The organism is Streptomyces sp. NRRL F-5135, from assembly GCF_000719775.1.
Taxonomy (GTDB): domain Bacteria; phylum Actinomycetota; class Actinomycetes; order Streptomycetales; family Streptomycetaceae; genus Streptomyces; species Streptomyces hebeiensis.
The window spans coordinates 57,672-173,014 of the sequence record NZ_JOHR01000009.1; the positions used below are offsets into that span (position 1 = coordinate 57,672).

Below are 115,343 nucleotides of genomic sequence, written 5' to 3' on the forward strand. Positions count from 1 at the left end.
CGCGATGCGTGTCACGGCGGTGTGTGCCACCTCGGGTGTCACTGGGTGCGTCGCGTCGCGGTGTGTTCGGTCACGACGCGCTCACCGCCGTCGGAGCGGGGCCGCTCAGCCCTCGTTCTTCTCGGCCTTGTCGGCCTTGGCCTCGGTGGCCCCGGCGTCGGCGGCCTCGCCCTTGTCCTCGGCCGCGGTCTCCTCGGCGGACGCCTCGGCCGTCTCGCCGGCCTCGGTCTCCTCCTCGTCGTCGCTCAGGTCGACCTCGGCACCGTTGGTGTCGACGACCTTCGCGGCTTCGACGACCACGGCGAGCGCCTTGCCGCGGGCGACCTCGCCGACGAGCATCGGCACCTGGCCGCCCTCGACCACGGCCTGGGCGAACTGGTCGGGGGACATGCCGGAGGACTGCGCACGCCGCATGAGGTGCTCGGTGAGCTCCTCCTGGCTGACGTTCAGCTTCTCCTTGTTGACCAGCTCGTCCAGGATGAACTGGGTCTTGATGCCCTTGACCGCCTGCTCCTCGGTCTCGGCGTCGAACTCCTCCTGCGTCTTGCCCTGGATCTCCAGGTACTTCGCGAGGTCGAGGCCCATCTGACCGAGCTGGTGGTGCTCCAGGTTGTGCTTACGGGTGTTGATCTCGTCCGCGAGCAGCTTCTCCGGGATCGGCACCTCGGCGAGCTTCAGCAGCTCGTCCAGGACGCGCTCCTGGGCCTGCGTGGCCTGGTCGTAGCGCTTGGAGTCCTCCAGGCGCCTGCGGCTGTCGGCCTTGAGCTCCTCCAGCGTGTCGAACTCGCTCGCCAGCTGGGCGAACTCGTCGTCCAGCTCGGGCAGCTCGCGCGCGGCGACCTGGGTGACCTTGACGGAGACCTCGGCGTTCTTGCCCTCGGCCGTGCCGCCCTTGAGCTCGGAGGTGAAGGTGGCCTCGCCGCCGGCCTCCAGGCCCGTGACGGCCTCGTCGATGCCGTCGAGCAGCTCGCCCGAGCCGATGGTGTACTGCACGCCGTCGGCGACGCCGTCGGGCAGCACCTCGCCGTCGACCTTGGCCTCCAGGTCGATCGTCACGACGTCGCCCTCGGCGGCGGCGCGCTCGACCGGGTTGGTGGAGGCGAAGCGGTCCCGGAGCTGCTCCAGGGACTTCTGGATCTCCTCGTCGGTGACGTCGATCGCGTCCACGGTCACCTCGATGCCGGAGTAGTCCGGGATCTCGATGGCCGGGCGGACGTCCACCTCGGCGGTGAAGGCCAGCAGTTCGCCGTCCTTGAGCTCGGTGATGTCGACCTCGGGCTGGCCGAGGACATTGAGCTCACCCTCGTTGACCGCGTCGGTGTAGAACTTCGGGAGGGCGTCGTTGACGGCCTCCTCCAGCACCGCGCCACGCCCGAACCGCTGGTCGATGACGCGCGCCGGGACCTTGCCCTTGCGGAAGCCCTTCACCGTGACCTGCTGGTTGATCTTCTTGTACGCCGCGTCGAGGCTGTCCTTGAGCTCCTCGAAGGGCACCTCGACAGTGAGCCGAACCCGGGTCGGGTTCAGGGTCTCCACGGCGCTCTTCACGGTTGGGTCTCCTTGGTGGCTGATTCTTGGGTTCTGCCGGCCGCCGCCCAGCGGCGGCCCAGCGGATCGGCCCGGCTCTTCAGAGACTCCTCGGAACACACGGGCACGCAGCTTGCATAGTAACCGCAAGCGCTGACAGCCCCACAACGCGATCTTGACTGATGGTCGGGGTGGCCGGATTCGAACCGACGACCTTCCGCTCCCAAAGCGGACGCGCTACCAAGCTGCGCCACACCCCGTCGGTGCGACACGTAGGGTACATGCCCGCGGGCACGGCGTCGGCCTCTCTTCGAACGGTCCTCACACGGCACTCACACGCGGGGGCTTCCGCGAGGGCTCGGCAGAGGGCCCGACCGAGGGCGACGCGTGGGCGGCGCCGGAGGGGTGTGCGGCGCACGGCCGGGACCCGCTACGATGTGAGCCGTGCCGGGGGCGTAGCGCCCGTGGCACGCTCCGTGCGGGCGTAGCTCAATGGTAGAGCCCTAGTCTTCCAAACTAGCTACGCGGGTTCGATTCCCGTCGCCCGCTCCAGCGGATCCGGGCCCGGCCCGTGCGCGTACGCCTACGCCACGGACCGGGCCCGAGTCGTCTCATCGGCCGACCAGCTCGTACGGCCTATGACGTCAGAAGCTGATCTGGTTGATCGTTTCCGCCAGCGAGTTGAGGAACCGTTGCACCGACGGGGCGATGTTGGTGGACGCGAGGAAGAAGCCGAAGAGGATCGCGACGATCGCGGGACCGGCCTTGAGCGAGCCTCCGCGGATCAGCACCACCATGATGACCGCCAACAGAACCACCACAGACAGTGAAATGGCCACAACTGATCACACCCTCGGTCGGTCCGCTCTCGCCTGCGGCAGGAAGGCACGACTCCGGACGCCCCCCGCTCGGACCATCGTGCCACCAACGTCCGCGCAGGTGTGGGGCGGTGACGAACTATCGCCGCCGGGTTCGCGCCATCACCGCGCCCGCGTGTCGTGCGCGGCGCTGCCGCGCCACACCGTACGACATATCCCGGGAATGAATACGGAAGCGAATTCGAACCACACCTTCCAAAGGGCGCACATTTTGTTCACAGGATATTCCGCAGGGCATTCACAGCACGGTCGACCGGTGATCACGCATTCACGCCCACCCTGGCGATATGCCCTATATAACCATGATTAATTGGGGCATATCACCCGGTGTCGGCGGATGGATTTTTGGTAAACCCCGGCCGACCGGGAGATTTTCGAATTCGGCGAGGCGCCGCTAGGGTGCCTCAAATGTTGCAGGCGCCCCATGGATACGAGACGTCTCCGCTCGCCACCGCCGAAGCCCCGGAGTCCACAGCTGCCACCAGCGCCGGCGCGGTGGCCGACACGCCGACACCGGCCGGCCGGCCGACGGGTGCGGACACCGCCGACCGGCCCCCGGTGTCCGGCAAGCCGGACACGAAGCGGGACCCGTTCTTCGACAACGCCAAGTTCCTGGCGATCGTCCTCGTGGCCATGGCGCACGCCTGGGAACCGGTCATGGACGGCAGCCGGGCCACCAAGGCGCTGTACATGTTCGTGTACGCCTTCCACATGCCGGCCTTCATCGTCGTCTCCGGCTACTTCTCCCGGAACTTCACCGCGAGCCCGCGCCAGATCAAGCGCCTGGTGACCGGCGTCGCCGTGCCGTACGTCGTCTTCGAGACGGCCTACTCGCTCTTCAAGCGGTACGCGGACGACACCCCCGGCCATCCGATCAGCCTGCTCGACCCCTTCTACCTCACCTGGTTCCTGGCCGCGCTGTTCATCTGGCGGCTGACCACGCCGCTGTGGCGCTCCCTGCGCCACCCGCTCGCGGTCGCGCTCGTCGTGGCCTGCCTGGCCTCGGTGAGCCCGAGCATCGGCGACGACCTCGACCTCCAGCGCACCCTCCAGTTCGCGCCGTACTTCGTTGTGGGGCTGTGCCTGAAGCCCGAGCACTTCCAGATGGTCCGGCGCCGGGAGGCGCGGCTGCTGGCGGTGCCGCTGCTCGCGGGCGCGCTGGCGTTCTCGTACTGGGCGGCGGCCGAGATGCGCAACGGGTGGTTCTACCACAGCTACAGCGCGCAGGAACTGGACAGCGCGTGGTGGGTCGGGCCGGTGATGCAGTTCGCGCTCTTCGGCTGCTCGATGCTGCTCACCGCCGCGTTCCTGGCCCTGGTGCCACGGCGGCGGACCTGGTTCACCGTGCTGGGCGCGGGCACGATCTGCGGCTACCTGCTGCACGGCTTCCTGCTCAAGGGCGCGACGTACGCCGGCGTCTTCGAGACCTACCCGTGGCTCTCGGATCCGCTCGGCGAGATCGCGCTGACCCTCGTGGCCGGCGTCGCGGTCACCGCGCTGTGCACGCCTCCCGTGCGACGGCTGCTGCGCTGCGTGACGGAACCGGACATGAACTGGGCGTTCCGGCGCGACAAGACCGCTCCCGCCCGCGACTGAACCGCGTTCCCCACCTCGACCGGACCTCGACCGAACGGTCCGGAAACCGGCCTCCAGGGCGCCCCGCCGAACTCGGCGGGGCGCCCCTTTGCCGTGCCTCCGCCTCGTGGCCGTCGGGGCCGCCCATGACGCCGCCCACGGGGCCCCTCGCGCGCGGGCCGGACCGCCCCGCATATCCTTTGGTAAACTAATTACTGACGATTCCTTGACGCTTTCTTTTACAAGATGATGGAGGAACGATCCCATCGGACACGCAGAGACCCTCATAGCCATGGGCGGCGCCTTCCTGGCCGCCGCCGTACTCGCCCGGCTCGGCAACAGGATCGAGCTGCCCACGATTCCCCTGTTCATGCTGGCCGGGATCCTCCTCGGCCCCCACACCCCCGGCCTCGTGCTGGTCTCCGACCCGCACGACCTGGAGATGCTGTCGGCGCTCGGCCTCGTGCTGCTGCTCTTCTACCTGGGGCTCGAGTTCCACCTGGACGACCTCAAGGAGGGCGGCCGGAAGATGGCCCTCGCCGGCGGGGCGTATCTCGCGCTCAACGTCGGCGCCGGGCTGGCCTTCGGCTTCGCGATGGGCTGGGGCACGTCCGAGGCGCTGGTGCTCGCCGGAGTGCTCGGCATCTCCTCGTCCGCGATCGTGACGAAGGTCCTGGTCGACCTCGGCCGCATCGGCAACCCCGAGACGAAACCGATCCTCGGCATCATCGTGGTCGAGGACATCTTCCTGGCCCTCTACCTGGCCGCGCTGCAACCGATCCTGTCGGGCGCGGACAGCCTCTCCGCCGCGCTGATGGACGGCGGCAAGGCGTTCGGCTTCCTGCTGCTGCTCGCGCTCGCCGCGCGGTACGGGACCCGGGTCGTGGGCCGGTTCATCGCCACCAGGGACGACGAGCTGCTCGTCATCTCGTTCCTCGGCATCGCCGTCTTCGTCGCGGGTGTCTCCGAGTGGTTCGGAGTGGCGGATGCCATCGGCGCGTTCATGGTCGGTCTGATGCTGGGCGGTACGACCTCGGGCGACCGGATCCGCAAGCTCGTGCATCCGCTGCGGGACGCGTTCGGCGCGATCTTCTTCTTCGCCTTCGGTCTTTCGATCAACCCGGGCGACCTGCCGACCGTGCTCTGGCCGGTGCTCGTGGCCGCCGTCATCACCCTGGTGATGAACGTCGCGGCGGGGCTGTCGGCCGCCAAGATCTTCGGCTTCGGGGCACTGCCCGCGGCCAACATCTCGACCACGCTGCTGGCCCGGGGCGAGTTCGCGCTCATCCTCGCCACGATGGCGGCGGGCGCGGGCCTCGATCCACGGCTCGCGCCGTTCATCGCGGGCTACGTCCTGGTCCTGGCCGTCCTCGGCCCGCTGGCCGCCGGCCGGTCGCACTGGCTCGCCCGGATCCTGCCGGGCGGCAAGGACGGAGGCGACGGGCCCACAGGCGGTGAGCCGACGCGAGAGGCCGCCTCCACCGCATGACCGCAGCCGCCTTACGTAGGTACGACGCGCACGACGCGCGTGACGCTCCACCGCACGGCACGCGAACAGCCGCGGCGCCCCGCTCGTCAGGCCGACGACCGGGGCGCCGCGGCTGTCGGGGTGCGGAGGGCCGCCGGTACGGGGGGCCGCCGGTCAGGGTTCGCGGCTGAACAGAGTTCATGGCCGATCAGCCTTCACGGGCTGAACAGGGTTCGCGGCCGGTCAGGGTTCGCGGCAGATCAGCAGGAGGGCGCGGTCGTCGTTCACGTCCTTCGCCACCGCCTCGATCAGATGCCAGGCCGCGCCCTCGAACCCCGGCGCGACATAGCGGTCCGCCTCGCCGGTGAGCCGGTCGATGCCCTCGCCCAGATCCCGTCCGGGCGCCTCGACCAGGCCGTCCGTGAAGAGCATCAGCACGTCCCCCGGGCACAGCGAGCCCTTGACCGGGTCGAACTGCGCGCCGTCGTACACGCCGAGCAGCGGCCCCTCGCCGGACTTCTCCTCCCAGCGCCCACTGCCCGCGTGCAGTTGGAGGGCGGGCAGATGGCCCGCCGAGAGCAACTCGTAGTCGCCGGACTCCAGGTCGAGCACCAGGTGGATGGAGGTGGCGAAGCCCTCGTCCCAGTCCTGGCGGAGCAGATAGCCGTTGGCCGCGGGCAGGAAGTTGTGCGGGGGAAGCGAGCCCAGGAGACCTCCGAAGGCACCGGACAGCAGCAGGGCGCGGGAGCCCGCGTCCATGCCCTTGCCGGAGACGTCGGTCAGGACGACCTCCAGGGTCCGGCCGCCGTTCGTCCGGGCCGCCACGACGAAGTCGCCGGAGAAGGACTGGCCGCCGGCCGGGCGCAGGGCCATCTCCTGGTGCCAGCCCTGCGGCAGCCGGGGCAGCGCGCTCTGCACCCTGATGCGTTCACGCAGGTCGAAGAGCATCGTGCCGCCACGCCGCCAGGGCACTCCGACCCTCGCCCTGAACTGGGCGATCAGTAGCCCGAACAGCCCGCAGGCGGCCACCACCAGCACCGTGCCGGGCGTGACGCGGCCCGGCCCGTCCGGGTACGGGCCCAGGACCATGGACTCGACGATCAGCGCGGCGGCCGCCGCCGCGTACAGGCTGAGCAGGCTGGCGGGCCGCAGCAGCAGCCCGCCCGCCACGATGGGCAGGACGAGCGCGGAGGGCGCGCACCACATCGGCAGCGCGATCGTCGCCAGCGCGATGGCCGGGACCGTGAGCAGCAGTCCGGCGAGCGCGATCCAGTCGGAGCCGTCGCCACGGAAGTAGTCGACGCCCGATTTGCGCACGCTGTTGCGGACCCGGTGCAGCGTCATGCGCATCCGGGCCGAGTACGAATCCGCTCCCGCGACACCAGCCATTGCCCTTGGACTTTACCGAGCCCGAGGGGTGCCGTGCAGAGGGACCCCTGTGACATTGCGTTCGAAACCGGGTCGCTTCGTCAACGGACGCTTGATACTGATGGCATATGACCACTGAAACGCGCATTCTCGGCCGTGCCGACTGGGACCGCTGGTACGCATCGTTGGAACTCGCGTTCGGCGGAGTCACCGAGCCGCCGGAGGAACGCTCACTGTACGAGGCGCTGACGGAGCACGAGCGCTCGATCGGCGTCTGGGACGGCGGCCAATGCGTCGGCACGGCGGGGGCGTTCAGCTTCCGGCTCACCGTGCCGGGCGGCGCGTCGGTGCCCGCGGCGGGGGTCACGATGGTGAGCGTGGCGGCGACCCACCGCAGGCGGGGACTGCTCACGTCGATGATGCGGCGCCAACTGGACGACATTCGTTCGTGGGATGAACCGCTCGCTCTGTTGACGGCCTCCGAACCGGCGATCTACGGGCGGTACGGCTACGGCGCGGCGACCCAGCAGCTGTTGCTGCGGATCGACACCTCCCAGGTGCGGCTCTCCGTGCCGGACGGGAGGGGTGGCGACGGCGACGCCGACGGCACCGACGAGGTGAGCCTGCGCCTGGCGACGCCGCACGAACCGGCCGTGCTGGAGGCGTGCGAGGCCGTGTACGCCGCGCACGTAGCCGGCCGGCCCGGAATGCTCGCCCGGCGGCCCGGCTGGGAGCGGTTGCCCGTGGTCGACGGGAAGCGGGAGAAGGACGGGATGTCGCCCCTCCAGTGCGTCCTGGCCGAGCGGCGGGGCGAGGTGGTGGGGTTCACGCGCTACCGCGTCAAGCCGGAATGGGAGGAGGCGGGCCCCAAGGGCACGGTCCACGTGTCGGACCTCTACGGGCTCGACCCGCGGGCGTACGCGGCGCTCTGGCGCCACCTGGCCGGGATCGACCTGACGTCGACGGTCGTGGTGCGCGACCTGCCGGTCGACGCGCCGGTCCAGCACCTGGTGTCCGACATCCGCCGGTGCGAGCCGCGGCTGCGGGACTCGCTGTACGTCCGGCTGGTGGAGGTCGGGGCCGCGCTCCAGGCCCGTACGTACCGGACGCCGGTGGACGTGGTGCTGGAGGTCGAGGACTCCTTCTGCCCCTGGAACGAGGGGCGGTGGCGGCTGTGCGGCGACCCCAAGGGCGCGTCCTGCGAGCGCACGGCCGACCAGCCCGATCTGCGGCTCTCGGTCAACGAGTTGGGCACCGCCTATCTGGGCGGGGTGTCGCTGACCGCGCTCGCGGGCGCGGGCCGGGTGCGGGAGCTGCGGCCGGGCGCGCTGGCGGAGGCGTCGACGGCGTTCGGGTCGGATGTCGCGCCGTGGCTGCCGCACGGGTTCTGATGGGGCCGGGTCCCGGTTCGGTTCCGGGGCCGGGTCCCGGTTCGGTTCCGGGGCCGGTTCGGTTCCGGGGCCGGTGACGGGCCCCGGGCCATGGCCTCTCAGCGTCGCTGGCAGGCGGGGCACCAGAAGAGGTTGCGGGCGGCGAGGGGCGCCGTACGGATCTCCGTGCCGCACAGGTGACACGGCATCCGTGCCCGCCGGTAGACGTAGACCTCGCCGCCGTGGTCGTCCACGCGCGGCGGGCGGCCCATGGCCTCCGGCGTGTGCTCGGGCCGGACGGTGTCGATCCGGTTGTTCCGCACGCCCTCGCGCATCAGGGCGACCAGGTCCGCCCAGATGCTCTCCCACTCGGCGCGGGTCAGGTCCCTGCCGGCCCGGTACGGGTCGATGCCGTGCCGGAAGAGGACCTCGGCGCGGTAGACGTTGCCGACACCCGCGATGACCTTCTGGTCCATCAGCAGGGCGGCGACGGTCGTACGGGACCGGGAGATCCGCGCCCACGCCTTCTCCCCGTCGTCCTCGGGGCGCAGGGGGTCCGGGCCGAGCCGGTCGTGTATCGCCTGCTTCTCGGGCCCGCCGACCAGGGCGCAGGTGGTGGGGCCGCGCAGGTCGGCGTAGTGCTCGTCGTTGAGCAGCCGGAGGCGGACGGTGTCGGTGGGCGGCGGGGCCGGGGCCGTACCGAAACCGAGCTTGCCGAAGAGGCCGAGGTGGACATGGACCCAGTCGTCGGCACCGAAGCCGAGGAAGAGGTGCTTGCCGTGGGCGTCGACGTCGGCGAGGACCCGGCCGTCGAGCAGCGCGGCACTGTCGGCGAACTTGCCCTGCGGGCTGCTGACCCGGGCGGGGCGGCCGCCGAAGCGGACGAAGTGGTCCTCGGCCAGGCGGTGGATGGTATGCCCTTCGGGCACGCTGGTTCGTCCCTCTCTTTTTTGAGGCTCGGTTCGCCTCCGGGGCGCTCGCTGTACCCATCAGCGGCCTCCGGCCGCGGGCACTGTCGACGGTCGACCGTGCCCGGCTCCTCGTTCCTCGGAGCCTCCGCCCACGCGGCGGAGCCGCATATCGAGCACAGCCGCCCGAGTACGGGGTCTTGAGGAAGACCTCCACGAAGGAGACCAGTTCGTCGAGGGTGTGCATACGGCCGCCGACCGAGATGACGTTCGCGTTGTTGTGCTCGCGGCCCAGCGCCGCCGTCTCCTGGCTCCAGGCCAGGATCGCCCGGACGCCCTTGACCTTGTTCGCCGCGATCTGCTCGCCGTTGCCGGAGCCGCCGATCACGATGCCCAGGCTCTCCGGGTCCGCGGCCGTGCGCTCCGCCGCGCGCAGGCAGAAGGGCGGGTAGTCGTCCTGGGCGTCGTAGACGTGCGGGCCGCAGTCGACGGGCTCATGACCCTGCTCTGTGAGCCAGGTCACCAGGTGGTTCTTCAGTTCGAAGCCGGCGTGGTCGGAGCCGAGGTAAACGCGCATGGGCCGAAGTCTGACACGTGCGGTGTGCGCGGCGCCCGGTTGGGTATCGAAGAGCGGGTCAGGATCGCGCGGCGCAGCTACCTCTTCGTGCGCAACCGCCCCCTGGGTAAAGAAACGGAATATACCCTTCCGATTTTCGGGGAGCGGGCGCTTCAATGCCGGGAACCGCCTGTGGGCGGACTCGAACGTAAGGACTCCTGCATGACCTCCGTGCTTCCTCCCGCTCCGAGCGGCGGACACCCCGCCGGGGCCGGGGATCCGCACTCCCCGGACGGGCTCCAGGCCGGTCTCAAGAACCGCCATCTGTCGATGATCGCGATCGGCGGGGTGATCGGTGCCGGGCTGTTCGTCGGTTCCAGCGCCGGTATCGCCGCCGCCGGGCCGGCCATCCTGCTCTCGTACGCCCTGGTCGGCGCCATGGTCGTACTGGTGATGCGGATGCTGGGCGAGATGGCCGCGGCCCAGCCGACCTCCGGCTCCTTCTCCGCCTACGCCGACCGGGCGCTGGGGCGCTGGGCCGGGTTCTCGATCGGCTGGCTGTACTGGTTCTTCTGGGTCGTGGTGCTGGCGGTGGAGGCGACCGCGGGCGCGCAGATCCTGGAGGGCTGGATCCCGGCCGTGCCGCAGTGGGGCTGGGCGCTGATCGTGATGGTCGTGCTGACCGCGACGAACCTGGCGTCGGTGGCGTCGTACGGCGAATTCGAGTTCTGGTTCGCCGGGATCAAGGTCGTGGCGATCGCCGGGTTCGTGGTGATAGGCCTGCTGGCCGTGTTCGGGGTGCTGCCCGGGTCGGACAACCCGGGCGCGGGTTTCGCGCACCTCACGGACACGGGCGGCTTCTTCCCGAAGGGGCCGGGAGCGATCCTCACCGGCATTCTGATGGTCGTCTTCTCGTTCATGGGCAGCGAGATCGTCACGCTCGCCGCCGGGGAGTCCGCGAACCCGCAGCGTGCCGTCTCCAAGGCGACCAACAGCGTGATCTGGCGGATCGCGGTCTTCTACCTGGGCTCGATCTTCGTCGTGCTGACGCTGCTGCCGTGGAACGACGCGTCGATCATCAAGGACGGCTCGTACGTGGCCTCGCTGAACTCGATCGGGATCCCGCACGCCGGGCAGGTCATGAACGTGATCGTCCTGACGGCCGTGCTGTCCTGTCTGAACTCCGGCCTCTACACGGCCTCCCGGATGGCCTTCTCGCTCGGGCGGCGCGGCGACGCGCCCGCCGCCTTCGCCCGGACCAACGGCCGGGGCGTGCCGCAGGCGGCGATCCTGTCGTCCGTCCTGTTCGGCTTCGTCGCCGTCTTCTTCAACTACAAGTGGCCGGACACGGTCTTCGCGTTCCTGCTGAACTCGTCGGGCGCGGTGGCGCTGTTCGTCTGGCTCGTCATCTGTTTCACCCAGCTGAGGATGCGCGGGATCATCCTGCGGGAGGCGCCGGAGAAGCTGGTCGTACGGATGTGGCTCTTCCCGTACCTGACCTGGGCGACGATCGCGATGATCTCGTTCGTGCTGGTCTACATGCTCACCGACGACGCCGGGCGCGAGCAGGTACTGCTGTCGCTGCTGGTGGCGGCGTTCGTGGTGGCGATCGCGCTGGCGCGGGAAACGGTCCACCGGCGGCGGGGCGGCGGCGCGAAGGGTGCCGCCGGGGTCTCCGCGGCCGGCGGCGCGGGCTCCGGTGAGCCGGCGCCGGGCCAGGTCGGCACCGCGCGCTCCGCCGGGCCGGAGGACCGCATCAGCACCTGACACCTGACAGTGAGGCTCTTCCCTCGCGCCCGTTGTTTCCAGGGCGAGGGAAGAGCCTCGTCTCATGTACGTCCGTCAGCCGCGGCGTCCGGCGAGTTTCCAGGCCGCGGGCAGCGCGCCCATCGCCAGTGCGGCCTTGAGCGCGTCCCCCAGCAGGAACGGGACCAGACCGGCGGCCACGGCGGCGCTCAGCGACATCCCGCTGCTCAGCGCCAGGTACGGGACACCGACCGCGTAGGTGACCGCCGAGCCCACGGCCATCGTCCCGGCCGTACGGAGCACGGAACGGTCGCCGCCCCGGCGGGCCAGCGCGCCCACCACCGTGGCCGCGAGCAGCATGCCCAGTACATAGCCGAAGGAGGCGCCGCCGGGTCCGGACGAACCCGCGGAGAACCAGGGCATCCCGGCCATCCCGACCACGGTGTAGACGGCCAGCGAGAGGAAGCCGCGGCGGGCGCCGAGGGCGGTGCCGACGAGCAGGGCGGCGAAGGTCTGCCCGGTGACCGGGACGGGGGAACCCGGGACGGGCACGGACACCTGTGCCGCGAGGCCGGTGAGTACGGCGCCGCCGAGAACCAGGGCGATGTCCCTCGTACGGGTGGCGGGGAGCAGATCGGCGAGGACCGCTCCGGAACGGGGGGCTGCGGCGGCAGTGGCCATGGGGACTCCGCGGTCGTGAGGGCGTTCGGACAGATCGACGATAGCCGACGGCATCCGGGTCGAACACCGTCACTCGTCCACAAACCGGAGGTGAGGGCGTTGTCAGGGGTGTGACAAAGCCCGCGTGACCCCCGGGGCTCGGCGACGCGGACCCGGGCTCGGGTGACGCGCCCCACAGTGATCTGTTGCTGCTAGCGTGCACTTGCATAGAATGCGCAATAAGACACGGAGGGCTCGGAGACCCATGGCCACCTACACGCTTCCTGAACTTCCGTACGACTACACGGCGCTCGAGCCGGTCATCGACCCGCAGATCGTCGAGCTGCACCACGACAAGCACCACGCGGCCTATGTGAAGGGGGCCAACGACACCCTCGAACAGCTGGCGGAAGCCCGTGACAAGGGGTCGTGGGGATCGATCAACGGGCTGGAGAAGAACCTGGCGTTCCATCTCTCCGGCCACATCCTGCACTCGATCTACTGGCACAACATGACCGGTGACGGCGGCGGCGAGCCGCTGGCGGAGGACGGCGTGGGGGAGCTGGCGGACGCGATCGCCGAGTCGTTCGGATCGTTCGCCGGCTTCAAGGCCCAGCTGACCAAGGCGGCGGCGACCACCCAGGGCTCCGGCTGGGGCGTCCTCGCGTACGAACCGGTGAGCGGGCGGCTGATCGTCGAGCAGGTCTACGACCACCAGGGCAACGTCGGCCAGGGCTCGGTCCCGATCCTGGTCTTCGACGCCTGGGAGCACGCCTTCTACCTCCAGTACAAGAACCAGAAGGTGGACTTCATCGAGGCGATGTGGCGGGTCGTCAACTGGCAGGACGTGGCCAAGCGCCACACCGCCGCGAAGCAGCGGGCGAACAATCTGCTGCTCGCCCCTTGAGCGCGTGAGCCTCCTCCGGAGGCGCCCGGCTCGGGAGGCATGGAGATCGTCCTGCTCGTGATCGTCTTCTCAACCTTCACCAGCAGGCCGGCAGGGAGAAGGACCCCTGCGAGGACGTGACTCGCGGGGGTCCTTCTGTCGTGCGCCGGGGGCGGGCGTGACCGGCCCGTGATGTCGTGCGCCGGGGCCGGGCGTCGTCCCCCGGTCCGGACGTGCCGTACGCGAGGATCAGTCGAAGCTGGGGGCCGCCGTCCTCGTGCGCTTGATCTCGTAGAAGCCGGGGATCGAGGCGACCATCAGCGTGCCGTCCCAGAGCTTCGCCGCCTCCTCGCCCTTCGGGGCGGGGGTGACGACCGGGCCGAAGAAGGCGATCTGCTCGCCGTCCGCGCCGGGGACGGCGATCACGGGCGTGCCGACCTCCTGGCCCACCTTGTCGATGCCCTCCTTGTGGGAGGCGCGCAGCTCGGTGTCGTACGTGTCGGAATCGGCGTACTCGATCAGGCCGGCGGGCAGGCCCACGTCCGCCAGGGCGCCGGCGATCGCCTCGCGGCTGCTGCCCTCGCCCCGGTTATGGAAGCGGGTGCCGAGGGCCGTGTAGAGCGGGCCCACGATCTCGTCACCGTGGAGCTGCTGGGCGGCGACGACCACGCGCACCGGTCCCCATGACGGGCCGCCCGGGCGCATCCTCTCCGCGTACTCCGGGGGCAGGGTGTCCAGCTTGTCCTCGTTGAGCACGGCGAGGCTCATCACGTGCCAGCGCACCTCGATGTCACGGACCTTCTCCACCTCCAGCACCCAGCGGGAGGTCAGCCAGGCCCAGGGGCACAGCGGGTCGAACCAGAAGTCGACCGGGGTCTTCTCGGACATGTCTCTCCTCAATCATGGCTGTAGCTCGGCACGGACCGGTATCGCCGGGGGCGACGCCGCGTCCGCCGCGACCGACGGGTCGGTCACGGCGCGTCGCACACCCGCGTAGCGGAGAACGTGCCGGGCGATCCAGGGCATTCCCGCTCCGGGTCCGGCGAATGCCACGTGTCGGTGGGGCGTGCGAGGATCGGTTCCGGTCCGCGGCCGACCACCGGCCGGACAGGATCCAGCTGCGACGAGCCACAGAGGCCACAGAGGAGTGACCGTGCCCGGTGAGAATCTCTCCCGCGACGAGGCCCGCGAGCGGGCGGTACTGCTGTCCGTCGACGGGTACGACGTCGCTCTCGACCTGCGCTCGGCGGTCGGTGCCGGGCCGGAAGTCGGTGCCGGGCCGGAAGGGGACGAGCCGGAAGCCGGCGGGCCGGACGGTGACCGGCCGCGCACGTTCCGCTCGGTCACGACGATCCGGTTCCGCTGCGCCGAGCCGGGGGCGTCGACCTTCGCGGACCTGATCGCGCCCGAGGTGAGCGCGGTGACGCTGAACGGGGCGGAGCTGGACCCGGCCGCCGTCTTCGACGGCTCGCGGATCGCGCTGGCCGGCCTGTCGGCGGAGAACGTGCTGGTGGTGGACGCCCGGTGCGCGTACAGCCGGACCGGCGAGGGCCTGCACCGCTTCGTCGACCCCGAGGACGGCGAGGTCTACCTCTACACGCAGTACGAGCCGGCCGACGCGCGGCGGGTGTTCGCCAACTTCGAGCAGCCCGACCTGAAGGCGCCGTACACGTTCTCGGTGACCGCGCCGGACGGCTGGACGGTGCTCAGCAACGGCACCGCCGCGCGGGTCGAGCCGTCGGGCGCCGACGACGGGTGCTCGACCACGCGCTTCGCGCCGACGGAGCCGATCTCCACGTACATCACCGCCGTCGTGGCGGGGCCGTACCACTACGTGCGCGACCACTACAGCCGTGCGCTGCCGGACGGCACGACGCTGGAGATCCCGCTGGGCGCGCTCTGCCGCAAGGGGCTGGCCCGGTACTTCGACGCGGACGACGTCTTCGAGATCACCAAGCAGGGGCTGGACTTCTTCCACGACCGCTTCGACTACCCGTACCCCTTCGGGAAGTACGACCAGGCGTTCGTGCCCGAGTACAACCTGGGCGCGATGGAGAACCCGGGCCTGGTGACCTTCCGGGAGGAGTACATCTTCCGCGGTTACGTGACCCGCGCGTCCTACGAGCGCCGGGCGAACGTCATCCTGCACGAGATGGCGCACATGTGGTTCGGCGACCTGGTCACCATGGAGTGGTGGGACGACCTCTGGCTGAAGGAGTCCTTCGCGGACTTCATGGGCACGTTCTCGATGGTGGGGGCCACCCGCTTCACCGACGGCTGGACCACCTTCGCCAACAACCGCAAGGCGTGGGCCTACCGCGCCGACCAGCTGCCGTCCACGCACCCGGTCACGGCCGACATCCGTGACCTGGAGGACGCCAAGCTGAACTTCGACGGGATCACCTACGCCAAGGGCGCGTCCGTGCTCAAGCAGCTGGTCGCGTACGTGGGCGAGGAGGCGTTCCTGGAGGGCGCGCGGCGCTACTTCAAGCGGCACGCGTACGGCAACACCCGGCTGGACGACCTGCTCTCGGTGCTGGCGGAGACCTCCGGGCGGGACATGTCGGGCTGGGCGCGCTCCTGGCTCCAGACGGCCGGGCTCAACTCCCTCACCCCGCGGGCCGCCTACGGGGCGGACGGGCGCGTCACGGAACTGGCCATCCTCCAGGAGGCGTCCGCGACCCATCCCGAACTGCGCCCCCACCGGGTCGCGGTCGGGCTCTACCGGCGCACCGCGGGCGGGGGCGGACTGGCGCGGTACGCCCGTGCCGAGGTGGACGTCGACGGGGCGCGCACGGTCGTCACGGAGCTGGCCGGGGCCGAGCGGCCCGACCTGATCCTGGTCAACGACGAGGACCTGACGTACTGCAAGGCGCGCTTCGACGCCGGCTCGCTGGAGACCGTGCGGTCGCACCTGGGCGACCTCGCCGACCCGCTCGCCCGCGCCTTGTGCTGGTCCGCGCTGTGGAACATGACGCGGGACGCGCTGCTGCCGGCCAGGGAGTTCATCGACACGGTGATCGCCCACGCGGGCCGGGAGACGGACGTGGGTGTGCTCCAGACGCTGCACGCCTGGGCGAGGACGGCGCTGCACCGCTACACCGCGCCCGACCGGCGGGAGCACGGCGCCCGGCTGCTGGCCGGGAGCGCGCTGGCCCGGCTGCGGGAGGCCGAGCCGGGCAGTGAGCACCAGCTGACGTGGGCCCGTTTCTTCGCCTCGGCCGCCGCGTCGGACGAGGACTTCCGGCTGCTGCGGGGCCTCCTCGACGGCACGGACAAGATCGACGGGCTCACGGTCGACCAGGAGTTGCGGTGGACCTTCCTGGAGCCGCTGGCGGCGCGCGGGCTGGCCGACGAGGCGGCGATCGCGGCGGAACTGGCCCTGGACAACACGGCGTCGGGCAAGCGCCACCAGACGCGCTGCCTGGCGGCCCGGCCGTCGGCGGCCGTCAAGGCGCAGGTCTGGGCCCAGGTCGTGGAGTCGGACGCGCTGTCGAACGCGCTGGTGGGGGCGTCGATCGCGGGCTTCGCGCAGCCGGACCAGCGGGAGCTGCTCGCGCCGTACGCCGCGCGGTACTTCGAGGTGATCGAGCGGGTGTGGACGGAGCGGTCCATCCAGATCGGGATGGATGTGGTCCGGGGCATGTTCCCCGAACTCCAGGGCGACCGCTCGACGCTGGAGGCGTCGACGGCCTGGCTCGACGCCCACCCGCACGCGGCGCCGGCGCTGCGCAGGCTGGTACTGGAGGCGACGGACGACCTGGCGCGCGTGCTGCGCGGACAGGAGTGCGACCGGGCGGCGGCGGGCTGACGGATTCCGGGTGCCCGGCGGGTGGTTCCGGCCGCCCGGGTGAGTCGGATTTCGGCCGCCGCGCGCCGGGATCCGTTCGGCGCCGGCCGGCGCCGAACGGGCGCCACGCCGCGTACGAGCAGGTGACAGGGGTCCGACCGGGTGAAAGATGGTTGGCCGGGCGCCGGGAGGGGGATCCTGATCGGCGCTCGAACGCCCGTACTTTAGGGCGGTGTTGTCCGGTTTTGTCGACGAATTCGTAACAGGGGTTAGATGCCTGGTGAGGCTGGGGGAGATCACCGGACATGAACAACGACGCCCCCACTTCCCCCCACCTGCTCGGCGAACTCACCGGCGAGACGGGTGCGCGGGTCTACTCGCTCGCGCGGCTGCGCGAGCACGGTGTGCCGGCCGGCCGGGTCGCCGCGCGGTGCCGGCCCGGCGGCCCCTGGCAGCAACTGCTGCCGGGGGTCTACCTGTTGCACGCGGGCCTGCCGACGAGTGAGGAACGGCTGCGCGCGGTGCTGCTGTACGCGGGGCGGGCCGAACCGGCGCCGGTCCCGGCCCAGCCCTCGCCGTCCGGGGCGGACGGGGCCGGCGGGACGGCCGGGGCCGGGGTGGCGGCTTCGGCGGGCGGACCGGTGATGATCACGGGGCTCGCGGCGCTGGCGCTGCACGGCTTCTCGGCCACTCCCCCGCTGTCCTCGCTGCACCGGATCGACGTCCTGGTGCCGCGCACCCGGCGGCTGCGTTCCACGGGCTGCGCCCGTATCGTCCGCGCACGCGCGCTGCCCCGGCCCGAGCCCATCGGCGGGGTTCCGGTAGCGCCGGTGGTACGGGCGGTGGCCGACGCCGTCGCGGACCTGTCTGAGGCGGGCCCGGTGGTCACGCTGCTGACGGAGGCGGTACGCGGCGGGCACTGCGAACCGGCCGCGGTGGTCCGGGAGCTGCACCAGTCAGGACTGCTGGTGCGCCCGCACGTGGTGGCCGCGGTCGACACGCTGCTCGCGGAGGGACGGACGCTGGCCGAGGCGCGGCTGTACGAGATGGTGCGCGCCCACGGGCTGCCGGAGCCGCTGTGGAACGTCGACCTGAGGCTGCCGGGCGGGCCCGGCCTGGGCGCGGTGGACGCGTACTGGCCCGAGCAGGCCGTCGCGGTGGAGCTGGACACCCGGGCCCCGCACCCGGGCGTCCACTCGCGTACGGAGCCCACGGCGGGGCCGGATGACGAGGAGGCCCGGTGGTCGGCGACGGCCCGCAAGCGCGAGCACCTGGAACGCCTCGGCATCACGGTCGTCCATCTGACGCCGGCGAAGCTGCGGGAGTCGCCGGAGCAGCAGGCGACGGTGGTCCGTACGGCCCTGACGGCGGCGGAGGACCGGGACCCGGCGGCGTACGTGACCGTCCTCCCCCGGTGACCGGTGCGGCCCGGCGGCGTTCCGCGTGACCGCGCGGGGCGGGGTCCTGCCCGGCCGGCCCCCGGGCCGGCCCAGGCCGCCCCCGGCCGTACGGCGGCTCTACGGCGTATGGCTCCACGGGCATACGCCGGGGCCCGGACGCCACGGCCGGTGGCTTCCCGGTGGCCGGGTCACCGGGCCCGGGTGGGCGGCGCCCCCACCCGCCCCCACCCGCCCCCACGCCGGCCTCAGCCGGCCGTAACCTGGCGGGGCGGCCCGCCCACGGCCGCCGATCCGCGGCCACCGGCACCGCTCGTCCTACGCGGTGGCCCGGTGGCCCGGCCGACGCTGCCGCGCTCGGTGCGGCACGGCCCCGTCCGGGCCGGGTCGGTCGGGCCCGTTGGGCACGGTCCGGCACAGTCAGCGGCCTGTGCCCGCCGACCTGTGGTCAGCGGCCGGTGGCCGGGGCCGGCCCGGTGCCGACGGCGGGACCTTCGCCGCGCCCCGCGCGGTGCCCGTCCCCCTCGCCGACGACATGGCCGACGGGCGGCCGCTCGCGCCACAGCCGCAGGGCGACGTCGACCAGCTCGACCCGGTCGAGGCCGGCGACCGCGCCGAGCGGGTGCCAGGCCGCGAGATCGGTGGAGCCACCGGTCTCGGGCCGCAGCGTGCCGCCCGTGATCCGGCCCTCGTAGACGATCCGCAGACCCTGGAAGTCGGCGGACAGGCCCAGGGCGCGCGGGTAGCGGCGGCGGACCGAGTCCAGGCCGAGCAGCGCGGTGATCTCGGCGGTGTGGCCGGTCTCCTCCTCGACCTCGCGGACCACCGTGTCGCGGGGATCCTCGCCGTGCTCCATGCCACCGCCGGGGAGCGTCCAGCGCTTGGTGCCGTCGCGCGCCACCCAGCGGGCGAGAAGGATCTGTCCGTCCTGGACGCACACGGCGTAGGCCGCCACGCGCAGCTCCTGCTTCATCCCGGTCATCCCGTGAGGGTAGTCGGCACACCGTCCCGTGGAGGCCGGAACGGCGGGACGCCGGTCCAGGACGCGGGCGCCGGCGCGTACGGCCACGACGGCGTACGGGCCACGACGGCGCGCGGCGACCGGCTGCCGCGCCGTCGGACGCGCCGAGCCGATCGTCATATGGGTGACGGCAAGTCGCGGTGCGTGACGTCGGGCGGCGGAACAGACGGCCGGCCGCTACGGGCACATCCGTACGGACCGTGGCGCACGCCACGAGTGTGACGCGATCCGCACCGTCCCGACCAGCGGACAATGGATTGGACAAGCGAACCCCGGACAGACACATCATGAGGGAACGCGTTCCCGGGACAGTCGCGAGTGAGGAGCCCCAGTGAAGGTCGGAATCGTCGGAGCCACCGGTCAGGTCGGCACGGTCATGCGCAGGATCCTGGCCGAGCGGGACTTCCCGGTCACCGAGCTGCGCCTCTTCGCCTCCGCCCGGTCCGCGGGGTCCACCCTCGACTGGCGGGGCGCGCCCGTCACGGTCGAGGACGCCGCCGCGGCCGACTACACGGGGCTCGACATCGTGCTCTTCTCCGCGGGCGGTACCACGTCGAAGGCGCTCGCCGAGAAGGTCGCGGGACAGGGCGCCGTGGTGATCGACAACTCCTCCGCCTGGCGCCGCCACCCCGAGGTCCCGCTGGTCGTCTCCGAGGTGAACCCGCACGCGGTCAAGGACCGGCCCAAGGGGATCATCGCCAACCCGAACTGCACGACGATGGCCGCGATGCCCGTCCTGCGCCCGCTGCACGAGGAGGCGGAGCTGACGGCGCTGGTCGCCACGACCTACCAGGCCGTCTCCGGCTCCGGCCTCGCCGGGGTGGCCGAGCTGCACGGGCAGGCGCAGAAGGTCGTCGCCGAGGCGGACAAGCTGACGCACGACGGCGCGGCGGTGGACTTCCCGGCGCCCGCCGTCTACCAGCGCCCGATCGCGTTCAACGTGGTGCCGCTCGCGGGCTCCGTCGTGGACGACGGCCTGTTCGAGACGGACGAGGAGCAGAAGCTCCGCAACGAGTCGCGCAAGATCCTGGGAATCCCGGAGCTGAAGGTCTCCGGGACCTGTGTCCGCGTGCCGGTGTTCACGGGCCACTCGCTCCAGATCAACGCCCGCTTCGCCCGTCCCCTCGGCGTGGAGCGCGCGTACGAGCTGCTGGGGGACGCGCCGGGCGTGGAGCTGTCCGAGATCCCGACCCCGCTCCAGGCGGCGGGCAAGGACGCGTCGTACGTGGGCCGGATCCGCGCCGACGAGACGGTGGAGAACGGCCTGGCGCTGTTCGTGTCCAACGACAACCTGCGCAAGGGCGCGGCCCTGAACGCGGTGCAGATCGCCGAGCTGGTGGCGGCCGAGCTGACGGGCTGAGACGACGGCCGGCCCGGTCCTACGGGTCGGGGCGACCGGCCGAGAGGCGGAGCGGGGCCTTCCGGTGCGTCCGGAAGGCCCCGCTCCGCGGTTTTGGCGACCGCCCGGCGACCCCCGCGGCGGCGGGATATGCCACCGCACGGAGCGATCCGCCGTGGAAGGATGACCGGAAACGTCATGAACCGAGGAGATGAAACCGGGTGCCTGGCACAAATCTGACCCGCGAGGAAGCGCAGCGTCGCGCACGCCTCCTCACCGTCGGCTCGTACGGGATCGATCTCGATCTCAGCGGCGCGCAGGAGGGCGGCACGTTCCGGTCCGTCACCACCGTCCGCTTCGAGAGCGCGGAGGCCGGGGCGGAGACCTTCATCGACCTGGTGGCGCCCACCGTGCACGAGGTCGTCCTCAACGGCACGGCGCTGGACGTCGCCGAGGTCTTCGCGGACTCGCGGATCGCGCTCAAGGAGCTGCTCGAGGGTCCGAACGAGCTGACGGTCGTCGCGGACTGCGCCTACACCAACACCGGTGAGGGGCTGCACCGCTTCGTCGACCCGGTGGACGAGCAGGCGTACCTGTACACGCAGTTCGAGGTGCCGGACGCGCGGCGCGTGTTCGCCTCGTTCGAGCAGCCGGACCTCAAGGCCACCTTCCAGTTCACCGTGCGGGCCCCCGAGGGCTGGACCGTCGTCTCCAACTCCCCGACCCCGGAACCCAGGGACAACGTCTGGGTCTTCGAGCCCACGCCGCGCATCTCGTCGTACATCACGGCGCTGATCGTCGGCCCGTACCACTCGGTGCACAGCTCCTACGAGAAGGACGGGCAGTCGGTGCCGCTGGGCATCTACTGCCGTCCCTCGCTCGCCGAGTACCTGGACTCGGACGCGATCTTCGAGGTCACGCGGCAGGGCTTCGACTGGTTCCAGGAGAAGTTCGACTACGCGTACCCCTTCGCCAAGTACGACCAGCTGTTCGTGCCGGAGTTCAACGCGGGCGCGATGGAGAACGCGGGCGCGGTGACGATCCGCGACCAGTACGTGTTCCGGTCGAAGGTGACGGACGCGGCGTACGAGACGCGGGCCGAGACGATCCTCCACGAGCTGGCCCACATGTGGTTCGGCGACCTGGTCACCATGGAGTGGTGGAACGACCTCTGGCTGAACGAGTCGTTCGCCACGTACACCTCGATCGCCTGCCAGGCGCACGCCCCCGGCTCGCGGTGGCCGCACTCGTGGACGACGTTCGCCAACTCCATGAAGACGTGGGCGTACCGCCAGGACCAGCTGCCGTCCACGCACCCGATCATGGCGGAGATCCGCGATCTGGACGACGTGCTGGTCAACTTCGACGGCATCACGTACGCGAAGGGCGCGTCGGTGCTCAAGCAGCTCGTCGCGTACGTGGGCCAGGACGAGTTCTTCCGGGGCGTGCAGGCGTACTTCAAGGCGCACGCGTACGGCAACACGCGCCTGTCCGATCTGCTGGGCGCGCTGGAGGAGACCTCCGGGCGGGACCTGAAGGTCTGGTCGAAGGCCTGGCTGGAGACGGCCGGCATCAATGTGCTGCGGCCGGAGATCGAGCTGGACGAGTCGGGCCACGTGACGTCGTTCGCGGTCCTCCAGGAGGCGCCGGCGCTGCCCGAGGGCGCGAAGGGCGCGCCCGTGCTGCGGCCGCACCGGATCGCGATCGGCCTGTACGACCTGGACGCCGGCACCGGCAAGCTGGTCCGCACGCGCCGGATCGAGCTGGACGTGGACGGCGCGCGCACGGAGGTGCCGTTCCCGTCGGACACCCCGCGCCCGGCGGTCGTCCTGCTCAACGACGACGACCTGTCGTACGCGAAGATCCGCCTCGACGACGAGTCGCTGCGGGTCGTCACCGAGCACCTCGGCGACTTCACGGAGTCGCTGCCGCGCGCCCTGTGCTGGGCGTCGGCGTGGGACATGACGCGCGACGGCGAGCTGGCCACCCGCGACTACCTGGAGCTGGTGCTCTCCGGCATCGCGAAGGAGTCGGACATCGGCGTCGTGCAGTCGCTGCAGCGGCAGGTGAAGCTGGCGCTGGACCTGTACGCGGCGCCGGACTGGCGCGAGACGGGGCTCACGCGGTGGACGGACGCGACGCTGGCGCACCTGCGCTCCGCCGAGCCGGGCGGCGACCACCAGCTGGCGTGGGCGCGGGCGTTCGCCGCGACCGCGCGGACGCCGCAGCAGCTCGACCTGTTGCAGGGGCTGCTGGACGGCACGGAGACCATCGAGGGCCTGGCCGTGGACACCGAGCTGCGCTGGGCCTTCGTCCAGCGGCTTGCGTCGACGGGGCTGCACGACGAGGAGGAGATCGCCGCCGAGTACGAGCGCGACCGGACGGCCGCGGGCGAGCGCCACGCGGCGGCGGCCCGGGCGGCACGGCCGGACAGCGCGGCCAAGGCGGAGGCGTGGGCGTCGGTGGTGGAGAGCGACAAACTGCCGAACGCGCTCCAGGAGGCGGTCATCGGCGGCTTCGTCCAGACCGACCAGCGTGAACTGCTCGCGCCGTACGCGGAGAAGTACTTCGCGGCGGTCGCGGACGTCTGGGAGTCCCGCTCGCACGAGATGGCGCAGCAGATCGCGGTCGGCCTCTACCCGGCCGTCCAGATCTCCCGGGCCACGTTGGAGGCGACGGACGCCTGGCTGGCCTCGGCGGGCCCGAACGCGGCGCTGCGCCGGCTGGTGACGGAGTCCCGCTCGGGCGTCGAGCGCGCGCTCACGGCGCAGGCGGCGGACGCGGCGGCGGGGATCGCGTAGCGCTCAGGGGGTGCCCGGGCGGGGGTACGGGCCGCGGTCCCGGGTGCGTGCGGGAACTCGGGTCCGCGTACGGCCCGGGTACGAGCACGGGCCCGCGTACGAGGGCCCGTGCTCGTACGGGCCCGGGTGCGGTCTTTCGGGGCCGCGCCCGTGCCCCCGCCCGCCCCGTGGGCCAGGCCGGGCCACGTCACGGCGCCTGCCGCGGACATGCGAAAGCACCGCCCCGCACACCTGTGCCGGGCGGTGCCGCGAGGGCGCCGTGGGTCAGCCCTGCTGCTGGGGCTTGCGGGACTTGTCCAGGACCATCACCAGGCCGGCGATGACACCGAAGATCACCAGCGGGGCCACCACGAAGAGGCCGAGCGTCTCGACGACGCTCAGGCCCTGGCCCGGGTCGTCGCCGTCGTCCCGGGTGAGCGCGAGGGCCGGGGACGACATGAGCAGCATCATCAGCGTCGTACCGGCCGCCAGGGCGCCGGCGCGCAGAGCGTTCTTCTTGTCCACGGTGCAAACGTAGCGAACGCCTACACGGGACGCGCGCGCGGGGGTGCCGTAGCGGCCGGGAACACCTCCATCAGGCGGCGCAGCCGCGGTGCGGCCGCCAGGTCCTCCAGGGTCACCGGGCGGCCCTTCGCGTCCGCGAGGGGCAGTCGCCAGTTGGGGTACTGGTCCCAGGTCCCCGGCAGGTTTTGCGGCCTGCGGTCGCCCAGCGTGTCCGGCAGCCAGATGCCGACCATGCGCGCCGGGGTGCTCAGCAGGAAGCGGTAGACCGCGCGGATCGCCTCCTCTTCCGCCGTTTCCGCCTCACCGCCGCCGTCGCCGGCGTCCCCGGTGTCGTGGGCGTCCCCGGTGTCGTGGGCGTCCCCGGACAGCAGTCCCAGCCGGGCCAGGCAGGCGCGCCACTCGGCGGTCTCGGCCCGGTCGTCCGCCTGTTCCCGCTCCAGCGGGCGGGTGAGCAGGCCGAGGCGGTGCCGGAGCGCCACGTGCTCGCCCGTCAGCCGGGCGGCCGTGGACGGCAGGTCGTGGGTGGTTGCCGTGGCCACACAGCCCTCGCGCCAGCTCCCGGGCGGCAGCGGCCGCCCCGTGCCCGTCCAGTCCCGCTCGAACCAGAGCACCGACGTGCCGAGCACACCGCGCCGCTCCAGCGCCTCCCGCACACCGGGCTCGACCGTGCCCAGGTCCTCCCCTATGACGGCCGCGCCCGCGCGGTGCGCCTCCAGGACGAGGACGGCGAGCATCGCCTCGGCGTCGTACCGTACGTACGTTCCCCGGGTGGGGTTCTGGCCCTCGGGCACCCACCAGAGCCGGAACAGGCCCATCACATGGTCGATCCGCAGCGCGCCCGCGTGCCGCAGCAGTCCCCGGAGCAGCCCGCGGTACGGGGCGTAGGCCGACGCCGCCAGCACGTCGGGGCGCCACGGGGGCAGGCCCCAGTCCTGGCCGTGCGCGTTGAAGGCGTCCGGCGGGGCGCCGACGGACATGCCGGCGGCGAACACGTCCCGCTGCGCCCACGCGTCCGCGCCGTCCGGATGCACGCCGACGGCCAGGTCATGGACGATGCCGACGGCCATCCCGGCGTCCTCCGCCGCCCGCGAGGCGGCGCCGAGCTGCTCGTCGGTGAGCCAGGCCAGCCGGCAGTGGAAGTCGACCCGGTCCCGCAGCTCCCGCCGGGCCGCCGCCGTCCCGGCGGAGCGCGGGTCGCGCAGCGGCTCGGGCCACTCCCGCGGGCGCGGGCCGTGCGCCTCGGCGAGCGCGCACCACGTGGCGTGGTCCACCAGGGCCTGCCCCTGGGAGGCGAGGAAGTCACGGTAGGCGGCGTGGCGGCCGGGTCCGAGCGGGACGGTGGCGAGGATCTCCAGGGCCGCGCGCTTGAGCGCCCACACGGCGTCACGGTCGATGAGACCCGTACGGTCCGACGCGCCGGCCGCCGCGTCACCGGTCGCGTCCCCGGCAGCACCGGTCCCGACGTCACCGGTCGCGTCCCGGGCAGCACCGGTCCCGGCGTCACCCGTCATGTGCGCCGGCGCACCGGGCGCGCGCGTCGCGCCGCCGGATCCCTCCGCCGCGCCGCCCGGCGCGCCCGTGGCCAGGACCGACTCCCGCAGCGCCGCCGCCTTCTCCGCCAGCTCGTCCAGCCGCGCCCGGTCCGCGCCGCGTACGTACGCGTACTCCGGGATCGCCTCGACGCGCACGTGGACCGGATCGGGGAAGCGCCGGGAGGAGGGCCGGTAGGGCGAGGGGTCGGTCGGCGCGCCGGGGACGGCGGCGTGCAAGGGGTTGATCTGGACGAATCCCGCGCCCAGGGCGCGGCCCGACCAGGCGGCCAGTTCGGCGAGGTCACCGAGATCGCCCATGCCCCAGGAACGGCGGGAGAGCAGTGAGTAGAGCTGGACGAGGAAGCCGTGCGTGCGGGCCGGGGGGCGGGGTACGTGGCCGGGCGCGACGATCAGCGTCACCTCGGCCGTACGGCCGTCGGGGGCGCCGGCCGCCAGCCGGTGCACGCCGAGGGGCAGCCGGGCCCACGCGGCGGCCCGCGGACCGGGTCCCGCCTGCTCCTCGGCCTCCACCGGCACCGTGGCCCCGGCCTGCGGCAGCTCCACCCGCTCGCCCTCTTCCGTCGCCACCCGGAGGGTGGACCCGGGCGGGAGCGCGGCCAGCGCGGTCGGCAGCTCGGGGGCCGTACCGTCCTGGGCGCACCACACCACCAGCGTCGGGGGCAGCAGGCGGCTCGCCAGGGCGGATTTCGCGCGGGTCAGCGCGTCCGCCACCGCTTCGGGGGTGGACGCGTCGACGCCCAGCGCGGCCAGCACCGAGACGACGGTGTCGTCGGGCACCGGCACGGTCACGCCGGGTGAGGGTTCGTAGGAGGTTGCGACACCGTGCAGCTCGGCGAGCCCGGCCAGGCCCATTCAGACTCCTGGGGACTCCGTGCCGCCGGCCGTACCGGGCGCGGTCGGCTCACTGGTCAGCGGGGCGACGTCGGCGAGCGGGGGTTCGCTGGTGAGGGGTGCGTAGTCGGCGAGGGGCGGTTCGCTGGTCAGGGGTCCCGCACCGGGGTCGGCGAGCGGAGGCTCGCTGGTCAGTGGGGCGGGACCCCTCTGTTTGGAAAGCGCGGAGAGCAGGAGCTGAGCGGATGCCGCCATGACGGCGCCTCCTTCGGACGGGGAACAGGACACCTCAGCCCTACCCAGCGGTCGCCGAGGCAGACCCGTACAGCTGGTAAACGTGTGTTGAGTCACGTTCTGTTCCCTCTTCCTTCTCTCCCTCGCGACCTTCTCTCCCTCGCGACGGCGCGAGTCATGCCTGATCGGTGGGGCTCACGCCTGAACGGTGGGGCGGATGTTGATCTCGCCGATCTCGACGTCGCCGGGCTGCTCGACGGCGAAGGCCACAGCGCGGGCCACCGCCGAGGGGGAGATGCCCACGGCGTCCATCATCTGAACGAACCCCGTCGAAAGCGCCCTGGGGCGGCTGCTGGACGCCGGGAAGGCGGCCGGTTCCGTCCGCACGGACGTGGACGCCCACGGCGTCCTCCTGCTCATCGCCTACCTCGGCCGGCTCGACCGGAACGAGTGGAAGTCAACGGCACGGAGTCTGATGAGCGTCATCCTCGACGGCCTCCGCCGGCAGGACGGCGACGGCCGAGGCGACAGGACGACGGCGGGCGGCTGGGAGCGGGCGGGCGAGCGGGCTCCGGCCGGGTCCCCGCGGGACGGCTCAGCCGCGTCCGTCGATCCGGGCCAGCGCGTCCTCCGCTCCGTACGGCTGCAGGTACGGCAGCCACCGCGGGTCGCGGTGGCCCGTTCCGATGATCCGCCAGGCCAGTCCGGACGGCGGCGCCGGCTGGTGGTTCAGCCGCCAGCCCAGCTCCCGCAGGTGCCGGTCGGCCTTGACGTGATTGCAGCGGCGGCACGCGGCCACCACGTTCTCCCATGCGTGCTGGCCGCCGCGGCTGCGCGGAATGACGTGGTCGACGCTGGTGGCGACGCCACCGCAGTACATGCAGCGCCCGCCGTCCCGCGCGAAGAGCGCACGGCGGGTCAGGGGAACGGGCCCCCGGTAGGGGACCCGTACGAAACGCTTCAGCCGTACGACGCTGGGAGCCGGGATGACACGGGTCTCGCTGTGCATGAAGGCGCCGGACTCCTCCAGGCAGAGTGCCTTGTTCTCCAGGACGAGGACGAGAGCGCGGCGAAGCGGTACGACGCCGAGCGGCTCGTACGACGCGTTGAGGACCAGGACATGCGGCACGGATGCCTCCTTGTACGCCGGCGGCGCGTGGCTCGCGCCGGGACGATCTGCTCTCAGTCTCTCCTCATGCCTGGTCGAAACGCCACCACGTCCAGGTAACGGGCTCGAAGTGTTTTCGATCACATGATCGAACCGGGCGGGGGCGGCCTGCGGGCGACGCAGGGCGGCCGGGCGGCCGGGGCCCGGTCGCACGCGCGGGTCGACCGGTACGGACGGGTCCCGAGCGCGGGCGCGCACGACGGGGCGCGCGGACCTGCGCACCCCGCGGCGGAGCGGCGGACCCTACGTGAGTCGCGTCTCTCGGGCCCGCTACGGGACCGGCCCGGCCCGGCTCCCCCGTTAGTGTGGTTGGCCTGCCCGGCACCCGGCCCGGCAGCCTTCTGGAGGTTGTGTCGTGTCCTGGTCCGCCCCGCTCGCCGCCGGCCCCTCGTCCGACTCCGTCACGCTCGACGAGGCGGCGGACCGTGCGGGCGACGCCGCGAGCTGGGTCGAGGAGAACTGGGCCACGTGGCTGGGCATCGGGCTGCGCATCGTGCTCATCGTGGTGATCGCCCTCGTCCTGCGCCATGTGATCCGCCGCGCCCTGACCAAGCTCATAGACCGGATGAACCGCAGTGTCCAGTCGGTCGAGGGCACCGCTCTGGGCGGCCTCCTCGTCAACGCCGAGCGCCGCCGCCAGCGCTCCGAGGCCATCGGCTCCGTGCTCCGGTCGATCGCCTCGTTCCTGATCATGGGGACGGCGGCGCTGATGGTGCTGGGCGCGCTGAACATCAATCTGGCGCCCCTGCTGGCCTCCGCCGGTGTCGCGGGCGTGGCGATCGGTTTCGGCGCGCGCAACCTGGTGACCGACTTCCTCTCCGGGGTCTTCATGATCCTCGAGGACCAGTACGGCGTCGGTGACAACATCGACGCCGGGGTGGCCTCCGGCGAGGTGATCGAGGTCGGCCTGCGCGTGACGAAGCTGCGGGGCGACAACGGCGAGATCTGGTACGTGCGCAACGGCGAGGTGAAGCGGATCGCCAACCTCAGCCAGGGCTGGGCCACGGCCGGGGTCGATGTGGTGGTCCGGCCGACGGAGGACCTGGATCACGTCCGTACGGTCATCGCCGGCGTCGCCGAGACGATGGCCAAGGACGACCCGTGGAACGAGCGGCTGTGGGGCCCGATCGAGGTGCTCGGCCTGGATTCCGTCCTGCTGGACTCGATGACCGTGCGCCTGTCGGCGAAGACGATGCCCGGCCAGGCGCTGGGGGTGGAGCGCGAACTGCGCTGGCGGATCAAGCGCGCGTTCGACGAGGCGGGCATCCGCATCGTCGGCGGCATGGCCGGGGAGGCGCCGGAGGAGGAGCCCTCGGACCCGACGGCGGGCGTCTCCGCCCCGTCCGCCCTGTCCAGCCCGACGTCCCCGCAGTCGATGGCGGCGTCCCCGATAACGCCCGCGCCGCAAGGGACGAACCTCTCCAAGTGAATCGGGTACGCGACCGTGTCTCGACGGGCGGTCGCGTACCGACGCGTAACGGCGCCTCCGGGCGGGAACCGATCCCTCGTGTCCGGCGTATTCATGGATGGGGGACGTCGGACGCGAGGTGGGGGAGATCGGAAGGCCGGCGCGAACGGGACTCCGCCGTAACGGAACCGGCCGGACAGCGCCGGGCCGTACAGCGAAGGGCCGGACGGGCGCCTGCCGGACGCGCTCGGAGGGGCCGCGCAGGCGGTTCGACCGCTCTGCGAGCGGAGCGGAGGCGTACGCGCGCGGACTCGGGTCCATGCGGGTAACAAGATCCAGACGGCCGGGTGTAGTTGCCGGTCTCTGCGGCCATACTGCTGACCGGGAGTTCGTCCCCCGTCACCATCACCGGGGGCTCGTCGTCGTCGGATGACCGAGGGGGAGGTCACGTGACACATCCGCCGCATGTGCGTACCGCACCACCGTCGGCTCCGACGTATGCGCCCACGGTGCCGCCGGGACCACCGGGGCGGACGGAGCAGCGGGGCGGCCGGGGGGACCGGGAACCGCGGGGGACGCCGCCCGAACGCCGCCCGGCGTGGCAGGAGTCCATGGAGCGGCTGCGCGCCGCGGCCACCACGGAGCCCGGCCGGCTGAGGATCATCGGCGCGGCCCTGGCACTGCTGGTCGTGGCGTTCGGGGCGGTGACGGCCTGGGAGGCCACCGACCGGTTCGGCGCGGCCGACGACGTGGTGAAACGCAGTCAGCCGCTGACCGTCGGCGCCGCGGACATCTACCGCTCCCTGGCCGACGCCGACACGGCCATGGCGAGTGCCTTCCTCTCGGGGGCCCAGGAACCGGCCGCGTTGCGCGAGCGCTATCAGGAGGACATCGAGCGGGCCTCGCGGCTGCTGGTCGAGGCGGCCACGTACACGGAGAGTTCGAGCGATTCGGGGCGCGAGATCGCCACGCTCAACGAGGGGCTGCCCCGCTACACGGGCCTCGTCGAACGGGCCCGTGCCAACAACCGGCAGGGCCTGCCGCTGGGTGGCGCCTATCTGCGGTACGCGAACCAGCGGATGACCGAGGAGCTGCTGCCCGCCGCCGAGCGGTTGTACGAAGCGGAGACGGACCGGCTGCGCCGTGACAGCGACGACGCGCGGAGCCTGCCGTACGCGGCACTGGCGCTGGGCGTGCTGGTCCTCGGCGCGCTCGCCGGCGCCCAGCGGCGCGACTACCGCCGCACGAACCGGGTCTTCAACCAGGGACTGCTCACCGCCACCGCCGCGAGCACGGTGCTGCTGCTCTGGCTGACCGTCGGGCACACGGTCGCACGGGTCGAGCTGCACGGCGCGCAGGTGCACGGCCAGGCGTCGCTGGAGGTCCTGAACGACGCCCGGGTCAGCGCCCTCAAGGCCCGGGCGAACGAGAATCTGACCCTGGTGGCGCGGGGCGCCGTCCTCACGGACGACGGCAAGCACGACAAGTACGAGACGGACTACGCCACGAACATGGGCAGGCTCGACGCCGCGCTCGCCGAGGCCCGGAAGCTGGCGGACGACCCGGCGGGCGCGGAGCCGGTGCGGGCCGCGATCCGGTCGGTCGCGCAGTGGCGCGAGCGGCACCGCTCGGCCGGTGAGACCGACCGGGCGGGTGACTACGACGCCGCGGTGGAGAAGGTCATCGGGGACGAAGGGTCCACGGAGCAGTCCTTCGATCAGGTGAACAAGGCGCTCGTGACGGCGCTCGCGCGGGAGCAGTCGGAGTTCGACGAGGCCGCCCGGGACGGACTCGGCGCGCTGGCCCCGCTGGCGGTCGGGGCGGGCGTCCTGGCGGTGGTCGGCGTGCTGGGTACGGTCCTCGGCATCGGCCGCAGGCTGTCGGAGTACCGGTGAGAGGGGGCGGGATGGGGACAGTCGGAGGACTCGACCGGTCCCACGGGGGCGATTCGGCGGGCGGGCCTTCGCCGGTCCCGGCCCGCGGGCCCGGCCTCGCGGGCCGGCTCCGCGGCTGGGGCGGCGTCTCGGCCATGGCCGCGGCCTGCGCGCTGACGGCGGCGGTCACCCTGCTGCCGTTGTCCCACTCGGTCGACACCCGCGCCGAACGGGTGACGTCCGGTCAGCGCATCGGCTCCGTCACGCAGGCCGACGACGATGCGTGCGAGACGCCGGAGGCCAGTCTCCGGCCGTCCCCGGCCGACGAGGACGGGGACACCATCCGCTCGATCCGGGAGCGGCCGAACAGGAAGCTGGTCGTCGGGGTCGACCAGAACAGCTATCGCTGGGGTTACCGCGATCCGGTGACGGGCGATCTGGAGGGCTTCGACATCGACCTCGCGCGCGCCATCGCCGAGGACATACTCGGCAGCCGTGACGACATCATCTTCCGTGCCATCCCGACCAACCAGCGCGAGGCGGCGCTGAACAACGGCACGGTCGACCTGGTCGTCAGGACCATGACCATCACCTGTGACCGGCGGCAGCGCGTCGACTTCTCCACCGCGTACTTCCAGGTGGGGCAGCAGGTGCTGGCTCCGAAAGGCTCGTCGATCACCGGCTTCGACGCGTCGCTGGCCGGCAAGCGGGTCTGCACGGCCGAGGACTCCACCGCCTACCAGGCGCTGGAGAAGGACGCGCACGGCGCGATATTCAAGGACGAGCACGACGGAACACCCGCCGACGAGGACCGGTTGACGGTGCCCAACCAGCTCGACTGCCTGGTGCGCCTGCAGTTGGGCGAGGTGGACGCGGTGGTGACGGACAACGCGCTCGCGGCCGGCCAGGCGGCCCAGGACCCGGCGGTGGAGCTGGTCGGCGAGCCGCTGCCGCCGGAGTACTACGGCGTCGCCGTGAAACTGGGCAACGATGATCTGGTACGCAGGGTGAACAAGGTGCTGGAGGGGTATCGCGCGGGTGGGGCGGACAGCCGCTGGATGCGGTCGTACGAGACCTGGCTGAAGGCGGGGCTCCCGGGGATCACGGCCCCGCCGCCCGCCCGGTACCGGAACGAATGAACGGCGACCGACAGCCGAGCGGCCGCTGACGAGCGAGCGGCGGACAACCGAACGGCGGACAACCGAACGGCGGCTGACGACGGGCGGCGGCCGAGGAACGACGGAGGACTGCGCGACGGCCGGCGGAGGGCACGGCGGCGGGGCACGGCGGGAGACGGGCAGGACTGCGTGAACGGCCGGCCGGCCTCTCGGACGGCCGGTCAGGACCAGAGCGGAGAGGTGATCGATGGGCGCCACGGGCTCCTTCCTCGACCCGATGGGAGGGCCACCGGACCCGGTGCTGGACCGGGACCAGGTGGACCGTGCTCTGGCACGCCTCGAGGCCGAGCACGAGGCGATCGAGACCTCACTGCTCGCCCTCCAGGACCACGCCGGCCGCAGGCTCCTCGAGGGCGCCGAGCTGACCGGGGTCACGAAGGACCGGTGGTCCGCCGCCGAACGGTCGATCTCCCTGCTGTGGACGTATTTCGACGGCTACAGCGCCGCGCTGGCCGGCGCCCGGGAGGTGCGCGCCCGGCGCCGCTGGCCCAACCACGACGACCTGGCGGAGCTGACGGAGACACTGCGCGGGCGGAGCGTCACCGTCGCGGGCGGAGCGGGCCACGAGGTGCCGTCCCGCACGGGCCCGGCCCGGCTCGCCGAGCAGTTCACTCTCGCGGAGCTGGTCACCCGGATGAACGAGCTCTACGCGACGTCCCTGGACATGGTGGTGGCCGCCGACGCGGTCTGGTCGGCGCTGCCCGCCCGGATCGACCTGCTCTCCGCCGAGCTCCGGCGGACCCGTTCGCTGGCCCACTCCGTGGGCGTACGCCCCGGGGAGCATCCGGCGGGCGACGACCTGGAGTCCATCACGCACGAGTTGAGCGCGCTGCGCGAGATGGTGGTCTCGGACCCGCTGGCCTTCTGGCGGCCCGCGCCCGGCAGTTCGGCGCCGGGCGGCGGGCGCCCGGACACCGAGCGCTACGACCGGGCGGCGCGTGCGCTGGAGGACGTACGGCGCGAGATCGAGGCGGTCCTGCGGGTCCGCCAGGACTCGGAGGAGCGGCTGATGCGGCTGCGGGACGTGCTCTCGCGCGCGGACCGCACGCTCACGGAGGCGCGGTCGGCGCGCGGCGAGGTGCTGGCGAAGATCGCGGCGACGGAGGTGCCGGCGGTCAGCGGCCCGCCGACCGCCCTCCAGGAACGGCTGTCGGCCGCCGCCGAGTACCGCAGGCACGCCCAGTGGCATCGGCTCTCGCCGCTGCTGGAGTCGCTGGAACGGGACGCCGAGGACGAACTGCTGCGGGCGCGCGAGTCGTTGACGGCGGTCACGGCCCCCCTGGCCGTCCGGGCCGAGCTGCGCGGCCGGCTCGACGCGTACAAGGCCAAGGTGGCCCGGCACGGCATGGCCGAGGACCCGCTGCTGATCGAGCGGTACGACGCGGCGCGCCGGATGCTGTGGAGCGCGCCGTGCGATCTGCGCGTGGCGGAAGCGGCGGTGCTGCGCTACCAACAGGCCGCCGCCGAACTGCTGGTGCCGCGCGGGCCGGCGGCGGGTCTGCGGGGCGACGGGGAACGGGGAGAGCGATGAGTGCGACGGCGACGTGCCAACGCCCGGGCTGCGAGGGCTCGTACGAGGACATGGGCGGCGGTGAGCTGTACTGCGACACCTGCGGGCTCGCCCCCGTCGTGGCGTCGCGCGGGGCCCGGTCCGGGATCCCCGCCCAGGCGGGCGGCGACGGCGGCGGCTCGGGGCGTTCCTCGTCCCGGTCCTCCACCGGTTCCGCGCGCTCCTTCGCGGAGGGTTCGTCCCGGAGCACGGAGAGGTCGACGTCCCGGGCGTCCTCCCGCTCCTCGACGTCCCGGCGTTCGGTCTCGGGCCGGCTGTCGCGCACCCGCTCCGGGCGGCTGTCCGGCCGCTCGGTCTCGGTGCGCAGCTCCGGCTCCTCGTCGTCCTCCTCCGGGCTGGGCCGGCTCGGCGCCGGACTGGTCTCCGTGCCCGACGTGCCGCGCCGGGACCCGCGGTCCGCCGTGATGGAGAGCCCGGAGGTGCCGGAGCGCAAGCGGTACTGCTCGCGGTCGGACTGCGGGGCGCCGGTGGGCCGGGCGCGCGGCGGCAGGCCGGGGCGTACGGAAGGGTTCTGCACGAAGTGCGGCCATCCCTACTCGTTCGTGCCGAAGCTGCGCGCGGGCGACATCGTGCACGGGCAGTACGAGGTCGCGGGCTGTCTGGCCCATGGCGGCCTGGGCTGGATCTACCTCGCCGTCGACCGCGCCGTGTCGGACCGCTGGGTGGTTCTCAAGGGTCTGCTCGACACGGGCGACCAGGACGCGATGGAGGCGGCGATCTCCGAGCGCCGGTTCCTCGCGGAGATCGAGCACGCGAACATCGTCCGGATCTACAATTTCGTCGAACACCTGGACCAGCGCACCGGCTCCCTGGACGGCTACATCGTCATGGAGTACATAGGCGGCAAGTCGCTGAAGGAGATCGCCAACGAGCGGCGGGCACCGGACGGCAGGCGCGACCCGCTGCCCGTGGAGCAGGCCTGCGCGTACGGGATCGAGGCGCTGGAGGCGATCGGCCACCTGCACAGCCGCAACCTGCTCTACTGCGACTTCAAGGTGGACAACGCCATCCAGACGGAGGACCAGCTCAAGCTGATCGACCTGGGCGCGGTCCGCAAGATGGACGACGTCGAGTCCGCGATCTACGGGACGGTCGGCTACCAGGCGCCGGAGGTCGCCGAGACCGGCCCCTCCGTGGCCTCCGACCTGTACACGGTGGCGCGTACGCTCGCGGTCCTGACCTTCGACTTCCAGGGCTACACGAACGTGTTCGCGGACTCGCTGCCCGCGCCGGACAACATCGAGGTGTTCCGGTCGTACGAGTCCTTCTACCGGCTGCTGGTGCGGGCGACGGACCCGGACCCGGCGCGCCGGTTCTCCTCGGCCGCGGAGATGGCGGACCAGCTGACGGGGGTGTTGCGGGAGGTCGTGGCGCTCCAGACGGGTCGGCCGCGGCCCTCGCTGTCGACGCTGTTCGGCCCGGAGCTGCGGATCACGGACACGGAGCTGTTCGCGGAGCCGTCGGAGGACGTCTCGCGGCTGGGGGCGCGCGCGGGCGCGCCCGGCGCGCCGGGCCCGGGCACCTCGTCCCCCGGCGGCGGGCCCTTGCCCCCGGGCGGCGGGCCCCGGTTGAGGCCTCTGGACGCCGGGGCCACCGCGCTGGCCCTTCCCGTACCGACGATCGACGCGGCGGATCCGAACGCGGGCTTCCTGGCCGGGCTGATGGCCGCGGCCCCCGCCGAACTGCTCTCCGCGCTGCCCGGCGCGCCCGCCGAGTCCGTGGAGCTCGGGCTGCGCGAGCTGCGCGCGCGGCTGGAGCTGGGCGAGAGGGCCCCGGCCGCGGAGGCGCTGGAAAGGCTGGAGGAGCGGCGCCCCGACGACTGGCGGGTGGTCTGGTACCGGGGCGTCGCCGCGCTCGCGGGCGGTGACCACGAGACCGCGGCGCTCTCCTTCGACGCGGTCTACGACGCGTTTCCCGGCGAGCCCGCCCCGAAGCTGGCCCTGGGGGTCTGTGCGGAGGTGCTCGGCCAGCTGGACAACGCGGCCGAGTACTACCGGCTCGTGTGGACGACCGACCCGAGCTATGTGAGCGCCGCGTTCGGCCTGGCGCGGGTACAGCTCGCGGCGGGCGACCGGGTGGGCGCCGTACGGACCCTGGAGTCGGTGCCCGAGTCGTCGATCCACTACACGGCGGCGCGGGTGGCGGCCGTACGGGCCAGGCTGCGCGAGCGCGACCCGCGACCGCCGGCGGCGTCCCCGCCGTCGGCTCCGGACCCGGCGTCCGCACCGGCCGCGGCGTCCCCCTCCTCCGGCGGCGGCGCGGAACCGTCCCTGATCGAGGATCTGCTGGCGGCGGCGCACCAGGTGGCCGAGCTCCAGCGGTTCGGTCTGGACGCCGTCCGGCGTGAACGGCTGTCGACGGAGGTACTGGGCACGGCCCTGGACTGGGTACTCTCCGGTAGTCCCGGGTCACGGCCCGTGCAGGCCGCCCTGCTCGGGAGCGAACTGGACGAGCGCGGCCTCCGCTTCGGGCTGGAGCGCTCGTACCGGACGCTCGCGCGGCTCGCGCAGAGCGGCGAGGAAAGGATCGAACTGGTGGAGCGCGCAAACCGTTTCCGCCCCCGGACGTGGGTGTGATCGATGTCCCAGATGCCCGACCCGGCCGGCCGGCCGGTCTGCCCCGAGTGCGCGGAGCCGTTGGAGTCCGGCGACCTGTTCTGCGGAGCGTGCGGCCATGACCTGGCGGACCTGTGGTCCGCGTCACCGCCCGCCGGCGACCGTCCCACCCTGGTGATGAACCACACACCCGCCGCGGCGGTCCAGTGGCCCTCCGCACCCGGCACGGAACGCGGTACGGACCGCTCCGACGCGCCCGGACGCGCGTGCCACGCGGAGGAACTGCCGGTCCTGGAGTCGGACGGGTCACGTCTTCCCCCGCACACCGGGGACTTCGAGCTGCCCGCGCCGGCCCCGGCGGCGGCGCGGATACGGGGCGGGGAGGCCGCCGCCGTGGCGGACACGGACCCGACGCCCCCGGGCGGCACGCCGACCGACGCCCCCGGCACGGGTGGGACATCCGGCACGGACAGCACGGCCGGCCCCGGCGGCACGGGCGGTGAGTCCGCCACGGGCGCCGCGCCCGGCGGGGGGTCCGCCGTCGATCCCCGTACGACCACCCCGGTGCCCGGTTCCGTACCCGTCGGGCCACCGGCCCCGGGTGGCGGGGCCGGCGCGAAGCTCTGTGTCGCCTGCCGCACCGGCCGGGTCGACGCCGACGGGTACTGCGAGAACTGCGGGCACGCCCAGCCACGGGAACGGGATCACATGGAGCGGGAGCTGGGCTCGGTGGCGGCCGTCAGCGACCGGGGACTGCGCCACCACCGCAACGAGGACGCGTTCGCCGTGTCGTCCGCCGCCCTGCCGGACGGCTCACCCGCCGTCGTGGCCGTGGTCTGTGACGGGGTGTCGTCGGCGACCCGCCCCGACGACGCCTCGGCGGCGGCCGCCGCCTCCGCCGACGAGTCGCTGCTGGCGGGACTGGAGCGCGGCACGCACCCCCAGCAGGCCATGCACGACGCGATCGTCGCCGCCGCCGAGGCGGTCACCTCCCTCGCCGCGTACCCGCCCAGCGCCCTGGACGAGCCGCACCGCCATCAGAACGCACCCGCCTGCACGATCGTCGCCGCGGTCGTGGCGAACGGCCTGCTGACCGTCGGCTGGATCGGCGACAGCCGGGTGTACTGGGTCCCCGACGACCGGGGCCTACCGCCTGCCCGGCTCACCGAGGACGACTCCTGGGCCGCCCAGATGGTCGCGGCGGGCCTGATGAACGAGGCGGAGGCGTACGCGGACGCGCGCGCCCACGCGATCACGGGCTGGCTCGGCGCCGACGCCTATGAAGTGGAGCCGCACACCGCCTCGTTCAAGCCGGACCATTCCGGGGTGGTCGTGGTCTGCACGGACGGCCTGTGGAACTACGCGGAGGGCGCGGACGAGATGGCGGGAGCGCTGCCGGACGACGCGGCCGCCCGCCCGCTGCACGCGGCCCGGGTGCTGGTCGGGCACGCACTCGACGGCGGGGGCCATGACAACGTGACGGTGGCCGTGCTGCCGTTCGCCGTACCGCCGCAGGCCGCGGAATCCGCCTGCGCCACGGTATGAGCGCGCTCCGCGCCCCCCGGGCCGGCCCGGGCGGGTGGTCGGCGGCCCTCTGACGTCCCCCTGCCTCTTCCGCTTCCTCAGTTCACCCGTGGCCACTCACGGCCACGTATGACCCGTTGTGAACGCTTTTCACCTGTCTCAGTTATGTGGAGTGCCAAGGAGCCGATACAGATGGCCAACTTGTCCAAGTCGACCGCGCCGCGGTTCTCCGTCGACGTGTACCAGAACGAATTCCTGCCCGAGGGCGGGCGCGAGGTCAACGCGATCGTCACGGTCACCTCCACGGGTGGCGGCACCACCGGCGGAGTTCCGCTGCCCAGCGCCTCGTCGGCGTCGGCGTCGGCGTCATCCGCCCCGTCCGCGTCGGCGGCTTCCGCGGGGCCGAGCCCGGACGCGGCCGTAGTGATCATGGTCGACTGCTCGGGCTCCATGGACTACCCGCCGACGAAGATGCGCCACGCGCGCGACGCCACGGCCGCCGCCATCGACACCCTGCGCGACGGTGTCGCCTTCGCCGTGGTCAGCGGTACGCATGTGGCCAAGGAGGTCTTCCCCGGCCAGGGCCGCCTCGCCGTCGCCGACGCCTCGACCAGGGCCGGGGCCAAGGAGGCCCTGCGGCGGCTCAGCGCGGGCGGCGGTACGGCGATCGGCACCTGGCTGCGGCTGGCCGACCGGCTGCTGGCACCGGCCGATGTCGCCATCCGGCACGGCATCCTGCTCACGGACGGCCGTAACGAGCACGAGTCGGCGGACGCGCTCAGGGCCGCGTTGGACTCCGTGTCGGGCCGTTTCACCTGCGATGCCCGGGGCGTCGGCACGGACTGGGAGGTGAAGGAGGTCACAGGCGTCGCCTCGGCGCTGCTCGGCACCGCCGACATCGTCGCGGACCCGGCCGGGCTGGCCGAGGACTTCACCCGGATGATGGAGAACGCGATGGGCAAGGAGGTCGCGGACGTCTCGCTCCGGCTCTGGACACCCGTCGGCGTGGAGATCGGTTTCGTCAAGCAGGTGGCGCCCGCGGTCGAGGAGCTGACCGGGCGGCGCACCGAGGCGGGACCGCGCGTCGGGGACTATCCGACCGGCTCCTGGGGCGACGAGTCCCGTGACTACCACGTCTGTGTCCGCGTCCCGGAGGCGGGCATCGGCCAGGAGATGCTGGCCGCCCGGGTCTCGCTGGTCCTGCCCGCCCAGGGCGGTGGTGCTCCCGAGGTGCTGTCCCACGGGCTGGTACGGGCGGTGTGGACGGACGACCTGGCGGCCTCGACCGCGATCAATCCGCAGGTCGCGCACTACACGGGCCAGGCCGAACTCGCGACGGCCATCCAACAGGGGCTCGACGCCCGCAAGTCCGGGGATGCCGACGGCGCGACCGCGAAACTGGGACGAGCCGTACAGCTCGCCGCCTCGTCCGGAAACGCCGATACGGCGAAATTGCTTTCGAAGGTGGTGGACGTGGTCGATGCGGCGACAGGTACTGTGCGACTGAAGGCGAAGGTCGCGGACGCGGACGAGATGACCCTCGAGACGCGCTCGACGAAGACCGTCCGTGTGAAGAAGTAGCGTCACATACCGCCGACAGGACAAGCAGTCGAAGCAGTAGTCGCAGGAGCGAGCGGCCCGCGGGCCGGACGAGGAGAGGGGGAAGCGCCGACATGCCGACCTGCCCGAACGGACACCAGTCGGGTTCCGAGGACTGGTGCGAGGTCTGCGGCCACCGCATGGCCACCGGCGCCCCCGGGCCCGCCGGCGCCGTGCCGCCGCCCCCTCCCCCGCCGCCCGCGCCGGGGTACGGCTACCCGCAGGCCCCTTCCCCGGGACCGGACGCCACGGCGCAGGCGGAGCTGTGCCCGCAGTGCCGTACGCCCCGCGAGGCCATGGCGCCGTTCTGCGAGGAGTGCCGCTGGAACTTCCTGACGAACACGGCGACGTCGTACACGCCGCTGGCACCGCAGCACCGCACGGCGCCGCCGGCCGGTTTCGGCGGTCCGGGAGGTGGTCCGGGCGGTCCTGGTGGTGCCGCCGGTCCCGGGAATCCCGTGGTGCCGCCGTCCGGGCTCAACCTGCCGCCCGGATTCCAGGCCCAGCAGGGCCCGCCGCGGCCGCCCGACCCGTACGAGTACCAGGGCTCCCGCCCCTCCCAGCTGAACCGGCCCGCCGAGCCGCTGGGCCCCGAGCAGCCCGGACAGCCCGCGCCGGGGCCCGCGTCGGCGTCCTCGCCGTCGTCGCCCCCGTCGCCGCCCGGGCAGTCCTCGCCCGCCGTGCAGCCGCCGCAGGGCCCGCATCAGCAGGGGCACCAGCAGGGTCCGCCGCCCCCGCCGCCGTACCAGCAGGGTCCGCCGCCCCCGCCCGCCTTCCAGCAGCAGTCGGCCGCGCCACCGGCGCCACCGCGGCCCCAGTCGCCGCAGACCGGCGGTGACGACGACTGGATGCTGTCCCCGCCGGCGCACGCCCAGGGTCCGCAGTCCCCGCCGTCTCCGGCGCCGCAGTCGCAGTTCCCGCGGCAGGGCCCCGGGCAGCAGTACCCGGGACCGGCCGCCCCGGGCGGCTGGACGGCGGTCATCGCCCCCGACCGCGAGTACTTCATGGCGATGATGACCCGCAGCGGTCCGGAGGCGACCGGGCTGAACCTGCCCGCGTACTCCCCCGAGCAGCACCTGCCGCTGTCCGGGAGCCAGGTCACGATCGGCCGCCGCAGGCACTCCACGGGCGAGTCCCCGGACATCGACCTGTCGGTGCCGCCGGAGGACCCGGGCGTCTCGCACCAGCACGCGATCCTGGTCCACCAGCCGGACGGGAGCTGGGCCGTGGTCGACCAGAACTCCACCAACGGCACGACCCTCAACGGTGGCGAGGACCCGATACAGCCCTATGTCCCCATCCCGCTGAAGGACGGCGACCGGGTGCACGTCGGCGCCTGGACGACGATCACGATCCGCAGGGGCTGAGCGCCACCGCCCGGTCGGTTGTCCGGTCAGCCGCGCTCGGAGCCGAGGGGCCATACGTACGGGCCCGCCGGATCGTCCAGCCACGCCCACTGCCGGTCGTCGGCGGCGACGGTGACGCCGAACCGTTCCCGTCCGGGGCGCGCTTCCTGCTCCCACAGGGAGAGCGCCTCGCGCGGGTCCAGGGTCCCCGCGGTCAGCGTCAGCAGGAACTGCAGGAGTTCGTCCCCGCCCGCGCGGGCGGGCGGGGCGCCGGGCGGCCGGTGCCCCGGGTGCCGGGCCCCGGGCAGGCCCCGCAGGGGGACGAAGTAGGCGGCGGTGGGCAGGAAGCGCCCCTCCGCCCAGCTCCCGCGCGCTTCTTCCGGGGCGCGGGGCTTCCGACCGGAATCCTGACCGAGCCCAGGGCCGCTCCCTTGGGCGGGCCCGAGGCCGCTGCCCGCCACCCGCAGCGAGAGCAGCCCGCCCGCGAGCGGGGCCAGGATGCGCGCGCCCGGCCTGCACTGCGCGGGCCACGCCGCCGGTACGGACGTCAGGGTGCAGGTCGCGATGATCGCGTCGTACGGGCCGCGCCCCGGGACGCCGCGCGCTCCGTCGCCGGTGACGACGGTCGGCCGGTAGCCGGCCGTGGCGAGATGCCCGCGCGCGGACTCCGTGATCTCCGGGTCGAGGTCGACGGTGGTGACCCGCTCGTCCCCGAGCCGGTGCGCCAGCAGGGCAGCGTTGTAGCCGGTGCCGGCGCCGATCTCCAGCACCCGGTCCCCGTCCCGTACCGCCAGCTCCGCGAGCATGCGGGCCATCAGGGACGGCTGGCTGCTGGACGAGACCAGCTCGCCGTCACGGATCCGGGTCGCCAGCGGCGCGTCCCCGTACGCCCCGCGCAGCCATCGCCGCCGCCGTGCGGGATCGGGGTCCCCGTACCAGAGCCGGTCCCAGCCGCCCGGCCGGCTGACGAAGTAGTACGGCACGAACACATGACGCGGCACCGCTTCGAACGCCGCGCGCCAGGCCGGATCCGCCAGTGCCCCGGCCGCCGCGATGCCCCGGACCAGCGCGGCACGGGCCTCGGCGGCGGCCGCGTCGTCCGGCGGGTACAGATCAGGGGTGTGTTCGTCACCGTGAGCGCCCATCCCTCCACTGTCCTGGGTCGGCGCCCCGGAAGCGAGCAGGCCCCGCCGCCGCGAGGTCCGCGCTGCCCGGAGGCCGGTCGGGAGTCCTAGGGCCGAGGTACTCGGCCGGGGCGTCTGAGACGATGGACGGGTGACAGAGATTCGGCGCGGCACGCTTCAGGAGCAGACCTTCTACGAGCAGGTCGGCGGCGAGGAAACCTTCCGACGCCTGGTCCACCGCTTCTACCAGGGCGTGGCGGAGGACCCGCTGCTGCGTCCCATGTACCCGGAGGAGGATCTCGGCCCCGCCGAGGAGCGCCTCGTTCTCTTCCTCATGCAGTACTGGGGCGGCCCTCGCACATACAGCGAGAACCGAGGCCACCCCAGGCTGCGGATGCGTCACGCGCCGTTCACGGTCGACCGGGCCGCGCACGACGCGTGGTTGAGGCACATGCGGACGGCGGTCGACGAACTCGGCCTGTCCGAGGAGCACGAACGGCAGCTCTGGGACTACCTGACGTTCGCGGCGGCCTCGATGGTCAACACCCCGGACTGACCCCTCGCCCGCGCCGCGCTCCGAAGCGGCGGGCGCCGGGCCGCCGCGCGGCGGCCCGCACGCACCGCTCAGGCAGGCGTGACCGTGAGGCCGCCGAGGCCCGCGCTCCGTACCGCGATCGAGCCGTAGGGCGTACGGAGCCGGAGCCAGGCGCCCGACTCCAGCAGCACCGGCCGCTCCTCGCGCCCCGCGCCCGCGGGCACCATGGCCCGGACGGGCCGCAGGAAGCCCAGCGACTGCGCCGCGTGGACGGCACGCAGCGGCAGGCGGGTGTCGCCGAGCGTGCGGGACCATATCTCACGGCCGATCCGGTCCCGCTCCGCGCGCGTGCGCTCGTTCGGCGCGAGTCGTTCGTCGCGGGCCCGGAACTCGGCCACCGCGGCGGTCAGCGCGCCCCTGATGGCCTCCTCGTCCGGCAGCCCGGCCACCTGCCGCCAGCCGCCGCGCGGCGGCAGCACGCCTGCCCAGGGCGGGCCCGTGACGGCCGCCGGCACCAGCGCGCTGCCGGTGGACTCGTCCAGGGCTTCCAGCAGTTCCCCGGCGGAGACGGTGACGTCGAACTCGGGCGCCGCGGCCAGCCGGGCCGTACGGATGGCCAGCACCTCGAAGGACGGGGGCCGTCCGAACACCGCGAGCGCGCCGCCGCCGGCCTGGAGCCGGACGGCGGCGGCGCGGTCGTAGTGGATCAGCCGCGCGAGGAAGGCGCCGAGGTCGGCCGCCTCGCGCCCGTCGGCGAACTCCAGGGTCCGAACCGCCGCCGTCATGCCGCGAGCGCGTCCTTCTCGTCCGCCCGGCCGGTCCCTTCGGTCCCGTCAGCGTCTTCGGCCATGTACTCCATCAAGTACGACCGCTCCTCGGCGGTGATCCGCCGGGGCCGCGCCGCCTCGAGGTCGTAGGGCACGACGACCGTCGAGGCCCGCACGTACACCTGGTCCTCGTCCTTGATCTCGTACGCGATGGTCAGCGACGCGGCGGAGATCTTCGTCACCCAGGACTCGACGGTCACCGGCTCGTGCCGGTGGACCAGCGGACGCTTGTAGTCGATCTCGTGGCGGGCGACCACGGACCCGCCGGAGAACGACGGCGAGCCGTCCCCCGGCGCCAGCCGGAACATGAAGTCGATCCGCGCCTCCTCCAGGTAACTGATGAAGACCGCGTTGTTGACGTGCCCGAAGGCGTCCATGTCCGACCAGCGCAGGGGGCAGCTGTAGATGTGCCGGGCCATGTCAGCCCCGGGTCAGCTTCTTGTAGGTGGCCCGGTGCGGGCGGGCGGCGTCGGCGCCGAGCCGTTCGATCTTGTTCTTCTCGTAGGACTCGAAGTTGCCCTCGAACCAGAACCACTTGGAGTCGCCCTCGTACGCCAGGATGTGCGTGGCGACGCGGTCGAGGAACCAGCGGTCGTGGGAGACGACCACGGCCGCGCCCGGGAACTCCAGCAGCGCGTTCTCCAGCGAGGACAGGGTCTCGACGTCGAGGTCGTTGGTGGGCTCGTCGAGGAGGAGCAGGTTGCCGCCCTGCTTGAGGGTCAGCGCCAGGTTGAGGCGGTTGCGCTCGCCTCCGGAGAGCACCCCGGCCGGCTTCTGCTGGTCCGGGCCCTTGAACCCGAACGCGGAGACGTAGGCGCGCGAGGGCATCTCGACCTGGCCGACGTTGATGTAGTCCAGCTCGTCCGAGACGACCGCCCACAGCGTCTTCTTCGGGTCGATGTTGCCGCGGCCCTGGTCGACGTAGCTGATCTTGACGGTGTCGCCGACCTTGATGGTGCCGGAGTCCGGCTCCTCGAAGCCCTGGATCATCTTGAACAGCGTGGTCTTGCCGGCGCCGTTCGGGCCGATGACCCCGACGATGCCGTTGCGCGGCAGCGTGAAGGACAGGTCGTCGATGAGGACCTTGTCGCCGAACGCCTTGGAGAGGTTCTCCACCTCGACGACGACATTGCCGAGCCGCGGGCCCGGCGGGATCTGGATCTCCTCGAAGTCCAGCTTCCGCATCTTGTCCGCCTCGGCGGCCATCTCCTCGTAACGGGCCAGTCGGGCCTTCGACTTGGCCTGCCGCCCCTTGGCGTTGGAGCGGACCCACTCGAGCTCTTCCTTGAGCCGCTTCGCGCGCTTGGCGTCCTTCTGGCCCTCGACCTTGAGGCGGGTCTGCTTGGTCTCCAGGTACGTGGAGTAGTTGCCCTCGTAACCGATGGCGCGGCCGCGGTCCAGCTCCAGGATCCAGCCCGCCACGTTGTCCAGGAAGTACCGGTCGTGGGTGACGGCGACGACGGTGCCGGGGTACTTGGCGAGGTGCTGCTCCAGCCACTGCACGGACTCGGCGTCCAGGTGGTTGGTGGGCTCGTCGAGCAGCAGCAGGTCGGGCGCCTCGAGCAGCAGCTTGCAGAGCGCGACGCGGCGGCGCTCACCACCGGAGAGGTTGGTGACGGGCCAGTCGCCGGGCGGGCAGCCGAGCGCGTCCATGGCCTGCTCCAGCTGGGTGTCCAGGTCCCACGCGTTCGCGTGGTCGAGGTCCTCCTGGAGCTTGCCCATCTCCTCCATCAGCGCGTCGGAGTAGTCCGTCGCCATCAGCTCGGCCACCTCGTTGAAGCGGTTGAGCTTGCCCATGATCTCGGCGGCGCCGTCCTGCACGTTCTGCAGGACCGTCTTGGACTCGTCCAGCGGCGGCTCCTGGAGGAGCATGCCCACGGTGTAGCCCGGAGCCAGGAACGCGTCACCGTTGGACGGCTGCTCCAGACCCGCCATGATCTTCAGCACGGTGGACTTACCCGCGCCGTTCGGGCCCACCACACCGATCTTCGCGCCCGGCAGGAAGCTCAGCGACACGTCATCGAGGATGACCTTGTCACCGTGCGCCTTGCGCGTCTTGCGCATCGTGTAGATGTACTCAGCCAAGAGAAACCGTCCGGCAATCGAGAAGGGCCAATGTGCGGCTCCGCCGCGTGAGGGCAGATACAGCCATCTTGCCCGACCGCCGCCCCTGGGCGAAAACCCGTATCACCGGAGCCCTCCGAACAGCGGCTTTCACCGTCGGTTCCGGCGATTCGCCGACACCGCCGGTCGCCGCCGCGCCCGAACGCTCACACGCCGGGCGCGCGCGGTCACTCACCGTTGCCGGGCCCGTCGGTCACTCGCCGTCGGCGGGCCCGTCCGTCCCGGCAGCGTTCTTCTTCCGGAGGAGGAAGACGGCGGCACCGCCGAACACCACCAGGGCGATCGCCAGGCCCGCTATCACCGGCGTGGCGCCGGAGGAGCCGGTCTCCGCCAGGTTGTCCCCGCCGCCGAGCGCGGACGGACCGCCCGCCGAGGCCGGGAGGGGCTGCGAGGACGCCTTCTGGGTCACCGGGCCCGCGTCACTGGTGGTCACGCAGTCCAGCACCCCCTTGAAGTTCTGGGAGAAGCCGCCGGGTCCGGTGACGGTGAAGTCGTACGCCGCGTCCTCGCCGACCGGGACGGTGACGGTCCTGGACGCGCCGGCCGCCACGGTGTGCTCCTCCCCCGCCAGCTCGAACACGTACGCCTCGTCCCCCTGGTTGACGACGCTGACGTCGACACCCCCGGCCGCGCAGTTCTTCTTCGCGGTGATCGCGGGTATCGCGCCGCCCTCGGCCCAGTTGGCGCTCGCCGTGGCGGAGACCGTCGAGTCGCTGGAGCCCGCGAGGATCTGCGTCTGGCTCCTCGTCACCCCGGCGAAGGCCCGGCCGACCGGCACGGAGGTGGTCGCCTGCACGGTCAGCCGGCCGGAGGCGGCCGAGGCGTCCTCGGGGACGTCGAAGTACAGCCGCGCCCCGTCCTTGGCCGTGTCCACCGCGACGCCGTACTCGTCCGTGATCCTCACTCCGCTGGCGGCGGCGTCCACGGGGGGTGAGACCGTGACGCCTGCCGCGTCCGTACGCACCGTGACGGGACCGAGCCGCTCCCCCGCCCTGCCGGAGACCGCCGCGGGCTCCAGCGTGAGCGACGCCCGGGGCTCCGCGACGTTCCGCGCGCTCTTCTCCAGCCAGTCCGCGAGCTTCTCGGCCTGCGCGTCCCGCGCCTCGACGTCGACACCGTCCGAGTACCGCCAGATCGCCACCTGGGTACCGGCCGCCGCGGTCCGCTCCGTGAGGGGGCCGGTGCCCGCGCTCTTCGCCAGGGCCGCGAGGTTGTCGACCTGCGGGTAGGAGTGCTCCAGGATCCAGCGGATCTTGCCCGCGTTCTCGTTGCCGCCGAGCGAGGTCTCGCCCCAGGAGGTCTCCACGTACGCCGCCTGGTCCTGCGTCGGGTTGTGGATGTCTATGCAGTACGTCTTGAGATTGCCGCCCCCGTCGACGGTCATCTCGAACAGTCCGGCGGGCAGTCGCTGGTCCTCGCCGTCCTCATGGAGCACGGCGTCGTCGTAGATCGTCAGCCCGTCCAGGGTGGCGGACGCGCCGCCCCCGTGCTGGGGGGCCTCGTCGGCGGCGGTGGCCGTGCCGGCGCCGGCCAGGGATCCCATGGCCAGCAGCCCCGTGGTGACGACCGCGGCGGCGAGCCGGGCGGCGCCCCGCCTCCGTACCGATGACGCAGATATCGCAGAAAACACAGAATTCCCCTTCGGGCAAGGCCGTGTCGCGCGGGGCGCACAGGGTGGGGATGCCTTGCCGGCAGACTCAAGTGCCCCATGAGTAGGCGTAAATCCTATGGACGGCGCGAACCACCATCGCTCGGTCGAGCCCGCGGGGCCCGTTCCGAATCGGAATCGTTACCGACACGCCGAGGCGACCCCGGAATAGGACTGGCAATATCGACAAACCTTCACAACTGCGCGTCACCGCACGGCCGTCCGTCCGGTCGCTCACGCGAGCACCCCTACCGGCTCCACGACGGCCCCGGGAGCGCGCGCCGCGTCCACGGCCCAGCCTCCCGCGGGACCCTGGCCCGCGCTCCGGTCCGGCTCGGGCGACCGCTCCCGCGCACGCGCCGTCGGCTCCGGAGGCCGCTCCTCCGGACGCCGGCCCGGCCCCTCCGCCTGCCCCTGCCTGTCCGTAGCATTTTCATGACGCTCGGTCAGAGCGGGAGCGGCCCTGGTCGGACGCCTGAACGCGGATGTCCCCCGGGTCAGGTCGTGGCCCGCCGCCACCGCGTCGATCTCGACGGACGTCCGCCGCTGCCCGTCCCGTTCGTCCTCCCGCACCCGCAGCCGGCCGTGCACGACGAGCGGCTCGCCGACGGAGACCGACGCGGCCAGATTCGCTCCCAGGGCCCGCCACGCCCACACGGTGTAGAAGCTCGTCGGACCGTCCGCCCAGACGCTCCGCCGACGGTCCCAGCGACGCCCTGTCACCGCGAACCTGAACCGCGCCACCCCGCCCGTGGCCGACTCCCTGAATTCCACGCCGGTCGCGACATTGCCCACCAGCGTCACCACGGTGTCGTTCATAACTCGTCCACTCCCCCTCCGGGCCGTTGCGTTGACTGGTTCCATGCTGGCTCAAGCGGAGGAATCGGGCTGAAGCCTGTGCATTACTCGCCAGTTGTGGAAAACGTCGTCACCCGGCCGAGGAAATACGCGGAATACGCTCCTGTTCCCCGCCATCCCGGACCGTACCGGCGGAGTCTCCCCTCCCCGGTCCCCGCCGTTCTCCGGTCCCCGCCGCTCCCCGGTCCCGGCCGTTCCCCGGTCCCTGCCGCGCTCCCGCCCCACCGGCAAAAGCGCGCATCATGCATGGGAACGGGCCGGGTTCGGGGAGGATGCACGGACGATGACATCTCAGCCGATATCCCGGCCGACGGCCGCGAAGCCGCCGGCGTCCGGCCCGGGGCGTGCCGACTACGCCGCCTTCGCGCATCTGACCGCCCCCAATGCCGCCCTGTACCGGCAGGTCATGCACGCCTTCCTCGACGCGAAGGAGCGCTTCGCCGTGCACCTGCGCCCCGAGGACGTACAGGCCGCGCTGCCCGCGCGGTACCGGCCGGCGGACGTGGAGACCGTGGCCAGGACGCTGGACCGGCTCGTCGAGTGGGGCAATCTGCGGGCCGATCCGGACACCGCGCGCGTCACCGCGGTGGAGGACTTCTACCGCAAGCGGTTCATCTACCAGCTCACGCGGGCCGGTGAGGCGGCCGAGGCCGCTCTCGGCACGTACGACGAGGCCCTCGGGCGGCGCGGCGAACTCCAGGCGGTCGCGCTCCACGACATCGTCACCCAGCTGCGGGCCTTGCTGGTGATCGCCGCGGACGAGGAGCCCGACCCGGCCAAGGCGCACCTCGCGCTTTCCGCGCTGACGGCCCGGTTCGCCGCCCTCGCGGACAACGCCCGGGCCTTCATGGGGTCGCTCCAGCGCACCATCGACCTGCACGACGTCGAGGTGGAGGCGTTCCTCGCGTACAAGGACCGGCTGATCCAGTACCTGGAGCGGTTCATCCAGGACCTGATCACGCTCGGCGGGCGCATCGCCGGACTGATCGCGGAGCTGGACGGCACGGAGGGCCCGGCGGACTCGATGAGCTCGATGAGCTCGATGAGCTCGGCGGGGTCGGCGGGGGCGGCAGGGCCGTCGAGGGCGGCAGGGGCGGCCGGGTCGACAGGGCCCGCGGGAGTGGCAGGGGTGGCGGGAGTGGCAGGGGTGGCGGGTGCACGGCCCTCGCCGGAAGACCGGTCGTGGGGGACGGGCGGGCGGATCGATCCCCTGCTGCGGCTGGCCGCCGCCCGCGAGGCCACCGACGCCACCCCCGAGGAGGCGGCGGACGCCGAGGCGGCCGCCTACGCCAGGTGGCGGGACCGCTGGGCGGGGCTGACCGACTGGTTCGTGTCCGGGGAGGGGCGCGAGTCGCAGGCGCGGCTGCTGCGCGGCCGGGCGCTGGGGGCTATCCCCCAGCTGCTGGCCGTCGTACGGCAGTTGAACGAGCGGCGGGCCGGGCGTTCGGACCGCTCGGCCGACTTCCGTACGCTGGCCCGCTGGTTCGCCGAGGCTCCGGACGACGCGACGCGGCACCGGCTGTGGCGGGTCGCCTTCGGGCTGCACTCCTCCCGCCACCTCACCGTGGACGCCGACACCCTCGCCGAACGCAGGGCGGAGCCGATACCGGCCGCCACCCCCTGGGCCGGGGCGAATCCGCTGCGGATCAGTCCGCAGCTCCGCCGCACCGGCAGCTACGAGCGGCGCGGCAAACCCCGCCGGGTGGCGGACCGGAGCGGGGCCAGAGCCCGGCTCGCCGAGATCGCCGCACACCAGGCGCGCCAGACCGCCCGGGCCCGGGCCCGGCTCGCGACCGGGGGCGAGATCCGGCTGTCGCGGCTCGGCGAGCTGGACCCCCTCGCCTTCGACCTGTTCCTGCGGCTGCTCGGCGACGCGCTGGCCACCTGGCGGCCGGGGATGACGACAACCATGACGACCAGCGGCGACGGTTCGATGGAGATCCGGCTGACGGCTCTGGACGACGGCGCGACGGCCGAGATCCGCACCCCGGGCGGGGTCTTCCGGGGCCCGGACCACCTGGTGGAGATCACCGACCTCGCCGCCGGCCGGCCGGAGCCGGCGAACCACCCCGGACCGGCCTCCGGGCCGGCGGGCCGTCCGGGAACGGCGGACGTCCTCGAAACGGAAGACCGCGTCAGGAACGAAGGAGCGGCTCCATGACAACGCCCCTGGCCGAGGTCCTCGACGGCCAGCGCGCCGCCGATGTCCAGCGGGCCGCCCGCGCCCTGCTCAAGGAGCCGCTGCTGACCGCGGACGGCCCCCGCGCTGACGAGTTCCGGCTCGTACGGCAGCACGCGACCGAACTGCGGGAGTGGTTCGAGCGCAACGCGGGCTGGTCCCTGGGCGTGGACGCGGAGGCCGCCCGGCTGCGCAAGACGCCCGGAGTGCTCTCCGATGCCACGCACCCGGCGCGCGAGGCCACCAGGACCGCGCTGCCGTTCACCCGCCGCCGCTACGTCCTGCTCTGCCTGGCACTGGCCGTGCTGGAGCGCGGCGAGGCACAGGTCGCGCTCGGCCGACTGGCGGAACAGGTGGTGCTCGCCGCGGCGGACCCGCACCTCGCGGCGGCCGGCGTCACGTTCACGCTGGAGCGGCGCGACGAACGCCTCGACCTCGCGGCCGTCGTGCGGCTGCTGCTGGCGCTCGGTGTCCTGCGGCGCGTGGCCGGTGACGAGGAGGCGTACGTGAACGGGGCGGGTGACGCGCTGTACGACGTGCGGCGCCGCGTGCTGGCCGGCCTGCCCGCGACCCGGCGCGGCCCCTCCATGGTCGCGGCCGAGGAAGCGGCGGACCTCAAGAGCGGGGATCAGCACGGCGAGGAGCGGTACGGCGATGAGGAGTACGGCAGCGGGGAGGAGCGGCACGGCAGCGGACAGCGGCACGAGCCGTACGCACAGCGACCCGGCACGCGCGCCCGCCCCGGCACCGCCCCCCGCCCCGGCACCGACGCCGACGCCGAGGGCACCCAGGTCGCCCCCGTCTCCGCCGTCCCCTCGGAGCGCTTCGACCAGCGGCTCGTACGCCTGACCGCCGAGACGGCGCTGGACAGCGACGAGCTGAGGTTCCGGGCGATCCGCTGGAAGCTGACCCGCTGCCTGCTGGACGATCCGGTCCTCTACTACGACGAACTCACCGACGGCGAACTCGCCTACCTGACCCGGCAGCGCGGCTTCATCACCGCGAGGATCAGCGAGCTGACCGGCCTGGTCGCCGAGGTCCGGGCCGAGGGCATCGCGATGGTCGACCCGCTGGACGACCTCACCGACGTCCGCATGCCCGAGCAGGGCACCCACGGCCACATCACCCTGCTGCTCGCCGGGTATCTGGCGGCGGCCGGCCGCGCGGTCGAACCGGCGGAGCTGGAGCGGCGCGTCCGGGAGCTGGCCGCGGAGCACGGCGGCTTCTGGTCGAAGGCGGCCAGGGAGCCGGGAGCGGAACCGGAACTGGTCGAGCGGGCCGTGGAGAAGCTGGTGGCGCTCGGCCTGGTGACCCGTACGGAACGAGGTGTCCTGCCGCGCCCGGCGCTCGCGCGGTACGCGGTCGGTGAGCCGGTCGTTCGTGCGCGCGGCTCCCGACAGGCCCGCAAGGCCACAGATCCGGAGCCGAAGCCAGAACCGGAGCCGAAGCCAGAACCGGAGCCGGAATCGGAGCCACAGAGAGTCACAGAGCCACAGAGCCAGAGCGAAAGGCGATACCCCCGTTGACCGCCCTCCCCAGCCCCGCGCCCGGCCGGTGGCGTCCCCTGCGCATCGGGCTCGTCGACCTCTTCCACTACGACGCGGAGGAGTTCTGGTTCCGCGACGGCCGGCTGCTGCTCCGGGGCAACAACGGCACCGGCAAGTCGAAGGTGCTGGCCCTCACCCTGCCCTTCCTGCTGGACGGCGACCTGTCGGCCCGCCGGGTCGAGCCCGACGGCGACCCGGGCAAACGGATGGAGTGGAACCTGCTGCTCGGCGGCGAGCACCCCCATCCCGAGCGGCTGGGCTACACCTGGATCGAGTTCGGGCGGCTCGACGAGGCGACGGGGCAGGCTCATTTCCGCACTCTGGTCTGCGGATTGAAGGCGGTCGGCGGGCGCGGCATCGCCCGCCACTGGTTCGCGGTCACCGAGCAGCGGATCGGCGCCGGCCTGAGTCTCCTCGACGCCACCGGGACCCCGCTGTCCCGGGACCGGTTCGCGGAGGCGGTCGCCGGGCGGGGCATGGTGTACGACACGGCGAAGGCCTACCGCAGAGCGGTCGACGAGGCGCTGTTCGGCCTGGGTGAACGCCGGTACGCGGCGCTGGTGGACCTGCTGATCCAGCTGCGCCAGCCGCAGTTGTCCAAGCGTCCCAACGAGGCGGCACTGTCCCGCGCGCTGACGGAGGCGCTGCCGCCGCTGGACCAGGCGGTGATCGCCGACGTCGCGGAGGCGTTCCGCTCGCTGGACGAGGAGAAGGAGGAGCTGCGGGCGGCGACGGAGGCCGAGCGCGCGTCGTCGGCGTTCCTCGACCACTACCGGCGTTACGCGCGGATGGCGGCGCGGCGCAGGGCCCGGTTGCCACGCAGCGAACACGCCCGTTACGAGCACCTCCAGCGCGAGCTGGGTGACGCACAGGCCCAGCGCCTGCACGCGGTCGAGGACCGGGAGGCGGCCGAGCGGCGGATCACGGAGCTGGACGAACGGGCCACCCGGCTGGCCGCGCAGGAGGCCGCCCTGCGCGCCGGGCCCGAGATGCGTGACGCGCGCGAGCTGGACCGGGCGGCGGCCGACGCCGGGCGTACGGCGCGGGAGCTGTCCCGGGTCGAGGACGACCGCCGACGGGCGGTCGAGGACCACACCCGGGCCACCGGCCGGCTCGGTACGGCGGAGAACCGGCTGGCCGCCGCCGAGCGGGCGCTGGCGGAGCTCCGGGACGCCCTGCGCGAGGCCGCCGCCGCGGCCCGGCTGCCCGAGGAGCCGCGTACGCCCGACGGGACAACCACCCGGGCGCCCCACCGGACACCCGATCAGGAGACCGGCCAGGCGCCCGACCAGGAGACCGGCCAGGCGCCCGACCGGACGCCTGATGATCAGGCATCCCATCAGGCGTCCCATCGGACACCCGGCCAGGCACCCCACCAGGTACCCGACGAGGTCTCCGAGACCGAACTCCGCCGCCGGGCACGGGAGGCGACCGACCGCAGGCTGCGCACCATCGAGCACTTGGAGACGCTGGCGACCCGCGCCGAACAGACGGAGGCCGAGCGCCGGGCCGCCCTCCGGCGCGCCGACGAGGCCGAGGAGGACGTCTCCCACACCGCGCGCCGCCGGGCGGAGGCGGCGGAACGCGTGCGCGGCGAGGCGAGCGCCTTCCTCTCCGCCGTACGGACGCACCTCACCGGCTGCGCCGAACTGGCGCTCCCCGACCTGCCCGGCCTGCTCGACGTGACGCAGGACTGGGTGCGCCGGCTGGACGGCCCGAACCCGGCCCGTACGGCGGCCGACGCCGCACACCGCGCGCTGACGGCCCGGCTGGCCGACGAGGCCGCCGTCCTGATGCAGCGGGCCTCCGTCACCCGGGAGCGGCGGGCCGGCACCCTGCGCGAGCTCACCGCTCTCGAAGAAGGGGGACAGCGAGGCCCCGAGGCACCCCGCACCCGCACCCCCGGGGCCAGGGACGACGCGGTCGGCGCGCCCCTGTGGCGGCTGGTCGACTTCCGTACGCATGTCACCGCGGCGGAACGCGCGGGCCTGGAGGCCGCGTTGGAGGCGTCCGGGCTCCTCGACGCCTGGGTACGCCCCGACGGCGCCGCGATCAGCGCGGACACCCACGACGTCCTGCTCGCCCCCTCCGCCGCCGTCGGTGGCCCCAGCCTCGCCGACGCCCTGCGTCCGGCGGTCGACCACGGTGACCCGCGTGCCGTCGCCGTGGGGGAGAGCACGGTGGCGCGGGTGCTGGAGGCGATCGGGCTCTTCAGTGACGGCGGCTGGCAGAGCGGCACATGGGTGGCGACGGACGGCCGGTTCCGGGTCGGGGAGCTGACCGGGAGCTGGGCCAAGGAGAGCGCCGAGTACGTGGGCGAGGGCGCCCGCGAGGAGGCCCGCCGGGCGAGGATCGGCGCCGCGCGGGCCGAACTCGCCGGGCTGGAGGGTGAACTGGAGCACCTGACCGCCGCGCACCACACGGTGGCCGGGCGCCGGCGCGCCCTCGACGGTGAGCTCGCCGCCCTGCCCGACGACGACGCTCTCCGGCACGCCCACGCCCTGGCCTCGGCCGCGGCGGACGCGGCGCACCGGGCGGGCACCCGCCGCGGTGAACGCGCCACCGAACTGGCCGAGGCGGCCGGCAGGGCGGAGAAGGCGGCCGTGGAACTCACCACGGCGGCCGCGGACATGAACCTGCCCGCCGACCGCGCGGGCCTCGCCGCCGTACGCCAGGCCCTGGCCGACCACACCGCTCTCCTCGCGGCTCTCTGGCCCGCGCTGCGCGAACGGGGCGACGCCCTGCGAGCCGTGACGGCCGAGCGGACGGAGGCCGGGCGGACCGACGCCCGGCTGGCGGAACTCACCGCGCGCGCCGGGGAGGCGGCCCGCGAGGCCGCCGCCGCGGACGCGCGCCACGCCACCCTGCGGTCCACCGTCGGCACGGCGGTCGCCGAACTCCAGCGGCGGCTGGCGGACACCGCGCGGGAGGCCCGGGAGTGCGTGGAGGAGCAGAAGCGCGCCAGGGGCGCGTACGGCGAGGCGGACCGGCGCGCCAGCCGCGCCGAGGGCCGCATCGACCGGCTCGGCGAGGACGTCACCGACGCCACGGCCGCCCGGGAGCGGGCCGTCGCCGCCCTCCAGCGGTTCGAGGCGACCGGGCTGCTCGCGGTCGCCCTGCCCGAGCTGCCGGTGCCGCGTACGGACGGCACGCCCTGGGCTGCCAGGCCGGCGATCACGCTGGCCCGGGCGATCGAGGCCGAACTCGCCTCGGTCGACGACTCGGACGGCGCCTGGGAGCGGGTGCAGAAGCGCCTCAGCGAGGAGTTCGGCAAGCTCCAGGACGCGCTGTCGCGGCACGGACACACCGCCTCCGCGCACCCGGGCGAGGACGGCATGCGGGTCACGATCGTCTACCAGGGGCGGGAGCGCGCCGTACCGGAACTCGCCGGGGCGCTGGCCGCCGAGGTGGGCGAACTGACCCGCATCCTGTCCGCCCACGAGCGCGAGGTCCTGGAGACCCACCTGATCACGGAGGTCGCCGGCACCCTCCAGGAGCTGATCGGCACCGCCGAGCGGCAGGTGCGCCTGATGAACGACGAGCTGGCGGAACGCCCGACCTCCACGGGCATGAGGCTGCGCCTGGTGTGGCGTGCCTCGCGCCAGGCCCCGCAGGGCCTCGCGCAGGCCCGGGAGCGGCTGCGCCAGTCGGCGGACGCCTGGTCGCCCGACGACCGGGCCGCCGTCGGTGAGTTCCTCCAGGCGCAGATCGCGCGCCGGCAGGCCGCCGACAGCGGGGGCAGCTGGCTGGAGGACCTCACGGCGGCGCTCGACTACCGCGCCTGGCACGAGTTCGGCGTCGAACGCCACCAGCACGGCAAGTGGGTTCCCGCGACCGGTCCCGCCTCGGGCGGGGAACGGGTGCTCGCCGTGTCCGTACCGTTGTTCGCCGCCGCGTCCTCCCACTACGCGAGCGCGGCCGGGGAGCACGCCCCGCGCCTGGTGACGCTGGACGAGGCGTTCGCGGGGGTGGACGACGACTCCCGCGCCAAGTGTCTGGGCCTGCTGCACGCGTTCGACCTGGATGTGGTGATGACCAGCGAGCGCGAGTGGGCCTGCTACCCGCAGGTCCCGGGGATCGCCATCGCCCAACTCTCGCGCGTGGACGACATCCCGGCGGTTCTCGTGACCCGCTGGGAGTGGGACGGTACGAGGCGGCTGCGCGGTACGGATCCCACGCCGGTGCCGGATCAGGAGCCGGAGCGGGGCCCGGATGGCGCCGGGACCGGTACCGGAGCGGGAGGTCAGGAGTCGCTGTGGACGTGAACGGCGGCGGGAACGACGATGCGCGCGCAACCCCCCTGACGGCCCTGCCGGCCCCGAAAGCCCCGTCAGTCCCGGCAGCTCCGGCACACATAACGGGTGAGTCGACTACGACGCCGGCACCCGGCGTCGTAGTCGACACGGACCGGCTCGTACGGCTGCTCGGCCGTCCCGAACTGTCCTGGCTCGTGGACCGGATCCGGGACCGGATGGCACGCGGCCGGCCGCTCACCGGCGTCCTCACCCTGAGCGCGCCGCGACAGACCCAGCGAGAGGCGGTGGAACGCCTGTTGGGCCGGGCTCCGCGGGGCGGTCGCTCGCTGACGGTCCGCCTCGACGCGCTGGACGGCGTCCTGCGTCACTCCGGCATCAGCCCGCAGGGGCTCGCCGCCGCCGTGGTCGCTCTCACGGGCCCGGTACGGCCGCTCGCCGAAGAACGGGAGGCGGAGGACAGGGAGTGGGAAGAGGCGTACGCGCCGCTCTCAGCGCTCGGCCCCGCGTACACCGACTGGATCCGCCGGATACGCCGGGACGGGCTCGTACGGCGGCTGGCCCGTTCCCCGGGCGCCGCCGGGCCGCTGCTGCGCGATACGGCGAGGGTCCTACGGGCCCTGCCGGCCGCGCCTCCGACCTCCCTGGCCGCCTTCGCCGCGCGGGTACTGGGCCGCTCCCACGCGCTGGACGACGGTACGCCCCTGGCCACGCTGGTGCTGTCCGCGATCCGCGCGCTCGGCGGCTTCCCGGACGGCACGGGAGCCGAGTGGCGCAGGGAGGCGTGGGCCTCGGCCGGCCTGCTCAAGGACGATCTCTCGTCGACGGTGCTCGTGCTCAACGTGCGCGGTACGCCCGTACTGGACGCGATGGCGGACGCGGGCGAACCGGCCGTCCTCACGCTGCGCCACCTGGCCCGCCACCTCACGGGTCCGGGCCAGGGCCCGACCGAGGGGGCCCGCGCAACCGGCGGCGCTCAGGTGCCGGAAGACGTTCGCGCGACGGAAGACGTTCGCGCGACGGATGGCGTACGCGTGACGGATGGCGTACGCGCGACAGGCGGCGTGCCCGTGAGCGACGGCGTACGCGTGACGGACGGCGCGCCCGTGACGACAGACGTGTACGTGTGCGAGAACCCCGCCGTGCTCTCCGCCGCCGCCGACGCGTACGGTCCGGCCTGTCCGCCCCTGGTGTGTCTCCAGGGCCAGCCATCGGCCGCCGCGCTCGTCCTGCTGCGGCACCTGTCCCACGGGGGAGTCCACGGCGGAGCCCACGGAGGAGCCACGCTCCACTACCACGGTGACTTCGACTGGGGCGGGCTGCGGATCGCCACCGCGCTGCGGCGTGCCGTGCCCTGGACGCCGTGGCGCTACGGCGCCACCGACTACCGCGCGGCCGCCGCCGCGACGCCCGGCCCCGACCGGCTGTCGGGCCCGCCCGCCGAGTCCGCCTGGGATCCCTCCCTGGCCGCCGCCCTCACCGAACTCGGCGTCCGGGTGGAGGAGGAATCGGTACTGGACGATCTGCTCGGCGACCTCGGCCGGCCGACGACACGACCGTGACGTGGGGCCCGTGACGTGGGGCCCACCGTGAAACGGCGTCATCCGTTTCCGCCGGACACCGTCACGTACTGCTCCCGCACCTCCCGGTACCGCATCAGCTCCGCGGCGATCGGATCGAGCACCCGCGCCCGTCCGCACCCCGCCGCCGCCTCGCGCAGCCGCCGCTCGGCGTCCTGCCCGTACCGCCGTGCCGGCCCCCTGGCCGCCGCGCCGCAGGCCCACTCGACGAGCGGTCCGCCGACGATTCCGGCGGACATCACCAGCACGGGCGGCAGGAGCCCCGGTTCCAGGACGCCGAAGATCTGGCCGACCAGCCAGAGCGCGCCGAAGATCTGGAGCAGCGTCATCGACGCCTGGGCCAGGACGGCGGCCGGCCACCAGGCGGGCCGTGGCGGCCGGCCGTCCGGCGCGCCCGCGGGCGCCGCCGCTCTCGCCGCCAGTTCGTCCAGTGTCTCGGACAGCCCTTCGGCGCCCCGTACCGCCGCCTCGCGCACGGAGTGTGCCCACGGCGCGGGCAGCCCCGCGGACGCCTCCTCGGCCACCGTGCGCACGGCCTGCTCCACCCGCTGCCGCGCCGTCAGTTCCTCCTCCACGACCGCCGGGGCCTTCGGGGGCCGGCCGCCGGGCACGCGGGACCGCTCGTAGAAGCGCCACAGCCGCAGCCACGGTGTCCCGCAGGCGCGGCCGGCGTTCCTGCGCCATTCGCGTTCCGCCGCCTCACCCGCCGCCACCGCGCCGACGGCCCGGGCCAGCCGCTCCAGGAACTGTTCCCGGGACCGTTCCCCGAGTCCGGCCCGTCCCTCGGCGACATAGGCGGGCCGGAGCCGTGCCGCCGCCGCGTCCACGTCGGCGGAGAGCCGCCGGGCGGGGGCGGCGCGCTCCTGGACGAATCGCGCGAGCAGTTCCCGCAGCTCGCCCACGCCCTGCCCGGTCAGCGCGGACAGTCCGAACACCGTGGCTCCGGGCTCGCCGTGCTCGCCGAGGGCCATCCCGTCCTCGTCGAGCAGCCGGCGCAGGTCGTCCAGCACCTGGTCGGCGGCCTCACCGGGAAGCCGGTCGATCTGGTTGAGCACGACGAAGGTGACCTCGGCATGCCCGGCGAACGGGCGCAGATAGCGCTCGTGCAGCGCCGCGTCGGCGTACTTCTCGGGATCCACGACCCAGATCACGGCGTCGACCAGCGCGAGCACCCGGTCCACCTGCTCGCGGTGGCGGGCCAGCGCCGAGTCGTGGTCGGGGAGGTCGACGAGGACCAGGCCGTGCAGCTCCTCGGCACCGTCCCCGCCCGCGAGCGGCTTGCGCCGCAGCCGCCCGGGGATGGCGAGCCGGTCGAGCAGTCCCGCGGCCCCGTCGGACCAGGTGCAGGCGATGGGTGCGGAGGTGGTGGGCCTGCGCAGGCCGGTCTCCGAGATGGGCACGCCCGCGATCGCGTTGAACAGCGTCGACTTGCCGCTGCCGGTGGCCCCCGCGATGGCGACGACGGTGTGCCGTGAGGACAGCCGCTGCCGGGCGGACGCCTCGTCCAGGACCCGGCCCGCCTCGGCGAGGATGGCGCCGTCGAGGCGGGCCCTGGACAGTCCCACCAGTTCGCCGAGCGCGTCGAGACGGGCCCGCAGCGGGCCTTCGTACGTCCCGCCGATGGGCGTGTGCGCGTCGGCCCGGCCGTCACGCGGCCGCTCCGCCCGCCGCGTTCCCCCGAGGACGGCCAGGTCCCCGCCGTCGTCGGTCATGACCGCCCGCGGGGGTACGCGGCGGGCGATGAGCCCGTCGTTCCAGGAGCCGGTGGAGAAGGAGACGGGCTCAGGGGCAAGGCCCTCATCGGCCGGTACCGGGCCGAATGAGGCGCCGGATCCGGGCGTGGCGACTGGCCCGGGTGGGGCGCCGGATCCGGATGGGGCGCTGGAGCCGGGCGAGGCGCCGGATGCGGCTGGGACCACGGGTCCGGCGGGGGCGACAGGCACGGCAGGAGCGACAGGCACGGCGGGGGCGACAGGCACGGCGGGAGCAACAGGTCCGGCGGGAGCAACAGGTCCGGCGGGCACGGGGCGCGCGCCGTCCTGTACGCCACCGGGTCGGCCACCGGCGCCGGAACCACCCTCCCTGCCCACGGCGGGGCGTGGCGGCGCCCCCTTCGTTCCCACCTCACGGACCTTTCCGGCCTCACTGATCTCACTGATCTTTCCGGCCTCACGGACCTCACAGACCTCTTCGGCCCCTCCGGCATCCCCGGCCTCCGGGGTCTTCGCGCCGCCGTCATCCACGGCGGCGGAGGACGTGTGCGTCATCCGGCTCTCACCTCTCCTTCTGTACGACGGACAGCGCGGCGATCAGCTCGGCCTGTGACTCGGGGGTCACGCCGAGCGCGTCGAGGGGCGCCAGCCGCCGGTCGCGTTCCGTGTGCAGCACCCGGTCGATGTACGCGGTCACCAGCTCGCCGCCCCGGTCACGCAGCCGTACCGCCGCCCGGACGCCGATACGCTCCGCGAGCCGCTGCCCCGCCTGCCGTGCCCGCCTGCCGCCGAGCAGGGACGCGGCGAGCAGCGCGGCCACGGTCTCGGGGTCGGGCGCGGGGGTCCGCTCCAGCTGCCGTACCTCCTCCTCGGCCAGTTCCTCCAGGACCCGGCGCCAGCGGCGGACGGCCATCCCGACCCGTTCCGGCGACTCGCCGTCGGGCCCGGGGCCGCCGAGGACGCGGGCCGCGGCTTCGCCCTCGCAGGCCGCGGCCAGCCGCTCGTCCGCGGCGGCGACCGCGCACTGCAACAGCGCGCCGAGGCTCTCCACCAGCGAGTCCAGCAGCTCGCGCGCGGTGCTGTCCCTCGGGAAGGCCCGCCAGCGGGTCCGGGCGTCCCCTGCCAGTACGGCCCCCTGCTGGAGCTGGCGGCGCACCCGCTCGCCCTCGGCCGCGTACGCCTCCTCCACCGCGCCCGTCAGGCGTACGGCGGCGGCGTACTGCGCCGAGACGGCCCCGGCGAGCTCGGGCATCCGTACCCGCAGCGAGTCCATGACGCCGGCGGCGGTCCGTACGACGGCCTGCTGGCGGGCGGCCGGGTCCTGGACGCGGTGCGCGAGCCAGGCGAACAGCGGCGCCACGGCGGTGGTGGGCAGCAGCCCGGTCCCGCCGCCGGCCGACTCGGGCAGTTCCGGGATGGTGAAGCGGGGCACGTCACCGAGGCCCGCCCGGCGCAGCAGCGCGCCGTACTGCCGCGACACCTCGTCGATCACCTGGTGCGGCACCCGGTCGAGCACGGTGACGAGCGTGGCGTCGTACTCCTTCGCGGTACGCAGCAGGTGCCACGGCACGGCGTCCGCGTAGCGGGAGGCGGTCGTCACCATCACCCACACGTCGGCGGCGCAGATCAACTCGGCCGCCAGCAGCCGGTTGTCCACGACGAGCGAGTCGATGTCCGGGGCGTCGAGCAGGGCCAGCCCGCGGGGCAGGGCGGCGGCGGTCTCGACGCGCAGCGCGTTCTTCTCCGCCTCCTCCGCGCCGTGCCCGCCCGCCCCCTCGGCCGCCTCGTCATCTTCCTGCTGGGGCAACCAGACGCGGGTGAGGTGCGGCAGTACCCGCATCCCGGCGAACCAGTGGTGGTCCTCGGGGTGGCAGACGAGAACGGGCGTCCGGGTGGTCGGCCGCAGCACCCCCGCCTCACTGACCCGCCGTCCCACAAGGGAGTTGACGAGCGTGGACTTTCCGGCCCCGGTGGACCCGCCGACGACCGCGAGGAGGGGCGCCTCGGGGTCCCTGAGCCTCGGCAGCAGATAGTCGTCGAGCTGTGCGAGCAGCTCGGTCCTGGTCTGTCGAGCACGCGGAGCCCCGGGAAGCGGCAAGGGAAGACGCACGGCCGCGACACGGTCGCGCAGTGCGGAAAGTGCGTCGATCAGCTGAGGCCGTACGTCCAAGGTCACCACATGCGAAGAATGCCCAATTTTGAAGCCTTTTTGAAGCGTATGGGTGCCTCTGCGCGCCGATTAAGCGCACAGGACAGACGGGACGAGTGGGGCGCAGGCATAACGACTGCACAACACCCGGGGCGCCAGGGGCCAAAAGCGATGCACGAATCGCACCGGCCTGCGATTATCGGTTCGCTTCACTGAACCTCCACAACGTGCCACGCACGTGAAGCAACCGGGCCAAGGTGATCGGAGCCCTATCCTTGACCCGTCAAGGCAACGGAGCCACCATCCGGACTCCGGGCCACACAGGCACCACCGGCCCCCGTAGCTCAGTGGATAGAGCAGGCGCCTTCTAAGCGCTTGGCCGCAGGTTCGAGTCCTGCCGGGGGCGCGTCTACGCGCGATGCGAAGCCCTCCTTCGGGAGGGCTTTCTCGCAGGTCGAAGTCCGGTTGGCACCGGCAAAAACCGGACTTCTACGGGTGGTCGTCCCACATACGTCCCACAGAACCAGAGGGCGCGAACCGCCCATCCCCCCTCCGGGCACAAGGCAAAGCGGCTTCGAGACCCCCTCGCGGGGCCCGAAGCCGCTCTGCGCTCCCTGCCTTACCTTGCCGAGACCTTCCCTCCAGCTCTCGCCGCAGGGACAACCGCCTTCGGAAGCTCTTGGGCGCTTTCGACGCGCCGTAGATAGACGGCCTGTTGACCGACGATGCAGCGGGCGTAAATGGCCTGCAGAACCGGCACGCTGTTGCCTGCCCACTCAGCGACCTGTGCGTGCGGGATGCCCTCGTTCATCCAGGTCGTCAGGCAGGTGTGGCGCAGATCGTACACGCGCTTTCCTGTGGGCGCCTTGAACTCGTGGTCGGACAGGAACTCCTTGCGCGCATTCGCCCAGACTCGCCGGAACACCGACCCCGCGAGCATGCCGCCCCGTTCGCCTGGGAGGAGAAGGCCAGCCGGCTTGAGGTCGTACTCCTTGATGATCTCGCGAAGGATCACAACAAGGGAAGGGTGGATGGGCACGAGGCGTGTGTCGCCTTCTCCCCGCCCCTTGAGGTCGCGTTCCTCGTGCACGTCCCCGGTGTCGGTCCACTGACTGCCGACCTCGGGTTGGGCCTGATGGACGAGCAACTCCCCCCAGCCAGTTTCCGGCAGCGTGGCGTCACTCACGCGGAGGGCAACGGCTTCCTCCGGGCGAAGCGCCGCGTAGTAAATGGTTGCGAAGAAGGCTCGATAGAGGTGTCCGCGACGAGGTCGCTCACCTATCCAGTCCAGCATCTCCGCGACTAGCCTCGCGCTTTCATGAAGGGGGCTGTCCGGCAGGCGGTCAGGAAAGCTGAAAGTGCCCCTGACCAGCAAGAATGAGGATTGTCGAGGTCCATGTTCTCGCGGACGTGGCGATGCTGCGGTGCGAGCCGGCCGTCTTCGGCCCGGTCGCCTCCGACCCGACCATCTCACGCCTGATCGACACCCTCGCCGCCTCCGGCGACAAAGCCCTGCATGCCATCCGGTCCGCACGGTCTGAAGTCCGCCATCGTGCCTGGTCGTTGGCGGCAAGAACGCCCCGGACGCCGACGGCCAGGTCGTCATCGATCTCGACGGCGTCCTCGTGATCGCCCACTCTGACAAGGAGGACGCAGCGGCGACCTGGAAGAAGACCTACGGCCATCACCCACTGACGGCTTTCGTCGACCACGGACCGGGCGGAACCGGTGAGCCGGTCGCCGCCCTCCTCCGACCGGGGAACGCCGGCTCGAACACCGCTGCCGACCACATTGCCACCGCCCAGCCGGCCCTCGCCCAGCTGCCGAAGAAGTACCGGCGAGGGCGGCAGACGCCGATCCGCACGGACTCCGCCGGCGGAACCCACGACTTCGTGTCCTGGCTCACCAGGCGAGGCCGATGGCTGTCCTACTCGGTCGGCATGGTGATCACCGAGGCGATCCACGAACACGTACTGCAGATCCCAGCCTCAGCCTGGACCCCGGCCGTCGAGACCGATGGCGAGGCCCGTGACGGGGCCTGGGTCGCGGAGCTCACCGGCAAGCTCATGGACGGCTGGCCCAAAGGCATGCGACTGATCGTCCGAAAGGAACGACCCCATCCCGGCGCCCAGTTGAGGATCACGGACGCGGACGGCATGCGGATCACGTGCTTCGCGACCAACACCCCAGACCGGCCGATCGCCGAGCTCGAGCTCCGTCACCGGCTGCGGGCCAGGGCCGAGGACCGGATCCGGGCCGCCCGGTCCACCGGCCTGCGCAACCTGCCCCTCCACACAACAGCCCAGAACAAGGTCTGGCTGGAGATCGTCCAGATTGCCCTCACCTGCTGGCCTGGATGCCCATGCTCGCCCTCACCGGCAAGGCCCGACTCTGGGAACCCCGCCGACTGCGGTTCCGCCTGTTCTCCGCAGCCGCACAACTCGTCACCACCGGCCGCCGCAGAATCCTCCGCCTCGCCCAGCACTGGCCCTGGACCAGGGAGATCACCGCCGCCCTCGAACGACTCGCGCTCCTGCCCACCCCTGGCTGACCAGCAACTCTCCACCCTCCCGACGACAACATCACCCGCCCCGGGCAGTGGAACCCGGCGCCCACCCGACGCGACAACCGCGCCGCCGGCCTGCCCACCATCAGCTCCGGAAAGAGAAAGGGTCCACCGACTTCGTCGCCGGACCCCCGCGAAAGATCGAGGTTGGAACATGGCGTGCATGTCCGTGACGTGGTGGTGATGTTGGATCACTCGTTCTACTGCTTCCCTTCGATGATCTTGCGGATGTCGGTTCGCAGGAGTGGTTGGAGGGACCGGATGATGAACTCTTCGAACGACCACTCGACTGGGGCCCGGATGTGCGTCTGCTTCCTGGAGCGACTCCAGCGCGACGAGCGCGCGATCCGGGGTTGTGAGGGCTTGGAGGATGGTCGTCAGGCCGTCTCGGACGTGACTGTCGGCCGGTGATCCTCGTTGGTTCACCGACCACCCATGCGAGGTACGGAGGGCACAAATGACGCTGGGCCAGGGCATCTTTGTGGCGGTCGTCACAGCTGTGGTGGGCGTGCCCTTCGCGAGCCTGATCGCCGGCTGGGGGTTCGGGAACACGGGACCGGAAGCGAGCCCGCCCCGGGGCGGCGGATCCGCCACGGACGTCAAGCGCGTCACTTTGGACAAGGACACGGCGAACACTCGCGACGGCTGGGACGGCGAGGCGACCCTGGGCTGCTGCGTCGCCCTCGTCGTCGCCGTGGCCGTCGTGCTGGTGGAACTGGCGGTGGCCGACCCAGGGCCGAACGATGGCCATGTCCGGGCGGTCGCCACCATTCCGGTGCTGATGGCGGCGGCGGTACCGGTCCTGCGATACCGCAAGGGCGCACGCGGTCTGTTGCTGGCGGTGCACGCGTCGGGCGCGCTGGCGCTGGCAGCGGCGTGTCTGAGCGTCTCCGCTTTCGTCACCGGACCGCCGCCCTACGCGACGGGCTGGATTCTGCTCGCCGTCGTCGCGGCAGGTGTGGCCACCACGTCCGTCCTGGCCCTGGTCCGGGCACAGGTGACGCTCACCGTGGTGCCGGTCGCCGTCGCCGTGCTGGTCGCCGTGTTCGGCGCGATCGCGCACTCCGTGTACGACTCGCCGGGCTACGCCATGCGCTTCGGGTACCCCGTGCGCATGCCGTTGCCCTCCCATTGCGTGGTGGGCGAGGGGATGGGGTGCGCAATCACGTGGGACGAGGCTCAGCACGGGTCGTCCCCCGCCTTCGCCCAGGGTCAGGTGGTCGCCGTCCACTTCAGCCCGGAGGGCAGGGACCGTTACGGGCGTTACTACCGGCTCGGTGGCTTCTACAAGACCGGAGACGACAACGACCCGACTCTGGTCTTCCTGGACACCCGGGCCGTCGGGGACGACGCGTACGTGACCCTCGGCTACCGGGCCGACTCCTTCACGCCGTTGGGGCGGTTGCGTCTGCCGGGGCTGATGTGGGGGGCCCTGCCTCTCCTCCTGTGCCCGCTGGCGCTGCATCTGTTCCTCGTCAGGGACAGGGCGGCGCAGCCGCTGCGGCGCCGGACGCCCGGTGCCGGATGGGCGGCAGCGGTGACTCGGCACGGCGAGCGGGTGTGAGCGGTGAGCACGGAACAGGCAGCCATCATGAGGACACGTCGCTCCGGCCCCCGCGCCCGGGCCCTCCGGTCCGGTGCCGCCCTGCTGACGGCGGGCGTCCTGGCCGCCGGCCTGCTGACGCCTTCCGCGCAGGTGTCGAGTGCGGCAGCCGCGAGGCTGCCCGTCGCCGCGTCGCCGGCCGACCCGGGACGCGAACACTCGGAGATCGCCCGGAAGGTCATGGCGGACCCGCTCGGCCGGGCGGGCATGGAGGCCCACGAGTCGCTCCACGTGGAGGACGGCGGCCGCAACCTCGCGATCATCTGGTTCGACGTGACCGACTTCCCCCGCCACGTCTACCGGAGGATCACCAAGCAGTTCGACAACCTCGACTTCAGTATCGGATTTCCTGGCAGCAGGAGGAAGGCCGACCGGCGCCGCTACGAAGGGCGCGGAAGAGTGCTGCGTCACGCGGGAAAGGAAGCGCTGTTCGAGCGCCTGGGGATGTCGCCGGACCGAACCGTCCTGGAACTTACTGCGGTCAACGTTCCGGTGAGCCGTGCGGAGGGGGCGTACGACGCGGCCGGAGTGCATTCGGAGGCCCTGATCTACGAGAAGATCCTGCGGCCGTTCCTGCGGGAACTCGGTCTGTCCGCCGGAGAGGTCGACACGCTCCTGGGCAAGGCCGTCGGGGGATTCTCCGACCGGGCGCGCTGTCCCGCATGCCACAGGATCACGATCAGGATCCCCGCGGACAAGTTCGCGTCGATCGTGTCCTACGACCCCAAGGAGAAGCCGGAGCGGACGAACCGGGTTGGTGCCATCATCGCCAGCGGTACGAAGATTGTCAGGGAGTACAAGGGCGAGCAGGAGGCCAAGGCCAAACAGGCCATGCCGGTGAGTGGCGGCTCCGCCACCGACTGCGTCTCGAAGAAGGCGGGCAGCGGCCCCCTGCCCGTCATGGCGATGACCCTGCCCCTCGCCGCCGCGGGCGACTGCGGTGAGGGCGGGAGCAGGGTCAGTTCGGGGGCTCTCGGGCGGGCTCTCGAAACCCCAGCCGGGGCCGACGCCTACGGCGGTGTGGACTTCTCCACCCTGGAGATGCGGTATATCTCCGACGGGCTGGACGGCCTCAGCTATGCCTACTCCGGTACGACGCTCCCCGACGAGTACCAGCAGGACCCCGGCCTCGGCGCGCGGGTCGTCCAGGATTTCGGCACGGATCTGCGGACCTGGCTGGCACTGGACCCGCAGAAGTTCTGGGTCAATCTCAATCCCGCCGAACCGGACCGGATCGTCGACGCCGCCCTCGGACGGACCAACGCCGGCCGGGTGATGCTTGAGGCCGACCTCCAGATGAAACGGACGAAGGCGAAGATCCTTCACCCCGATGCGGAAACCGGAAAACGCTTCTGGCGGGACATCCGGCCGTCTGCAAACGGTTCCCTCTGCCTCTCCTCCCGCATGTGGATCGTGCCGGGGAAGATCGAGGTCCATGAGAACGGCGAGGCGCTGCACATCCTCGAAGCGCCGCTCGACGTGAAGACGGAGTCCCTGAACGTCGACGACCCCGACGCGGGGTCGTGCGACACCGACCCCGTGGCCGACGCCCACAACGAGAACCTGGAACGGACCCTCGTCCTGCCCGAGATCAGGAAGGCGGTCAACACCGCACCCGAGTACGCGCCCCTGCGCCGGGCGTTCCTGGCAAGGATCATCGCCCAGTGGGTCAGGAAGCGTCACCAGCAGGGCCACCGGACGTCCTTCGACGGTGTGATCGACAGCGAGGAACCGGGTGAGTCCACACACGGTGGCCGGAGCCCCAAGGATGTCTTCGACGACTACGTCCACTCCTACCGGCACAAGGAGTTCGATGTCACCCGCAGGACGACCGAGGGACGGGTCACGCGCGTCACCCGGTACGTATACGGCGGCGCGGACTTCACCCGGGTCGATCTCACCACTGTCGGGAAGGTGGACATGCGCGAGCGGTACCCGCAGTTCGTTGAATCCGCACAGGCTTCCGTCGAACGGCAGGTGACCGCCGCCGACGGTTCCGTCTGGTTGGGTGGTTCGACCATCCCCGCGGAGGAGGGTTTCTGGAGCAGCCTCAAGGACGACGCCGTCCGAATGACGGGCGGGAACGGTTTCGTCCTGTCAATGACGGCTCTCGTTCTGGGCGGACTTCTCCTCAAACTCCGCAGCCGTCTGCGCCGGCGCGGCCGGCCCTCCGCCTGACCAGTCCCACCGGCGCCGTTCGGCTGGGTCCCGGGCTGCCCCGGGACCCAGCCGCATGACGTGCCGGACGTTGCCTAGCCTCGCGCTTTCATGAAGGGGGCTGTCCGGCAGGCGGTCAGGAAAGCTGAAAGTGCCCCTGACCAGCAAGAATGAGGATTGTCGAGGTCCATGTTACAAATACCGCCGACTCGTCTGGGACCTCGGCGTGAAACCGCTGATCGCCCGCCGTGGCACCGAGCACGGCTCCGGCCTGGGCACCCAACGCTGGGTCGTGGAGCGCGCGTTCGCTCACCTGCACTGTTTCCGTCGACTGCGGATCCGCTGGGAGATACGCGACGACATCCACGAAGCCTTCCTCACCCTCGGATGCGCACTCATCTGCTGGCGACGCCTGAAGGCATCCCGGTAGGAGTGCTCAGGTGATGTCGTCGACAAGAGCCTCAAGGTGGCGCTCTCCGTCGCGGGTGTGCGCGCCGGCGGCCAGTGCAGCCTTCGCTAGGCGGGTTGCAGCGGGCTCACTGAAGAGTCCGCTGAGAAGCTCGTCGGCCTTCCTCAGGCCGTCGGTGGTCGACTCGGCCGCGGTGTCGACCGCTTCGGTCGCGGCGCGGGCGACGCCCGGCGGCAGAGCGGCGATGCGGGCGGCGAGAGTATCGACGACGTGGTCGAGTTCGGTGTCCGGCACGGCCCGGTTCGCCCATCCGATCCGTTCCGCGGTCGCGGCATCGATCAGCTGCCCGCCAAGGATGATCTCCAGAGCGCGTGCGCGACCCACGAGACCGGGCAGGTATGCAGTGCCCCCCGCGCCCGGGATGATTCCCAGTCGGCACTCCATCTGGGCCATTCCGGCGCGCTCGAGCGATGCGAACCGCATGTCCATCGCGGACAGCAGTTCCGCACCGCCGCCGCGTGCCAGTCCGCGCAGCTTGGCGATGGTGATCTGCGGCAGCGACCGGATGCGTTCGTGGAGCCGCATCATCGGGTTGAGGGACTGGTCCTGGTCGGGTGCGACGGGGAGGGCAACGAACGCCGCGGGGTCGTCGGCAGTCGTCATGTCGCCGTGCGCGACGAAGAAGTCCCGATCCGCGCTGTCAAAAACGATCACCCGGATGTCGTGGTCGCCGGACATGGTGTCCGCGAAGCGGTCCAGGTCCGTCATCAGGGCGGCATCGAGCAGATTGACGGGAGGGTTGTCGATCACGACGTGCGCCACGCCGCTGGTGAGAGAGATCTTGAGGGTCGAGTACGCGTCAGTCATGATTCCCGTTCCGCTGTCAGGTCATTAGGTATCTGATGTATATCTAGTAGTACGGATACACTTCAACGAAATCAGGTATCGCGAGGGAGACCGACGTGCCCGAAGTGGAGCTCAACGGCGACGGCCGGCAGCTGCTCGACCAGGTCTTCGACAAGTGGTCCTTGCTGGTACTGGCCGCATTGTGCGACCGTCCCCGACGCTTCAACGAACTCCGGCAACACATGCCCGCTGTCACCCCGAAGTCACTGACCGCATGCCTGCGACGACTGGAGCGCAACGGCATGGCCGAGCGAGCGGTCGTATCCACGGAACCGGTGGCGATCGAATACCGCATCACTCCCCTGGGCCGAACCCTTCGGCCCCCTGTGCACGCCGTACTGGAATGGGCCGTCGGCCACCTCGACGCGGTCGAAGCCGCCCGCTGTCACTACGACAAGCGACGTGCGGACAAGTGACATCCCGGCGTGTCCAGCGCAGGACGGTGCCAGAACCCCCAACTCGTGATGCCGAGCCGTTCGCTGTGTGCGGCCAGGGTCAGACCCGTACCAACGATCGCCCAGCCGATCCGGGCCAATAGCCAGGATGAGCTCGGCCCTCGCCGCACCATCGCGACACCCTGGGCGAACTGCTGCTGCTCGACAGCCACTGTCGCCTGAAAGGCATTCCGTCAGGAGTTCTTATGGCGTCCGCCGGATCACCCGCGCACTGCGGCGCAAGGGCGTCCACGTGGCCCGCTGCACCGTCGAGCGGCTGATGACCGAGCTGGGCCTGGAGGGCGTCATCCGCGGCCGGCGGCGCCGCACCACCGTGCCGGAGCCGTCGGCACCCAGGCCGCCGGACCTGGTCGACCGTGACTTCACCGCGAGCCGGCCCGACCAGCTCTGGGTGGCCGACATGACCTATGTCCGTACCTGGACGGGCTGGGTGTACATGGCGTTCGTCCTGGAGGTCTTCTCCCGGACGATCGTCGGATGGCAGGTCGCAACCCACATGCGAACCGAACTCCCGCTGGACGCGCTGGAGATGGCGCTGTGGCGCAGACGGATCAAGAAGGGCTCCGGACTGATCCATCACAGCGACCGCGGCTCGCAATACGTATCCATTCGCTACACCGACCGGCTCGCCGGGATCGGCGCCGCTGCCTCGGTCGGCTCCGTCGCAGACAGCTACGACAACGCGATGGCCGAGGCGCTCAACGGCACCTTCAAGGCCGAGCTGATCGAGATGCAAGGGCCATGGCGGGACTTCGACCAGGTCGAGCGGGCGATCTTCCAGTGGGTCACGTGGTACAACGAAGAACGCCTGCACTCCGCACTCGACTACGTATCGCCCGCCGAGTACGAACGCGACTGGTGGCGACAACAGGGAACCACCCCGCAGTCCGCCTGAAACAAGACCGCCGGACTCTACGAAAGTCGGGGCAGCTCAGTTCTTGCTGCCCGGCCGTGCGCGGTCGACCGGGCTGGGACCGCTTTTGGGCCCCGCCGGGCCGCGCGGACGTGCGAGGAATCGATCACCGCCCGCTCCCAGTCCAGCTGGTTCCTGGACCGCAGCTCGTTCAGCAGCAGCTGGTGGAGCTGGTCCCATACGCCGGCCTCGTTCCAGGCCGCAAGGCGCCGCCAGCAGGTCATGCCCGAGCCGAAGCCCAGCTCCTGGGGCAGGTACTCCCATTGGATGCCGGTGTGCAGGACGAAGAGGATCCCGCACAGCGCCTGCCGGTCCGGCGCCCGTGGTCTGCCCTCGACTTTCTTCGGACCCGGCTTCGGCAGCAACGGCTCTACCAGCGACCGCCAGTTCATCCGACACGATCCACGGCCGCGACTGACGATTTCCCATACTCGGACATACGAGTAGAGAGGCCGACAGTCTCATGATCAGCAGCTTTTGTTAGAGCCAGTAAGCCGCACAACCAGCCGCGTCCGCGGCTTGACAATCGCATAGGGAGGTTCCTGAAACAGGAGATCCACCAGAGCTAACCTCCGCGTTTCACTTGCGGCCGTGTCCGGATCTTGAGCGGAAACGCGAAAGTGCCTTCTGAGCTGGGATGATGAGGCTTGTCTAGGGCTTCTGTCACCACAGCAGGAAGGCACTTTCTGCGTGCACACTACCGGGTCGCGTCCCAAGCTCGTCGTATCAGCCGACGGTCGCGGGGTGGTCAGTCATGCCGGGTCCCGTCTGCTGGCCGATCTCGCCGATGCCACCGGCCTGACCACGGCCTTCACGAACGCGCTGCGCCATCTGCGACCGCGCGGCACCGGTCACGCCCCCGGCCGGATCGTCTTGGACTTGGCGGTGATGCTGGCCGACGGCGGGGAGGCGATCACCGACCTGGCCCTGCTGCGGGACCAGGCCGAGGTGTTCGGCCCGGTCGCGTCCAATCCCACCGCGTGGCGACTGCTGGCGGGTATCAATCCGGCCGCACTCGGCGCTCTGCGCGCGGCCCGTGCCGCCGCCCGCGAGGTCGCCTGGCTGCAAGCCGACGAGAGGCGGGAGGCAATACCGGCCTCCCGTGCAGGCGGACGCGAACTGTCGGGTCTGGTCCTGGACATCGACGCCACCCTGGTCACCTGCCACTCCGAGAAGGAGCACGCGGCGCCGACCTACAAACACGGCTTCGGCTACCACCCACTGCTGTGCTTCCTCGACAACACCGGCGAGGCCCTGGCCGGCCTGCTGCGGCCCGGCAACGCCGCGGCCAACACCGCCGAGGACCACATCACCTTGCTCGACGCCGCGCTCGCCCAGCTCCCCGACGCCCACCGCCACGGCACCAACATCCTCATCCGTGCGGACAGCGCCGGATCCGCCAAAGCGTTCCTGGCCCACATCCGCGCCCTGCGCTCGGGCGGGATCCACACATCCTTCTCCGTGGGATGGTCCATCACCGAACCGGTCCGCCGAGCCATACGCCAGTTGCCCGACCAGGTCTGGCACCCTGCCCTCGAACAGGACGGCACCCTGCGGGAAGGCGCCCAGGTCGCCGAGCTCACCGGCCTGGTCGACCTACCGAGCCTGCCCGAAAACACCCGGATCATCGTCCGCCGCGAGCGCCCGCATCCCGGCGCCCAGCTGTCCCTGTTCGATCTGGACGAAGGCATGCGCCACCAGGTCTTCCTCACCGACACCCCCTACGGCGAAGGCTCATTGCAGCACCTGGAAGTCCGCCACCGCGCGCACGCCCGCGTCGAGGACCGCATCCGCTGCGGCAAGACCACCGGCTTCGGCCGCTTCCCCTCCCGACACTTCCACGTCAACCAAGCGTGGCTGGAGCTGTCCCTGACCGCCCTCGACTTGCTCGCCTGGACTCGCCTCCTGCTGCTGGAGGGCGAATTGGCAGCCGCCGAGCCGAAGAAGCTCCGCTACCGGCTGCTGCACGCAACTGCCCGCATCACCCGCGGCGGACGCCGCATGAACCTGCGGATCGCCGCGACCTGGCCCTGGCGAAACGAGCTGACCAGCGCATTCGCCCGCCTAGCGGCGCTGCCACGGCCAGCCACCTGAACGTCGGCACCATCCCTGCACGCCCACGACCCGAGGAACCCTGGAGACACCGACCCACGCGTCGGGCCTCGACCATGCCCGCCCGGCAGCCAACGATCAGAAACCCCACTTCACAGCCATCACTCCAGCTCAGCCACCCGAAACGAAACGGGGAGGCTAGAGTTCGACAGGTCTTTGTGCATGTCAGCAACGCGTCGCCTCCTATGGCATGTGAGTTACGTGGCAGGGAGCAGGTTGCGGAGCGCTCGGTCGTGCGCTTGGCGCCGGTAGAGCCACGACGAGCCCAGGGCCAGTTGGAGCGAGCCTTCTACCTGAAATGCGATCTCACGAACTGGGCGAAGAAGCCGCAGCATTCGTTCTGAGGTAGCTAATGTGACGGCATGCCAGCACCCGCGCGTGTTCCCATCGGCACAGATTTCGGAGCCCTCGTCACCGTTGCCGAGCCCACAAGTGTCCTCACCCCGTCCGGGCGACGGCGCCGGTACGTGAAGTGCCGCTGTGCCTGCGGCAGGGCTGTGGAGATCCTTCTTGAGAATCTCCGCAGCGGGCACAGCACAACATGCGGGTGTGCCCTAGCCGGGGGATCTTCGGCGAGGGAGGCCCTTGCCATCGGCACCCGTTTCGGGCGCTGGTCCATCGCGAGCGCGCCAGTCTGGGAGCCGATCCCCGGCCGGCCGTACGCGCAGCGGGCTCTCTACGACTGCATCTGCGACTGCGGAACCAGACGCCGTCTACGCGAGCACAATCTGCGGCAGCGCAGTCGTTCATGCGGCTGCCAGCGCAGCGAGAGCATCTCAGCGCTGAAGGGCACAACCAGGACCGGGAACTACCGAACGGTGCAGATCGAGGTTGGGACGCGCTTCGGCCGATTTACGACACTCGAACCGCCGTTCCTGCAAACACGCGGGAACGGCAGTAGGCACTCGGTGGTCAAGTGTCGATGCGACTGCGGGAGCGAGCGGACCATCACCGCGAACAACCTGCTCAACGGCAATTCGGCCTCCTGCGGCTGTCTGCAGCGAGACATCGCCTCAGCGGCGAACACCCTTCACGGTGCGACGGTGGCCCGACGTGGCAAGGTCGACGACCCAGACAGCGCACGGCTCTACACCATCTGGCAAGGTATCAAGGACCGGTGCAATCGGAAGACACACCCGGCGTGGCCGCGGTACGGCGGCCGCGGCATCAGTATCTGTGCAGAGTGGAGGAACGACTTCTCCGCGTTCAAAGCATGGGCTCTTAAGCACGGTTACGCCGTTGGCTTGGAGTGCGACCGTGTCGATCCCGATGCCGGTTACTGTCCGGAAAACTGCCGCTGGATCACAAAACGGAAGAACATCGAGCACATGCGCAGGGCTTGGGGCGACGACCTTGATCAGCGGCTCATCGCAGAGGCCAAGCGTAGGGGGATCGGTCCGTACGAGCTGATCTCTCAGGCAGTCCGCACCTTCCTTGGTGAGCCGAGCGACGCCGATGACCGCGCCGCGATGGAACTGTGAGTCAGGTTGGCGACGCTTCTCCGTTGCTCTGGGCCTTGATCATTCGGCGGAGGCTGGTCCGTACCGCACCGAGCTCGTGCTCCAGATCGGTGACATGGCGCTCGAGGCCGGACTTCGCGACAGTCACTTCGTGCAGGTTCGCTTGGAGGCGGGTGTTGGCCTCGGTGAACTCCTGGACGCGGGTGGCAAGGTCCCGCGTGCCGAGTTGGTCGAGTTGTTGGCCGAGGTGGCGGCGGACGGTTTGCTGCAGCTGGTCGCGCTCGTCGCGGAGTCGGCGGATCTCCTCGCGGGCGAGTGCAAGGTCGGCGCGAAGGCCCGCAGGGCTGACCTGAGCCATCGTGGCCGACTGCGGTCGCGTGGACCGCTGCTGGTGGATGGCGGACGCGATGTGTTCGCGCACTCCGTCGGCGTAGGTGAGCCACGTTGAGACGTTGGCGGCGCGAGCCACGGCGGCGAAGGTGATGGGGTCACCGTTGCTCGCCATCTCTTGGACGGTCTCCAAGACGCGAGCGCGTTTCGTGCGGCTGTCGCGACGGCGGGCCTCGCGCAGGACCTGGGTCGGTGTTCGGCTGGCCGAACCGCTGGTGGACGAAGCCGTGGGGTGAGGGCTCACGCTGGCCTCCGGTTGACGACGGTCAGGGGCAACGTCGTGCGGCCGTGGGTTGCACGGGCTTTCCGCAGGACCGCGCTGGCTTCCTCGATCTCGGAACGTTCGTCGTCGGGCAGGCTGGCCAGTTCGTTCTGCATGGTGGCGATGACCTGCTGGAATGCGGCGATCTGCTCGGTGAGGTTGCGGATGACGAAGCTGTCGACATCCATCGCCCGGGCGATCTCGCGGTCGGCGCGAAGGGAGTTGATGTGTTCCTCGATCGCAGGGAGGTAGGACGGGTCCGGGCGATAGAAGCCGCAGCCAGAGCACTGGAAGCGGATCGGGCAGGCGCTTCCGCCAGCCTTGACGTTCGACGGCTCGATGCAGTTGCCGAACGGGACCGCGACGGAGCGGGCCTCGTATCCAGTGTTGGAGCTCATAGGGGCGGGGTTGCCTGCGCGGTCGATGACGTGCAGGCGCATCGTGGAAACCGCGGCGCGTTTCCGCTTCAACGAGACCTTGTAGTAGCCCATGGTCGTGCTGATTTGCCGGTGGTCCATGAGCTCTCTCAGCACGTCGATCGGGACGCCGGCGTCAGCGTGACGTTGGGCATAGGAGTGCCGGAACGCGTAGGGGTAGATGAGCGTCCGGTCGAAAGGCAGCGGACTGCCGTCCGGGCCGGTGGTGTTGGAGTCGAGCTTCGGAATGGCGTCCACCCAGCGCCGCAGATACCTGGACGGGTAACCGGGGGTGAGGTAGGGATCGATGTGATCCCCGGTGATCGTCGGGAAAAGATGGCCCTCGCTGACCGGCGGCGTCCGCAGCCGGCTGCGAACCGGCAACCATTCCTGTACGGCTTGGGCGGTCTCCCTGGTGATCGGTAGGCGGCGCCGGTGGCGCTTGCTCTTGTAGTTGTCCCAGATCAGCTCGTAGTCGTCACCGGAGTGCTCCAGGCAGTTGGAACGCAGGCTGCAGATCTCGCGTGGGCGCCTGCCGGTGTCGCGCAGCAGCACATAGGCAGTGCGGAGCATGTGCCGGACTTCGTCGTCGGTGAGGTGCCCGTAAGGGATGCCGACGCCGAGCGTCTCCAGGTGGGTGTCGAGCTGGGCAATAACCGGCTCCGGGATTGCCTTGCCGTTCTCGTCCTCGTCGTCGTGTCCGATGCTGTGCCGCCGGTGGTGGCGGGCGAAGGCGGTAGGGGCATCGGCCATCAAGCCCGTCCGGCGGCCGAAGTCGAGCAGGCTGAACAACTTGTGCGCCATGCTGCGAGCACTGTTGCGCGTGAAGAGTTCGCCGTCCTTGCGACGGGCACTACGAATGGCGTCCACCGCGGCGTCCATGTCGGCGGCGGTGAGCCGGGCCGGGTCCATGGCGCCGCCAGGCCGCTGGTTCAAGGCGCCGGAGACGAGCACGGAGACCCTGAAGGTGTCGCGCAGGACCTCCAGCGAGGGGTCGATGTGGCGGGCCCATTCCAGGGTGAGACCCCGCAGCCATGGCTGGGTGATGGCGGTGAAGCCCAGCTCGCCGTGCGTGGACCGGGCCCGCCCGGTTTTGGACTTCCGGGAGGGTGCCTTGATGGAGGGCAGGTGCCAGACCAGCTTGTCCGTGGGCTTGATGCCGCACATCTCTTCGTGGCCGACGTGCACCGCTCGGTAGATCTCGTTGATGTGTGCCGAAGCGCCGGTGCAGGTCTTCGTGTGCGCAAGCGCCATGAGCTCGCTGCGGTCAGCGCCCAGCAGACGCGGCCGGTCACCCAACAGGCCGGCGAGCATCCGGACCAGAGTCGGGTCGATCTTTCCGCCGCGGGCATCGCGCTGCTGAAGGGCATAGAGCATCTCCCAGCGCATCACCGGCTGGAATGGGATCAGCGAGAACTGGTGGGCACGCAGGAACGGCGTCTGCCGCAGAGCCCACGCCTCGACGGGCTCGTCCGATGCGTCTCGCCGGTGCTTGGCGACGTGGTACGAGCACAGCGTCTTCAGTCCCGACCGCTCTTGCTCGCACCGGTCGATCACGCAAGCCTGCAGGGTGTCGGTGAGCGGTACTGGCCAGGTGCGGGCCCAGACCTCGACCTCCGGGCTGCTCCGCGTAGAGGCCGACCACCTGTTCAGCGACCGGGATCCATCGGGAGTACGCAGACTTCGCCAAGGCCCCGTTGGGATTCAGCCGCCGCCGGACATGCACGTGCGGGCCGGTGACCTGGCAGCCGAAGATCTCCGACCGGGTCAGAAAGTGCATGTCCTCCCGGCGCAGCCCCAGGCCCTCACCGATACGGATCCCGGTGCACCGCAGCAGAGCCACCAGGAAGCGGTCACGGGCCCGCGGTGTGAGCTCCAGCAATCCCTCGATCTGCGCGTCGGCCAGCCATTCGATGCCGTCGTCAGCCACCACGAACTTGATCGTCCGGCCGTTGACCGTGCGGTACTGGGCATCCTCACCCGCGTCGTAGCCCGGCGGCAGGAAGGAAAGGTACTTCTGAGCAGAGAGTCGATCGACCACTTCGGCTGGCACCCAACCGTGCGCGGTGCCGAACCGCAGGAACTCGAACACCGTGGTCAGCACGGCGTTCGCGGACTTCTTGGTCCGGAACCGCACGACGGTGGACCGTGGCCCGCGCGGCGGCAGCGGTTCGGTGATCAGCCACTGGGCGAAGCGCGCCAGCTCCAGGAACGTCGGTCGGCACCAGTCGAGGCCGACCGTCCTGCAGTACGTCTGGTAGAGCGCGACGCGGCTGGCGTAGACGCGCTCGGTGTTCGGCGACCGGTCCGCCGCTCGCAGCCCGGCAAGGTAGACCGAGCCCTCGGTGTGGATGGTGTACCTCTCGTCGACGATCACCCCCTGGACGCTGCCGTCCGCAGGAGAAATCTCCCTCTCCGCTCTGTAAAACACATGTACCCAACGCAGCAAGGAGCTAGTGGATACCAACGAGGCACACCTGAGGGCTACGGCCCAAACCCACGTACCAGTCCCCGACTTCGGCCTAGAGATAACCCTGGGCCGGCAACAAGGGCCAGCAGTTCTCCCAGATCGGCAACGCCGTACCCCCGTTGCTCGCCGGCCACCTCCTCGCCCCGCACCTCGGCGTCACTCTCGACCCCGACGACTTCAGCCTCGCCGCCTGATGCCCCACGCCCCCGAACCCGGCGAAGACGACTTCGACGTCATCGCTCCGCCCCAACCCATGTTCCACGTCGAGCAGGCCCTCCTCGGTGCCCTCCTCCTCGACCCGCACCGAGCGGACGACGTGATCGGCATCGCCGCCGACTCCTTCTCCACCGCCGCGCACGCCGCCCTGTACGCCGCGATCACCACCCTGCCGCGCCCCGACCCCGCCGAGCACGCGAAGAACACCAAGTGGCTCGACCGCGTACTCGCCACAGCCCGGGAGCAGGCGCGCGAGCTGACCGCCTCCTACCTGCACACCCTCATCCAGGTCTGCCCCTGGCCCAGCCATGCCCCCGCCTACGCCCGGATGGTCGAGGCCGAACACGCCCGCCACCGCCTGCAGACGGCCGCCGAACGCCTCATCCACACCGTCCACGACGTCACCCTCCCGCACCCCGTCCAGACGATGCTCACCGAGGCCGACGCGCTCACCGTGGTCGTGAACGACATCGCCCACCGCTTCCCGCCCCGCGCAGGCGTGCTACCCCGCACCAAAGCACCACCGTCGCCCGCCGCACCCGACCCCGCCGAGGCCATCGAAGAGGAGCAGATCCTCCTCGCCACCGCCACGGCCCACCCCGCCGACATCGACGCCGTCCGGTGGCTACTCCCCGACGACCTCACCCTGCCCCTGCACGCCGGCCTATGGCAGTGCCTGACCACCCTGACCCGCCGCAACGAGCCCGTCGCCCCCGTCACCGTCCTGTGGGAAGCACAGCAGCGCGGCCTACTGGACGCCGGAAGTGAACCGGGCGAGGTCCTGCGCATGCTGGCGAAGCCCGCCGGTTCCGTCGAGCACTGGAGTGCGCGGGCGTTGCAGCGCTCCCTCCTGGCGACGGCCGAGCACACCGGCCGGCGCATCGAGGCATACGCCGGCGACCCGGCGAACACCCCCTTCCAGCTCGTCGTCGGCGCCCGCGCCCTCGCCGACATCGCCGCCGTCCGCACCCGCTGGCAGCACGCCACCGGAACCACCCCGCTACAGCAGCGACGAGCGGCGCCCACCACCCGCGCCAGCCCGCCGACCACCACGGCCGCACACGCCACCCGGCCCACACGAGCAACCCGATAACTCCCGAGTACGCCGGTGGCCAGACCCGAAGGCCCGACCACCGGCAGAACAGATGAGACCCCCACGTGACTCCCGCCATCGACGCCCACGTCCGCCTCGACACCCACCCCACTCACCCGAGCGCCGTGCAGGCCGTCCTGACCGGCACCCAGGCCCGCGTCGCCTCCATGGCTCTGGAGGCCGCCGACTGGAATATCGCCGCCACCAACGTCCTGGTCCTGGCCCGCATCGATCACGAGGAGCCCTACTGGGCCGCCGACGCAGCCAAGCACCTGACCGCCGAAGGCATCACCGTCGAGATCACCCCACGCCTCCAGGAGGCCATCGACGAGCAATGGACCTGGCCGAACTACCCGATGCCCTGGTGCACCCGCAGCGAAATCCGCGAGATCTCCAACCAGGCGCAGAAGATCCACGACGACATCCTCCACGGCCAGCTCCTCATCCACGCCCACGCCCACGACGGCCACACCACCGTCGCGGTCGGCACCTACCTCCACCGGGGCGGCAAGTCCGTCTACCTGCACGGCGAGGACCACCTGCGTCAGATCGCCGATACGTTTGACTCACCCGCGCAGGCACTGGCGGCCTTCGAGAAGGTCCACGCGGCCGAGATGCGCCCCGGCCCGGCGCCCTTGACCGACACCGAACGCGCCGCCATCGCAGCGCGTTCCGTCTTCGACGTCACCACAGCCCAGTCCGGACCGTCCCGCCCGGAGCCGGAGGCTGTACCCGTCTACCTGGCCGATGCCGGCGACCACGACGCGCTCCTCGACAGCTTCCTCAACGCGCACGGCGAGTTCGAGAAGTGGCGCACCTGGTCGGATGAAACGACCCACGCCATCCACGAGTCGCAGACCCTGCGCATCGAGCGCGTCCACGAAACCCAGGCCCGCGAGACCGCCTGGACCGTGGCCGCCTACGAGACACCCGTCTCCGACCGCATGTGGCACCTCACCGCGACCAGAGACACCCCCGCCCCTGTGCTGCAGGACCTCCTGATACACCTTGCCGACGGCGATGGCCCGGACACGATCACCGGCGCCTCGGTGGACGAGAAGACGGTCACCACAGCCACTCAGCCGCTCACGGACGCCGGGTGGAAGCACCCCTTGACCGGGCACGGGATCCGCTGGACGTCCCCCGACGGGGAAGCAGGCGTCCAGTTCGCCCCACTGAGCGCGCAGCACCCCCAGAACCCTGCCACCTGGACCATCTGGGCCCGCGCCAATCCGGACCGGCCCACCTGGGCCATCACCGCGTCCCCGCACAACCCGAGTTCGCTACTGGCGGGTCTCGCAGAAACCCTCGCCCAGGAGACCGGCACACGCCAGGTCCAGCCGGGCCGCGAGCACGGAGTCCGCCTCACCTCCAGTGCGCCAGCGGCTCCGACAGCCGCCGACCGTCCCGCCAGCCGCTCACGCTGATCACCGGCCCGCACGAGCGGTGCAACATAGCGCGGGATCGCCGGTTGGCCAAACCGGCGATCACTGGGTTATCGCGGCGAAGGCTGTGTCCACCTTCCCTGGTGTCTCGGTCCCCAGCCGGAAGGTGGTGTCCGAGACCAACCGCGGGCCGAGCAGCTGTGTCGCGGTCGTCGAGCGTCGACGTTCCGCGCCGAAGTTCGCGCCTTCCGGTGGAAGTTGGACGAACCTGTCGCTCACGCACTGCTACAGCTTCGCAACATTGAGCGCGCCTGGCTGCCTGTAGCCCGTATCAACGTCTTCATGGCTACCATCCCGCCCCGCCGAACTGGTCGAGCCGCCCGTCTGAAGCGTGCCGCCCGTCGCCGCACCCGGCCCGCGCCCCGCCGCCTCGCCGCTCCGATCGGCCCCCGCCCGCCGGGCCGACGTCGCCGCCCCCTCGCTCCTATGTCCCCTGCAGCCCGGCAGCCGTCTGCTGCCTCACCGACGGACTGGTGGACGCGCATTCAGCAGCTCGTGAACACTGCGGCCGCCCTGGGCACCCTCGTCGTGATCGTCTTCACCTGGCTGTCGATCCAGCAGGTCAACAGCGAGCACGCCCTCACCCGCGAGGGGCAGGTCACCGACCGCTACAACGCCGCCGTCGAGGACATCGGCGAGGACTCCCAGGAGATTCGCCTGAATGGCATCTACGCCCTGCAGCGCATCATGGAGGACTCCCCTCGCGACCAGCCCTCCATCATCAACGTCCTGTCCGCCTATATCCGCAACCACGCCAAGGAACCGAAACGAGACACGGTCATCTCCGATGGCTGGGACCTGCCCAGTGACATCCAGGCGGCCCTCACCGCACTCGGCTACCGAAACCCGCACTTCGACGGCAACGCCGTTATAGACCTGCACGGCGCGTACCTGCGCGGCGCATACCTGCCCAGCGCGAACCTGCACGGCGCGAACTTGCGCGATACGGACCTCAGCCTGGCGTTCCTGAATCGCGCGAACTTTGGTGGCGCGAGCTTGGCCAGCGCGGATCTGGGAGGCGCGCTCCTGTTCCGCGCGGACCTGCGCGGCGCGAGCCTGTACTTTGCGGACGTGTCCCCTGCAGACCTGCGCAGCGCGAACCTGGCCCGCGCGGACCTGTCCCTCGCGAATCTGGCCAGCACGGATCTGGGCGGCGCGAACCTTACCGGCGCGGACCTGCGCGGCGCGGACCTGCGCAGTGCGAAGCTACACGGCGCGAAGCTGGGCGACGCAAAGCGGTAGCGTCTCACTCTGCTTGGGTCGGTTGCTCGTCACCGACGCGCTGGGATGCGAGTTGCCACTGTGACGATGACTGCAGGAGCCTCGTCTGAGCACAGCCGGTGTCCGAGATCGGGAACTTAACCCGGCCGAACCAAGGCCCCCAGCAGAGTCGCCTACCGACGGCATGCATCGCCGATCAGGGCTCTTCATCAGACTGCCTTGCTGGTCTCGGCTCTACTGATCACCGCGGTGTGACATCAGCGGCGGTGCAGGGGGAAGACGCGCGTGTCGTTGTCCCCCTGCTCGTGGTTGCGAGCCGGGGCGGGGTGCGTACCGGCTAACGTACTCAGCTCGCGGCGGAGACGTTCGAGTTCGTCGTCCTTGGCCGCTAGGACGGACAACAGCACCCGGTGTCGTTCCTTGAGGTGGGTGAACTCGGTGCTCGTGTGGGCGAGTTTGCTGGTGAGCCGGTGGTTGAGACTCCGCAGCCGTGTGATGCGGGCCTCGCGGGGGTCGGGCGGATGAGTGCACCGCCGCCAGCGAGGAGTAGTCGATCCACGTCGTGTGGAACTTCCGCCCCTTGGCCGCCAGCTCCGGGACTACCCACGGGATCGGCACCTCGGTCGGCTCAGCGGGCAGCGGCGGAACCTCATGAACCAGCAGGTGGGTGAACTCCCGGCTCCGCATCCCGGTGCCCAGCACCAGGCCACCCATCGCTGCGTTCCGGCCCGGTCACCGGCCGCGGAACGTCGCATCCTCCAGCCCGTCCGGGCCCAGCCCAGCCAGGCCGTAGCGGAACAGATCGGCGAAATCCGACCCCAGGTGCTGCACCTTCACGTGCGGCTTCGGCCGCCGCAGCCGGGCCCGGTTGTACCGGGCCTCCACCAGACGGCCCTGCACCATCCGCTTGCCCGTAGCGACCGTGAACGGCACCGCCGTGGCCAGGCCCACACCCTCGGCCCAGTCGTAGAACCGGCTCAGCGCCGTAACCTGCAACTCCCATGACGAGAACTCCACCCGCTCGTCCAACGGCCCCGACAACCGACCGTCCGCGTACGTAGCAAGCGCGGCGACCAGCTCCGGCCGCGTACCGAACAGCGCGACACGGTGCCGCCGCAGATGCAGCAGCCAGTCCCGGGCCGCCAACGCGTACGCCGCCACGAATTCGGGGGACGGCGCCCCGCTCGACGGAAGCGTACGAAGCCAGGAGGCCACCGCCCGCGTCGCCCGTGGACCGACCTCGTCCTCGAACAGAAAGTCGTCGTCGACCAGCACCGGCATGCGCTCAGGGATCAACGGCTCGCCGTCGAGCCCCCAGGACTGCCAGCCCGCGGCAGAGAAGAAGTGCACCAACACGCGGCGGGACGCTACGTCCGCGACGCGACCCTCATCAACTGCTAACCCCACGCCTGATCAACGGGAGTTGAGGAATGTGAGACACGCCAAGAAAGCAGCGACAACCGCGGACCATAGATAGTCCACCGCCACCCCCTGCCCGGACGTCGAAAGGACCCGCCCACGACCGCAGAGACATCTCGAAGCGCAGCCCGCCAGGTGCCGTGCAGCGGCAGCCGTTCACGCCGCCGCGTAGCTCGCCCGGAACAGACCCTGCGCCCGCTCCACGTCCCTCGGCGTACGGAGCTGGACCTCCAGGTCGCCCGTCCCGTGGTGACCGAGACCGGACACGTCCCGGGTGAAGCCCGGAACAAGGTCTACGTCCTTCGGGTCGACCTTCAGGTAGACCAGCAGCTTGGTCCGCTGCGGCGGGCACAGGCAGGCGAAGTTCCGCAGCCGCTGATACGCCCGGTAGGTCTTGCGCTCCACGCGGTTCACGCCGTCCCCGAGCCCGAGCAGGACCTCGTCGACCGCGCCCGCCAGTCCAACCATCGCCGCGCCCTGGACGTCGGCCGTTGCCTGGGCAACAGACTGGCGCCGTGTCCGGCGGGCCACGTGCATGCCGCCGCTCACTGAGGCCACGGTCTCAAGGCCAAGCAGGTCGCCGAAGAGTCGGTAGCGGACCAGGTCGATCGACCGCCGGTGCTCGCGCACAGCATGCACGTCATAGCGGGTGAAGTCGCCGGCGATACAGATCAAGCGTGGGCCGCTCCACAAGACCTGGTCCGCGGCCGTCACCCCGAGCCGGTCGCGGACCAGGTGCTCGAACTCGGCGCGGTGGTCCATCAACCAGGCCAGGTAGAACAGGCCCTGATTGATTACGCCGGCATCCGTGCCGCGCTTGTACTCGACGATGACCGGCGATCCGTTCTCGTCCAGCCCGAGCGAGTCGATCCGGCCCCCGTGCACCGGTCCGGTGCTGTACTCGCTCGCCAGGAACCGGACGCCCAGCAGCGTCTCCATGTGCATCTCGACGAGACCCTGTACATCGGCTTCGATCTCAGCAAGACGTGGCATGACCTCCGTCATGCCACTATTCGTCGTGTCCGTACGGAACAGCTTCAGGCCCGACACCTTTCCCCTCCTCGGCTCAAAGATCACCAACGCCGAGGGGGTGCCGGATTGTTTCCATGAGCGGCCGGGAGCGTGTGAAGGTGGAGTAAGGACGCGGGCCAAGGCCATAGTGGACGTTCCCATCCCACAGGGACACTCGAACGGCCAGATCCCACATGCGTCCCACAAAGCGCCTGACTACCCATCACGTATTCGACAAAGCGCAGGTCAGAGCAGATCTTGGCTGGATACAGCAGGCGCCTTCTAAGCGCTTGGCCGCAGGTTCGAGTCCTGCCGGGGGCGCGTCTACGCGCGATGCGAAGCCCTCCTTCGGGAGGGCTTTCTCGCAGGCCTACGAGGCAAAAGCGGCCTCGGGCCCCCGCCTTCGCGGGGCTCCGAGGCCGCTTCGCATGCCGCCCAGTCTTCGCGGACCCCGTCCCACCACGGGCGCGGTCACGTCATGGTCCGGTCGAATTCGGCCTGGGCGAGGGCGGGGTGGGGCAGCGCGGTCGGGCGGTCGCGGTCGTGGCGGAGGCCGTCGAGGATGAGGGTGAGGTAGCGCTTCCACAGGTCGGGAGCGGTGGCGCCGCTCTGCTCGACGATCACTCCGAGCATCAGCTGAATGAGGGGGAAGTCGGTCGGTTCGATGTCGTCGCGCAGCCGGCCGGCCCGCTGGGCGCGGGCGATGACGGCACCGACGGCGGGAGTCAGACGCTCCCGCATGGCAGTGCCCCGCTCCTTGGCGCGCGCGCCCTCCAGCAGAACTTGGCGCAGCCCGCGGTTGTCCGCGAAGTGCTGGCCGGCCAGATGGAAGAGCTGGACGAGGCCCTCCCAGGAGTCTTCGTGAGCCAAGGCCTGTTCGGCCAAGTCGGCCAGGTGCTGCACGGCGTTTTCGAAGACGGCGTCGACGAGTTCGTCTCGGCTCGCGAAACGGCGGTAGGCGGTGCCGACACCGACGCCCGCGTGGCGGGCGATGTCGTCGAGAGTGACGTCGACGCCTCGCTCGGCGAAGACCTCCTGGGCCGCGGCGATGATCCGCCGCCTGTTGCGCTCCGCGTCCGCCCGAAGCGGGCGTGCGGGGCGGTCCCCGGAGGGCGGGGCGGGGGTGGTCCGACGGCTCATGGCTCCTACTGTACCCAGGCAAGTGGAGATCTCATCTCCACTTCGGTGCTACGATGGATTCCGCAAACGGAGAACATCTCTCCATTTCGTGGTCCCGTGTTCGGAGAAGCCCGTGAGTGCCCTTCCCCAGGAAGCGAGCCCGCCGCAGGCGGGCCAGGCCGGCGACCAGGCCGGCAGCCGCCGCGGTGCGCCCCGGCAGGACCCCGACGCCGCACCCACTGTCCGCACGTGACCCACCCCTTCCGAACGCCGAGAGACAGGACCGTCATGAACAACACCCCGCGCGCCCTGATCGTGGGTATGGGCATCGGCGGACTGGCCGCCGCGATGCGCCTGCACGAGATCGGCTGGGAGCCCGTACTCGTGGAACGCGCCCCCGGACGCCGCCCCGCCGGGTACTTCGTCGGGCTCTTCGAGACCGGCCGCGCCACCGCGCAGCGCATGGGTGTCCTCGACGCCATCGGCAACCGGGCCGACCCCACCAGCATCACGTACGACATCGAGCGGACCGGCCGCCGCCGCCCCGGCATGGGCTACGGCGATCTCCCCGGCGGCCCCCGCCTGATACTCCGCGGCGACATCGAAGGCGCCCTCTACGAGACCGTCGCCCCCGCCACCGAGATCCGCTACGGCACCACCCCGGTCGCCATCGACGAACACCCCGACGGCGTCGACGTCACCCTGCGTGCCACCACCGGTGAGAACACCACCGAGACCACGGAGCGCTTCGACCTCGTGGTCGGCGCAGACGGCCTGCGCTCCACCGTGCGCCGCCTCGCCTTCGGCCCCGACACCGAGTTCATGCGGCCGCTGAACCACATCATCGCCGCCACCGTCATCAAGGAACCCGTACCCGGCTACCGGCCCCAGGACGGCGTCGTCCTGGCCGAACCCGGCCGCTCCGTATGGACCTTCCCCTTCACCGACCACCAGCCCGGAGTGCTGTTCAACTACCGCACCGACGACGAGGACGCCCAGTTCCGCCGCCCGCCCGTCGAATCCCTGCGCGCCGCCTTCGGCCCCGAACCCACCGGGCCGGTCCTGGCACACCTCCTCGACCAGTTCGAGAAGGCCGACGACCATCTCTTCGACTCCGTACACCAGGTGGAGATGGACACCTGGCACACCGACCGCATCCTCCTGCTCGGCGATGCCGCATGGTGCCTGACCCTCTATTCCGGCATGGGCGCCTCCACCGCCCTCGCCGGCGCCGACCTCCTCGGCACCCTGCTCCAGCGCAACCCCCGCAACACCGCCCGGGCCCTGCGCGAATGGGACCAGAAGCTGCGCCCGTTCATCGCCGTCCAGCAGAAGTCCGGCCGCACGCAGGGCCTGACGATGTTCGTCCCGCAGAGCCGCCGCGACAAGGCCATGCGCACCGCCACGCAGAAGGTGCTGGGCAACCGCGTCGGCAAGAGCGTCATGAAGTCCCTGATGGCCAAGGGATTCAAGGAGAAGTCCATCGACATCGCCGCCGTCTGACCTCACCGCCGTCCGACCTCACCGCCGTCCGGCCACACCGCCGTCCGGCCACACCACGCCGAAAAGCGACCGGCTGCACGCCGAAGAGGCTCGGAGCGGTTCACAGTCCGCGTCCGCCCTCGCGGCGGGTGCGGCCGAGCGGACCTGGGCCGCGCCGCATATGGCGCGTTACGCCATGGTCGCGGTAACTCCCGCCCCACGACACTGAATCGCCCACCACTCGTCGCTCCACTCAACCGCAGCGGGAGAGAGCATGCGCACTCGGATCACCACGGGTCTCGGTGTCACCACCCTGGCCACGGGGATGCTCCTGGCCCTTCCAGGAGTCGCCGCCCAGGCGGCCGCGGCCGCCCCCACCAGTCCGTTCGACGTCTCCGACGCGACCACGTACACGAGGGGCGTGCTGACCTGGAACGACCGGTCCGTCAACGTGACCGGGGAGCACTCGTCCCCGAGCTCGGACGACTGCCGGGCGACCTGGGTGTACACCTACGACGCCGGAGGAAACAGACTGGGCTCCAAGGGCATCGGCTTCGTGTGCGCCCGCACCGCCGCCTATGACCTCACCGTCCCCGCGGACATCGAAGGCGGGGCCGATCGGGTCATGGTCTGCCTCGACGACCGCGAACTGAACGACGTGAAGTGTGACGTGTTCTCAAGACCCTGATCCCGGCCAGGCGCGTCGGTCGACGCCAGGCCGGGCGGGGCGGAAACGGACGGGACGGCACCGGCCGGGGCGGAAACGGACGGGACGGGAACGGACGGAGCGGGAACGGACGGGGCGGAACCCGCCGGAGAGTTCAGCTGTAGTGGATCGTGCCGTCCGCGTCCATGGTCGGATGCATCTTCATCGGACCGTACTCGTCGTGGTCCGAGGGCCGGGGCGGTTCCGGCCCGTCGGGGCCGAGGCGGACCATCCGCTCGATCCGGCAGATCCGGTACAGCGTGTCACCCACGCGCGCCTCGTCGGCCCGGCCGGCGGCCCGGAACCTCTTGGCCGCCTTCGCGTACGCGGCCTTCTCGTCCTCGCTGAACTCGTGGACGAGCGGCCAGATTTCGGTCATCGCGTCGTAGAGCATGCGTCGCGCGTCGTGCGGGGTCGGCATGAGGGTGCCCCGGGGCCGCCAGCCGTGCTCATTGCGCTCGGCGACACTGAAACCGACCGGCAGCAGGACGACATGCGGGTGGGTCCTGGTCGCCCGCACGGATTCGGCGCGCACCTTCGCGGGAAACCGGGACCCCGTGTACGCGAAGTCCCGCAGCGCCAGCTTCATGGCGCCCGCGATCAGGCCGTCCTCCCGGCCGGCGTCGAGGACGAAGCCCTCGTCCGGCGACGGGACGTCGCGCCGCACGCTCCAGGACGCGCCGACCGGCTCGACGTCGGTGGGCCGCGGCGGCTCCAGTCCGTCGTCCCCGCTGCGCGCGAACTCCTCCCCGCGCGCCACCCGGTAGCGCACGCCGAGGACCTCCAGCTCGTCGACCGGCTCCCGTTCGAGCACCGACACCGCCGCCAGCAGCTCGCGCCGCGCCCCGGGGTCCTCGGTGTCGTCCTTCGCCTTGAACCACAGGTAGGAGTTCAGACTGTCCCGCGCCTGCTGGGGCATGCCGTCCAACACCCGCTTCAGCAGCCGCCACTCGGGCCCGGCCGCGGGATCCCGGACGGCGACCCCGAAGACCGGCCCTCGCAGCGCGATGTGCGGATAGCGCAGCGACGCGTCCACCGCGTCGGCCTCGGTCACCCACGCCGCGGGGTCGTCACGGCGGACCAGCCCCGCGTGGAGCGCGTCGAGTTGTCGCTTCCAGTCATTGACCATGCACGCATTGTGTCGGCCGACGTGCGGGCGCAGACCCGAAATACCGCAAGTGACGGTGATTTCCCGCTCCTCCAGGACGGCCCCGCATGCCCTGAACTGCCGCGCAGCCCGGCCGACCGAGCCAGGGTCACCCGAAGTGATGAATCCCGCGCCGCCCGTCCGACTCCGCCACGAGCTGTCGTCCGAGCACTCGCGAACGCACGGGGTCTGTCGGCTGCCGTGCGCCAGCCGAGCAGGAAGCCCCGCCGGGCGCCAACAGACCCTGACGGGGCGGCCGGTCGTCCGTCGCGCGTTCCGGAGCGCTCAACGCAACACTCCACGCAAGAGACTCGTGCATCAACCGGACTCGACGAGGAACGTGGCGACCCTATGGGCCGATGAGCTCGCGGGCCGCCTCGCTCCCCGTGTCCGCCCTCACGAGAGGGGGAGAACCGAACCCCCGGTTCCGGCGCCCGGCCGGCGGCTCGTCCCGTACGCTCGGCAACACCACCTCCCGCGCAATCCCCCGATCGTGTGGCCACCCACCTCACGAGTGATTCGAACGGGCCCCCTCGGCCGACTCCGCCCACGGCGCACGGCCTCCACGGCACCCTCGAACGTCTGTTCTATGATTCCCCCGGCGTCCCCCGTAACAGGCCCTTGATCAGGTCCGTTGTCCGGGCGCTTGCCCCTACTGCTCTGTGCCCAGGAGGAATCATGCGACCTGTCCCCGCTCCCCTTGCCGTGGTCGCCGGACCTCCCGCGTTCGAGTACGGCGGGGTCCCGCGCCTCCTCGCCGTCCGCCCGGTTGACGCGTCCGGCCGCCGCGCGGGGCTGGCAGCACGACCGTCACCGAGGTGGGGCGCATGAGTCACCGCCACGACACCGCCACCGCGGCACCGGCCGGACCGGCGGCATCGGCGGCGGCGGTCGAGCCCGCCCAGCCGGTTGAATCCGCCCGGCCCGTCCGGCCCGCCCGGTCTCCCCGGCCCGCCCGGTCCGCCCTCGCCTCGCCGACCGGCGCCACCGCACGCCCCGGCGACCACGCCGGGCCGCGCCCCGCGCCACTCCCGGCCGCGCTGCGCGCCTGGGCCGAGCATGTCGTCGGTCCGCTCGCCTCCGTACGCGACGCGTCCCATCCCCGCCGGACCTCCCGGGTGTGGGAGGTCACCGACGGCCGCGACCGGCGCTTCTACCTCAAGCAGTCGCCAACCCCGGGGTTCTACGAGCGTGAGACCTTCGGGTACCACTCCGCCGTTCCCGTCCTCGGGTACGACCGCGCTCCCCGCCTCGTCGACAGCGACGCCCACCACCTCGCCCTGCTGCTGACCGCCGTCCCCGGCACCCCCCTCTCGCGGCTCAGCCTCGGCGCCGCCGCGCACCGGGCCGCGCACCGCCAGTTCGGCGCCCTGCTCCGGCTGCTGCACGGCACGGAGAAGCTGTCGGTCGCCGCCCGGCGGGCCGCCGTGGACAGCGCCGTCCGCACGGCGACCGACGCCGAGGAACACCTCGTACGCGCCGGTGACCTGCTGTCCGAATCCCGCCGCGCGCTCGTCCGGCACGCCGCCGAGCAGTTGCGCGGGCTCGCCGACCGGCTCGTTCCCGGCCATGTCCACGGCGACGCTCAGGAACGCAACGCCCTGTGGACCGGCCGGCGGCTCGCCGTCATCGACTTCGAGCGGTCCCGGTACGCGCCGGCCGTCCAGGACTTCGTACGGCTGGCCTGCGAGGCGTGGCAGGGCCGCGACGACCTGCGGACCGCGTTCCTCCAGGGGTACGGCCGGTCCTTGACCGGGACCGAGCGGTACGCGCTGCCCTGCCTGGCCGCTCTGGACGCGGCGAGTTGTCTGGCGTACGGACCCGCCCATGGCGAACACGACGTCACCGCGCGCGGCCTGCGCACGCTGGACCGGCTGGAGCGGGGGGTCTTCGGATGAACGGCCGTCCGACGGGACAGTCCGCCGCCGTCGCGCGGTGTGCCGTGTGCGCGGCGTACGAGGCACGCGACGTGCGGGCGGCCGGGGCGCATCGCGTCGGTGTCCTCGCGCTCGACCTCCGCGACGTGTCCCACCGCTGCTCCCCGCACAGCGACCCGCGTCGGCTGCCGGCCGAACTGGCACCCGCGATCGGACCCGGCGGGCTGCTGCACCTCACCGTGCGGACCGACGACCTCACCCCCGAGCTGTGGGAGGACTTGCTCGTGGAGGCCGGTTTCACCGTTGACGACATGACCACCGGCGACACCGTCAACGCCGACGACACCGTCGACGCCGACGCCGTCGTCGGCATGGGCACCGCCGGTCGTCCCGGCGGGCATCGCCTGATCCGGGCCCGGCGGCGCGACCGGCCCCCGTACCCCCGCGTCGCCAGTTCACCCCGCGTCGGCGCCCGGCCGCCCACCGCGCACGCCATGATCGGGGTCGGCGTGATCGTGCGGGACGGCGCCGGGCGGGTCCTGCTCGGTCTGCACCGCGGCGGAACGTGGGAGCTGCCGGGCGGCGCGCTGGAGCCCGGCGAGTCGGTGGCCGCCGCCGCGGTGCGCGAACTGCGGGAGGAGACGGGGCTGCGCGCCCACGAGCACGACGTGACCGTCTTCGCGATGCTGCTCGACACGGCCGTCGGCGCGCCGCGGGAGGACCGCCCGGACAAGGGCGGCGACACCCACTGGACCGACGGGACCGACGCCGGCCTCGCGCGCGTGACCATGGCCGCCGTCGTCACCGTGTACGACGGGGCGGTCCTGGCCGCCGAGCCCGAGCTGATCCGGCACTGGCGCTGGACCCGCGCCGACGAGCTGCCGAGCCCGCTGTTCACGCCCTCGGCGCAGGTCCTCGCGGCCTGGCGGCCGGAACTCGACATCGAGCACGGGCCCGTACACCGTCTCGACGTCCTGGACCGGACGGCCCCCGGGACCGGTCCCGGATTCGGTCCCGCTACCGGTCTCGGCCCCCCGGTTCAGGGCTTCCGCGCGACGCCCGCGTAGATCGAGACGGAGGCGTCGTTCACGCCCTCCGGCAGCGCAGTCCCGTCAGGCCGCCACCGGTGCGCCACGGCCACGCCCGGCTCCACGAGCTCCAGGCCGTCGAAGAAACGGAGGACTTCGTCCCGGGACCGCACCTGAGCGGGTATGCCGCCCTGGCGGTACACGGCGACCACGTTCGCCCAGGTCTCCGGCTCGAAGTCCGGGGTGCAGTGGGAGAGGACGAGATAGCTGCCGGACGGCAGGGCGTCGAGCAGGAACCGTACGATCTCGTGCGGTCCGTCCTCGTCCGGCACGAAGTGCAGCAGCGCGTTGAGCGAGAGCGCGACCGGCCGGGACAGGTCCAGCGTGTCGCGCAGCCGCTCCGACTCGATGATGCTCTTCGGGTCCCGGACGTCCGCCTGGATGTACGTGGTACGGCCCTCGGGCGTGCTGCGCATCAGGGCCTCGGCGTGCCGCAGGACGACCGGGTCGTAGTCGGCGTAGACGACCCGGGAGTCCGGGGCGATCTCCTGGGCGATCTGGTGGAGGTTGGGACGCGTCGGAATTCCCGTACCGATGTCGAGGAACTGACGGATGCCGGCCTCACGGGCGAGGTAGCGCGTCGCCCGGTGCATGAAGTAACGATTCGTCCGTGCGGTGATCTTGACGGTCGGATGGACCTTCTCGACGTTGGCCGCGGCCACCTCGTCGACTTCGTAGTAGTCCTTGCCCTGGAGGTAGTAGTCGTACATACGGGCGGGGTGCGGTCGGGTGGTGTCGATCTCGACGACCGACGACCGGTCGAGGTCCGTCATGCTGAGCCGTCCAATTCTGGCCGTTGCGAGGGGGGTTGGTCGATCAAGTGGAGCTGGTGGAGTTGGTGGAGCAGGTGGAGCACAGGTGGATCAGGTCGCACGGATCGAGCGGAGAAGAGCTGGAACAGCCGCGACAGGCACAGCGGGTTCCAGCGGCTACCGCGGCTGGAGCGGCTCCAGCAGGAAGTCCGCGAGTCCGTCCTTCGCGCCGGTGATGAAGTCGGCCATGGCCGCGGTGGTGCAGATCAGCGTCGGCCCGGACGGGTCGGTGGACTGGCGGATCGCGACGAGCCCGCCGCCCATCCTCTTCGCCTCGACGCAACTGCCGCCGTTGGGGCCGCTCCACGGCTTCTCCCAGCCGTCGGCGCCCAGCCCCTCGGCCGGCATGCCGTTGAAAATCTCCCGCATCAGAGTTCCTTGCGTATCACTCGGAGAAAAGCTCTTGTCTCGTCAACGGGGGCCGCCCGGGCGGACATGTGGTCCAGGACTTCGAGGTAGGCGACGACATCGGAGCGCTGGTCCATGTACGCGGCACCGGTCAGTCCCTCGGTGTAGACGATGTCCGGCAGTTCGGGGATGTCGAAGCGGAAGAGGTGGAAGGGGCCGAAGGCGCCGAGGTGCGGCCCGACCGAGAAGGGCATGACCTGGAGGGTCACATTCGGCAGGTCGGTGGCCTCCAGCAGTCTGTCGACCTGCGCGCGCATCACGTCCGCGTCGCCGACGGGCCGGCGGAGGACCGCCTCCTCCATGAGGATCCACAGGGTCGGCGCGTCCGGTTTGGTGAGCAGTTCCTGCCGCTTGATCCGGAGGGCGACGCGCCGTTCCAGTTCCCGGGCGTTGCCGTGGGCGCCCACCCGCAGGACGGCCCGCGCGTAGTCCTCGGTCTGGAGGAGACCGGGCACGTAGTGGGGCTCGTACGTCCTGATCAGGCCGGCTTCGTCCTCCAGGCTGACGTAGGCGCTGAACCAGCCGGGCAGGGCGTCGCGGAAGCGGTGCCACCAGCCGGGTCTGTTCGCGTCCTTGGCGAGTTCGACGAACTCGCTCGCCTCCGGCTCGCCGACGCCGTACGCCTGGAGCAGCAGCCTGACGTACGGAAGCTTGAGGCTGACCTCCGAATTCTCCATGCGCCGAATGGTCAGCGGCGTGACGTCGAGAACCTCGGCCGCCGCCTCTCGCGTCACCTTCGCCTTCTCCCGCAGCGCGCCGAGGCGCTTTCCCAGGACGATGCGCAGGACCGTGGGCGCGGTACCCGAACGGGCCTCGTTCACGCGACCGCCTCCTTCTGCCGCGTCTTCGGACAGACCTCCCGGCACGGGCTCAGGCTCAGGCTCATTCCCCGAAGTCTGACAGGAAGTTGACTCACCATCCAGACGGACCGTGAGCATTTTGAAATTATCAGAACGGTTGGTTGCGGCCTGAGCGCCTCAGCAGCATAGTGAACTCGTGGCTCACATCACGGATCATGGTGCACGCACGAAACACCAGTCACTCGCTGGTGAGTTGCAGACCCGTGCCCGCCACCTCTGGGACGCCTGGAGCGCGTCGGTGGGCGGCCCGGACCGTCCGGATCACCATCGACCACGACCCCCCGGGCACGACAGGCTCGACAGTCGCGCGAGCGCGCCGGAGCACAGCACGGTGTTCCTGCTGCCCAGCAGGCGCGAGTGCGTCGCCGACGCGCGGCAGCGACTGGAGTCCTCGCTCCGCCACCGGCGCGTGTGCGCGGACGCGTGCGACACCGCGGTGCTGGTGATCTCCGAGCTGTTCACGAACGCCGTCCTGCACACGGACAGCGCGCTGATCACGTGCGAGGTACGGGTCACGGCGGCGCATGTCCGGCTCGACGTGCACGACCAGGGCGTACGCGCCCCGCGGGAGCGGACCGCGGAGGGCGCCGGCGCCGGGCTCAGCCCCCGGCGGCCCGACTCCCGCGCGGAGAACGGGCGGGGGCTGCTGCTCGTGGAGAGCCTCGCCGACGCCTGGGGGGTCGTCCCGCGCGCGGGCGGCACCGGGCGAACCGTATGGGCGACACTGCCGCTCCCGCCCGAGCAGGCGCCGGCCACTCACACCTGAGGTAAACCGGGTCACTCCCGGCGTCACCCGCCCCGACAAACACCTATCAGGCGCACAGAACTGGCATGGAGTCGCCACTCTCTGAACTGGCTCTTGTCACGCAACGAAGTCATGTGCGTACATGGAGTTGCGTACGGCTCCGAGGGGATGGCGGGGGTGGTCCACGTGGGGGATGTTCCAGGTTCTGTACTCAACAGGTCTGCGCTGTCGGTGGACGTCGTTCGGGAGGACGTGGTGGACACGCCCCACCCTCCGGGCAGGCCCATCCGCGGTGTGCGCCAGGTGACGGCCACCCTGACCGCGCTGGTCCGCTCCGCCCGCCACGAACTGCTCATCTTCGACGATCCGGCCGGCTGCGCCAACCAGTGCGTGCCGGAGCAGTTCCTCGACTTCGCGGGCGCCTGCGTGCGGGCGGCGGGCGAGCGCGCGTGGGAGGAGGGCCGGGGGGCCGGCGGCCGGCGGCGCAGACGGCTGCCCGCGGTCTCCGTCCGGCGGATCGTGCCCCGGCACGGGCTGGCGGGGCTCCCGTACCCGCTGCCCCGCCAGCTCCCGGGGCGCGCACGCCAGACGGACTCGATCCCGTTCAAGATGATCCTGGTGGACCGCTCGGTGGCGGCGGTGCCCCTCGATCTCCAACTGCACTACCACGGACTGCTGCTGATCCGGGACCCGGTGGTCGTCCAGGCCCTCGTCCGTACGCACGAGATGTGGTGGGAGACGGGCGAGGACCTGCCGACGGCCGCGCTCCCGGCCCCCGGGGTGCTGCCGAGCCAGTTGCGGCCGGTGCTGGAGGCGCTGTTGGCGGGGCTGACGGACGAGACGGCGGCGACACGCCTGGGCATGTCCACCCGGACCTACAGCCGACGGGTGGGCGACCTGCTCACCGCGCTCGGCACGACGAGCCGCTTCCGGGCAGGCGCGGAAGCGGCTCGTCGGGGCTGGATCTGACCCTCACGGCACGATGACCCTCACGGCACGACGGCCCTCAGAGCGCGACGGCCCTCACGGCGCGACGGCGGACACGATGGGCCTCAAGACACGATGTCCTTGCGGGAGAAGCCCCTGAAGGCCAGGGCGAACAGCACCACCGCGTAGGTCACCGAGATCGCCGCCCCCTTCACCATGCCGCCCCACTCCAGCTGCGGCTGGAGCGCGTCGGCCCAGGCGAACTGCCAGTGGGCGGGCAGGAAGTCCCGCCAGGAACCGAGCGCCGTGACGGCGTCCAGCACATTACCGATGATCGTGAGGCCCACCGCGCCGCCGACCGCGCCCAGCGGGGCGTCGGTCCTGGTCGACAGCCAGAAGGCGAGCGCGGCGGTGACCAGTTGGGAGACGAAGATGAACGCGACCACGACGAGCAGCCGGGGCATGGCCTCGGCCGGGGCCAGGGAGCCGCCCGTCGGCAGTTCGAGCGGCCCCCAGCCGTACGCGGCCGTGCCGGCGACCAGCGCCACCAGCGGCAGCAGCAGGATCGCCCCGGCGCTCATCAGGAGCGCCACCGCCAGCTTGCTCCACAGCAGCCGGATCCGGGGCACGGGAGCGGCCAGCAGGTAGCGCAGCGACGACCAGCTCGCCTCGGAGGCGACGGTGTCCCCGTGGAACAGGGCGACGGGCACGACCAGGAGGAAGCCCGCGGAGACGAAGAGACACGTGGCGGCGAAGTTGGCACCGGAGGCGGTCGCGGTGTCCATCAGGGTCACCCGCCCGTTCTCCCGTCCCTCCGGCGTGCCCCCGATGGCGAAGGCCACGATCATCACGAACGGGAGGACGGCCAGGACGCTCCCCATGGCCAGCGTCCGCCGCCGCTTCAGCTGCCGCAGCGTCTCGACCCGCAGCGGCAGGGTGCGCCGGGGACGGTAGCCGGGGGCCGATTCGGTCAGCGCGCTCATGCGGAGCCTCCTGAGATCAGGGTGAGGAACGCGTCCTCCAGGCGTCGGTGCGGCCCGACCCCCGTCAGCGGTACGTCCAGCCGGACCAGTTCGGCGATCAGGGCCTGGGTGGTCATGCCGTCGAGCCCCACGAGCAGCCCCTCCTCGGTCCGGACGGCGGAGCCGACCCCCGCCAGGCCGGCGACCTCGTCGGCCACCCGGTCCGACACCGGCTCGGCGGTGGTGACCAGCACGGTGTCGCCCGAGCCGGTGATCTCCTCGACCGGTCCCGCCTGCACGAGCTGCCCCCGGTCCATGACGACCAGGTGCGTACAGGACTGCTCGACCTCGGAGAGGAGGTGGCTGGAGACGATGACGGTCCTGCCGCCGGCCGCGTACTTGATCATCACGTCCCGCATCTCGCGGATCTGGGGCGGGTCGAGTCCGTTGGTCGGTTCGTCCAGGATCAGCAGGTCCGGCATGCCGAGCATGGCCTGGGCGATGGCGAGGCGCTGCCGCATGCCCTGCGAGTAGGTGCGTACGGCACGGGCGAGCGCGTCACCGAGGCCGGCGATCTCCAGGGCCTCGTCGATGCGGGAGTCCTCGGCCGGACGGCCGGTGGCCTGCCAGTACAGCTCCAGGTTGGCCCGGCCCGACAGGTGCGGCAGGAAACCGGCGCCTTCCACGAACGCCCCGACGCGGGAGAGGACCGGCGCTCCCGGCCTGATGGCGTGTCCGAAGACCCGGATCTCGCCGGCGTCGGGGCCGATGAGCCCCATCAGCATGCGCAGGGTGGTCGTCTTGCCGGCGCCGTTCGGGCCGAGCAGGCCGAGCACCTGGCCCTTCTCGACCCGGAAGGAGAGGTCGCGGACCGCGTACCGGTCGGACGACTTGGCGTACCGCTTGGTCAGCCCGCTGATCTGGAGCGGCACTTCGGCGAGCGCGGGGTCGGGCGCGGGCGCGGCGGTGCGGCGCCGGGCGGTGAGCAGCAGCCCGGCCGCGATCACGACTCCGGCGGCCGGCAGTCCCCAGGTCCACCAGGGCAGCCCGGTGGCGCCGGTGGTGAGGGCGGGCACGGTCGGTACGGCCAGGGCGCCCGCCACGGAGACCCGGTAGTCGGCGGGGGCGGCCGGCGAGGCGTAGCCGAGGTCGGTGGCCGAGAGGACCAGCCGCAACCGGTGTCCCGGGGCGACCTGATGGTCCACGGCGGGCAGCGTGATCTCGACGGTCCTGTCCTGGCGGGCGTCCTCGACCCGGAGGGGCGTGACGAGCTGGGAGGGCAGTACCTGGCTGCGGCCGTCGGGACCGACGTCGTAGAGCTTGGCGAAGAGGACCGCCTCACCGGTGCTGGAGCGGACCGTGGCCCGCACGGTCGGCGAGCCGGTGACGCGCAGCGAGCGGTCGAGGGGCGCCGAGTCGAAACGCGCGTACTGGCCGGGGAAGTCGAGGGAGAGTCCGACACCGGCCGACGACAGCTGGGCGAGCCCGCCGCCCAGCCCGGGTACGGCGGAGATCGCGGGCGGCGCGCCGCCCGCCGGGTTCTCGAAGGTCTGGGCGCGGCCGGTGAGCGGGACGGATGTGGTGCCGCTCGTCAGGCCCGGGTAGCGGTCACCGCTCGCGCCGCGCAGCTGCGCCCGGCCGTCGGTGGAGTCGACGCCGCCGGTCCTGCTGACCCGGAACGCGGGACCGGTGGTGGCCTCCTGGTCGTCCTTGAGATGGCGGTCGAACCACTGGGTGACGCGGCTTTCGAGACGGCCGGCCTCCGGGTCCCCGCCGTCGTGCCCGCCGGCCATCCAGTCGACGTCGACGGGCGCCCCGTTGCGCTGGATCGCGCGCGCCATGGCGTCGGCGTGGCCGAGCGGGAAGAGCGAGTCGTTCTGGCCCTGGACGATCAGCGCGGGCACGTCGATCCGGTCGCCGACGGCGGACGGGCTGCGCCGCTCGAGGAGGTCACGGGCGGCGGGGTCCGGTTTCCCGGAGAGGGCGACCCGCTCGTACATGTCGCACAGTTGCTTCTCGAAGCGGGCGCAGCCGCCGCCGTTGGAGATGAAGATCCCGGCCCAGAGCTTCTTGAAGACCCCGTTCGGGAAGAGGGCGTCCGCGAGGTTCCAATAGGTGATCAGCGGGGCGATGGCGTCGACGCGGTCGTCGTACCCGGCGGCGAGGAGCGAGACGGCCCCGCCGTAGGAGGCCCCCGTGACGCCGACGCGGGGATCGCCCTTGGCGTCCAGGCTCACCTCGGGACGTTTCGCGAGCCAGTCGATCAGCCGGGAGACGTCCTTGACCTCGTTGTCGGGGTCGTTGAGTCCGATCTTTCCGGTGGATTTCCCGAAGCCGCGGGCCGACCAGGTCAGTACCGCGTAGCCGTCGCGGGCGAGCTTCTCGGCCTGGGCCCGTACGTCGTTCTTGCTGCCGCCGAAGCCGTGGCCTATGAGAACCGCGGGCCGGCGTCCGCCGCCTCCCGCGGTGAAGTACGAGGTGTCGATCCGGGCGCCGGGCATCGTCAGTGTCTGGTCCGCCCGGTGCACCGGGGGCGGCCGGTCCGAGGCGACTGCGGTCCAGGTCCCGGCGCCGACCAGTACGGCGACGGCGGCCAGGCCCGCGAGCAGGCGTGCGCGCGGCCGGGACCTGAGAGGGGTTCGGGTCTCCATGCGTGAACCCTAAACGTGGTTCCGGCGCACCACCGCTGTCCCCGGTCGGAACCGCGAGGCATCCTCGAGGCGTACGGGATACCGTCTCCGTACACCGGACGCGGTATGCGCCACGGTGTTCCGCGGCCGCGCTGCCGTACCCGCCGTCCGCCGCGCTGCCGGCCGCCGGCCGTCGGCTGCCGCGGCCAAGCCGAAGGGGGCAACGGCACATGGACACCATGATCCGTCGCGCGACGACGGTCGCCGAGCTGATGGCGGCGGGGACGCTGTTCGACGGCCCGCCGCGTATCGACTGGGCGGAGTGCTTCCTCGCGTCCCCGGGTCATCTGATGCTGATCGCCTACGCCGACGACCGGCCCGTCGGGATGGCCTCCGGTGTGGAGATGACGCACCCGGACAAGGGCACGGAGATGTGCCTGTACGAGCTGGCGGTGGCGGAGCCGTACCGGCGGGCGGGCATCGGCAGGGCGCTGGCCGAGGCACTGGCGGCGGAGGCACGTGAGCGCGGCTGTTACGACATGTGGGTCGGCGTGGAGACGGGCAACGACCCGGCGCTCGCGACCTACCGGTCGGCCGGAGCGCGGGAGGAAGGCACGTGCTCCGTGCTGACCTGGGACTTCTCCGGCTGAGACGGAAGGGCGTGGCCGCGGTGGGGGCGGGGCGGGACCGTGTCGGTGCCTGAACCGGGCCGGGACCCGGGGTCGTGTCGACCGGCCGGGGGCCTGTCGGCCGACCGGGGGCCTGCGGCCCGCCCTGATCACTCAGGCGGCGGCCAGTTCAGCAGGGCCATGTCGGCCACCCCCTGAAGGTCGTCGCGGGTCGCACCACCGGCTGCTTGGACGGCGATGCCGTTGGCGACGGTCATGAGGTAGCGGGCGAGCAGTCCGGGATCGGTGCCGGGAGGCAGGTCGCCTTCGTCGACGGCTTGCCGGAACCGATCGCGGAGGCGGGAGGTGTGCTCGTCGCGCCAGGCGCTGAGGGTGTCCCGGGCGGGGCGTCCCGGGTCGCCGGCGGCGAGGGCGCCTTGGACGCCGAGGCAACCGGTGGGGCAGCCGGGGCGGGTGGTGGCCCGGACGGAGCCGTTCAGGAACGCGGTGGCCACCTGCCGGGCGGTCGGCTCCCGCATGGCCCGGGCCCCGTACGAGGCGGGACCTTCGGTGTAACGCTCCAGAGCCTTGCGGAACAGCTCCTCCTTGTTGCCGAAGGCCGCGTACATGCTGGTGCGGGTGATTCCCATGGCGCTGGTCAGGTCGGTGAGGCTGGCGCCCTCGTAACCCTGTTCCCAGAAGACCCGCATGGCGTGTTCGAGGGCCTCGTCGGCGTCGAATCCTCTCGGCCGACCGATCGGTGCCTTCCGCCGCGTCTCCATGCGGGCCATCCTACCCCTTCCGTACTGGACGGTGCAGATGTGCTACGGTCCTCATTCGGTACCGATTGGTATCAAACTCTGTGGAGGTCATGCACCATGGGACAGCTTGAAGGCAAGACCGCCGTCATCACCGGCGGCAGCACCGGGATCGGCCTCGCCACCGCCGTCCGGCTGGCGGCCGAAGGCGCACACGTGTTCATCACGGGCCGGCGCAAGACGGAGCTGGACGCGGCCGTGGAAACCATCGGCCCGGCCCGGGCCACCGCGGTGGCGGGTGACATCTCCGACCTCGCCGACCTGGACCGCCTCTACGACGCGGTCCGCGCCCGGGGCCGGGGCCTGGACGTGGTCTTCGCCAACGCCGCGACCGCCTCGTTCGCGACACTGGAGCAGGTCACCGAGGAGCACTTCGACCAGACCTTCGGCGTCAACGTCCGGGGCACGTTGTTCACGGTGCGGAAGGCGCTGCCGCTGCTCAACGACGGCGCCTCGGTGATCCTGAACGCCTCGGTGCGCGCCGATGACGGTGTCGCGGCGTTCGGCACGTACGCGGCCTCCAAGGCAGCGGTCCGGTCCTTCGCCCGGACCTGGGCCAACGAGCTCAAGGAGCGGAACATCCGGGTCAACGCGATCTCCCCGGGCACGATCGACACTCCCGCGCTCGACGGGATGGTGGGCGCGGACGAAGCGCCCGCCCTCAAGGCGCGGTTCGCCGCCGGTGTCCCACTCGGCAGGATCGGGCGCGCCGATGAGGTCGCCGACGTGGTGGCCTTCCTCGCTTCCGAGCAGAGCAGCTTCATACTCGGAGCCAACCTGTACGTCGACGGAGGCGAGAACCAGATCTGACGCCGGACGGCGTCTGTACGGTCCGCCCCGGGCCGTACAGACGCGTCACGCCCTATGGCGCGAGCCGTGTGGTGCGCGCGGTCGCCGTGCGGCGTCACACGCGTCGCAGGCGCGGCGCGAGCAGCGCCATCGTGACCATCAGCGCGGGCAGGACGAGCATGGCGACCCGCAGGTGCGCCGCCTCGGCGATCCCGCCGATCAGGGGCGGGCCCGCGAGGAAGCCCACGTATCCGACCGCCGAGACCGCCGCGATCGCGGGGCCCGGGCGCTCCGGCCTGACCCGGGCCGCGTGGCTGAAGACCACGGGAATCACCGACGCCATGCCGAGCCCGAGGAGCGCGTACCCGGCGAAGCCCGCGCCCGGGACGGGGACGGAGACCGAGACCGCTCCGCCGAAGGCGGCGACGAGGGCGCAGCCGAGGGTGAAGCGCACGGTGCCGGCGCGCGCCCGGATCCGGTCGGACGAGAGCCGCCCGATGACCATCCCGGCGGAGAAGACGGCGAATCCGGCGCCTGCCGCCCCCGGGGAGGCACCGGTCACGTCGTGCAGGTAGACCGCTCCCCAGTCGTTCATGACGCCCTCCCCCATCAGCGCGCAGAAGGCGACGAGGCCGGGAACCCAGAGCGCGCCGCCGGGCAGGGCGAACAGCGGCCCCGGATCCTCGGCCGCCGCCCGCTCGTCGGGGAGCAGCGCGAGCGCCGCCACGCCCGCCGCGGCGCACAGGACCAGGGCCGTGGCGGTGAAATGGGCCGTCACCCCCACGCCCTTGGCAGCCGCCAGGGAGCCGGCCAGGGCTCCCGTGATCCCGCCGAGGCTGAACATGGCGTGGAAGCCGCCCAGGACGGCGCGGCCGTAGGCGCGCTCCACCATCACGCCCTGGGTGTTCATGGCGACGTCGACGGCCGTGTTGCCGCAGGCGAACACCGCCAGGGTGAGCGTGAGCAGCGGCAGGTTCGGGGCGAAGGCCAGGCCCGCCAGGGCGACCAGGTAGGCCGCCATGCCGGTGCACAGCACCGGGCGGCTGCCGTGGCGTGCCACCAGCCCGCCCACCAACGGCAGTCCGAGGAACGCGCCACCGCTGAGCCCGATCAGCGCCACGGCCAGTTGTCCGGCGGACAGTCCGAGGCCCTCCCGCACGGCGGGGACCCGGGCCGCCCAGGTGGCGAAGGCCGCTCCGGTGAGGAAGAAGACCGCGCACACGGCCACGCGCGCGCGTCGTGGTGGCGCGAGTGCCGGGCCCCGGTCCGGCGCGGCCATGGTCGTGACCGTGGCGCCGGCCCGAGCCCCGGACCGGCCCTCCGCCCGATCACCGGTCCGGCCCTCCGCCCGGTCCGCAGGCCGGTCCGCGGGCCGGCTGTCCTGGGCGTCCGCCTCGTTCCGCATCGAGTGGTGCGTCCTTCCGGTTGCCGACGATCTCCAGATTCCTTCTGAAGTCTCGGCTCCGGCTCCCCTCGGGGGCTTGGAACCGGCCGAACGGCACACGGACGTGGGACGGCGCGGACACGGAAGGGGGAGCGTGAAGGGTCGCCCGTTCCGTCACACGGTCAGGTCACACGCCCCTTTCGCACGCACGCGCCCTCTTCGCACGCCCCGACGCGCGTCACGCGGCCCCGTGATCGTCGTACGCCCTGTCACGCGGTCCCTTGATCGTCGTACGCCCCGTCACGCGCCAAGCCGCGTGCGAGCGCCACGACCGCGTCGCGCTCCTCGACCAGCACCTTGTGGAACACCTCGGCGAACAGCCGCATGGTGCCCTCGTCGTTCGGCGGCCCGAGCGAGCTGAAGCTCTGGCCGAGGACCAGCCGCCGTCGGCAGATCTCCTCCGCCACCGGGTACTCCTCGGCCCGGTACCGGTGCCCCGGTCGCGCGTGACCGCAGGTCCACGGGCAGCCGCGCCCGTAACCACGCATCTCCTGGAACAGCGTCTGCGCGGGCACCGGCCGCGGCTGCCAGCGCATGATGCCGAGCCCCTCGGCGTTCACCGCGCGCTCGACGGCGTCACGGAAGGCCGCGACCGGCACGTCCGCCTCGGCCAGCCCCAGCTCCTCCGGCGCGACGAGCAGGGGGTAGAAGAAGTAGACGTGGGTCAGCCCGTCGGGCACCACCGGCGGCCTGATGCCGGGGACGCCCGCCAGCGCGGCGGTCAGCGCGGCGCCGTTGGCGAGCCGTACGCGCGACATCTCGGGCAGCCGGCCGAGCTGCGAGCGTGCGAAGGCGGCGGCGAGGACGTCGATCCGGTAGTTCCAGCCCATGATGCGGGCGTTGTAGTCGCGCCCCTGACCAGGCAGTTCCTCGCCGAACATCAGGACCCGGCGCGCGAGCCGGTGTTCGTCGGGGTCGCGCGTCGCGAACAGCCCGCCTTCGCCGAGAGCCGACAAGCACTTCGAGCCGTTCAGGCTGGCCGCGCTCAGCGTGCCGAGCGCGCCCGCCGGCCGTCCGTGGTACGTGGCACCGTGCGCCTGCGCGGCGTCCTCGATCAGGGCCAGGCCGTGCCGGTCCGCGATCCGGCGCAGCGGGTCGTACGGGGCGGGCAGGCCGTTGAGGTCCACGGCGACGATCGCGCGCGTACGGTCGGTGATCCGCTCCTCGATCCGGGCGGGATCGAGGTTGAACGTCTCTATGTCGGTGTCCACGAAGACCGGCACGGCATTGGCCTGGAGCACACAAGAGGCGGAGGCGAGAAAGGTGTCGGCGGGTACCAGCACCTCGTCGCCCGGCTCGACCCCGGCGGCGGAGACAGCCATGTGGAGGGCGGCGGTGCCGGAGTTGGCGGCGAGAACGTAGGGCATGCCGGTGAAGTCTGCCCAGGCCGCCTCCAGTTCCTCGACGGCGGCCATGGGCCAGTGCCAGGGCGTCGCCCGGTCGAGCGCGCCGAGCACGGCCGTCCGGTCCTCGTCGCGTATCCAGGGCCAGGGGGCGACGGCGCCCTCGGGGATGACGGCGCGGCCGCCGGTCAGCGCGAGCACGCCGGCACCCCGTCCGTACCGTGCGCGTCGCGCTGCCCCGCACGTTCCGCCTCGTACTGTTCCCCAGTCCGGGCCTCGCGCCGGTCCTCGCGCGGGTCCTCGATCCGGGCCTCGAGCACGGCGGGGCGCAGCCGCCGCCTGCGTGCGTACGGCTCCCTGCGGAAGGCGGCTCGCACGGAGGGAAGTTCCGGGTACGGGCCGAGCTCCGCAGCGAGCGCGGCGAGCCCCGCCTCCAGGGTGACCCGTGGCGCGAAGCCGAGCGCGGACAGCTTGGCGATGTCCGCGACCAGGGCGAAACTGTCCGCCAGGCTGCGGTCGTCGGCCTCCAGCCGGGCGGGCCGGCCCGTGGCGTCGGCGACGGCGGCGGCCAGGGCCCGCATGGACACCTCCGTACCGCTGCCGATGTTGTAGATCTCGCCGTCCGCCCCACGAACGGCCAACGCGACGAGGGCGCGGCACACGTCGTGGACATGGACGAAGTCCCGCGTCTTGCGGTCGATGTCGCCGACGACCGGGATCGGCCGTTCGTTGAGCTGCCACCGCAGGAACTGGGACACCTCGCCCCCGGCCCGGCGGGGGTCCTCCCCCGGCCCGTAGATCACGAAGGAGCGGCCGATCACGACGGGCAGCCCGGCCGTACGGTGCAGGCTCAGCAGCGCGAACTCACCGGCGAGCTTGGACGCGCCGTACGGCAGGAAGGGCCCGGTCGGGTGGCTCTCGCCGATCGGCGTGTGCACGGGGGTGCCGTACACGATGGCGGAGGAGAGGAAGACGAGACGCGGCACGCCGAGTTCGAGGGCGGCGTTGCCCACATTGCTGGTGGCGAGCGCGTTGAGGTGGAAGTCGAGCCGGGGATTCTCGACGGAGAGGTTCCCGCTGGCGTTGCCGGCCAGATGGAAGACGGTGTCGGCGCCTTCGAGGGCGAGCAGGGTCTCGCCGTAGTCCCGCAGGTCGGCCCCTACGTAGCGGACACCGGGCAGCGCGGCGACGTCCTGGCCGAGCGGGGCGTGATCGACGGCGGTGACCTTCGCACCGGCACGCGCCAGGGCCGCGACGAGGTGACGGCCGACGAAGCCGGCTCCCCCGGTGACGACGACGTCCGCGAGATCTTCCGCCTCTTGGATGTCCGGCGGCGGCGCCGGAGAAGCTGAGGTACCCGGTGCATGGCTCACGGCCGCTCCCCGGTAGGTGGTGTGCTCGTGCCGGTCGCGGCACTCGCCACCGACCAGCGTGACCCGGGGGCCGGGCCGTCCGGGCGAAACACACCTCATGGTCCGAAAACAGCGCGGGAACCGCCCGTTTCCGGCCGCACGGGGTGGCGGGGGCCTACGGCTCCGGGTAGTCGGTCTCCCGGGGCAACAGCGACGCCGCCTCGGCGAGTTCACTCGGCCCGCCCACGCGTACGAGCCCGTGGATCCGGTGCGCGAGGGATGTCACGTCCGTCACGGAGACGATCCACTCGTCCGCGTACCGCCGCGCGGCCTCGCCGGAGAGACCGAGTTGGAGCGAGCGGTACGGCAACGCGTTCAGCCGCAGATCCCGCTCCGGGTCCCACTGCACGCGGACGGGCGACTGCCGCAACTCCCGTCTCCAGGCGTCCCGGTCGGCGTGCACGCCCGGATCGTAATGCGACAGACACGCCCGCCCGACGGCCCAGTCGAACCCCTCCCGGCCGATCTCGACGGCGAGGACGGTCTCCTGGCCTTCCTTGGTCCCCCATCCGCAGCGGTACATCATCCACAGGAACGACGGCTTGACCCACGTCATCCGATCCCGCTTCCACGCCGCCGGGAACCGCCCGTCGCGCACGGCGGGAAGCCCGATGGCGGGCGGGTACGCCTGGTACACGGTGATGGTGGACGCGGTGTGCACGGCCCGGATGCGACGCGATGAGATCTCCTGCATACGGCCACCCTGCTGCGCGGCCACCAGGTCGGGCCACCGAATAATCGTGCGGGCGGCACCGCCACGCGTCCGGACCGGTCAGGCGGACAGGTCCCCGGCCCTGACCGCACCGACGAAGGCCGCCCAGTCGGTCGCCCGGAAGACAAGGGCCGGACCTTGCGGCGCCTTGCTGTCACGGACCGGAACGACGGAGGGGCAGCCGTCCGACACCTCGACGCAACCGCCCCCGCCGTTGTCGCTGTAGCTCGACTTGCGCCAAGCCGCCAGCGCGGATGCGTCAGGAATCGTCGTCATCTTCATACCCTTTCAGGTACCTGCGCACGAGCTCTATGGATTCATCATCTGTCAGCGCCAATGAGCGAGCAAGATCGAAGCGGTCCGTCAGCTGAACCACCCGCTTCGGTGAATCCGCCCCTTCACCGGAGTCGAAGCTCTCGACCAGGGCCACCGTCGCGCCGTCCTTCAAGGTCATGAGGGTGAGCCCGCCACCCAGCATCGGGTGCGCGCCCCTGGCGAACGGGAGCACCTGAACCGTTGTCCGAGACCTAGCGGCGGCCCGCAGTAAACGCTCCAGTTGTTCCACCATGCACGCGGCGCCCCCCACCGGCCGCTTCAGCGCGGCTTCGTCCATGATCGCCCAGTAGTACGGCGGGGTCTCCCCGTGGAAGATGCGCTGGCGCCGCATACGGACGGTGACCCGCTCGTGTACCTCTTCTTCACTCTCGTCGGGCAATGACCGCCGGAAACAACGCGTGGGCGTAGGCCGGGGTCTGGAGAAGCCCGGGTACAAGGCTGCTCGTGAAGACCTGGATTCGCTCGGCTTCCGGTTCCTTGTTGACGATTTTCCTGCTGTAGTCGGCGATGACCGAGTCGTGCGCCATCTCCAGCAGATCAGCCAGAACTCCGTCCGTGTCGAAGAAATCGTCCAGCATGTTCACCAGGGCCTCGGACGGAAGTTGGGAACCCAACTCCACCCGTCCCAGATAACTGTGCGAATAGCCCCCGACCCTTTCCGACAGCTGCCGGAGAGACAGCCCCTTCCGCTCTCGCAGCCTGCGCACCCGCATCGCCAAGCGTACTCGCGGCGTGAGCTTCCCACCTTCATTGTTGAGTTCCATCGCCCGGTCGAACCTTCTTTCGCGTGACCAGCTTTCTCCAAAGCTGTTTGGTGACAGTGCGGATATGTCTCTTGCGGCCAGCGGCCGTTGATAGTGGTGACAACTAGCGCACAACAGAGCGTCCGTGCGCAAGACCTGCCCCCGCTGCCGCCGTTATCGGTCCGGGGCGTGGCCAACGCTTGTGAGGAGCGTCAACAATGGGACCGTTCTTTTCCCGTTTCTTCGTCATGCCACTCAATGGATTAATCGCAATGAAGCGGCGGGCCGCGCACTCTTCGGCGAACGGCACCCGGTGATGCGGGAGTCCGACGGCAACCGGGCCGTCGTGCTGCGCTGGACCCGGCATCCCCGCTGCGTGAGCCTCGCGCGTCTGGAGTTGCGCAAGGCGCTCACCGAGTGGGGGTTGTCCGCGCTGGAGGATTCGGCCGTGCTGGTCCTCTCGGAACTGCTCACCAACGCGGCCCGGCACGCCCGGGTCTCGCCGGGCCGGCGGATCGAGACGCGTTACCTTCCGGTCCCCGACGGTCTCCGTATCGAAGTGCACGACGCTTCCGCCGAACGCCCCGTGCGACGTACACCGGACGAGGACGCGTGTGACGGGCGGGGGCCGATGCTGGTGGCCGCGCTCGCCGACGCGTGGGGCGCCGACGACAGGGACGGGCCGGGCAAGGTCGTGTGGGCGACGCTGTCCCTTCCGGACGCCGTCCCGTGAACCGACGGTGACCTGTGACGACGTCCCGGAACGGGGCTTCGCGGCCAACGCCCCGTGTGCATGGGCGCGTTGGCTGTACGCGGTCACGCCGCCGGATTGTCAGTGGGGCCCGGTAGCTTCCTCACATCGGCGGAACCGCGCTGCGCGGCCTTCTGTCGGTCACCACTGGACGACACCTTGAGGAACAGAGATGGAACCGGTCTTCGCGGACTTCTCCACCACCCCGGCCCGACTGTCGAACGCCGTCGTCGGCCACCACCGGTGCGGGGTCGCCCCTTCGCACCTCGCGCTGGGCGCGGGCGGTTACATCAAGCTCGACTTCTCGACGGGCCGGGAGGAGAAGAGCTTCGAGGCCGTCGTCACCGTGACGACCCTCGGCGCGAGCGTCCCCATGGACGTCCTGCTCAACGGCGCGCTGGTGGCGGAGCGGCTCGCCGTGCCCGCGGCGTACGGGGTGTCCGGGGGCGAGGGCCGGGACGTGTCCCAGGACACCGTCCTGTCGGTTCCGGAGGGCGTGCTGACGCCGGGCGACAACATCCTGACCATACGCTGCCCCGCCGACGAGGAGGGGATCCTGCGGCTGACCGCGGTCACCGTGGACCCGGCCCGGGACAGCGGCGGGGCGCGGCGCGCGCTGGAGGCCAGGGCGAGCCGCCGGTCGGTCTTCGCGTTCAGCACCGAGCGGCGCGTGCCGGGCGCGACCGCCTGGCAGCCCGCGCCCCGGCTGCTCTTCCACCTCGACCGGGGCGACCGGGCCGTCCCGGCGCACCTCGGCTGGCGTACGGCCGACGGTGCGGAGGCGGCGATCGGGCTACGCGAGGACCTGGCCGGCTTCCAGGGGCACTACCGGGCCGCCGACGGCGCCATGGGCGAGTTCCGTGGCACCCTGGCGGACCGCTGGGCCTACCCCGAGGGCACCGCCGGCGCGCCGCTGCACCGGTTCTCCACGGAGGAGGGCCGGGACGGGGACTGGCGCCCGGCCGGGGAGCTGCGGCTGCTGCTCGACGACGGCGGTGCACCGGTGGAGCGGGTGTCCTGGAGCGACCGGCGCGGCAACGCGGCCTCGGTGACCGTGCGCGCCGCCGACGCCGAACCGGGCGGACCGGCCGGTTCGGGCGGCCCCGCACCGACCAGCGTCGATGAACTGCTCGACATCACCGACACGGTCACCGACGTCGAGGCGAGCGACGAGTTCGAGATGATGGGCGAGGTCGCGAGCAACCTGCTCCGCAAGGCCCACAACAAGTGGCTGGCGCACGACGACACCCCCGAGCTGGACTTCACCCTCCGACAGCCCGCCGCCGTCGTGGGGTACCAGCTGACCTCGGCCAACGACTTCCCGGACCGGGACCCGCGGGCCTGGGACCTCCAAGGCTCGCACGACGGCAGTACGTGGACGACGCTGGACTCCCGCTCGGGCGAACGCTTCGCACACCGGCACGAGACGAAGGACTTCACCTTCGCCAACGCCACGGCCTACCGCCGCTACCGGCTGCTCGTCACCCGGAACGGCGGCTCGAACGAGACCCAGCTCTCCCGGGTCCAGTTCTTCACCCGCGGCGGCGCCGCCAGCGGTTCCGCCGACGGCGCCGGGTCCGACTTCATCGGCTACTACGCGCCGGCCGGCGGCTCGCCCGTCGGTTACCGGGGTACGACCGTGCCCGGCCCCGAGTCCGACGCGGGGCATCAGCCGGGCGGTCCGCGTGAGCAGTTGCTCGCCGGGGAACTGGGCGAGACGGCCCAGGGCCTGGACAACGCGGCCCGGCTCATAGGCAAGCTGGCGGAGTACCTCCGGACCGACGCGTCCGCCGCGGGCCGCCGGGGCGACTGAGCGGCCACCGGCCAGGTGCCGGTCTCCGGGGCCCCGGCTCCGGGGCCGGCCCCGGGCGGCGCCCCCTCTCAGGACAGCACCAGCTCCGGCTCGTACATCTCCAGCCACAGCGCCAGATCCAGCGCACGCTCCAGACCGCGCCTCGACGCCGTCGTGACCTGGGGGCTCTCCCGTTCCGCCAGTCGCCGCAGGGCCGCCGGGTCCACCAGGTCGAAGACGGGGTGCGCCGGACGCGCCAGCAGGTCCTTGGCGTGGTTCTGGAGCGCGATCGCGTACTTCGGGTCCTGCGTCGTCGGGTACGGGCTCTTGACCCGGTCGTACACCGACTTCGGCAGTACGTCCGCCGTCGCCTCGCGCAGCAGGCTCTTCTCCCGGCCGTCGAAGGACTTGAGCGACCACGGCGCGTTGTACACGTACTCGACCAGCCGGTGGTCGCAGAAGGGGACCCGGACCTCCAGGCCCACCGCCATGCTCATGCGGTCCTTGCGGTCCAGCAGGATGCGGACGAAGCGCGTCAGGTGCAGATGGGAGATCACGCGCATGCGGTACTCGAAGTCGCTCTCGCCACCGAGCCGTTCGACGCCGGCGACCGCCGTGGCGTAGCTGTCGCGCAGGAAGGAGGGGATGTCCAGGGCCGTGTTCAGCTCGGGGCGCAGGACCTCCGCCTCGTCGACGTACCTCTCGTACTGCACCAGCCAGGGGAACGTCCGCGCCCGCCGCGCCTCCTCGTCGAAGAACTGGAGGTACCCGCCGAAGACCTCGTCCGCCGACTCGCCGGACAGCGCGACCGTCGAGTGCTCCCGGATCGCCCGGAAGAGCAGGTACAGCGACGCGTCCATGTCGCCGAGGCCCATCGGGATGTCCCGGGCCCTGATCACCCTGGCGCGGACCGACGGATCGGCCAGCGCGTCGGTGTCCAGGACGATGTCCTGGTGGTCCGTGCCGGCGGTCTTCGCCACGTCGTGCACGAACGGCGCGTCCGGGGTCGTTCGGAGCCGGTCCGCGACGAAGTGCTCCGCCTGCCCCACGAAGTCGACGGCGAAGCTGCGGACCCGCTCGCCCGTGGGGGCCAGCTGACGCGCCGCCAGCGCGGTCAGCGCGGAGGAGTCGAGGCCGCCGGACAGGAGAACACAGCGGGGTACGTCGGCGACGAGCTGGCGGCGCACGATGTCGTCCAGCAGGGTGCGGACCCGGGCCACCGAGGCGTCCCGGTCGTCGCCGTGCGGCCGGGTCTCGAGCGACCAGTAGACGCTCCGGCGCGGGCCGTTCCGGTCCACGGTCACCACCGTCCCCGGTTCGACCTCGCGCATGCCGTCCCACACCGCGTGTCCGGGCGTCTTGACGAAGGCCGCCAGCTCGCGCAGCCCGTCCAGCGCGACCCGCGGCCGGGCGAGCGGGTGGGCGAGGATCGCCTTGGGCTCGGAGCCGAACAGGACGCCGTCACCGGTCGGGTGGTAGTAGAGCGGTTTGATGCCCATCCGGTCGCGGACCATCACCAGTTTCTGGTCCCGGCCGTCCCAGACGGCGAAGGCGTACATGCCGTTGAGCCGCTCGGCGACGGACTCGCCCCACTCCAGATAGCCGTGGAGCACCACCTCGGTGTCGGAGTCGGTGGTGAACCGGTGTCCCCGGCCGGTCAGTTCGCGGCGCAGCTCGGCGAAGTTGTACGTCTCCCCCGAGTAGACGAGCGCGAGCGGTCCGCGCGGCGTCCCGAGCGTCATCGGCTGGCGTCCGCCGGGCAGGTCGATGATGGCCAGGCGGCGGTGCCCGAGGCCGGCGGGGCCGTCGGCCCAGGTACCGGAGTCGTCCGGGCCCCGGCAGGACATCGTCTCCGTCATCGCGTCCAGGGTCGCGGACGCGGTACGCGGGTCACGGTCGAAGGAGTGGTCGAAGGAGACCCAGCCGGCGATGCCACACATCTTTGTCCTCCTGTCTCCGGTCCGGCCGGGCCACCGGAGCGAATCAGTCGCGGCCGGCGTCTTGGGCACCGGCGCGACGCGTACGACTGCGTCCGGTCAACGCGTGCGTCGTGCCGTCGGTCACGGGGTCGGGTGAATCCGCCCGTCGGTGGCCGGTCGTTTCGGGACACGACGAACGCGGGCGGACACGACGAACGGCGGCGGACACGACGAACGGCGGTGGCCCGTACGACGTCAGGTCGTCGTACGGGCCACCGCCGCTCGCTGGTGCCGCCGTCGGCCCGGGCTTGCCCGGTCGGTGGCCCGGCTGCCGGGCCCGTGGGCTCTCGGCCGCCGGGCCGTGCGCCCCGTCAGTGGTTGCGCGGGAATCCCAGGTCCACGCCCGCCGGTGCCTCCGAGGGGTCCGGCCAGCGGGTGGTGACGACCTTGCCGCGCGTGTAGAAGTGCACGCCGTCGTTGCCGTAGATGTGGTGGTCGCCGAAGAGCGAGTCCTTCCAGCCGCCGAAGGAGTGGTAGCCGACGGGCACCGGGATCGGCACGTTCACCCCGACCATCCCGGCCTCGACCTCCAGCTGGAAGCGGCGGGCCGCACCGCCGTCGCGGGTGAAGACGGCCGTGCCGTTGCCGTACGGCGAGGCGTTGATCAGGGCCACCCCCTCCTCGTACGTCGCGGCGCGCAGCACGACCAGCACCGGGCCGAAGATCTCGTCGCGGTACGCGTCGGAGTCCGTGGAGACCTTGTCGAGCAGCGACAGGCCGATCCAGTGGCCGTCCTCGTAGCCCTCGACCGTGTGTCCCGTACCGTCCAGGACGACCTCGGCGCCCTGGGCCGCCGCGCCCGTGACGTAAGAGGCGACCTTGTCGCGGTGGGCCTTGGTGATCAGCGGGCCCATCTCGGACTCCGGGTCGGTACCGGGACCGATCCTGATCTTCTCGGCGCGCTCGCGGATCTTGGCGACCAGTTCGTCCCCCGTCGACCCCACGGCGACGACGGCCGAGATGGCCATGCAGCGCTCACCGGCCGACCCGTACGCGGCCGAGACCGCCGCGTCCGCCGCCGCGTCGAGGTCCGCGTCGGGCAGGACCAGCATGTGGTTCTTGGCGCCGCCGAGCGCCTGGACGCGCTTGCCGTGGGCGGTGGCCGTCGCGTGGATGTGGCGGGCGACGGGGGTCGATCCGACGAACGAGACCGCGGCCACGTCCGGGTGCGCGAGCAGCGTGTCCACCGCGACCTTGTCGCCGTGCACGACGTTGAGCACGCCGTCGGGCAGCCCTGCCTCGGCCGCCAGTTCCGCCAGCAGGTTGGCCGCCGACGGGTCCTTCTCGCTGGGCTTGAGCACGAAGGTGTTGCCGCAGGCGATGGCCAGCGGGAACATCCACATCGGCACCATCGCCGGGAAGTTGAACGGCGTGATGCCCGCGACCACGCCGAGCGGCTGGCGGATCGCCGCGACATCCACCCGGCCCGCGACCTGCGTGGACAGCTCGCCCTTGAGCTGGGTGGTGATCCCGCAGGCCAGCTCGACGATCTCCAGCCCGCGCGCGACCTCGCCGAGCGCGTCGGAGTGCACCTTGCCGTGCTCCGCCGTGATCAGCGCGGCGATGTCGTCACGGCGCGCGTCGAGCAGCGCGCGGTAGCGGAAGAGGACGGCGGTGCGCTGGGCGAGGGACGAGGTCCGCCAGGTGGTGTACGCGGCCTTCGCGGCGGCTACCGCGCTGTCCACCTCCTCGGCGGAGGCCAGCGCGACCTGGGTGGTGACGGCGCCGGTGGCCGGGTCGGTGACCGGGCCCCAGTCGCCCGACGTGCCCTCGACGGTCTTGCCGCCGATCCAGTGGTGGACGGTCTTCATCGCGTACTCCCTCACAGGTGACCCTCACAGATGACGGCGCCGGGCGGCGGCGTGGCGGTCGTAGTCCGCACGGGCGTTGACGGCGGACGCGCGGGTCGCCGTCCCGGCCACGGGAACATCCCACCACGCCTGCGCCGGCGGGACCCCCGGCCCGGTGTCGCCCGTCCCTGTCTCCACGTAAACACAGGTGGCCTCCCGGGCGGCCCGCGCCCGGGCCAGTGCTTCGCGCAGGTCACGGACCGTCTTGGCGCGGATCACCCGCATTCCGAGAGAGGCGGCGTTGGCGGCGAGGTCCACGGGCAGCGGGTCGCCGGTGTACGTGGCGTCCTCGGCCCGGAACCGGTAGGCCGTGCCGAAGCGCTCCGCGCCCACCGCCTCGGAGAGGCCGCCGATGGAGGCGTAGCCGTGGTTCTGGAGGATCACGACCTTCAGGGGCAGCCGCTCCTGGACGGCGGTGACGATCTCCGTGGGGTTCATCAGGTACGTGCCGTCCCCGACGAAGGCCCAGACCGGCCGCTCGGGGGCCGCGAGCAGCACTCCGAGGGCCGCCGGGATCTCGTAGCCCATGCAGGAGTAGCCGTATTCGACGTGGTACTGGTCGCGCGAGCGGGCCCGCCACAGCTTGTGCAGGTCGCCGGGGAGCGAACCGGCCGCGTTGATGACGATGTCCTCACCGGTGGCCAGCGCGTCGAGCGCGCCGAGGACCTGCGCCTGGGTCGGCGGGCGCAGTTCGTCTTCCGCGTCGAAGGCCGCCTGGACGCGCTGCTCCCAGCGTTCCTTGGACGCGCGGAACTCGGCTTCGTACGAGGCGGGGACGCGGTACGGCGACGCCTCTCCGCCCTCGAGCCGCTGACCGACCTCACCGCCCTCACCCCTGCCGCCGGCCGGCCCGGCCAGGGCGGTGAGCAGTCCCTCCAGGGCCGTACGGGCGTCGGCCACCAGCGGGTGCGCCGCGAGCTTGTGGGCGTCGAACCCCGTGACGTTCAGGTTCAGGAAGCGGACTTCCGGGTTCTGGAAGAGGGTGGCGGACGCCGTGGAGAAGTCCGACCAGCGGGTGCCGACGCCGATGACCAGGTCGGCGGTCCTGGCCAGTTCGTCGGCCGTGGCCGTGCCGGTGTGGCCGACGCCGCCGACGTCACAGGGGTGGTCATGGCGCAGGGATCCCTTGCCCGCCTGGGTGGCGGCCACGGGGATGCCCGTCGCGTCGGCGAACGCGGCCAGTACGTCCTCCGCCCCGCTGTAGCGCACCCCTCCGCCCGCGACCAGCAGCGGGCGCCGGGCGGCGCGTACCAGCGTGACGGCCTCGGCCAGTTCCTCCGGGTCCGGTGCCTGACGGCGGATCCGCCAGACGCGCTCGGCGAAGAACTCCTCCGGCCAGTCGTACGCCTCGGCCTGGACGTCCTGGGGCAGCGCGAGGGTGACGGCGCCCGTCTCGGCGGGGTCGGTGAGCACCCGCATCGCGGCGAGCGCGGCGGGGATCAGCGCCTCGGGGCGGGTGACGCGGTCGAAGTACACCGACACGGGGCGCAGGGCGTCGTTGACGGAGACATCGCCGGCCGAGGGGACTTCGAGCTGTTGGAGGACGGGGTCGGCGGGCCGGGTGGCGAAGACGTCGCCGGGGAGCAGCAGGACCGGGAGTCGGTTGATGGTGGCGAGGGCGGCTCCGGTGACGAGGTTGGTGGCGCCCGGGCCGATGGAGGTGGTCACGGCATGGGCGGAGAGGCGGTTGCTCTGGCGGGCGTAGCCGACGGCGGCGTGCACCATGGCCTGTTCGTTGCGTCCCTGCAAGTACCGCATGTCCGCCCGGGACTCGACAAGGGCCTGTCCTACACCCGCCACATTGCCGTGGCCGAAGATGCCCCAGGTGGCGTTGATCAAACGCCGGCGACTGCCGTCCCGCTCCGTGAACTGGCGGGCGAGGAAGGCGATCAGCGCCTGGGCGACGGTGAGGCGCCGGGTGTGCGGGCGCGCGCCAGTGCCGGGCCCTTCACCGGTGCGCGGGTCCGCCTCCGGGAGCGGGTCCGCCTCCGGGAGCGGGTCCGCGCCGAGGCCCGGGGCATCGCCGGCGCGCGCGTCCTCGCCGGGGTACGGGGTCGTGGTCATCGCGCGTCCTCCTCGGCCGCGGGGCCCGGGCCCGTCCCGTACAGCGGCAGACGGGGATCCACCGGGATGTCCGGCCAGGTGTCCCTGATCCAGCCGTGGTCGGGGTGGTCGCTGATCAGCCACTCCCGCTTCTCGCCGGGGCCCGCCATCACGTTGAGGTAGTACATGTCCCGGCCGGGCGGGGCGATCGCCGGGCCGTGCCAGCCGTCCGGGATGAGGACCGTGTCGCCCGTACGGACCTCGGT

Annotated in this window: 87 protein-coding genes, 3 tRNA genes and 6 pseudogenes (1 of these 96 only partly in view); 47 read left to right on the forward strand and 49 right to left on the reverse strand. The window is 71.9% G+C overall.

Annotated features, from left to right (window positions below; all coding sequences use genetic code 11):
* Window positions 1–105 precede the first annotated feature (105 nt).
* Together tig and IG02_RS0117235 are read right to left on the reverse strand one after the other, a co-directional pair.
* Window positions 106–1,548, reverse strand: a complete 1,443-nt coding sequence (gene tig / locus IG02_RS0117230) for a trigger factor (protein WP_030748151.1) — start codon at window positions 1,546–1,548, stop codon at window positions 106–108.
* Window positions 1,549–1,710: 162 nt separating this feature from the next.
* Window positions 1,711–1,787: transfer RNA gene (locus IG02_RS0117235), tRNA-Pro, on the reverse strand.
* A gap of 218 nt (window positions 1,788–2,005) precedes the next feature.
* On the opposite strand from IG02_RS0117235, the gene IG02_RS0117240 reads away from it, so the two are divergent.
* Window positions 2,006–2,079: transfer RNA gene (locus IG02_RS0117240), tRNA-Gly, on the forward strand.
* A gap of 92 nt (window positions 2,080–2,171) precedes the next feature.
* On the opposite strand, the gene IG02_RS0117245 is transcribed toward IG02_RS0117240, so the two are convergent.
* Entirely contained in the window at window positions 2,172–2,366 is a 195-nt protein-coding gene (locus IG02_RS0117245) for a hypothetical protein (protein WP_030748154.1), read from the reverse strand.
* 447 nt (window positions 2,367–2,813) lie between these two features.
* Here IG02_RS0117245 and IG02_RS0117250 point away from each other — a divergent pair, with 447 nt between their 5' ends.
* Together IG02_RS0117250 and IG02_RS0117255 are read left to right on the forward strand one after the other, a co-directional pair.
* Window positions 2,814–4,001, forward strand: a complete 1,188-nt coding sequence (locus IG02_RS0117250; protein ID WP_030748157.1) for an acyltransferase family protein — start codon at window positions 2,814–2,816, stop codon at window positions 3,999–4,001.
* Window positions 4,002–4,272: 271 nt separating this feature from the next.
* On the forward strand, window positions 4,273–5,469 hold the full coding sequence (locus IG02_RS0117255) for a cation:proton antiporter (protein ID WP_037803244.1): 1,197 nt from the start codon (window positions 4,273–4,275) through the stop codon (window positions 5,467–5,469).
* A gap of 222 nt (window positions 5,470–5,691) precedes the next feature.
* Here IG02_RS0117255 and IG02_RS0117260 read toward each other — a convergent pair whose 3' ends face one another.
* The gene (locus tag IG02_RS0117260) at window positions 5,692–6,837 is read right to left on the reverse strand and encodes a PP2C family protein-serine/threonine phosphatase (RefSeq protein WP_030748163.1); all 1,146 of its coding nucleotides are present in this window, start codon (window positions 6,835–6,837) and stop codon (window positions 5,692–5,694) included.
* A gap of 107 nt (window positions 6,838–6,944) precedes the next feature.
* Here IG02_RS0117260 and IG02_RS0117265 point away from each other — a divergent pair, with 107 nt between their 5' ends.
* On the forward strand, window positions 6,945–8,207 hold the full coding sequence (locus IG02_RS0117265) for a GNAT family N-acetyltransferase (protein WP_030748164.1): 1,263 nt from the start codon (window positions 6,945–6,947) through the stop codon (window positions 8,205–8,207).
* 98 nt (window positions 8,208–8,305) lie between these two features.
* Here the strand turns inward: IG02_RS0117265 and IG02_RS0117270 are convergent, their stop codons facing one another.
* Entirely contained in the window at window positions 8,306–9,115 is an 810-nt protein-coding gene (locus IG02_RS0117270) for an Fpg/Nei family DNA glycosylase (RefSeq protein WP_030748169.1), read from the reverse strand.
* Window positions 9,116–9,278: 163 nt separating this feature from the next.
* A pseudogene (locus IG02_RS39425) lies at window positions 9,279–9,671 on the reverse strand (ribose-5-phosphate isomerase); the annotation flags it as partial.
* Between the two features lie 309 nt (window positions 9,672–9,980).
* On the opposite strand from IG02_RS39425, the gene IG02_RS0117280 reads away from it, so the two are divergent.
* Window positions 9,981–11,417 (forward strand): amino acid permease, encoded by a 1,437-nt coding sequence (locus tag IG02_RS0117280; RefSeq protein WP_234314809.1) that lies wholly within the window; start codon window positions 9,981–9,983, stop codon window positions 11,415–11,417.
* 75 nt (window positions 11,418–11,492) lie between these two features.
* On the opposite strand, the gene IG02_RS0117285 is transcribed toward IG02_RS0117280, so the two are convergent.
* Window positions 11,493–12,077, reverse strand: coding sequence for a biotin transporter BioY (locus tag IG02_RS0117285; RefSeq protein ID WP_030748178.1), 585 nt, complete (start codon window positions 12,075–12,077; stop codon window positions 11,493–11,495).
* 244 nt (window positions 12,078–12,321) lie between these two features.
* On the opposite strand from IG02_RS0117285, the gene IG02_RS0117290 reads away from it, so the two are divergent.
* Window positions 12,322–12,963 carry a superoxide dismutase gene (locus tag IG02_RS0117290; protein ID WP_030748181.1) on the forward strand — a complete coding sequence of 214 codons (642 nt, stop codon included), beginning with the start codon at window positions 12,322–12,324 and terminating at the stop codon, window positions 12,961–12,963.
* 228 nt (window positions 12,964–13,191) lie between these two features.
* Here IG02_RS0117290 and IG02_RS0117295 read toward each other — a convergent pair whose 3' ends face one another.
* On the reverse strand, window positions 13,192–13,830 hold the full coding sequence (locus IG02_RS0117295; RefSeq protein WP_030748184.1) for a DsbA family protein: 639 nt from the start codon (window positions 13,828–13,830) through the stop codon (window positions 13,192–13,194).
* 265 nt (window positions 13,831–14,095) lie between these two features.
* Here IG02_RS0117295 and pepN (IG02_RS0117300) point away from each other — a divergent pair, with 265 nt between their 5' ends.
* Together pepN (IG02_RS0117300) and IG02_RS0117305 are read left to right on the forward strand one after the other, a co-directional pair.
* A complete protein-coding gene (gene pepN / locus IG02_RS0117300) occupies window positions 14,096–16,753 on the forward strand; it encodes an aminopeptidase N (protein WP_030748187.1) in 2,658 nt (885 codons plus the stop codon).
* A gap of 284 nt (window positions 16,754–17,037) precedes the next feature.
* A complete protein-coding gene (locus IG02_RS0117305) occupies window positions 17,038–18,150 on the forward strand; it encodes a hypothetical protein (protein WP_030748189.1) in 1,113 nt (370 codons plus the stop codon).
* 427 nt (window positions 18,151–18,577) lie between these two features.
* On the opposite strand, the gene IG02_RS0117310 is transcribed toward IG02_RS0117305, so the two are convergent.
* On the reverse strand, window positions 18,578–19,102 hold the full coding sequence (locus IG02_RS0117310) for an NUDIX hydrolase (RefSeq protein ID WP_078854601.1): 525 nt from the start codon (window positions 19,100–19,102) through the stop codon (window positions 18,578–18,580).
* 379 nt (window positions 19,103–19,481) lie between these two features.
* On the opposite strand from IG02_RS0117310, the gene IG02_RS0117315 reads away from it, so the two are divergent.
* The gene (locus tag IG02_RS0117315) at window positions 19,482–20,510 is read left to right on the forward strand and encodes an aspartate-semialdehyde dehydrogenase (RefSeq protein WP_030748197.1); all 1,029 of its coding nucleotides are present in this window, start codon (window positions 19,482–19,484) and stop codon (window positions 20,508–20,510) included.
* 200 nt (window positions 20,511–20,710) lie between these two features.
* On the forward strand, window positions 20,711–23,290 hold the full coding sequence (gene pepN / locus IG02_RS0117320) for an aminopeptidase N (protein WP_030748200.1): 2,580 nt from the start codon (window positions 20,711–20,713) through the stop codon (window positions 23,288–23,290).
* Between the two features lie 264 nt (window positions 23,291–23,554).
* On the opposite strand, the gene IG02_RS0117325 is transcribed toward pepN (IG02_RS0117320), so the two are convergent.
* The 3 genes from IG02_RS0117325 to IG02_RS0117335 are packed head-to-tail and all read right to left on the reverse strand — an operon-like array spanning window position 23,555 to window position 26,433.
* Window positions 23,555–23,794: a hypothetical protein gene (locus IG02_RS0117325; protein WP_030748204.1), complete on the reverse strand. Its 240-nt coding sequence runs from the start codon at window positions 23,792–23,794 to the stop codon at window positions 23,555–23,557.
* Window positions 23,795–23,814: 20 nt separating this feature from the next.
* Entirely contained in the window at window positions 23,815–26,199 is a 2,385-nt protein-coding gene (gene malQ, locus IG02_RS39430; protein ID WP_030748207.1) for a 4-alpha-glucanotransferase, read from the reverse strand.
* The gene (locus tag IG02_RS0117335; RefSeq protein ID WP_030748210.1) at window positions 26,200–26,433 is read right to left on the reverse strand and encodes a hypothetical protein; all 234 of its coding nucleotides are present in this window, start codon (window positions 26,431–26,433) and stop codon (window positions 26,200–26,202) included.
* A gap of 331 nt (window positions 26,434–26,764) precedes the next feature.
* On the opposite strand from IG02_RS0117335, the pseudogene IG02_RS43630 reads away from it, so the two are divergent.
* Window positions 26,765–26,854 (forward strand): annotated as a pseudogene (locus tag IG02_RS43630) (TetR/AcrR family transcriptional regulator); the annotation flags it as partial.
* Between the two features lie 153 nt (window positions 26,855–27,007).
* On the opposite strand, the gene IG02_RS0117345 reads toward IG02_RS43630, so the two are convergent.
* Window positions 27,008–27,541, reverse strand: coding sequence for an HNH endonuclease (locus IG02_RS0117345; protein WP_030748217.1), 534 nt, complete (start codon window positions 27,539–27,541; stop codon window positions 27,008–27,010).
* A gap of 394 nt (window positions 27,542–27,935) precedes the next feature.
* On the opposite strand from IG02_RS0117345, the gene IG02_RS0117350 reads away from it, so the two are divergent.
* The 8 genes from IG02_RS0117350 (at window position 27,936) to IG02_RS0117385 (ending at window position 40,655) form a co-directional block, all read left to right on the forward strand.
* A complete protein-coding gene (locus tag IG02_RS0117350; RefSeq protein WP_030748219.1) occupies window positions 27,936–29,009 on the forward strand; it encodes a mechanosensitive ion channel family protein in 1,074 nt (357 codons plus the stop codon).
* A gap of 428 nt (window positions 29,010–29,437) precedes the next feature.
* Window positions 29,438–30,883 carry a hypothetical protein gene (locus tag IG02_RS0117355; RefSeq protein WP_078854558.1) on the forward strand — a complete coding sequence of 482 codons (1,446 nt, stop codon included), beginning with the start codon at window positions 29,438–29,440 and terminating at the stop codon, window positions 30,881–30,883.
* A gap of 134 nt (window positions 30,884–31,017) precedes the next feature.
* Complete coding sequence (locus tag IG02_RS0117360; RefSeq protein ID WP_030748225.1) at window positions 31,018–32,001, forward strand: glutamate ABC transporter substrate-binding protein; 984 nt, start codon at window positions 31,018–31,020, stop codon at window positions 31,999–32,001.
* A gap of 226 nt (window positions 32,002–32,227) precedes the next feature.
* Window positions 32,228–33,571 (forward strand): hypothetical protein, encoded by a 1,344-nt coding sequence (locus IG02_RS0117365; RefSeq protein WP_030748227.1) that lies wholly within the window; start codon window positions 32,228–32,230, stop codon window positions 33,569–33,571.
* On the forward strand, window positions 33,568–36,186 hold the full coding sequence (locus tag IG02_RS0117370; protein WP_030748230.1) for a serine/threonine-protein kinase: 2,619 nt from the start codon (window positions 33,568–33,570) through the stop codon (window positions 36,184–36,186). Before IG02_RS0117365 ends, IG02_RS0117370 begins: the two co-directional genes overlap by 4 nt.
* 3 nt (window positions 36,187–36,189) lie before the next feature.
* Window positions 36,190–37,710 (forward strand): PP2C family serine/threonine-protein phosphatase, encoded by a 1,521-nt coding sequence (locus tag IG02_RS0117375; RefSeq protein ID WP_051765189.1) that lies wholly within the window; start codon window positions 36,190–36,192, stop codon window positions 37,708–37,710.
* Window positions 37,711–37,881: 171 nt separating this feature from the next.
* A complete protein-coding gene (locus IG02_RS0117380; protein WP_030748236.1) occupies window positions 37,882–39,270 on the forward strand; it encodes a vWA domain-containing protein in 1,389 nt (462 codons plus the stop codon).
* 92 nt (window positions 39,271–39,362) lie between these two features.
* Window positions 39,363–40,655: an FHA domain-containing protein gene (locus IG02_RS0117385; protein ID WP_030748239.1), complete on the forward strand. Its 1,293-nt coding sequence runs from the start codon at window positions 39,363–39,365 to the stop codon at window positions 40,653–40,655.
* 26 nt (window positions 40,656–40,681) lie between these two features.
* Here IG02_RS0117385 and IG02_RS0117390 read toward each other — a convergent pair whose 3' ends face one another.
* Window positions 40,682–41,779 carry a methyltransferase domain-containing protein gene (locus tag IG02_RS0117390; RefSeq protein WP_030748242.1) on the reverse strand — a complete coding sequence of 366 codons (1,098 nt, stop codon included), beginning with the start codon at window positions 41,777–41,779 and terminating at the stop codon, window positions 40,682–40,684.
* A gap of 130 nt (window positions 41,780–41,909) precedes the next feature.
* Between IG02_RS0117390 and IG02_RS0117395 the strand changes: the two genes are divergently transcribed.
* Entirely contained in the window at window positions 41,910–42,314 is a 405-nt protein-coding gene (locus IG02_RS0117395; protein WP_030748245.1) for a globin, read from the forward strand.
* A 68-nt stretch (window positions 42,315–42,382) separates the two neighbouring features.
* Here IG02_RS0117395 and IG02_RS0117400 read toward each other — a convergent pair whose 3' ends face one another.
* The 5 genes from IG02_RS0117400 to IG02_RS36510 all read right to left on the reverse strand — a co-directional run bounded on the left by IG02_RS0117400 (window position 42,383) and on the right by IG02_RS36510 (window position 47,711).
* Window positions 42,383–43,078, reverse strand: coding sequence for a hypothetical protein (locus IG02_RS0117400; RefSeq protein ID WP_030748248.1), 696 nt, complete (start codon window positions 43,076–43,078; stop codon window positions 42,383–42,385).
* Window positions 43,075–43,539, reverse strand: a complete 465-nt coding sequence (locus tag IG02_RS0117405) for an acyl-CoA thioesterase (RefSeq protein WP_030748250.1) — start codon at window positions 43,537–43,539, stop codon at window positions 43,075–43,077. The genes IG02_RS0117400 and IG02_RS0117405 overlap by 4 nt, the downstream gene beginning before the upstream one ends.
* A gap of 1 nt (window position 43,540) precedes the next feature.
* The gene (gene ettA / locus IG02_RS0117410; RefSeq protein ID WP_078854560.1) at window positions 43,541–45,205 is read right to left on the reverse strand and encodes an energy-dependent translational throttle protein EttA; all 1,665 of its coding nucleotides are present in this window, start codon (window positions 45,203–45,205) and stop codon (window positions 43,541–43,543) included.
* Window positions 45,206–45,437: 232 nt separating this feature from the next.
* The gene (locus IG02_RS0117415) at window positions 45,438–46,874 is read right to left on the reverse strand and encodes a Cys-Gln thioester bond-forming surface protein (protein WP_030748256.1); all 1,437 of its coding nucleotides are present in this window, start codon (window positions 46,872–46,874) and stop codon (window positions 45,438–45,440) included.
* 252 nt (window positions 46,875–47,126) lie between these two features.
* Window positions 47,127–47,711, reverse strand: a complete 585-nt coding sequence (locus IG02_RS36510; protein WP_078854561.1) for a single-stranded DNA-binding protein — start codon at window positions 47,709–47,711, stop codon at window positions 47,127–47,129.
* A gap of 322 nt (window positions 47,712–48,033) precedes the next feature.
* On the opposite strand from IG02_RS36510, the gene IG02_RS36515 reads away from it, so the two are divergent.
* From IG02_RS36515 to IG02_RS42875, 4 genes are read left to right on the forward strand one after another with little or no spacing between them, the layout of a single operon-like run.
* Window positions 48,034–49,911, forward strand: a complete 1,878-nt coding sequence (locus tag IG02_RS36515) for a TIGR02677 family protein (protein WP_063756803.1) — start codon at window positions 48,034–48,036, stop codon at window positions 49,909–49,911.
* Window positions 49,908–51,455, forward strand: coding sequence for a TIGR02678 family protein (locus IG02_RS39445; protein ID WP_078854562.1), 1,548 nt, complete (start codon window positions 49,908–49,910; stop codon window positions 51,453–51,455). Before IG02_RS36515 ends, IG02_RS39445 begins: the two co-directional genes overlap by 4 nt.
* Window positions 51,452–55,741, forward strand: coding sequence for a TIGR02680 family protein (locus IG02_RS0117445; protein ID WP_051765190.1), 4,290 nt, complete (start codon window positions 51,452–51,454; stop codon window positions 55,739–55,741). The genes IG02_RS39445 and IG02_RS0117445 overlap by 4 nt, the downstream gene beginning before the upstream one ends.
* Window positions 55,738–57,291: a TIGR02679 domain-containing protein gene (locus IG02_RS42875; RefSeq protein WP_420707764.1), complete on the forward strand. Its 1,554-nt coding sequence runs from the start codon at window positions 55,738–55,740 to the stop codon at window positions 57,289–57,291. Before IG02_RS0117445 ends, IG02_RS42875 begins: the two co-directional genes overlap by 4 nt.
* A gap of 38 nt (window positions 57,292–57,329) precedes the next feature.
* Here the strand turns inward: IG02_RS42875 and IG02_RS36530 are convergent, their stop codons facing one another.
* Both IG02_RS36530 and IG02_RS0117465 read right to left on the reverse strand, forming a co-directional pair.
* Window positions 57,330–59,021: a YfjP family GTPase gene (locus IG02_RS36530; RefSeq protein ID WP_078854563.1), complete on the reverse strand. Its 1,692-nt coding sequence runs from the start codon at window positions 59,019–59,021 to the stop codon at window positions 57,330–57,332.
* Between the two features lie 562 nt (window positions 59,022–59,583).
* A complete protein-coding gene (locus tag IG02_RS0117465) occupies window positions 59,584–61,191 on the reverse strand; it encodes a dynamin family protein (protein WP_030748269.1) in 1,608 nt (535 codons plus the stop codon).
* A gap of 312 nt (window positions 61,192–61,503) precedes the next feature.
* On the opposite strand from IG02_RS0117465, the gene IG02_RS0117470 reads away from it, so the two are divergent.
* Window positions 61,504–61,576: transfer RNA gene (locus IG02_RS0117470), tRNA-Arg, on the forward strand.
* A gap of 213 nt (window positions 61,577–61,789) precedes the next feature.
* On the opposite strand, the gene IG02_RS0117475 is transcribed toward IG02_RS0117470, so the two are convergent.
* Window positions 61,790–62,464, reverse strand: coding sequence for a tyrosine-type recombinase/integrase (locus tag IG02_RS0117475; protein WP_234314788.1), 675 nt, complete (start codon window positions 62,462–62,464; stop codon window positions 61,790–61,792).
* 107 nt (window positions 62,465–62,571) lie between these two features.
* Between IG02_RS0117475 and IG02_RS36535 the strand changes: the two are divergent.
* The 4 genes and pseudogenes from IG02_RS36535 to IG02_RS0117500 all read left to right on the forward strand — a co-directional run.
* Window positions 62,572–63,721: pseudogene (locus IG02_RS36535) on the forward strand (IS1380 family transposase); the annotation flags it as partial.
* Window positions 63,722–64,193: 472 nt separating this feature from the next.
* Entirely contained in the window at window positions 64,194–65,300 is a 1,107-nt protein-coding gene (locus IG02_RS0117490) for a hypothetical protein (protein ID WP_030748279.1), read from the forward strand.
* Between the two features lie 27 nt (window positions 65,301–65,327).
* On the forward strand, window positions 65,328–67,517 hold the full coding sequence (locus IG02_RS0117495; RefSeq protein ID WP_030748282.1) for a hypothetical protein: 2,190 nt from the start codon (window positions 65,328–65,330) through the stop codon (window positions 67,515–67,517).
* 202 nt (window positions 67,518–67,719) lie between these two features.
* Window positions 67,720–67,926: pseudogene (locus IG02_RS0117500) on the forward strand (transposase); the annotation flags it as partial.
* A gap of 6 nt (window positions 67,927–67,932) precedes the next feature.
* On the opposite strand, the gene IG02_RS0117505 reads toward IG02_RS0117500, so the two are convergent.
* Window positions 67,933–68,772 (reverse strand): enoyl-CoA hydratase/isomerase family protein, encoded by an 840-nt coding sequence (locus IG02_RS0117505; protein WP_030748288.1) that lies wholly within the window; start codon window positions 68,770–68,772, stop codon window positions 67,933–67,935.
* 95 nt (window positions 68,773–68,867) lie between these two features.
* On the opposite strand from IG02_RS0117505, the gene IG02_RS0117510 reads away from it, so the two are divergent.
* Both IG02_RS0117510 and IG02_RS0117515 read left to right on the forward strand, forming a co-directional pair.
* Window positions 68,868–69,227 (forward strand): winged helix-turn-helix transcriptional regulator, encoded by a 360-nt coding sequence (locus tag IG02_RS0117510; protein ID WP_030748291.1) that lies wholly within the window; start codon window positions 68,868–68,870, stop codon window positions 69,225–69,227.
* 127 nt (window positions 69,228–69,354) lie between these two features.
* Window positions 69,355–70,161 (forward strand): IS3 family transposase, encoded by an 807-nt coding sequence (locus IG02_RS0117515; protein WP_078854564.1) that lies wholly within the window; start codon window positions 69,355–69,357, stop codon window positions 70,159–70,161.
* A 39-nt stretch (window positions 70,162–70,200) separates the two neighbouring features.
* Here the strand turns inward: IG02_RS0117515 and IG02_RS0117520 are convergent.
* Window positions 70,201–70,608 (reverse strand): annotated as a pseudogene (locus tag IG02_RS0117520) (transposase); the annotation flags it as partial.
* A gap of 261 nt (window positions 70,609–70,869) precedes the next feature.
* On the opposite strand from IG02_RS0117520, the gene IG02_RS0117525 reads away from it, so the two are divergent.
* Window positions 70,870–72,273 (forward strand): IS1380 family transposase, encoded by a 1,404-nt coding sequence (locus IG02_RS0117525; protein ID WP_030748300.1) that lies wholly within the window; start codon window positions 70,870–70,872, stop codon window positions 72,271–72,273.
* Window positions 72,274–73,109: 836 nt separating this feature from the next.
* On the forward strand, window positions 73,110–73,772 hold the full coding sequence (locus tag IG02_RS41605) for a hypothetical protein (RefSeq protein ID WP_158712324.1): 663 nt from the start codon (window positions 73,110–73,112) through the stop codon (window positions 73,770–73,772).
* Between the two features lies 1 nt (window position 73,773).
* Here the strand turns inward: IG02_RS41605 and IG02_RS0117535 are convergent, their stop codons facing one another.
* Genes IG02_RS0117535 through IG02_RS40680 form a run of 3 tightly spaced genes read right to left on the reverse strand, consistent with a single transcriptional unit; the run spans window position 73,774 to window position 77,196 of the window.
* Window positions 73,774–74,385 carry a DUF6262 family protein gene (locus IG02_RS0117535; protein ID WP_234314789.1) on the reverse strand — a complete coding sequence of 204 codons (612 nt, stop codon included), beginning with the start codon at window positions 74,383–74,385 and terminating at the stop codon, window positions 73,774–73,776.
* Window positions 74,382–76,208 carry a tyrosine-type recombinase/integrase gene (locus tag IG02_RS0117540; protein ID WP_107055622.1) on the reverse strand — a complete coding sequence of 609 codons (1,827 nt, stop codon included), beginning with the start codon at window positions 76,206–76,208 and terminating at the stop codon, window positions 74,382–74,384. Before IG02_RS0117540 ends, IG02_RS0117535 begins: the two co-directional genes overlap by 4 nt.
* On the reverse strand, window positions 76,111–77,196 hold the full coding sequence (locus IG02_RS40680; RefSeq protein ID WP_107055623.1) for a tyrosine-type recombinase/integrase: 1,086 nt from the start codon (window positions 77,194–77,196) through the stop codon (window positions 76,111–76,113). Before IG02_RS40680 ends, IG02_RS0117540 begins: the two co-directional genes overlap by 98 nt.
* Window positions 77,197–77,351: 155 nt before the next feature.
* Here IG02_RS40680 and IG02_RS42880 point away from each other — a divergent pair.
* The 4 genes and pseudogenes from IG02_RS42880 to IG02_RS0117560 form a co-directional block, all read left to right on the forward strand.
* Window positions 77,352–77,483 (forward strand): annotated as a pseudogene (locus IG02_RS42880) (DNA cytosine methyltransferase); the annotation flags it as partial.
* Entirely contained in the window at window positions 77,483–78,598 is a 1,116-nt protein-coding gene (locus IG02_RS0117550; protein ID WP_030748312.1) for a DnaB-like helicase N-terminal domain-containing protein, read from the forward strand. The pseudogene IG02_RS42880 and the gene IG02_RS0117550, both read left to right, overlap by 1 nt.
* Before the next feature lie 65 nt (window positions 78,599–78,663).
* Window positions 78,664–80,025 (forward strand): DUF317 domain-containing protein, encoded by a 1,362-nt coding sequence (locus IG02_RS0117555; protein ID WP_030748315.1) that lies wholly within the window; start codon window positions 78,664–78,666, stop codon window positions 80,023–80,025.
* A gap of 513 nt (window positions 80,026–80,538) precedes the next feature.
* Complete coding sequence (locus IG02_RS0117560) at window positions 80,539–81,285, forward strand: pentapeptide repeat-containing protein (RefSeq protein WP_051765198.1); 747 nt, start codon at window positions 80,539–80,541, stop codon at window positions 81,283–81,285.
* Window positions 81,286–81,521: 236 nt separating this feature from the next.
* Here the strand turns inward: IG02_RS0117560 and IG02_RS41610 are convergent, their stop codons facing one another.
* The 4 genes from IG02_RS41610 to IG02_RS0117580 all read right to left on the reverse strand — a co-directional run bounded on the left by IG02_RS41610 (window position 81,522) and on the right by IG02_RS0117580 (window position 84,834).
* Window positions 81,522–81,671 (reverse strand): hypothetical protein, encoded by a 150-nt coding sequence (locus IG02_RS41610; RefSeq protein WP_158712326.1) that lies wholly within the window; start codon window positions 81,669–81,671, stop codon window positions 81,522–81,524.
* A gap of 325 nt (window positions 81,672–81,996) precedes the next feature.
* Complete coding sequence (locus tag IG02_RS36545; protein ID WP_158712327.1) at window positions 81,997–82,614, reverse strand: hypothetical protein; 618 nt, start codon at window positions 82,612–82,614, stop codon at window positions 81,997–81,999.
* A 225-nt stretch (window positions 82,615–82,839) separates the two neighbouring features.
* Entirely contained in the window at window positions 82,840–83,733 is an 894-nt protein-coding gene (locus tag IG02_RS0117570; protein WP_030748321.1) for a DUF5655 domain-containing protein, read from the reverse strand.
* A gap of 432 nt (window positions 83,734–84,165) precedes the next feature.
* Complete coding sequence (locus IG02_RS0117580) at window positions 84,166–84,834, reverse strand: TetR/AcrR family transcriptional regulator (RefSeq protein WP_030748324.1); 669 nt, start codon at window positions 84,832–84,834, stop codon at window positions 84,166–84,168.
* A 267-nt stretch (window positions 84,835–85,101) separates the two neighbouring features.
* Here IG02_RS0117580 and IG02_RS0117585 point away from each other — a divergent pair, with 267 nt between their 5' ends.
* The gene (locus tag IG02_RS0117585) at window positions 85,102–86,316 is read left to right on the forward strand and encodes an FAD-dependent monooxygenase (protein ID WP_030748327.1); all 1,215 of its coding nucleotides are present in this window, start codon (window positions 85,102–85,104) and stop codon (window positions 86,314–86,316) included.
* A gap of 253 nt (window positions 86,317–86,569) precedes the next feature.
* On the forward strand, window positions 86,570–86,983 hold the full coding sequence (locus IG02_RS41615) for a hypothetical protein (RefSeq protein WP_030748329.1): 414 nt from the start codon (window positions 86,570–86,572) through the stop codon (window positions 86,981–86,983).
* 133 nt (window positions 86,984–87,116) lie between these two features.
* On the opposite strand, the gene IG02_RS0117595 is transcribed toward IG02_RS41615, so the two are convergent.
* Window positions 87,117–88,130: a DUF5954 family protein gene (locus tag IG02_RS0117595; protein ID WP_030748331.1), complete on the reverse strand. Its 1,014-nt coding sequence runs from the start codon at window positions 88,128–88,130 to the stop codon at window positions 87,117–87,119.
* Window positions 88,131–88,975: 845 nt separating this feature from the next.
* Here IG02_RS0117595 and IG02_RS0117600 point away from each other — a divergent pair.
* Together IG02_RS0117600 and IG02_RS36550 are read left to right on the forward strand one after the other, a co-directional pair.
* A complete protein-coding gene (locus IG02_RS0117600) occupies window positions 88,976–90,046 on the forward strand; it encodes an aminoglycoside phosphotransferase family protein (protein ID WP_199814036.1) in 1,071 nt (356 codons plus the stop codon).
* A gap of 473 nt (window positions 90,047–90,519) precedes the next feature.
* A complete protein-coding gene (locus IG02_RS36550) occupies window positions 90,520–91,092 on the forward strand; it encodes an NUDIX domain-containing protein (RefSeq protein ID WP_051765284.1) in 573 nt (190 codons plus the stop codon).
* Here IG02_RS36550 and IG02_RS0117610 read toward each other — a convergent pair.
* The 3 genes from IG02_RS0117610 to IG02_RS0117620 form a co-directional block, all read right to left on the reverse strand.
* Window positions 91,065–91,886, reverse strand: a complete 822-nt coding sequence (locus IG02_RS0117610; RefSeq protein WP_030748340.1) for an SAM-dependent methyltransferase — start codon at window positions 91,884–91,886, stop codon at window positions 91,065–91,067. The two genes, IG02_RS36550 and IG02_RS0117610, sit on opposite strands and share 28 nt — an antisense overlap.
* Window positions 91,887–92,042: 156 nt before the next feature.
* Window positions 92,043–92,294 carry a DUF397 domain-containing protein gene (locus IG02_RS0117615; RefSeq protein WP_030748342.1) on the reverse strand — a complete coding sequence of 84 codons (252 nt, stop codon included), beginning with the start codon at window positions 92,292–92,294 and terminating at the stop codon, window positions 92,043–92,045.
* Window positions 92,294–93,154, reverse strand: a complete 861-nt coding sequence (locus tag IG02_RS0117620; protein ID WP_030748344.1) for a helix-turn-helix domain-containing protein — start codon at window positions 93,152–93,154, stop codon at window positions 92,294–92,296. Before IG02_RS0117620 ends, IG02_RS0117615 begins: the two co-directional genes overlap by 1 nt.
* A 370-nt stretch (window positions 93,155–93,524) precedes the next feature.
* Here IG02_RS0117620 and IG02_RS36555 point away from each other — a divergent pair, with 370 nt between their 5' ends.
* Both IG02_RS36555 and IG02_RS0117630 read left to right on the forward strand, forming a co-directional pair.
* Window positions 93,525–93,959 (forward strand): ATP-binding protein, encoded by a 435-nt coding sequence (locus IG02_RS36555; protein WP_051765202.1) that lies wholly within the window; start codon window positions 93,525–93,527, stop codon window positions 93,957–93,959.
* 210 nt (window positions 93,960–94,169) lie between these two features.
* Window positions 94,170–94,907, forward strand: a complete 738-nt coding sequence (locus tag IG02_RS0117630; RefSeq protein ID WP_234314790.1) for a helix-turn-helix transcriptional regulator — start codon at window positions 94,170–94,172, stop codon at window positions 94,905–94,907.
* An 83-nt stretch (window positions 94,908–94,990) separates the two neighbouring features.
* Here the strand turns inward: IG02_RS0117630 and IG02_RS0117635 are convergent, their stop codons facing one another.
* Both IG02_RS0117635 and IG02_RS0117640 read right to left on the reverse strand, forming a co-directional pair.
* Window positions 94,991–95,848 (reverse strand): ABC transporter permease, encoded by an 858-nt coding sequence (locus tag IG02_RS0117635; protein WP_030748354.1) that lies wholly within the window; start codon window positions 95,846–95,848, stop codon window positions 94,991–94,993.
* Complete coding sequence (locus tag IG02_RS0117640) at window positions 95,845–98,478, reverse strand: alpha/beta fold hydrolase (RefSeq protein WP_030748356.1); 2,634 nt, start codon at window positions 98,476–98,478, stop codon at window positions 95,845–95,847. The genes IG02_RS0117635 and IG02_RS0117640 overlap by 4 nt, the downstream gene beginning before the upstream one ends.
* A 209-nt stretch (window positions 98,479–98,687) precedes the next feature.
* Between IG02_RS0117640 and IG02_RS0117645 the strand changes: the two genes are divergently transcribed.
* Window positions 98,688–99,107 carry a GNAT family N-acetyltransferase gene (locus IG02_RS0117645; protein ID WP_030748357.1) on the forward strand — a complete coding sequence of 140 codons (420 nt, stop codon included), beginning with the start codon at window positions 98,688–98,690 and terminating at the stop codon, window positions 99,105–99,107.
* A gap of 128 nt (window positions 99,108–99,235) precedes the next feature.
* Here the strand turns inward: IG02_RS0117645 and IG02_RS0117650 are convergent, their stop codons facing one another.
* A complete protein-coding gene (locus IG02_RS0117650) occupies window positions 99,236–99,847 on the reverse strand; it encodes a TetR/AcrR family transcriptional regulator (protein ID WP_030748360.1) in 612 nt (203 codons plus the stop codon).
* 96 nt (window positions 99,848–99,943) lie between these two features.
* On the opposite strand from IG02_RS0117650, the gene IG02_RS0117655 reads away from it, so the two are divergent.
* Complete coding sequence (locus tag IG02_RS0117655) at window positions 99,944–100,693, forward strand: SDR family NAD(P)-dependent oxidoreductase (RefSeq protein ID WP_030748363.1); 750 nt, start codon at window positions 99,944–99,946, stop codon at window positions 100,691–100,693.
* 94 nt (window positions 100,694–100,787) lie between these two features.
* On the opposite strand, the gene IG02_RS0117660 is transcribed toward IG02_RS0117655, so the two are convergent.
* The 7 genes from IG02_RS0117660 to IG02_RS42890 form a co-directional block, all read right to left on the reverse strand.
* Complete coding sequence (locus IG02_RS0117660) at window positions 100,788–102,077, reverse strand: MFS transporter (protein ID WP_078854569.1); 1,290 nt, start codon at window positions 102,075–102,077, stop codon at window positions 100,788–100,790.
* Between the two features lie 248 nt (window positions 102,078–102,325).
* Window positions 102,326–103,660: a DegT/DnrJ/EryC1/StrS family aminotransferase gene (locus IG02_RS0117665; protein ID WP_030748370.1), complete on the reverse strand. Its 1,335-nt coding sequence runs from the start codon at window positions 103,658–103,660 to the stop codon at window positions 102,326–102,328.
* Window positions 103,648–104,832, reverse strand: coding sequence for an NAD-dependent epimerase/dehydratase family protein (locus tag IG02_RS37860; protein ID WP_234314791.1), 1,185 nt, complete (start codon window positions 104,830–104,832; stop codon window positions 103,648–103,650). The genes IG02_RS0117665 and IG02_RS37860 overlap by 13 nt, the downstream gene beginning before the upstream one ends.
* A gap of 154 nt (window positions 104,833–104,986) precedes the next feature.
* Window positions 104,987–105,565, reverse strand: coding sequence for a DUF4291 domain-containing protein (locus tag IG02_RS0117675; RefSeq protein ID WP_030748376.1), 579 nt, complete (start codon window positions 105,563–105,565; stop codon window positions 104,987–104,989).
* 78 nt (window positions 105,566–105,643) lie between these two features.
* A complete protein-coding gene (locus tag IG02_RS0117680) occupies window positions 105,644–105,859 on the reverse strand; it encodes a DUF397 domain-containing protein (protein ID WP_420707760.1) in 216 nt (71 codons plus the stop codon).
* Window positions 105,843–106,250 (reverse strand): DUF5753 domain-containing protein, encoded by a 408-nt coding sequence (locus IG02_RS42885; protein WP_234314792.1) that lies wholly within the window; start codon window positions 106,248–106,250, stop codon window positions 105,843–105,845. The genes IG02_RS0117680 and IG02_RS42885 overlap by 17 nt, the downstream gene beginning before the upstream one ends.
* Window positions 106,251–106,281: 31 nt before the next feature.
* Window positions 106,282–106,683, reverse strand: a complete 402-nt coding sequence (locus IG02_RS42890) for a helix-turn-helix domain-containing protein (protein ID WP_234314793.1) — start codon at window positions 106,681–106,683, stop codon at window positions 106,282–106,284.
* A gap of 295 nt (window positions 106,684–106,978) precedes the next feature.
* Here IG02_RS42890 and IG02_RS0117690 point away from each other — a divergent pair, with 295 nt between their 5' ends.
* Window positions 106,979–107,395: an ATP-binding protein gene (locus IG02_RS0117690; protein ID WP_030748381.1), complete on the forward strand. Its 417-nt coding sequence runs from the start codon at window positions 106,979–106,981 to the stop codon at window positions 107,393–107,395.
* A gap of 190 nt (window positions 107,396–107,585) precedes the next feature.
* A complete protein-coding gene (locus IG02_RS0117695) occupies window positions 107,586–109,226 on the forward strand; it encodes a discoidin domain-containing protein (RefSeq protein WP_051765204.1) in 1,641 nt (546 codons plus the stop codon).
* 68 nt (window positions 109,227–109,294) lie between these two features.
* Here IG02_RS0117695 and asnB read toward each other — a convergent pair whose 3' ends face one another.
* From asnB to iolB, 4 genes are all read right to left on the reverse strand, one after another.
* The gene (gene asnB, locus IG02_RS0117700; protein WP_030748385.1) at window positions 109,295–111,145 is read right to left on the reverse strand and encodes an asparagine synthase (glutamine-hydrolyzing); all 1,851 of its coding nucleotides are present in this window, start codon (window positions 111,143–111,145) and stop codon (window positions 109,295–109,297) included.
* A 350-nt stretch (window positions 111,146–111,495) separates the two neighbouring features.
* Window positions 111,496–112,995 carry a CoA-acylating methylmalonate-semialdehyde dehydrogenase gene (locus IG02_RS0117705; RefSeq protein ID WP_030748388.1) on the reverse strand — a complete coding sequence of 500 codons (1,500 nt, stop codon included), beginning with the start codon at window positions 112,993–112,995 and terminating at the stop codon, window positions 111,496–111,498.
* A gap of 24 nt (window positions 112,996–113,019) precedes the next feature.
* The gene (iolD, locus tag IG02_RS0117710; RefSeq protein WP_078854571.1) at window positions 113,020–115,098 is read right to left on the reverse strand and encodes a 3D-(3,5/4)-trihydroxycyclohexane-1,2-dione acylhydrolase (decyclizing); all 2,079 of its coding nucleotides are present in this window, start codon (window positions 115,096–115,098) and stop codon (window positions 113,020–113,022) included.
* Window positions 115,095–115,343: the end of a 5-deoxy-glucuronate isomerase gene (gene iolB / locus IG02_RS0117715; protein WP_051765207.1), read on the reverse strand. It continues 705 nt past the right edge of the window; the window shows 249 of its 954 coding nt (coding positions 706–954); its start codon lies beyond the right edge, outside the window; the stop codon is at window positions 115,095–115,097. Before iolB ends, iolD begins: the two co-directional genes overlap by 4 nt.

Excerpts from the sequence above, each read along its gene's own strand:
- IG02_RS0117250 (WP_030748157.1), top strand. The coding sequence starts at position 2,814 with ATGTTGCAGGCGCCCCATGGATACGAGACGTCTCCGCTCGCCACCGCC.
- IG02_RS0117255 (WP_037803244.1), top strand. The coding sequence starts at position 4,273 with ATGGGCGGCGCCTTCCTGGCCGCCGCCGTACTCGCCCGGCTCGGCAAC.
- IG02_RS0117260 (WP_030748163.1), bottom strand. The coding sequence starts at position 6,837 with ATGGCTGGTGTCGCGGGAGCGGATTCGTACTCGGCCCGGATGCGCATG.
- IG02_RS0117265 (WP_030748164.1), top strand. The coding sequence starts at position 6,945 with ATGACCACTGAAACGCGCATTCTCGGCCGTGCCGACTGGGACCGCTGG.
- IG02_RS0117280 (WP_234314809.1), top strand. The coding sequence starts at position 9,981 with ATGATCGCGATCGGCGGGGTGATCGGTGCCGGGCTGTTCGTCGGTTCC.
- IG02_RS0117285 (WP_030748178.1), bottom strand. The coding sequence starts at position 12,077 with ATGGCCACTGCCGCCGCAGCCCCCCGTTCCGGAGCGGTCCTCGCCGAT.
- IG02_RS0117290 (WP_030748181.1), top strand. The coding sequence starts at position 12,322 with ATGGCCACCTACACGCTTCCTGAACTTCCGTACGACTACACGGCGCTC.
- IG02_RS0117295 (WP_030748184.1), bottom strand. The coding sequence starts at position 13,830 with ATGTCCGAGAAGACCCCGGTCGACTTCTGGTTCGACCCGCTGTGCCCC.
- IG02_RS0117305 (WP_030748189.1), top strand. The coding sequence starts at position 17,038 with ATGAACAACGACGCCCCCACTTCCCCCCACCTGCTCGGCGAACTCACC.
- IG02_RS0117310 (WP_078854601.1), bottom strand. The coding sequence starts at position 19,102 with ATGAAGCAGGAGCTGCGCGTGGCGGCCTACGCCGTGTGCGTCCAGGAC.
- malQ (WP_030748207.1), bottom strand. The coding sequence starts at position 26,199 with ATGGGCCTGGCCGGGCTCGCCGAGCTGCACGGTGTCGCAACCTCCTAC.
- IG02_RS0117335 (WP_030748210.1), bottom strand. The coding sequence starts at position 26,433 with ATGGCGGCATCCGCTCAGCTCCTGCTCTCCGCGCTTTCCAAACAGAGG.
- IG02_RS0117360 (WP_030748225.1), top strand. The coding sequence starts at position 31,018 with ATGGCCGCGGCCTGCGCGCTGACGGCGGCGGTCACCCTGCTGCCGTTG.
- IG02_RS0117365 (WP_030748227.1), top strand. The coding sequence starts at position 32,228 with ATGGGCGCCACGGGCTCCTTCCTCGACCCGATGGGAGGGCCACCGGAC.
- IG02_RS0117370 (WP_030748230.1), top strand. The coding sequence starts at position 33,568 with ATGAGTGCGACGGCGACGTGCCAACGCCCGGGCTGCGAGGGCTCGTAC.
- IG02_RS0117375 (WP_051765189.1), top strand. The coding sequence starts at position 36,190 with ATGTCCCAGATGCCCGACCCGGCCGGCCGGCCGGTCTGCCCCGAGTGC.
- IG02_RS0117380 (WP_030748236.1), top strand. The coding sequence starts at position 37,882 with ATGGCCAACTTGTCCAAGTCGACCGCGCCGCGGTTCTCCGTCGACGTG.
- IG02_RS0117385 (WP_030748239.1), top strand. The coding sequence starts at position 39,363 with ATGCCGACCTGCCCGAACGGACACCAGTCGGGTTCCGAGGACTGGTGC.
- IG02_RS0117390 (WP_030748242.1), bottom strand. The coding sequence starts at position 41,779 with ATGGGCGCTCACGGTGACGAACACACCCCTGATCTGTACCCGCCGGAC.
- IG02_RS0117400 (WP_030748248.1), bottom strand. The coding sequence starts at position 43,078 with ATGACGGCGGCGGTTCGGACCCTGGAGTTCGCCGACGGGCGCGAGGCG.
- IG02_RS0117405 (WP_030748250.1), bottom strand. The coding sequence starts at position 43,539 with ATGGCCCGGCACATCTACAGCTGCCCCCTGCGCTGGTCGGACATGGAC.
- IG02_RS36510 (WP_078854561.1), bottom strand. The coding sequence starts at position 47,711 with ATGAACGACACCGTGGTGACGCTGGTGGGCAATGTCGCGACCGGCGTG.
- IG02_RS36515 (WP_063756803.1), top strand. The coding sequence starts at position 48,034 with ATGACATCTCAGCCGATATCCCGGCCGACGGCCGCGAAGCCGCCGGCG.
- IG02_RS39445 (WP_078854562.1), top strand. The coding sequence starts at position 49,908 with ATGACAACGCCCCTGGCCGAGGTCCTCGACGGCCAGCGCGCCGCCGAT.
- IG02_RS36530 (WP_078854563.1), bottom strand. The coding sequence starts at position 59,021 with ATGACCGACGACGGCGGGGACCTGGCCGTCCTCGGGGGAACGCGGCGG.
- IG02_RS0117475 (WP_234314788.1), bottom strand. The coding sequence starts at position 62,464 with ATGCTGGACTGGATAGGTGAGCGACCTCGTCGCGGACACCTCTATCGA.
- IG02_RS0117490 (WP_030748279.1), top strand. The coding sequence starts at position 64,194 with ATGACGCTGGGCCAGGGCATCTTTGTGGCGGTCGTCACAGCTGTGGTG.
- IG02_RS0117495 (WP_030748282.1), top strand. The coding sequence starts at position 65,328 with ATGAGGACACGTCGCTCCGGCCCCCGCGCCCGGGCCCTCCGGTCCGGT.
- IG02_RS0117505 (WP_030748288.1), bottom strand. The coding sequence starts at position 68,772 with ATGACTGACGCGTACTCGACCCTCAAGATCTCTCTCACCAGCGGCGTG.
- IG02_RS0117515 (WP_078854564.1), top strand. The coding sequence starts at position 69,355 with ATGAGCTCGGCCCTCGCCGCACCATCGCGACACCCTGGGCGAACTGCT.
- IG02_RS0117540 (WP_107055622.1), bottom strand. The coding sequence starts at position 76,208 with ATGCGCTGGGAGATGCTCTATGCCCTTCAGCAGCGCGATGCCCGCGGC.
- IG02_RS0117550 (WP_030748312.1), top strand. The coding sequence starts at position 77,483 with ATGCCCCACGCCCCCGAACCCGGCGAAGACGACTTCGACGTCATCGCT.
- IG02_RS0117580 (WP_030748324.1), bottom strand. The coding sequence starts at position 84,834 with ATGAGCCGTCGGACCACCCCCGCCCCGCCCTCCGGGGACCGCCCCGCA.
- IG02_RS0117585 (WP_030748327.1), top strand. The coding sequence starts at position 85,102 with ATGAACAACACCCCGCGCGCCCTGATCGTGGGTATGGGCATCGGCGGA.
- IG02_RS41615 (WP_030748329.1), top strand. The coding sequence starts at position 86,570 with ATGCGCACTCGGATCACCACGGGTCTCGGTGTCACCACCCTGGCCACG.
- IG02_RS0117595 (WP_030748331.1), bottom strand. The coding sequence starts at position 88,130 with ATGGTCAATGACTGGAAGCGACAACTCGACGCGCTCCACGCGGGGCTG.
- IG02_RS0117600 (WP_199814036.1), top strand. The coding sequence starts at position 88,976 with ATGAGTCACCGCCACGACACCGCCACCGCGGCACCGGCCGGACCGGCG.
- IG02_RS36550 (WP_051765284.1), top strand. The coding sequence starts at position 90,520 with ATGATCGGGGTCGGCGTGATCGTGCGGGACGGCGCCGGGCGGGTCCTG.
- IG02_RS0117610 (WP_030748340.1), bottom strand. The coding sequence starts at position 91,886 with ATGACGGACCTCGACCGGTCGTCGGTCGTCGAGATCGACACCACCCGA.
- IG02_RS0117615 (WP_030748342.1), bottom strand. The coding sequence starts at position 92,294 with ATGCGGGAGATTTTCAACGGCATGCCGGCCGAGGGGCTGGGCGCCGAC.
- IG02_RS0117635 (WP_030748354.1), bottom strand. The coding sequence starts at position 95,848 with ATGAGCGCGCTGACCGAATCGGCCCCCGGCTACCGTCCCCGGCGCACC.
- IG02_RS0117640 (WP_030748356.1), bottom strand. The coding sequence starts at position 98,478 with ATGGAGACCCGAACCCCTCTCAGGTCCCGGCCGCGCGCACGCCTGCTC.
- IG02_RS0117645 (WP_030748357.1), top strand. The coding sequence starts at position 98,688 with ATGGACACCATGATCCGTCGCGCGACGACGGTCGCCGAGCTGATGGCG.
- IG02_RS0117650 (WP_030748360.1), bottom strand. The coding sequence starts at position 99,847 with ATGGAGACGCGGCGGAAGGCACCGATCGGTCGGCCGAGAGGATTCGAC.
- IG02_RS0117655 (WP_030748363.1), top strand. The coding sequence starts at position 99,944 with ATGGGACAGCTTGAAGGCAAGACCGCCGTCATCACCGGCGGCAGCACC.
- IG02_RS0117660 (WP_078854569.1), bottom strand. The coding sequence starts at position 102,077 with ATGCGGAACGAGGCGGACGCCCAGGACAGCCGGCCCGCGGACCGGCCT.
- IG02_RS0117675 (WP_030748376.1), bottom strand. The coding sequence starts at position 105,565 with ATGCAGGAGATCTCATCGCGTCGCATCCGGGCCGTGCACACCGCGTCC.
- IG02_RS0117680 (WP_420707760.1), bottom strand. The coding sequence starts at position 105,859 with ATGACGACGATTCCTGACGCATCCGCGCTGGCGGCTTGGCGCAAGTCG.
- IG02_RS42885 (WP_234314792.1), bottom strand. The coding sequence starts at position 106,250 with ATGCGGCGCCAGCGCATCTTCCACGGGGAGACCCCGCCGTACTACTGG.
- IG02_RS42890 (WP_234314793.1), bottom strand. The coding sequence starts at position 106,683 with ATGGAACTCAACAATGAAGGTGGGAAGCTCACGCCGCGAGTACGCTTG.
- IG02_RS0117690 (WP_030748381.1), top strand. The coding sequence starts at position 106,979 with ATGCGGGAGTCCGACGGCAACCGGGCCGTCGTGCTGCGCTGGACCCGG.
- IG02_RS0117695 (WP_051765204.1), top strand. The coding sequence starts at position 107,586 with ATGGAACCGGTCTTCGCGGACTTCTCCACCACCCCGGCCCGACTGTCG.
- asnB (WP_030748385.1), bottom strand. The coding sequence starts at position 111,145 with ATGTGTGGCATCGCCGGCTGGGTCTCCTTCGACCACTCCTTCGACCGT.
- IG02_RS0117705 (WP_030748388.1), bottom strand. The coding sequence starts at position 112,995 with ATGAAGACCGTCCACCACTGGATCGGCGGCAAGACCGTCGAGGGCACG.
- iolD (WP_078854571.1), bottom strand. The coding sequence starts at position 115,098 with ATGACCACGACCCCGTACCCCGGCGAGGACGCGCGCGCCGGCGATGCC.